Annotated in this window: 107 protein-coding genes, 1 other RNA gene, 4 pseudogenes and 1 riboswitch (1 of these 113 running past the window's edge); of the genes and pseudogenes, 27 read left to right on the top strand and 85 right to left on the bottom strand. The window is 42.2% G+C overall.

All coding sequences use genetic code 11. From position 1 onward, the window contains the following. Positions 1-3,069: 3,069 nt before the first annotated feature. Positions 3,070-3,219, top strand: coding sequence for a hypothetical protein (locus EJF26_RS10400; RefSeq protein ID WP_185962788.1), 150 nt, complete (start codon positions 3,070-3,072; stop codon positions 3,217-3,219). A gap of 943 nt (positions 3,220-4,162) precedes the next feature. Here EJF26_RS10400 and EJF26_RS10395 read toward each other — a convergent pair. Together EJF26_RS10395 and EJF26_RS10390 are read right to left on the bottom strand one after the other, a co-directional pair. Then, on the bottom strand, positions 4,163-4,426 hold the full coding sequence (locus EJF26_RS10395; protein WP_260678610.1) for a hypothetical protein: 264 nt from the start codon (positions 4,424-4,426) through the stop codon (positions 4,163-4,165). A 12-nt stretch (positions 4,427-4,438) separates the two neighbouring features. Further along, positions 4,439-4,573 (bottom strand): hypothetical protein, encoded by a 135-nt coding sequence (locus EJF26_RS10390; protein WP_260678609.1) that lies wholly within the window; start codon positions 4,571-4,573, stop codon positions 4,439-4,441. Positions 4,574-4,887: 314 nt separating this feature from the next. Here EJF26_RS10390 and EJF26_RS10385 point away from each other — a divergent pair, with 314 nt between their 5' ends. Together EJF26_RS10385 and EJF26_RS10380 are read left to right on the top strand one after the other, a co-directional pair. Next, positions 4,888-5,505, top strand: a complete 618-nt coding sequence (locus tag EJF26_RS10385; RefSeq protein ID WP_260678608.1) for a hypothetical protein — start codon at positions 4,888-4,890, stop codon at positions 5,503-5,505. Positions 5,506-6,045: 540 nt separating this feature from the next. Next, on the top strand, positions 6,046-6,384 hold the full coding sequence (locus EJF26_RS10380) for a hypothetical protein (RefSeq protein WP_260678607.1): 339 nt from the start codon (positions 6,046-6,048) through the stop codon (positions 6,382-6,384). On the opposite strand, the gene EJF26_RS10375 is transcribed toward EJF26_RS10380, so the two are convergent. The 12 genes and pseudogenes from EJF26_RS10375 to EJF26_RS09285 form a co-directional block, all read right to left on the bottom strand. Next, the gene (locus tag EJF26_RS10375) at positions 6,326-6,496 is read right to left on the bottom strand and encodes a hypothetical protein (RefSeq protein WP_260678606.1); all 171 of its coding nucleotides are present in this window, start codon (positions 6,494-6,496) and stop codon (positions 6,326-6,328) included. The two genes, EJF26_RS10380 and EJF26_RS10375, sit on opposite strands and share 59 nt — an antisense overlap. A gap of 328 nt (positions 6,497-6,824) precedes the next feature. Beyond that, a pseudogene (locus tag EJF26_RS10370) lies at positions 6,825-6,965 on the bottom strand (KxYKxGKxW signal peptide domain-containing protein); the annotation flags it as partial. A gap of 625 nt (positions 6,966-7,590) precedes the next feature. Then, complete coding sequence (locus EJF26_RS09330; protein ID WP_000156388.1) at positions 7,591-8,703, bottom strand: nucleotidyltransferase; 1,113 nt, start codon at positions 8,701-8,703, stop codon at positions 7,591-7,593. A gap of 9 nt (positions 8,704-8,712) precedes the next feature. Beyond that, positions 8,713-9,453 carry a class I SAM-dependent DNA methyltransferase gene (locus EJF26_RS09325; protein WP_000257056.1) on the bottom strand — a complete coding sequence of 247 codons (741 nt, stop codon included), beginning with the start codon at positions 9,451-9,453 and terminating at the stop codon, positions 8,713-8,715. Between the two features lie 611 nt (positions 9,454-10,064). Next, a complete protein-coding gene (gene rsfS / locus EJF26_RS09320; RefSeq protein ID WP_001003019.1) occupies positions 10,065-10,418 on the bottom strand; it encodes a ribosome silencing factor in 354 nt (117 codons plus the stop codon). Continuing rightward, entirely contained in the window at positions 10,419-11,012 is a 594-nt protein-coding gene (yqeK, locus tag EJF26_RS09315) for a bis(5'-nucleosyl)-tetraphosphatase (symmetrical) YqeK (RefSeq protein ID WP_000331245.1), read from the bottom strand. Next, positions 11,012-11,642: pseudogene (locus EJF26_RS09310) on the bottom strand (nicotinate-nucleotide adenylyltransferase). The gene yqeK and the pseudogene EJF26_RS09310 overlap by 1 nt, the downstream one beginning before the upstream one ends. A 52-nt stretch (positions 11,643-11,694) precedes the next feature. Then, the gene (yhbY, locus tag EJF26_RS09305) at positions 11,695-12,006 is read right to left on the bottom strand and encodes a ribosome assembly RNA-binding protein YhbY (RefSeq protein WP_000060170.1); all 312 of its coding nucleotides are present in this window, start codon (positions 12,004-12,006) and stop codon (positions 11,695-11,697) included. Between the two features lie 213 nt (positions 12,007-12,219). Beyond that, positions 12,220-13,326, bottom strand: coding sequence for a ribosome biogenesis GTPase YqeH (gene yqeH, locus EJF26_RS09300; RefSeq protein ID WP_000391229.1), 1,107 nt, complete (start codon positions 13,324-13,326; stop codon positions 12,220-12,222). A 2-nt stretch (positions 13,327-13,328) separates the two neighbouring features. Next, positions 13,329-13,856 carry a YqeG family HAD IIIA-type phosphatase gene (locus EJF26_RS09295; RefSeq protein WP_000963749.1) on the bottom strand — a complete coding sequence of 176 codons (528 nt, stop codon included), beginning with the start codon at positions 13,854-13,856 and terminating at the stop codon, positions 13,329-13,331. Between the two features lie 17 nt (positions 13,857-13,873). Beyond that, positions 13,874-14,782, bottom strand: a complete 909-nt coding sequence (locus tag EJF26_RS09290) for a magnesium transporter CorA family protein (RefSeq protein WP_000899719.1) — start codon at positions 14,780-14,782, stop codon at positions 13,874-13,876. 57 nt (positions 14,783-14,839) lie between these two features. Continuing rightward, a complete protein-coding gene (locus EJF26_RS09285) occupies positions 14,840-15,400 on the bottom strand; it encodes a mechanosensitive ion channel family protein (RefSeq protein WP_001154836.1) in 561 nt (186 codons plus the stop codon). 150 nt (positions 15,401-15,550) lie between these two features. Between EJF26_RS09285 and sstT the strand changes: the two genes are divergently transcribed. Both sstT and EJF26_RS09275 read left to right on the top strand, forming a co-directional pair. Further along, positions 15,551-16,756 (top strand): serine/threonine transporter SstT, encoded by a 1,206-nt coding sequence (gene sstT / locus EJF26_RS09280; protein WP_000821315.1) that lies wholly within the window; start codon positions 15,551-15,553, stop codon positions 16,754-16,756. A 67-nt stretch (positions 16,757-16,823) separates the two neighbouring features. Further along, positions 16,824-17,777, top strand: a complete 954-nt coding sequence (locus EJF26_RS09275; protein WP_000029017.1) for an aromatic acid exporter family protein — start codon at positions 16,824-16,826, stop codon at positions 17,775-17,777. 324 nt (positions 17,778-18,101) lie between these two features. Here the strand turns inward: EJF26_RS09275 and EJF26_RS09270 are convergent, their stop codons facing one another. Next, complete coding sequence (locus EJF26_RS09270) at positions 18,102-19,646, bottom strand: peptide chain release factor 3 (RefSeq protein ID WP_000155107.1); 1,545 nt, start codon at positions 19,644-19,646, stop codon at positions 18,102-18,104. A 143-nt stretch (positions 19,647-19,789) separates the two neighbouring features. After that, positions 19,790-20,482 (bottom strand): YwaF family protein, encoded by a 693-nt coding sequence (locus tag EJF26_RS09265; protein ID WP_000903027.1) that lies wholly within the window; start codon positions 20,480-20,482, stop codon positions 19,790-19,792. A 203-nt stretch (positions 20,483-20,685) separates the two neighbouring features. Here EJF26_RS09265 and gatC point away from each other — a divergent pair, with 203 nt between their 5' ends. From gatC to nusB, 9 genes and pseudogenes are all read left to right on the top strand, one after another. Next, a complete protein-coding gene (gene gatC, locus EJF26_RS09260) occupies positions 20,686-20,988 on the top strand; it encodes an Asp-tRNA(Asn)/Glu-tRNA(Gln) amidotransferase subunit GatC (protein ID WP_000705416.1) in 303 nt (100 codons plus the stop codon). Continuing rightward, a complete protein-coding gene (gene gatA / locus EJF26_RS09255; RefSeq protein ID WP_000143712.1) occupies positions 20,988-22,454 on the top strand; it encodes an Asp-tRNA(Asn)/Glu-tRNA(Gln) amidotransferase subunit GatA in 1,467 nt (488 codons plus the stop codon). The genes gatC and gatA overlap by 1 nt, the downstream gene beginning before the upstream one ends. After that, positions 22,454-23,899: an Asp-tRNA(Asn)/Glu-tRNA(Gln) amidotransferase subunit GatB gene (gene gatB / locus EJF26_RS09250; protein WP_001008639.1), complete on the top strand. Its 1,446-nt coding sequence runs from the start codon at positions 22,454-22,456 to the stop codon at positions 23,897-23,899. Before gatA ends, gatB begins: the two co-directional genes overlap by 1 nt. 57 nt (positions 23,900-23,956) lie before the next feature. Further along, positions 23,957-24,355 carry a hypothetical protein gene (locus EJF26_RS09245; RefSeq protein ID WP_001032002.1) on the top strand — a complete coding sequence of 133 codons (399 nt, stop codon included), beginning with the start codon at positions 23,957-23,959 and terminating at the stop codon, positions 24,353-24,355. Positions 24,356-24,419: 64 nt separating this feature from the next. Further along, positions 24,420-24,551, top strand: a pseudogene (locus EJF26_RS10365) (SPFH domain-containing protein); the annotation flags it as partial. Further along, positions 24,526-24,819, top strand: a pseudogene (locus EJF26_RS09235) (Asp-tRNA(Asn)/Glu-tRNA(Gln) amidotransferase subunit GatB); the annotation flags it as partial. The pseudogenes EJF26_RS10365 and EJF26_RS09235, both read left to right, overlap by 26 nt. 128 nt (positions 24,820-24,947) lie before the next feature. Continuing rightward, the gene (gene efp / locus EJF26_RS09230) at positions 24,948-25,508 is read left to right on the top strand and encodes an elongation factor P (protein ID WP_000568642.1); all 561 of its coding nucleotides are present in this window, start codon (positions 24,948-24,950) and stop codon (positions 25,506-25,508) included. 21 nt (positions 25,509-25,529) lie between these two features. Continuing rightward, positions 25,530-25,919, top strand: a complete 390-nt coding sequence (locus EJF26_RS09225; protein WP_000510598.1) for an Asp23/Gls24 family envelope stress response protein — start codon at positions 25,530-25,532, stop codon at positions 25,917-25,919. Further along, positions 25,912-26,334: a transcription antitermination factor NusB gene (gene nusB / locus EJF26_RS09220; protein WP_000203645.1), complete on the top strand. Its 423-nt coding sequence runs from the start codon at positions 25,912-25,914 to the stop codon at positions 26,332-26,334. The genes EJF26_RS09225 and nusB overlap by 8 nt, the downstream gene beginning before the upstream one ends. A 48-nt stretch (positions 26,335-26,382) precedes the next feature. Here the strand turns inward: nusB and EJF26_RS09215 are convergent, their stop codons facing one another. The 15 genes from EJF26_RS09215 to EJF26_RS09145 all read right to left on the bottom strand — a co-directional run bounded on the left by EJF26_RS09215 (position 26,383) and on the right by EJF26_RS09145 (position 38,038). Then, positions 26,383-27,108, bottom strand: coding sequence for a CPBP family intramembrane glutamic endopeptidase (locus EJF26_RS09215; protein ID WP_000733000.1), 726 nt, complete (start codon positions 27,106-27,108; stop codon positions 26,383-26,385). 18 nt (positions 27,109-27,126) lie between these two features. After that, positions 27,127-27,309 (bottom strand): hypothetical protein, encoded by a 183-nt coding sequence (locus EJF26_RS09210; RefSeq protein WP_000148140.1) that lies wholly within the window; start codon positions 27,307-27,309, stop codon positions 27,127-27,129. Between the two features lie 161 nt (positions 27,310-27,470). After that, positions 27,471-28,238, bottom strand: a complete 768-nt coding sequence (locus EJF26_RS09205) for an acetyl-CoA carboxylase carboxyl transferase subunit alpha (protein ID WP_001017380.1) — start codon at positions 28,236-28,238, stop codon at positions 27,471-27,473. Next, positions 28,235-29,101 carry an acetyl-CoA carboxylase, carboxyltransferase subunit beta gene (accD, locus tag EJF26_RS09200; RefSeq protein ID WP_001173371.1) on the bottom strand — a complete coding sequence of 289 codons (867 nt, stop codon included), beginning with the start codon at positions 29,099-29,101 and terminating at the stop codon, positions 28,235-28,237. Before accD ends, EJF26_RS09205 begins: the two co-directional genes overlap by 4 nt. A gap of 35 nt (positions 29,102-29,136) precedes the next feature. Continuing rightward, on the bottom strand, positions 29,137-30,504 hold the full coding sequence (gene accC, locus EJF26_RS09195) for an acetyl-CoA carboxylase biotin carboxylase subunit (protein ID WP_000488664.1): 1,368 nt from the start codon (positions 30,502-30,504) through the stop codon (positions 29,137-29,139). Between the two features lie 11 nt (positions 30,505-30,515). After that, positions 30,516-30,938: a 3-hydroxyacyl-ACP dehydratase FabZ gene (fabZ, locus tag EJF26_RS09190; RefSeq protein ID WP_000565515.1), complete on the bottom strand. Its 423-nt coding sequence runs from the start codon at positions 30,936-30,938 to the stop codon at positions 30,516-30,518. Next, positions 30,935-31,423, bottom strand: coding sequence for an acetyl-CoA carboxylase biotin carboxyl carrier protein (gene accB / locus EJF26_RS09185; RefSeq protein WP_001052303.1), 489 nt, complete (start codon positions 31,421-31,423; stop codon positions 30,935-30,937). Before accB ends, fabZ begins: the two co-directional genes overlap by 4 nt. 2 nt (positions 31,424-31,425) lie before the next feature. Next, positions 31,426-32,661, bottom strand: a complete 1,236-nt coding sequence (gene fabF / locus EJF26_RS09180) for a beta-ketoacyl-ACP synthase II (RefSeq protein WP_000774052.1) — start codon at positions 32,659-32,661, stop codon at positions 31,426-31,428. Positions 32,662-32,689: 28 nt separating this feature from the next. Further along, a complete protein-coding gene (gene fabG, locus EJF26_RS09175; protein ID WP_001177613.1) occupies positions 32,690-33,421 on the bottom strand; it encodes a 3-oxoacyl-[acyl-carrier-protein] reductase in 732 nt (243 codons plus the stop codon). Between the two features lie 45 nt (positions 33,422-33,466). Then, a complete protein-coding gene (fabD, locus tag EJF26_RS09170; protein ID WP_000167631.1) occupies positions 33,467-34,387 on the bottom strand; it encodes an ACP S-malonyltransferase in 921 nt (306 codons plus the stop codon). Then, a complete protein-coding gene (gene fabK / locus EJF26_RS09165) occupies positions 34,380-35,354 on the bottom strand; it encodes an enoyl-[acyl-carrier-protein] reductase FabK (RefSeq protein WP_000857452.1) in 975 nt (324 codons plus the stop codon). The genes fabD and fabK overlap by 8 nt, the downstream gene beginning before the upstream one ends. A gap of 117 nt (positions 35,355-35,471) precedes the next feature. Then, positions 35,472-35,696 carry an acyl carrier protein gene (locus EJF26_RS09160; RefSeq protein ID WP_000257840.1) on the bottom strand — a complete coding sequence of 75 codons (225 nt, stop codon included), beginning with the start codon at positions 35,694-35,696 and terminating at the stop codon, positions 35,472-35,474. Positions 35,697-35,753: 57 nt separating this feature from the next. Next, positions 35,754-36,728, bottom strand: a complete 975-nt coding sequence (locus EJF26_RS09155) for a beta-ketoacyl-ACP synthase III (RefSeq protein WP_000852972.1) — start codon at positions 36,726-36,728, stop codon at positions 35,754-35,756. After that, complete coding sequence (gene fabT, locus EJF26_RS09150) at positions 36,728-37,162, bottom strand: fatty acid biosynthesis transcriptional regulator FabT (protein WP_000386342.1); 435 nt, start codon at positions 37,160-37,162, stop codon at positions 36,728-36,730. The genes EJF26_RS09155 and fabT overlap by 1 nt, the downstream gene beginning before the upstream one ends. Before the next feature lie 90 nt (positions 37,163-37,252). Further along, positions 37,253-38,038, bottom strand: a complete 786-nt coding sequence (locus EJF26_RS09145; RefSeq protein WP_001015593.1) for an enoyl-CoA hydratase — start codon at positions 38,036-38,038, stop codon at positions 37,253-37,255. Positions 38,039-38,240: 202 nt separating this feature from the next. Here EJF26_RS09145 and EJF26_RS09140 point away from each other — a divergent pair, with 202 nt between their 5' ends. The 3 genes from EJF26_RS09140 (at position 38,241) to serS (ending at position 41,467) form a co-directional block, all read left to right on the top strand. Next, on the top strand, positions 38,241-39,605 hold the full coding sequence (locus EJF26_RS09140; protein ID WP_000869646.1) for an aspartate kinase: 1,365 nt from the start codon (positions 38,241-38,243) through the stop codon (positions 39,603-39,605). Between the two features lie 2 nt (positions 39,606-39,607). Then, a complete protein-coding gene (locus EJF26_RS09135) occupies positions 39,608-39,979 on the top strand; it encodes a DUF956 family protein (protein WP_000079368.1) in 372 nt (123 codons plus the stop codon). 213 nt (positions 39,980-40,192) lie between these two features. Next, a complete protein-coding gene (gene serS, locus EJF26_RS09130; RefSeq protein ID WP_000884225.1) occupies positions 40,193-41,467 on the top strand; it encodes a serine--tRNA ligase in 1,275 nt (424 codons plus the stop codon). Positions 41,468-41,492: 25 nt separating this feature from the next. Here the strand turns inward: serS and EJF26_RS09125 are convergent, their stop codons facing one another. The 6 genes from EJF26_RS09125 to EJF26_RS09100 all read right to left on the bottom strand — a co-directional run bounded on the left by EJF26_RS09125 (position 41,493) and on the right by EJF26_RS09100 (position 48,147). Then, complete coding sequence (locus EJF26_RS09125; protein ID WP_000735941.1) at positions 41,493-42,392, bottom strand: TDT family transporter; 900 nt, start codon at positions 42,390-42,392, stop codon at positions 41,493-41,495. A gap of 108 nt (positions 42,393-42,500) precedes the next feature. After that, the gene (locus tag EJF26_RS09120) at positions 42,501-43,049 is read right to left on the bottom strand and encodes a carboxymuconolactone decarboxylase family protein (protein WP_000206774.1); all 549 of its coding nucleotides are present in this window, start codon (positions 43,047-43,049) and stop codon (positions 42,501-42,503) included. Positions 43,050-43,181: 132 nt separating this feature from the next. Beyond that, positions 43,182-44,504, bottom strand: a complete 1,323-nt coding sequence (locus EJF26_RS09115) for an alanine/glycine:cation symporter family protein (protein ID WP_000891451.1) — start codon at positions 44,502-44,504, stop codon at positions 43,182-43,184. Positions 44,505-44,593: 89 nt separating this feature from the next. After that, positions 44,594-44,682: riboswitch (glycine riboswitch) on the bottom strand. Between the two features lie 167 nt (positions 44,683-44,849). Continuing rightward, positions 44,850-47,186 (bottom strand): endonuclease MutS2, encoded by a 2,337-nt coding sequence (locus tag EJF26_RS09110; protein WP_001092933.1) that lies wholly within the window; start codon positions 47,184-47,186, stop codon positions 44,850-44,852. Positions 47,187-47,299: 113 nt separating this feature from the next. Next, on the bottom strand, positions 47,300-47,848 hold the full coding sequence (locus tag EJF26_RS09105) for a CvpA family protein (RefSeq protein ID WP_000623544.1): 549 nt from the start codon (positions 47,846-47,848) through the stop codon (positions 47,300-47,302). After that, positions 47,845-48,147: a cell division protein ZapA gene (locus tag EJF26_RS09100; protein WP_000002029.1), complete on the bottom strand. Its 303-nt coding sequence runs from the start codon at positions 48,145-48,147 to the stop codon at positions 47,845-47,847. The genes EJF26_RS09105 and EJF26_RS09100 overlap by 4 nt, the downstream gene beginning before the upstream one ends. Before the next feature lie 86 nt (positions 48,148-48,233). Here EJF26_RS09100 and rnhC point away from each other — a divergent pair, with 86 nt between their 5' ends. The 3 genes from rnhC (at position 48,234) to recD2 (ending at position 52,248) form a co-directional block, all read left to right on the top strand. Further along, positions 48,234-49,115 (top strand): ribonuclease HIII, encoded by an 882-nt coding sequence (rnhC, locus tag EJF26_RS09095; RefSeq protein WP_000146904.1) that lies wholly within the window; start codon positions 48,234-48,236, stop codon positions 49,113-49,115. Between the two features lie 3 nt (positions 49,116-49,118). Next, complete coding sequence (gene lepB / locus EJF26_RS09090) at positions 49,119-49,733, top strand: signal peptidase I (RefSeq protein WP_001105831.1); 615 nt, start codon at positions 49,119-49,121, stop codon at positions 49,731-49,733. A gap of 148 nt (positions 49,734-49,881) precedes the next feature. Beyond that, complete coding sequence (gene recD2 / locus EJF26_RS09085; RefSeq protein WP_000454466.1) at positions 49,882-52,248, top strand: SF1B family DNA helicase RecD2; 2,367 nt, start codon at positions 49,882-49,884, stop codon at positions 52,246-52,248. 47 nt (positions 52,249-52,295) lie between these two features. Here the strand turns inward: recD2 and tig are convergent, their stop codons facing one another. The 17 genes from tig to EJF26_RS09000 form a co-directional block, all read right to left on the bottom strand. Next, positions 52,296-53,579 (bottom strand): trigger factor, encoded by a 1,284-nt coding sequence (gene tig / locus EJF26_RS09080; protein WP_000116512.1) that lies wholly within the window; start codon positions 53,577-53,579, stop codon positions 52,296-52,298. A 92-nt stretch (positions 53,580-53,671) separates the two neighbouring features. Then, entirely contained in the window at positions 53,672-54,328 is a 657-nt protein-coding gene (locus EJF26_RS09075; protein WP_000050042.1) for a DNA alkylation repair protein, read from the bottom strand. After that, on the bottom strand, positions 54,329-54,961 hold the full coding sequence (locus EJF26_RS09070; RefSeq protein ID WP_000698446.1) for a response regulator transcription factor: 633 nt from the start codon (positions 54,959-54,961) through the stop codon (positions 54,329-54,331). A 10-nt stretch (positions 54,962-54,971) separates the two neighbouring features. Further along, a complete protein-coding gene (locus tag EJF26_RS09065; RefSeq protein ID WP_000744934.1) occupies positions 54,972-55,970 on the bottom strand; it encodes an envelope stress sensor histidine kinase LiaS in 999 nt (332 codons plus the stop codon). Next, positions 55,967-56,665: a cell wall-active antibiotics response protein LiaF gene (liaF, locus tag EJF26_RS09060; protein ID WP_000714486.1), complete on the bottom strand. Its 699-nt coding sequence runs from the start codon at positions 56,663-56,665 to the stop codon at positions 55,967-55,969. The genes EJF26_RS09065 and liaF overlap by 4 nt, the downstream gene beginning before the upstream one ends. 165 nt (positions 56,666-56,830) lie before the next feature. Continuing rightward, on the bottom strand, positions 56,831-57,832 hold the full coding sequence (gene fni / locus EJF26_RS09055) for a type 2 isopentenyl-diphosphate Delta-isomerase (protein ID WP_000210643.1): 1,002 nt from the start codon (positions 57,830-57,832) through the stop codon (positions 56,831-56,833). Then, a complete protein-coding gene (locus tag EJF26_RS09050; protein WP_000562386.1) occupies positions 57,816-58,823 on the bottom strand; it encodes a phosphomevalonate kinase in 1,008 nt (335 codons plus the stop codon). Before EJF26_RS09050 ends, fni begins: the two co-directional genes overlap by 17 nt. Further along, entirely contained in the window at positions 58,810-59,763 is a 954-nt protein-coding gene (gene mvaD, locus EJF26_RS09045) for a diphosphomevalonate decarboxylase (RefSeq protein WP_000373464.1), read from the bottom strand. The genes EJF26_RS09050 and mvaD overlap by 14 nt, the downstream gene beginning before the upstream one ends. Further along, positions 59,745-60,623: a mevalonate kinase gene (mvk, locus tag EJF26_RS09040; RefSeq protein ID WP_000163310.1), complete on the bottom strand. Its 879-nt coding sequence runs from the start codon at positions 60,621-60,623 to the stop codon at positions 59,745-59,747. Before mvk ends, mvaD begins: the two co-directional genes overlap by 19 nt. Positions 60,624-60,742: 119 nt before the next feature. Continuing rightward, the gene (locus EJF26_RS09035) at positions 60,743-61,723 is read right to left on the bottom strand and encodes a cell wall-binding repeat-containing protein (protein WP_000670350.1); all 981 of its coding nucleotides are present in this window, start codon (positions 61,721-61,723) and stop codon (positions 60,743-60,745) included. 98 nt (positions 61,724-61,821) lie between these two features. Continuing rightward, on the bottom strand, positions 61,822-62,511 hold the full coding sequence (locus tag EJF26_RS09030) for a response regulator transcription factor (protein WP_000518003.1): 690 nt from the start codon (positions 62,509-62,511) through the stop codon (positions 61,822-61,824). Positions 62,512-62,522: 11 nt separating this feature from the next. Continuing rightward, a complete protein-coding gene (gene gndA / locus EJF26_RS09025) occupies positions 62,523-63,947 on the bottom strand; it encodes an NADP-dependent phosphogluconate dehydrogenase (RefSeq protein ID WP_000158801.1) in 1,425 nt (474 codons plus the stop codon). A 75-nt stretch (positions 63,948-64,022) separates the two neighbouring features. After that, positions 64,023-65,471, bottom strand: coding sequence for a cell division site-positioning protein MapZ (gene mapZ / locus EJF26_RS09020; RefSeq protein WP_000039118.1), 1,449 nt, complete (start codon positions 65,469-65,471; stop codon positions 64,023-64,025). Positions 65,472-65,483: 12 nt separating this feature from the next. Beyond that, entirely contained in the window at positions 65,484-66,641 is a 1,158-nt protein-coding gene (locus EJF26_RS09015; protein ID WP_000711364.1) for a THUMP domain-containing class I SAM-dependent RNA methyltransferase, read from the bottom strand. 84 nt (positions 66,642-66,725) lie between these two features. Continuing rightward, positions 66,726-67,107, bottom strand: an RNA gene (gene rnpB / locus EJF26_RS09010) — RNase P RNA component class B. 20 nt (positions 67,108-67,127) lie between these two features. Beyond that, positions 67,128-67,457 (bottom strand): cell division regulator GpsB, encoded by a 330-nt coding sequence (gene gpsB, locus EJF26_RS09005; protein ID WP_000146526.1) that lies wholly within the window; start codon positions 67,455-67,457, stop codon positions 67,128-67,130. A gap of 69 nt (positions 67,458-67,526) precedes the next feature. Further along, entirely contained in the window at positions 67,527-68,054 is a 528-nt protein-coding gene (locus EJF26_RS09000) for an SLOG family protein (RefSeq protein WP_000205314.1), read from the bottom strand. A gap of 66 nt (positions 68,055-68,120) precedes the next feature. Here EJF26_RS09000 and recU point away from each other — a divergent pair, with 66 nt between their 5' ends. After that, entirely contained in the window at positions 68,121-68,717 is a 597-nt protein-coding gene (gene recU / locus EJF26_RS08995; RefSeq protein WP_000248772.1) for a Holliday junction resolvase RecU, read from the top strand. Beyond that, positions 68,714-70,876 (top strand): penicillin-binding protein PBP1A, encoded by a 2,163-nt coding sequence (pbp1a, locus tag EJF26_RS08990; RefSeq protein WP_001041836.1) that lies wholly within the window; start codon positions 68,714-68,716, stop codon positions 70,874-70,876. The genes recU and pbp1a overlap by 4 nt, the downstream gene beginning before the upstream one ends. Positions 70,877-71,045: 169 nt before the next feature. Here the strand turns inward: pbp1a and EJF26_RS08985 are convergent, their stop codons facing one another. The 19 genes from EJF26_RS08985 to EJF26_RS08895 all read right to left on the bottom strand — a co-directional run bounded on the left by EJF26_RS08985 (position 71,046) and on the right by EJF26_RS08895 (position 96,038). Continuing rightward, positions 71,046-73,028 carry a peptide ABC transporter substrate-binding protein gene (locus EJF26_RS08985; protein WP_000842553.1) on the bottom strand — a complete coding sequence of 661 codons (1,983 nt, stop codon included), beginning with the start codon at positions 73,026-73,028 and terminating at the stop codon, positions 71,046-71,048. Positions 73,029-73,690: 662 nt separating this feature from the next. Then, positions 73,691-74,875 (bottom strand): UDP-N-acetyl glucosamine 2-epimerase, encoded by a 1,185-nt coding sequence (locus tag EJF26_RS08980; RefSeq protein ID WP_000702706.1) that lies wholly within the window; start codon positions 74,873-74,875, stop codon positions 73,691-73,693. Further along, a complete protein-coding gene (locus tag EJF26_RS08975; protein WP_001130553.1) occupies positions 74,876-76,105 on the bottom strand; it encodes a capsular polysaccharide biosynthesis protein CapF in 1,230 nt (409 codons plus the stop codon). Positions 76,106-76,123: 18 nt separating this feature from the next. Beyond that, the gene (locus tag EJF26_RS08970; RefSeq protein WP_000685089.1) at positions 76,124-77,335 is read right to left on the bottom strand and encodes a nucleotide sugar dehydrogenase; all 1,212 of its coding nucleotides are present in this window, start codon (positions 77,333-77,335) and stop codon (positions 76,124-76,126) included. 8 nt (positions 77,336-77,343) lie between these two features. Next, on the bottom strand, positions 77,344-78,381 hold the full coding sequence (locus EJF26_RS08965) for a nucleoside-diphosphate sugar epimerase/dehydratase (protein WP_000494439.1): 1,038 nt from the start codon (positions 78,379-78,381) through the stop codon (positions 77,344-77,346). 234 nt (positions 78,382-78,615) lie between these two features. Beyond that, positions 78,616-79,422: a hypothetical protein gene (locus EJF26_RS08960; RefSeq protein ID WP_000483014.1), complete on the bottom strand. Its 807-nt coding sequence runs from the start codon at positions 79,420-79,422 to the stop codon at positions 78,616-78,618. Next, positions 79,415-80,500, bottom strand: a complete 1,086-nt coding sequence (locus EJF26_RS08955) for a glycosyltransferase family 4 protein (RefSeq protein WP_000038217.1) — start codon at positions 80,498-80,500, stop codon at positions 79,415-79,417. Before EJF26_RS08955 ends, EJF26_RS08960 begins: the two co-directional genes overlap by 8 nt. Before the next feature lie 13 nt (positions 80,501-80,513). Then, positions 80,514-81,395: a glycosyltransferase family 2 protein gene (locus EJF26_RS08950; RefSeq protein ID WP_000623489.1), complete on the bottom strand. Its 882-nt coding sequence runs from the start codon at positions 81,393-81,395 to the stop codon at positions 80,514-80,516. Continuing rightward, positions 81,392-82,861 carry an oligosaccharide flippase family protein gene (locus EJF26_RS08945; protein WP_004246375.1) on the bottom strand — a complete coding sequence of 490 codons (1,470 nt, stop codon included), beginning with the start codon at positions 82,859-82,861 and terminating at the stop codon, positions 81,392-81,394. Before EJF26_RS08945 ends, EJF26_RS08950 begins: the two co-directional genes overlap by 4 nt. Continuing rightward, on the bottom strand, positions 82,839-84,044 hold the full coding sequence (locus EJF26_RS08940; RefSeq protein ID WP_000449881.1) for a hypothetical protein: 1,206 nt from the start codon (positions 84,042-84,044) through the stop codon (positions 82,839-82,841). The genes EJF26_RS08945 and EJF26_RS08940 overlap by 23 nt, the downstream gene beginning before the upstream one ends. A gap of 177 nt (positions 84,045-84,221) precedes the next feature. Then, complete coding sequence (locus EJF26_RS08935) at positions 84,222-85,448, bottom strand: glycosyltransferase family 4 protein (protein ID WP_004246602.1); 1,227 nt, start codon at positions 85,446-85,448, stop codon at positions 84,222-84,224. Positions 85,449-85,452: 4 nt separating this feature from the next. Continuing rightward, positions 85,453-86,052, bottom strand: coding sequence for a sugar transferase (locus tag EJF26_RS08930; RefSeq protein ID WP_000285943.1), 600 nt, complete (start codon positions 86,050-86,052; stop codon positions 85,453-85,455). A 368-nt stretch (positions 86,053-86,420) separates the two neighbouring features. After that, the gene (locus EJF26_RS08925; protein WP_001142538.1) at positions 86,421-87,095 is read right to left on the bottom strand and encodes a tyrosine-protein kinase; all 675 of its coding nucleotides are present in this window, start codon (positions 87,093-87,095) and stop codon (positions 86,421-86,423) included. Positions 87,096-87,104: 9 nt separating this feature from the next. Next, positions 87,105-87,797 (bottom strand): capsular polysaccharide biosynthesis protein CpsC, encoded by a 693-nt coding sequence (cpsC, locus tag EJF26_RS08920; protein ID WP_000664157.1) that lies wholly within the window; start codon positions 87,795-87,797, stop codon positions 87,105-87,107. Positions 87,798-87,805: 8 nt separating this feature from the next. Next, positions 87,806-88,537 (bottom strand): capsular polysaccharide biosynthesis protein Cps4B, encoded by a 732-nt coding sequence (gene cps4B, locus EJF26_RS08915; protein ID WP_000565365.1) that lies wholly within the window; start codon positions 88,535-88,537, stop codon positions 87,806-87,808. A 1-nt stretch (position 88,538) separates the two neighbouring features. Beyond that, entirely contained in the window at positions 88,539-89,984 is a 1,446-nt protein-coding gene (gene cps4A, locus EJF26_RS08910; protein WP_000166970.1) for a capsular polysaccharide--peptidoglycan transferase Cps4A, read from the bottom strand. Between the two features lie 188 nt (positions 89,985-90,172). Next, positions 90,173-92,134 (bottom strand): peptide ABC transporter substrate-binding protein, encoded by a 1,962-nt coding sequence (locus EJF26_RS08905; RefSeq protein WP_025168952.1) that lies wholly within the window; start codon positions 92,132-92,134, stop codon positions 90,173-90,175. A gap of 146 nt (positions 92,135-92,280) precedes the next feature. Further along, positions 92,281-94,248: a peptide ABC transporter substrate-binding protein gene (locus tag EJF26_RS08900; RefSeq protein WP_000837389.1), complete on the bottom strand. Its 1,968-nt coding sequence runs from the start codon at positions 94,246-94,248 to the stop codon at positions 92,281-92,283. Between the two features lie 179 nt (positions 94,249-94,427). Continuing rightward, on the bottom strand, positions 94,428-96,038 hold the full coding sequence (locus tag EJF26_RS08895; RefSeq protein ID WP_025168953.1) for a glycoside hydrolase family 13 protein: 1,611 nt from the start codon (positions 96,036-96,038) through the stop codon (positions 94,428-94,430). A 152-nt stretch (positions 96,039-96,190) separates the two neighbouring features. Between EJF26_RS08895 and EJF26_RS08890 the strand changes: the two genes are divergently transcribed. After that, positions 96,191-97,675: a DUF1846 domain-containing protein gene (locus EJF26_RS08890; protein ID WP_000743567.1), complete on the top strand. Its 1,485-nt coding sequence runs from the start codon at positions 96,191-96,193 to the stop codon at positions 97,673-97,675. A gap of 132 nt (positions 97,676-97,807) precedes the next feature. Here the strand turns inward: EJF26_RS08890 and EJF26_RS08885 are convergent, their stop codons facing one another. Genes EJF26_RS08885 through EJF26_RS08865 form a run of 5 tightly spaced genes read right to left on the bottom strand, consistent with a single transcriptional unit; the run spans position 97,808 to position 101,736 of the window. Next, on the bottom strand, positions 97,808-98,839 hold the full coding sequence (locus EJF26_RS08885; RefSeq protein ID WP_001007869.1) for a sensor histidine kinase: 1,032 nt from the start codon (positions 98,837-98,839) through the stop codon (positions 97,808-97,810). Then, positions 98,806-99,504, bottom strand: a complete 699-nt coding sequence (locus EJF26_RS08880; protein WP_000422321.1) for a response regulator transcription factor — start codon at positions 99,502-99,504, stop codon at positions 98,806-98,808. Before EJF26_RS08880 ends, EJF26_RS08885 begins: the two co-directional genes overlap by 34 nt. Positions 99,505-99,516: 12 nt before the next feature. Next, positions 99,517-100,239, bottom strand: a complete 723-nt coding sequence (locus EJF26_RS08875) for a hypothetical protein (protein ID WP_000588275.1) — start codon at positions 100,237-100,239, stop codon at positions 99,517-99,519. Next, positions 100,239-101,027: a lantibiotic ABC transporter permease gene (locus tag EJF26_RS08870; protein WP_000665371.1), complete on the bottom strand. Its 789-nt coding sequence runs from the start codon at positions 101,025-101,027 to the stop codon at positions 100,239-100,241. The genes EJF26_RS08875 and EJF26_RS08870 overlap by 1 nt, the downstream gene beginning before the upstream one ends. 1 nt (position 101,028) lies before the next feature. Next, complete coding sequence (locus tag EJF26_RS08865; RefSeq protein WP_000400711.1) at positions 101,029-101,736, bottom strand: ABC transporter ATP-binding protein; 708 nt, start codon at positions 101,734-101,736, stop codon at positions 101,029-101,031. A gap of 275 nt (positions 101,737-102,011) precedes the next feature. Here EJF26_RS08865 and EJF26_RS08860 point away from each other — a divergent pair, with 275 nt between their 5' ends. Continuing rightward, the gene (locus EJF26_RS08860; RefSeq protein ID WP_000032543.1) at positions 102,012-102,494 is read left to right on the top strand and encodes an S-ribosylhomocysteine lyase; all 483 of its coding nucleotides are present in this window, start codon (positions 102,012-102,014) and stop codon (positions 102,492-102,494) included. Positions 102,495-102,552: 58 nt separating this feature from the next. Here EJF26_RS08860 and EJF26_RS08855 read toward each other — a convergent pair whose 3' ends face one another. Next, complete coding sequence (locus EJF26_RS08855) at positions 102,553-104,649, bottom strand: ATP-dependent Clp protease ATP-binding subunit (protein ID WP_001063460.1); 2,097 nt, start codon at positions 104,647-104,649, stop codon at positions 102,553-102,555. A gap of 393 nt (positions 104,650-105,042) precedes the next feature. After that, the gene (gene pflB / locus EJF26_RS08850) at positions 105,043-107,358 is read right to left on the bottom strand and encodes a formate C-acetyltransferase (RefSeq protein ID WP_000260613.1); all 2,316 of its coding nucleotides are present in this window, start codon (positions 107,356-107,358) and stop codon (positions 105,043-105,045) included. Positions 107,359-107,594: 236 nt separating this feature from the next. Here pflB and dinB point away from each other — a divergent pair, with 236 nt between their 5' ends. Further along, positions 107,595-108,656 carry a DNA polymerase IV gene (gene dinB / locus EJF26_RS08845; RefSeq protein ID WP_000904551.1) on the top strand — a complete coding sequence of 354 codons (1,062 nt, stop codon included), beginning with the start codon at positions 107,595-107,597 and terminating at the stop codon, positions 108,654-108,656. 33 nt (positions 108,657-108,689) lie between these two features. Here dinB and EJF26_RS08840 read toward each other — a convergent pair whose 3' ends face one another. After that, a complete protein-coding gene (locus EJF26_RS08840) occupies positions 108,690-109,535 on the bottom strand; it encodes an undecaprenyl-diphosphate phosphatase (RefSeq protein WP_000273572.1) in 846 nt (281 codons plus the stop codon). Between the two features lie 61 nt (positions 109,536-109,596). Beyond that, entirely contained in the window at positions 109,597-111,492 is a 1,896-nt protein-coding gene (locus tag EJF26_RS08835; protein ID WP_000747706.1) for a DUF2207 domain-containing protein, read from the bottom strand. 128 nt (positions 111,493-111,620) lie between these two features. Here EJF26_RS08835 and EJF26_RS08830 point away from each other — a divergent pair, with 128 nt between their 5' ends. Next, positions 111,621-113,183 (top strand): ABC transporter substrate-binding protein/permease, encoded by a 1,563-nt coding sequence (locus EJF26_RS08830; protein WP_000732050.1) that lies wholly within the window; start codon positions 111,621-111,623, stop codon positions 113,181-113,183. After that, entirely contained in the window at positions 113,183-113,923 is a 741-nt protein-coding gene (locus tag EJF26_RS08825; protein WP_001075498.1) for an amino acid ABC transporter ATP-binding protein, read from the top strand. The genes EJF26_RS08830 and EJF26_RS08825 overlap by 1 nt, the downstream gene beginning before the upstream one ends. Positions 113,924-114,016: 93 nt before the next feature. Here EJF26_RS08825 and EJF26_RS08820 read toward each other — a convergent pair whose 3' ends face one another. The 3 genes from EJF26_RS08820 to ilvA form a co-directional block, all read right to left on the bottom strand. Next, positions 114,017-114,232: a capsule biosynthesis transcriptional regulator gene (locus EJF26_RS08820; RefSeq protein WP_001130035.1), complete on the bottom strand. Its 216-nt coding sequence runs from the start codon at positions 114,230-114,232 to the stop codon at positions 114,017-114,019. Between the two features lie 100 nt (positions 114,233-114,332). Further along, the gene (locus EJF26_RS08815) at positions 114,333-115,229 is read right to left on the bottom strand and encodes an SPFH domain-containing protein (protein ID WP_000242874.1); all 897 of its coding nucleotides are present in this window, start codon (positions 115,227-115,229) and stop codon (positions 114,333-114,335) included. 77 nt (positions 115,230-115,306) lie between these two features. Next, a protein-coding gene (gene ilvA, locus EJF26_RS08810) for a threonine ammonia-lyase IlvA (RefSeq protein ID WP_000947402.1) crosses the window boundary here: on the bottom strand, positions 115,307-115,343 show its 3' portion. Its footprint extends 1,214 nt past the window's final position; 37 of the gene's 1,251 nt are visible here — the last part of the coding sequence; the start codon falls outside the window, past its right edge; it ends in the stop codon at positions 115,307-115,309.

Genomic DNA, 115,343 nt, shown 5'->3' with positions numbered 1-115,343 from the left:
GAAGCTGATTGGCTTGCAGATACTGATGCTGAAGTGCTTTGGCTTGCAGATACTGATGCTGAAGCACTTTGGCTAGCTGATACAGATGCTGAAGCCGATTGACTTGAGCTCACTGAAGCACTGATGCTTGCACTTACTGATGCTGAAGCGCTTTGGCTTGCTGATACTGACGCAGAGTGGCTCGCGCTTGCTGAGATAGAAGCTGAGTTCTGGTCGTTAGATGCTGAAGCTGAGGCACTTTGGCTAGCACTTACTGATGCTGAAGTACTTTGACTTGCAGATACTGAAGCTGAAGCTGATTGGCTAGATGATACAGATGCTGATTGACTAGCACTTACTGATGCTGAAGCGCTTTGGCTTGCTGATACTGACGCAGAGTGGCTCGCACTTGCTGAGATAGAAGCTGAGTTCTGGTTGTTAGATGCTGAAGCTGAGGCACTTTGGCTAGCACTTACTGATGCTGAAGTACTTTGACTTGCAGATACTGAGGCTGAAGCTGATTGGCTAGATGATACAGATGCTGATTGACTAGCACTTACTGATGCTGAAGCGCTTTGGCTTGCTGATACTGACGCAGACTGGCTCGCACTTGCTGAGATAGAAGCTGAGTTCTGGTCGTTAGATGCTGAAGCTGAGGCACTTTGGCTAGCACTTACTGATGCTGAAGTACTTTGACTTGCAGATACTGAAGCTGAAGCTGATTGGCTAGATGATACAGATGCTGATTGACTAGCACTTACTGATGCTGAAGCGCTTTGGCTTGCTGATACTGACGCAGAGTGGCTCGCACTTGCTGAGATAGAAGCTGAGTTCTGGTTGTTAGATGCTGAAGCTGAGGCACTTTGGCTAGCACTTACTGATGCTGAAGTACTTTGACTTGCAGATACTGAGGCTGAAGCTGATTGGCTAGATGATACAGATGCTGATTGACTAGCACTTACTGATGCTGAAGCGCTTTGGCTTGCTGATACTGACGCAGACTGGCTCGCACTTGCTGAGATAGAAGCTGAGTTCTGGTCGTTAGATGCTGAAGCTGAGGCACTTTGGCTTGCACTTACTGATGCTGAAGTACTTTGACTTGCAGATACTGAGGCTGAAGCTGATTGGCTAGATGATACAGATGCTGATTGACTAGCACTTACTGATGCTGAAGCGCTTTGGCTTGCTGATACTGACGCAGAGTGGCTCGCACTTGCTGAGATAGAAGCTGAGTTCTGGTCGTTAGATGCTGAAGCTGAGGCACTTTGGCTAGCACTTACTGATGCTGAAGTACTTTGACTTGCAGATACTGAAGCTGAAGCTGATTGGCTAGATGATACAGATGCTGATTGACTAGCACTTACTGATGCTGAAGCGCTTTGGCTTGCTGATACTGACGCAGAGTGGCTCGCGCTTGCTGAGATAGAAGCTGAGTTCTGGTCGTTAGATGCTGAAGCTGAGGCACTTTGGCTAGCACTTACTGATGCTGAAGTACTTTGACTTGCAGATACTGAGGCTGAAGCTGATTGGCTAAATGATACAGATGCTGATTGACTAGCACTTACTGATGCTGAAGCGCTTTGGCTTGCTGATACTGACGCAGACTGGCTCGCGCTTGCTGAGATAGAAGCTGAGTTCTGGTTGTTAGATGCTGAAGCTGAGGCACTTTGGCTTGCACTTACTGATGCTGAAGTACTTTGACTTGCAGATACTGAAGCTGAAGCTGATTGGCTAGATGATACAGATGCTGATTGGCTTGCACTGATGCTTGCACTTACTGATGCTGAAGCGCTTTGGCTTGCACTAATTGACGCAGAGTGGCTCGCGCTTGCTGAGATAGAAGCTGAGTTCTGGTTGTTAGATGCTGAAGCTGAGGCACTTTGGCTTGCACTTACTGATGCTGAAGTACTTTGACTTGCAGATACTGAAGCTGAAGCTGATTGGCTAGATGATACAGATGCTGATTGACTAGCACTTACTGATGCTGAAGCGCTTTGGCTTGCTGATACTGACGCAGACTGGCTCGCACTTGCTGAGATAGAAGCTGAGTTCTGGTCGTTAGATGCTGAAGCTGAGGCACTTTGGCTTGCACTTACTGATGCTGAAGTACTTTGACTTGCAGATACTGAGGCTGAAGCTGATTGGCTAGATGATACAGATGCTGATTGACTAGCACTTACTGATGCTGAAGCGCTTTGGCTTGCTGATACTGACGCAGAGTGGCTCGCACTTGCTGAGATAGAAGCTGAGTTCTGGTCGTTAGATGCTGAAGCTGAGGCACTTTGGCTAGCACTTACTGATGCTGAAGTACTTTGACTTGCAGATACTGAAGCTGAAGCTGATTGGCTAGATGATACAGATGCTGATTGACTAGCACTTACTGATGCTGAAGCGCTTTGGCTTGCTGATACTGACGCAGAGTGGCTCGCGCTTGCTGAGATAGAAGCTGAGTTCTGGTCGTTAGATGCTGAAGCTGAGGCACTTTGGCTAGCACTTACTGATGCTGAAGTACTTTGACTTGCAGATACTGAAGCTGAAGCTGATTGGCTAGATGATACAGATGCTGATTGACTAGCACTTACTGATGCTGAAGCGCTTTGGCTTGCTGATACTGACGCAGAGTGGCTCGCACTTGCTGAGATAGAAGCTGAGTTCTGGTTGTTAGATGCTGAAGCTGAGGCACTTTGGCTAGCACTTACTGATGCTGAAGTACTTTGACTTGCAGATACTGAGGCTGAAGCTGATTGGCTAGATGATACAGATGCTGATTGACTAGCACTTACTGATGCTGAAGCGCTTTGGCTTGCTGATACTGACGCAGACTGGCTCGCACTTGCTGAGATAGAAGCTGAGTTCTGGTCGTTAGATGCTGAAGCTGAGGCACTTTGGCTGGCGCTTACTGATGTTGAAGCACTTTGACTTGCTGATACAGAGGCGCTGGCTGATTGGCTAGCTGATACAGATGCTGAGTGACTTGCACTTACTGATGCTGAAGCTGATTGGCTTGAGCTTACAGAAGCACTTACGCTTGCACTTGCTGAGGCACTTTGGCTCGCACTTGCTGAGCTTGATGCTGATTGGCTTGCACTGATGCTTGCACTTACTGATGCTGAAGCGCTTTGGCTTGCACTAATTGACGCAGAGTGGCTCGCGCTTGCTGAGATAGAAGCTGAGTTCTGGTTGTTAGATGCTGAAGCTGAGGCACTTTGGCTGGCGCTTACTGATGTTGAAGCACTTTGACTTGCAGATACTGAAGCTGAAGCTGAAGCGCTTTGGCTTGCGCTTACTGATGCTGAAGCACTTTGACTTGCAGATACTGACGCTGAAGCGGATTGGCTAGCTGATACTGATGCTGAGTGACTAGCACTTACTGATGCTGAAGCGCTTTGGCTTGCTGATACTGACGCAGAGTGGCTCGCGCTTGCTGAGATAGAAGCTGAGTTCTGGTTGTTAGATGCTGAAGCTGAGGCACTTTGGCTGGCGCTTACTGATGCTGAAGTACTTTGACTTGCAGATACTGAGGCTGAAGCTGATTGGCTAAATGATACAGATGCTGATTGACTAGCACTTACTGATGCTGAAGCGCTTTGGCTTGCTGATACTGACGCAGACTGGCTCGCGCTTGCTGAGATAGAAGCTGAGTTCTGGTTGTTAGATGCTGAAGCTGAGGCACTTTGGCTTGCACTTACTGATGCTGAAGTACTTTGACTTGCAGATACTGAAGCTGAAGCTGATTGGCTAGATGATACAGATGCTGATTGGCTTGCACTGATGCTTGCACTTACTGATGCTGAAGCGCTTTGGCTTGCACTAATTGACGCAGAGTGGCTCGCGCTTGCTGAGATAGAAGCTGAGTTCTGGTTGTTAGATGCTGAAGCTGAGGCACTTTGGCTTGCACTTACTGATGCTGAAGTACTTTGACTTGCAGATACTGAAGCTGAAGCTGATTGGCTAGATGATACAGATGCTGATTGACTAGCACTTACTGATGCTGAAGCGCTTTGGCTTGCTGATACTGACGCAGACTGGCTCGCACTTGCTGAGATAGAAGCTGAGTTCTGGTCGTTAGATGCTGAAGCTGAGGCACTTTGGCTTGCACTTACTGATGCTGAAGTACTTTGACTTGCAGATACTGAGGCTGAAGCTGATTGGCTAGATGATACAGATGCTGATTGACTAGCACTTACTGATGCTGAAGCGCTTTGGCTTGCTGATACTGACGCAGAGTGGCTCGCACTTGCTGAGATAGAAGCTGAGTTCTGGTCGTTAGATGCTGAAGCTGAGGCACTTTGGCTCGCGCTTGCTGAGCTTGATGCTGAGTGGCTTGCACTGATGCTTGCTGAGATAGAAGCTGAAGCGCTTTGGCTCGCACTAATTGACGCAGACTGGCTCGCGCTTGCTGAGATAGAAGCTGAGTTCTGGTTGTTAGATGCTGAAGCTGAAGCACTTTGGCTCGCGCTTACTGATGCTGAAGTACTTTGACTTGCAGATACTGACGCTGAAGCGCTTTGGCTTGCTGATACTGACGCAGAGTGGCTCGCGCTTGCTGAGATAGAAGCTGAGTTCTGGTTGTTAGATGCTGAAGCTGAAGCACTTTGGCTCGCGCTTACTGATGCTGAAGTACTTTGACTTGCTGATACAGAGGCGCTTGCTGATTGGCTAGCTGATACTGATGCTGATTGGCTTGCACTTACTGATGCTGAAGCGCTTTGGCTTGCTGATACTGACGCAGAGTGGCTCGCGCTTACTGATGCTGAAGTACTTTGACTTGCTGATACAGAGGCGCTTGCTGATTGGCTAGCTGATACAGATGCTGAAGCTGAGGCACTTTGGCTGGCGCTTACTGATGCTGAAGCTGAGCGACTTGCAGATACTGATGCACTAGCTGATTGACTTGAGCTTACTGATGTGCTTACTGATGTGCTTACTGATGTGCTTGCTGAACGACTTGCACTAAGCGATGCACTAGCTGAACGGCTTGAGCTTACACTTGCTGAAGCTGAGCGGCTTGCACTAAGCGATGCACTTGCCGAACGACTTGAGCTTACACTTGCTGAAGCTGAGCGGCTTGCACTTAGCGATGCACTTGCCGAACGACTTGAGCTTACACTTGCTGAAGCTGAGCGACTTGCACTTAGCGATGCACTCGCTGAACGGCTTGAACTTACGCTCGCTGAAGCTGAGCGACTTGCGCTGAGTGATGCACTGGCTGAAGCACTTGCCGAACGACTTGAGCTTACGCTCGCTGAGGCTGAACGGCTTGAACTTGCACTTGCTGAAGCTGAGCGACTTGCGCTGAGTGATGCACTCGCACTTTGGCTTCCTGATACAGAAGCAGATACGCTACTGCTCACGCTCGCACTGGCTGAGGCACTTTGGCTCGCAATTGCTGACGTTGATGCACTAATACTTGCTGAGATAGATGCTGAGGCACTTTGGCTCGCACTAATTGACGCAGAGTCACTCGCGCTCAAACTCATTGAATCTGAAGCTGACTGTGTACTTGTTGATGCTGATGTTGATTGACTTGCAGATGTAGATTCACTCTCATATCGAGGGTTACGAGTAACATTGAAGCTTATTGTAGCTTGATTGACCACTCCTTGACCACCTGCGCCACTAACTCGTACATTGAACAATACCAAGTTCCCTTTGACAGGCGTTGGATAACCCCACATAGTCAAACGTGGTAAATATCCAATCTGACCTTGTTGACTCCGTACTTGCACAACATCCAATCGATAGTTAAGACCAAGTTGTTTCAAACGATTAGTGTCTGTCTCAGAAATATAGAGGGCATCTCTAGCAATATGCTCCTGCTTCCAAGTACCATTAAAGTGCTTGTTTTGTCCATTATGGAAATAAACATGTGTCTCAGGCATTGGTTTATAAGCTGTTTGATCAGGAATTGGATATCTCTTGGCATATTGACCATTTGGTGTATCGGTAAGAAATACACCAGCTTCAGAGTCAATAATACCTGGAATACCTTGGCGGAAACCAGAGTAACCCTTTTTCGGTGCAGTAGTTACTTGCTTATCTGCCGCTTGATCCTTCTCAGCCTGCTTGGTTGTATCCTTGCCTTGGGCTTGGTTCTTATCCGCTACAACACCAGCTGCGATATTGTTGCTGGTCGTTGCTGCTTGGCTTGTGCTAAGAGCTGCGCTTGTCAAACTTTGGTTAGCACTACCTGATACAAGACTTGCCGCAGGGTTGACCTTAAGGTTGAGCGATGCTGAAGCTGAGGTAGACACAGAGGCCTGTGCTGATGGTTCGCTAACAGCTGATGTACTCTCAACTACAGAGGCAGGTGCTGGAGAGCTTGCTGACGCTGATGGTGTAGAGCTTACTGATGCAGATGCTTTGGCACTTGCTGAAGCTGATACAGGAGCTGATGTTGATTGACTCGCTGACTCAGATGCTGGAGCAGTTGACTGACTTGCTGATGTTGAAGCACTTGCAGATGCTGACTGACTCGCTGAGGCAGATTGACTGACTGAAGCTGACTGACTCGCACTCGCTTGAGCCTCAACAGATTGACTGACTGATACAGAAGCTGAGGCAGATGCTTGTTCTGCTTGAGCTTTCTTTACTTCTGCTTGCGCTTGAGCGATGATTGAGTTAGTACTTGTCTCAGTTGTTTCAGCTGCTTTTGGTTCAGCTGCGATGACTGTTTTATCCTTTTCTGTATACTCAGATGTTTCATCCGCATAAACAGTTTGCTCTTGAGTCATCACAAATCCTGCAGCTCCCGCGGCCAGGATTCCCCCTATGCCCGCTAGCGTGTTAAAACTAAGGTGTGCGTGATCAAGTTCTTCAGTGTCTGATAGGGTACTAGAGACAACTTCGCCCATCCCACCGATACGGAAGAGATCCAATTGAGAGTTCGAGGCTTTTACCCAGTTTTTACCCGACTTGTAAAGCTTATAACGCTTTTTCTCATCTACGATCTCGAAATCTTTGTTAAATTTTTTACTTCGAAACATTCTATTCCTTTCTTTTATCCAATTGCGACCCTTTGTTAACCTCATGACCATTAACAAAGCGTAGTTGCGCTGCCTCTCAAAACCAAAATAATAAAACCGCAGTCAGTTTCAGTTTTTATCCCTTTGACTCAGAAAAAGCAGATTCCATCTGGGATATACCAGTTGCTTTTATCTAGTATATACCATCTATCATTTTACCAAAACGGATTGCCCTTTTCAAGTAATTATACGCGAAATGACAAATGAAAATAGCTAATTTTTTCAGAAAATTCGCTTTTAAAGTTCAAACTATTGAAATTCTCTTACGATTTTCGAAATCAAGCCCATTAATACTTCCAATAAAAATGACTAAACCATCATTAGAAGAGATCATTTCTTTTGTAAATTCCATACTTTTAATCGTTTTTCAGACGTTTTCGAAAGATACAGATGAGGACAAGATTATTAACGCTTTGGAACACCCTGTTCTCATACAAAACGGGAAGCCACTATCAACCTTATCATAGTCATTAAACGAAATGCCTTTGATTGTTAGAACTTTGGCAATGTCAAAACCAAAATTTTCATAGCTTTAAACATGACAAAAGAGAGAACCAGTCTGATTCCCTCTATGCTTCGTTATATGTCACCCACTACAGTTTCCACTTATTTCCATTCTAATCGGCACTCGACCAAAATTCTGCTCTGCTATACTTGGGTGTCCTAGTCGGTAAATCTGGTCTGCCTTTTGAGTCATAGCATCCCAAGGTTCTTTGCCAATTCGGCTGACTAGATGGATCTGCCCTTTCAGAGACTTGAGATGTTGTCTGCCTTTTTCGGTAAAGCCAAGGACATGGAGGCCTTCTGGCAAGTCACTTTCTCTGGCCTGCACCAAGATATAGGTCAAGAGGCGTCTGACACGCGCCTTGGTGTAGCGTTTGGTCGCAACCACCTCTACCAATTCGTCAACAGACTGGGCTGTTTTGATAGCTTCCTTGATGCGCACTGCCATTTCTTGATTGACCTGATAGATGGTGGTTAGGTCAGGATTTGACAAGATTTGATAGCGGAGCAAGGGAAAATAGTCATCCCAGCTCACCTTACTGGCTTGCTCAAAGAGGGCAACAGAAGGCATAAAGCGTTCCAAAAAATCTTTGTCCCTCTGGTGCTGACGGAGGGCTGTCGCTGAGGCAAAATCCACATCCTTGTCCACAGAATGGTAACCCGCTCCCTGACGCTGAATTGGATGCAGTTTGATGTTTCGTCCAGCAACCGCCTTGGCATATGCAAGAGCAAGGACATGATTGGGGGTATTGCCTGAAAAATCAAGACCAGCAAATTCCTTCCACATGGCTTGAGTTTTCTGGGGATAAGATAATGAATCAGGCAAATTTTCCACAAATTTCTCCATCTCAGTACCTTGCTCTGTGTATAAGTCAGATATCTTTTGATAATCCAGAACTTCCTCTGTCCCGAAAGCTAGAGTATCAATGCCCAAGTGAGCCAAGATATCCACAGCTCCTTGGCCAAAGAAATCTGCCGCCTGAACACTGACTAAAAAGGGCAATTCCACTACCAGATCCGCTCCATTTTCAAGCGCCATCTGAGCCCGTGTCCACTTGTCCACGATAGCCGGCTCTCCTCGTTGCATGAAATTTCCAGACATGGCCACAATTTTCAACCCCTTCGTCTGCTCAAGCAGGTATTTGTGGCCATTATGAAAAGGGTTGAACTCCGCGATAATACCTGTGATGGTCATGATGTTCTCCTACTTCTGAGCTACAAAAAACCAACGGGTACTTGTCTCTGTTGGCTCCTTATCCTCAAAGTCCGAATAGAGTTTGAAGAACTTGAAACCAGCCTGTTCCAGCAATATATCATAGGTCAAGACCTCATAGGTCCGCTCCTCATGCACTTCATCGTGGCGACTAAAGGAACCGTCAGCCTCCTTGATAAAGAAGGTCAACTCATGCACGATGGAGTGAGGTGCTTCGTCCTCATAGGTGTCCCAAAGCATGGCAAAATCTTCCGCATTTTCATGGTAAGAATAGCCTGGAAAAACTTCATCTGTCTGGTAGGTCGAATGTACATCAAAGATAAATACTCCATCTTCGTTGAGGGCATTATACACTTCCTTAAAGACGTCCCCTACTTCCACCTCATCCTGCATGTAGCAAATAGAATCCGAATAGCAAGTGACAAAATCATATTTACCTGCCTTGGATAAATCCAGCATATTGCCTTCAATAAAATCAATCTTTTGCTTGGCTGAAGCCGCTCTCTTCTCCGCAATCTTCAACATATCCGCGCTTAAATCAAGCCCCGTCACATCAAAACCAGCCTGAGAAAAGCGGACAGACTGGATGCCTGTTCCACAAGCCAGCTCCAAGAGTTTCTTTCTCTCCTTGGTCTTAGGCAAATGACGCAGAGAAAAATCCGTCCATTTATCGTATAAACTATCGTCCATCACAGCATCGTAAACAGCCGCAAAGGTTTCATAAGTCGCCATATTCATTATACCAAGTCCGCCCGTAATCGGAATGAAAATTAGGAGCTTAGACTTAGGATCCTGATCCAAGACTAAGCTATCTATTTTCCGACGATTACAGGACGGGTTCAAATCCTTTCTAAGATACAAAGAGCGTTAAAAGCAAGGAAAAAATAGGAAACTTTCTGCTGTATCGTCAGATACAAAGGAAGTTACTCTTTTTCTCGTAGCTTTTAGCTCGTGTTCAGTTTCGATATGAACAAAACACGACGCCCTCACCTTTCCATCAATTTTCTAAAATAAGCAAATAAACCCAGTTGACTGCAACTGAGTTCGATTGAAGACAAAGTCTTTTTAAGACTTTCCTTAGGTGATTTCGGACGTCTGCGACCTTCTTCGAAGTTCCAAGACTTAGTTTTGAGCCCTTCGTTTTTCATCTCTAAACTCAGAGTAAAACAGTTCCCCGAACTGTTTTACTCTCAAAACTCCCGAGTTCTTGAAACATTAATATTTCAAGAACTTTTATCACAACGGAAAGTCTCGGCAATCTCTCACTTCCTACTCAAAATAAGAACAATCTCAATACATTGTCGAATTTCAAAGCAATTCCCATCCGAAGTTCCAGTCATCTTCTACGCCAGAGTTTCAGATAAGTCTACAGAATCCGCCTCATGCCATAGTTTTTCTAGGTTATAGTGGGCACGCATTTCTTCTGAAAAGATATGCACAACGACACCGCCGAAGTCTAGCAAAACCCAGCCTCCAGTTGCATCACCTTCAACATGGCTGCCTTTAAAGCCTGCTTGAGCTACTTTTTCACGGATATTGTCAGCGATGGCGTCCAACTGACGGCTATTCATCGAGCTAGTGATAACAAAGTAGTCTGTCACGCTGGTCAAATCTTGTACGTCAAGTGCAAGGATATCCTCCGCACGTTTCTCATCAGCCGCTTTCACGACTAGTTCTAGTAATTCTTTTTCGTTCATTTAGTCCTCTTTCAAATAGTGCACAAAGGCGTTATAGGTTTCCAGGGTTTGGGGATAGATGGGGAATCCCTGATGAGCTAGATGCTCCACGGTACGAGCTGTTTCGTAGGCCACTGCCTTATTGAGCGATAGCTCAGCAATTTCACGCGCCACATCCACACCTGGAAAGGCGCGGTTGTGCTCAATGTAGTCTGCGACATAGATGACCTTGTCTAGATCGGTCATCTGACCAGCTCCGACTGTATGGATTTCAATAGCTCGCAGGATTTCTGGATCATGCAAATCCAAATCTTCCTGAATCTTGTAGATGCCAACCATGCCATGCCAGACATTATTGCCCCAATTTTTGAGGTCAGGATCTAGCCGGTAACGGTCAATCAAGTCTAGAAATTCCTGATCTGACAACTTTTTAGCATAGTCATGAAGGAGGCCTGCTAGACCTGCTTTATCGGCATCCACTCCGAATCGTTCTGCAAGTTCAATGGCTGCACGCTCTACACCCAGACAATGGGTTAAACGTTTTTCAGGTAGAAGCTCTGCCATTCTTTCCAACAAAACCTCACGGGAACAGTTGATATAGTCTTGGTAGGCCATCAGTAAAGCCCCTCCTTCTCGATGTAGTCTAGCACTGGCTGAGGTAGGAGAAAGTTAGGTTTCCGACCTTGGGCAATGAAGTCACGCACCATGCTGGATGAGATATCCATGAGAGGCACATCCACCCAGATAACTGGATAGGAAGTTCCTGCCTTGTAGCGCGGGCGTTGAACCCCTACAAACTGAACCATGTCGACCAGCTCATCAATTCGGTACCACTTGGGCAGATAGTCCACCATATCAACCCCGATAATGAAGTAATAATCCGTATCTGGATGTTGTTCGGTCAAGATTTTCATTGTGTCGTAGGTGTAGGAAATGCCCTTGCGCTCTAACTCGATGGTTTCAATGGCTAGTCCTTCGATCCCCTCAATCGCCAATTCAAGCATCTTGAGCCGATGGTGTTCAGGGATGGTTTCTTTTTTATCTACATGAGGTGGTTGGTATTCGGGCATGAGCAGAACTTGATCCAATCCCAACTGTTGGCGCACTTGGTCCGCCACAACAAGATGGGCATGGTGAACGGGGTTAAAATTCCCCCCTAAAATCCCGACTTGTTTGCGTTTTTTTCTCCTTGATTTCTGGCTCCAACTCTACCTTGGTAAAGGGAGTCAATAATTCGATTGCCATAGGCTCGTCTTCCTTTAATTCTCTGTAAAAACCGTTCCTTGGAATGTCTTTTTTAGATTTCTTTGACTTTCTTGGAAATCTTGCGATTTTCTTTCCTGCTGGATTGTTTAAACAAGATCAAGATGCGTCCGATTTTTTGGACAGTATCCACACCAATTTCTTCTTCCAAGATTTCAGCTACTTCGTGGATGTTTTCATCTGTGTTTTGTAAGAGCGTGACTTTAATCAATTCGCGGGCGTCAAGAGCCTGACGAACACTTGTTTTGATTTGGTCGTTAAGTCCATTTTTCCCGATTTGGATGATAGGTTTGAGGGTGTGTGCCTGGCTGTTGAGGAAGGCACGTTGTTTCGATGTTAATGACATAATTTTCTTCCTTATTTTTTGATAGTTATTTTAGGTGGTGAGGGACGGTCGGAACTAATTTTCCAAAGATCTCATCTTTGAAAAATGGATTTCCTGACCTCACAATTGAGCCTTGGTCTCAATTGTTCCCCTTGCCAATCTAACGATTGACAATCACACCACGGCAATAACTATCTCTGTATGAGCTCACTTTGTTCGCTCAGCGATTTTATTTTAAATGATTGCTTTTCGTGTGACGACGGCGACGCCTTCTGGTGCCCAGACGGCGACTTTGGCGCTGCTTGTTACGCGAATCCAGCCGAGTCCTGAGATGACTAGGTCAGTCTTGTCCTTGATGGTAAATACATGTTGGACTAGTTTTGGAAAATCTTCTTTTTCCTTGCTATTTGGTGGTGTGAGAAGAGTTCCGAGGTGCTTGTCATAAAAGGCACTAGCGCCTTCTAGCTTGGTACGGTGGAGTTTGAGTTCATTGTCAAAGAAAGCAGTAAATCCTTGCTTTTCTCCTGATATAAAGTCAAAGCGTCCGAGACCACCTAGAAACAGGGTTTGTTCAGGGTTAAGCTGATAAGTTTTGGGCTTGATTTCCTTTTTAGGGCTGACATACTTGAGGTTTTTAGCCGTCAAGTAGTGGGCCATCTGGTGGCGGTGGATAATCCCCGGCGTATCGTAGATATAAGACCCGTCGTCAAGCGGGATCTCAATCTTGTCCAAGGTTGTCCCTGGGAAGCGTGACGTCGTGATGACATTCTGGTCACCTGTGATTTCTTGGATAATAGCGTTGATGAGAGTTGACTTTCCAACGTTGGTTACCCCAACTACGTAGACATCGCGGCCCTTACGGTAGTGTTCAATCTTGTCAATGACTTCCTTAATAGCATGCTTATTCTGAGCCGAAGTCAGGACGACATCCACAGGGCGAAGTCCTTCTTCGTGGGCACGCTCCATGAGCCACTGGCTAATCTTGCCCGGTTTAACTGATTTGGGCAGGATATCTTTCTTATTTCCGACCAAGAGGACATCATTGCCCGATACAAAGCGCGGTAAGCCTGGGATGACAGAGCCATTAAAGTCAAAAATATCTATGACATTGACCACTAAGGCATCACTGTCTCCTACCTCGTGCAAGAGTTTGAGGAAATCATCATCCGTCAACTGCACATCCGTGATTTCATTGTAATGGCGGAGACGGAAACAGCGTTGGCAATAAACTTCACCAGTCTCCAACCCTTTTTCAAGTGCCGACTGGGGTGTAAATCCAAGACCAGTCTTGTCTGTCGTCTGAATGGTTGCTCCACAACCAATACAGAGAATTTCTTCCATAGTTAAATTCCTTTTTTATATGTAATCGGTCCGTACTTTTCAGTGATTTTGCGCATGACACGGCGCTCGCGAGCTCGGTTAATCTGCGTTTTAATAGAGTCGTGTTGGACCAAGGGTTTGACCAAGATTGAGCGAATGCCTGCACGATGCGCGGCCCGAATATCCGTCATGAGTTGGTCGCCGACCATGACCACTTCATTTTTCTCGTAGTGGAATTCCTTCATGGCACGGTCAATCCCAAATGTGAAGGGCTTCAAGGCCCAATAAACGTAATCAATTCCAAATTTCTCAACTGCGCGTTGGACCCGTTTTTTGGTGTTATTTGAGACCAAGATGACACGAATACCTGCGTCACGAAGGTCATGTAGCCATTGCTTCATCTCTGGCGTTCCATCAGGGTTGTTCCAAGCAATGAGGGTATTGTCCAAATCGACCAAAACAGCCTTGATCCCCTGCGCTTGCAGGCTTGGGACTGTCAGATCATAAACTGCTTCCACAGCAAAATCTGGCATGTAATTTTCAATCGCCATTCTGGCTCCTTTTCTTTTTAATTTCTAGCAATTTTCTTTAAACATTGGGCTAAGACTGCCCATAAAATGAGACTAGCTATCAAAATATAAATCCAAGCATTTGGTTCATCTGTAAACGGTAAAGGAACATTCATTCCGAAGAACCCTGTAATAACCGCAAGGATAGCCAGCAAGACTGAGATAATGGTCAAAGTTGTCAAATTATCATTCAAATTATTATTTAGGATGTTGTTGTAAGAGGCTGAGAGTTGTTGCAAAACTTGAGAAATCAAGTCTGTCATCGAAACCAACTGATGCGCTTCAATCATAGCATCATCAAACTGCTCTCTTTCTACCTCATTAAGATTGCGATAAAGAGCATGCCCTTGGATATGTTCCAAGAGGAGACGATTTTGTTTGGCAGCAGCTGTCAAGTAAACCATACCGGTTTCCAAGTCAGAGAGGGCAAAAAGATTTTTTTTAGTTGTTTTTTGACGAAGAAGTGCACTGATTTCATCCTTACTTTTATCCATCTCTTCAATAACTGGATAGTAAGCATTGCTAATAATCTCTAAACTGGCAAAAAGAAATTTGTAGATTGAAATAATTTCATGGCTTTCAAGATAGGTTGCCATACGTTTAATCACATAAGTATTCTTGTGATTGCTAATAGTAATCAGCCGTTGTTTTTCAACGATAAAGGTCATCGGAATCGCTTCATAATATTCTTTGTCTTTTTCTAAATCAAGAACATTATAAATAAAGGTTACCGTCCCCGTTTCACGGTTATAATCCATATGGGCTCGTTCATTTCTATCTAGAGCATACTCAATGGTTTCCTTGTCCAATCCATAGACGTCAGAAAGATCTTCCATATTTTTAATCTTGTCCACATCAAGGTCTATCCAGGTACAATTATGACCTAGCTTTTTCTCCACAAATAGCATCCTCTCTCCTTTACCAAACTCTTTCTATTGTACCACAAATCTGCCAAAATAGCAGACCTACTCTGTGCGGGAAAAGTTGCTGACAACAGTGATATTTCGGTTGGGAACAAAGTGAAGGGCTTGGTCATCACTTCGAAGTTGGGTCGTACGGATTCCTACACTGACAACCTTTCCAGATACGGTAATCGGTCCATTTGTGAGAACCACTTCGTCGCCCACATCGAGCTGGCGTTCAAAGAGGATGAAAAAGCCATTGATGACATCAGATAGAAAGCCTTGTGCTCCCATACCGATAGCCACTCCAGCAATCCCTGCCCCAGCAAGGAGGCTGGAAACTGGCAAACCTAAAATGGACAAGATACAGTAGATTAAAAAGAAATAAAGGCTATAGTTAAAGATATTCTCAAGCAAACGAGAAATGGTCTTTTGTCTGCCAGCATCTCGATTTGATAACTTGAGCGAGGGCTTGACAATCTTTCGGACAGTCGCGTGGAGGATCTTTTTGGCTATATAAAATAACAGAAACAAAATCAAAAGAGAAATCACCTTGGTCAAGAGATTCTCTAATACAGTTGTTACATCCAATTTATCAAGATAACGTTGAAAAAATTCTTGCATACAAAACTCCTTTCTAGTATTATACCACAAATCATCCCGTTCAATTCCCTCATAAATATTCCAATATTCCCCAAAACTCAAATAAAAAGACTTGCCTCAACGGCATATTTATACTATAATCATAAACAATACATTTTGAAGGAGACTATTATGAAAAGAATTATTCGAGCCTGGAACAAGGCCAGCCTCATCAAACGTATCCTAATCGGCATGCTTCTTGGAGCCTCTCTAGGGCTACTTTTCCCAAGTTTGTCAGGGCTCGGCATTCTCGGTGACCTATTCGTTGGGGGTCTGAAAGCCATCGCTCCTGTCTTGGTCTTTACCCTCGTCGCAAATGCCCTCTCACAACATCAAAAAGGGCAAGATACCAATATGAAGACCGTTATTTTTCTCTATCTACTCGGTACCTTTGCTGCTGCCTTGGTTGCTGTACTGGCTAGTTTTCTCTTCCCCGTCCAGATTACTCTCAGCAGTGCGAGCACAGAGATTGCCCCACCAGACGGCATCGGTCAAGTTCTCAGCAACCTCTTGCTGAATCTCGTGGACAATCCCCTCAACGCCGTCGTCAAAGCCAACTATATTGGAATTCTATCATGGGCTGTTGTCTTTGGACTTGCTATGAGAGAAGCTAGCAAAAACAGCAAGGAGTTGCTCAAAACCATGGCTGATGTAACTTCCAAGATTGTGGAGTGGATTATCAATTTGGCACCTTTCGGAATTATGGGCTTGGTCTTCAAGACCATCTCTGATAAAGGAATTACCAGCCTTGCTAACTACGGAATTTTGCTAGGACTCTTGGTTGCAACTATGGCATTTGTGGCCCTTGTCATCAATCCCCTCATCGCCTTTCTCTTTATGAGAAAAAATCCCTACCCCCTTGTTTTGAAATGTTTGCGTGTTAGTGGGATTACAGCTTTCTTTACTCGTAGTTCTGCCGCTAATATCCCAGTTAATATGAAACTTTGCCAAGATCTAGGACTCAATCCAGATACCTACTCCGTTTCTATCCCTCTTGGCTCGACCATTAATATGGCCGGTGCAGCTGTAACCATTAACATTTTGACTCTAGCTGCTGTCAATACATTAGGAATCTCTGTCGACTTTGGTACAGCCTTTGTCCTCAGTGTAGTGGCTGCCATTTCTGCCTGCGGAGCTTCTGGGATCGCTGGAGGATCACTTCTCCTTATCCCCGTCGCTTGTAGTCTCTTTGGGATTTCAAATGACCTTGCTATGCAAGTAGTCGGAGTTGGTTTTGTCATCGGTGTCGTCCAGGACTCCTGCGAAACTGCCCTGAACTCTTCTACCGACGTCCTCTTTACAGCAGTAGCTGAGTACGCGTCGGCACGTAAAAAATAGATTTTTTAAGACAAGTCTTCCAAGTCTTGTCTTTTGTACTCTTATTCTAGTATTATAGGAAATTCTCATGTCTATCACCCAACGTACGACAAAACTGATATTAGCGACCTGTCTCGCTTGTTTTCTCGCTTATTTTTTAGATTTGTCATCAGCAGTTTCAGCTGGGATTATTGCCCTCTTAAGCCTTTCCGACACGCGCAGAAGCACACTAAAATTGGCACGTAACCGCCTCTTTTCCATGCTCCTAGCGCTCGCTATCGGTGTTCTAGCCTTTCAGCTGACAGGCTTTCACATCTGGAGTCTGGGTCTCTATCTGGCTCTCTATGTGCCTCTAGCCTATAAAATGGGCTGGGAAATCGGCATCACACCTAGCAGTGTCTTGGTCAGTCATCTCTTGGTACAGGAGTCTACTTCTCCAGGACTCTTGCTCAATGAAGTGCTCCTCTTTCTCATCGGGACAAGCTTTGCTCTGTTGGTCAACCTTTATATGCCCTCTCGGGAGAAAGCCATCCAAAGTTACCACCTTCAGGTCGAAGAAAAGTTAAAAGACATCCTGCTTCGCTTTAAATACTATCTGTCAAGAGGAGACGGGCGCAATCAAGCCCAACTCGTTGACGAATTAGACAGCCTTCTTGATGAAGCCCTCAAGCTGGTCTATTTGGATCATTCGGACCATCTCTTTCACCAAACGGACTACCACATCCACTACTTTGAGATGAGGCAGAGACAAAGTCGCATCCTACGAAACATGGCTCAACAAATCAACACTTGCCAGTTAGCTGCAAGTGAGAGCTTGATTTTGGCCCAGCTCTTTTCTAAGATTGCTTCCCAGCTAAGCCAGACCAATCCTGCTCATGACCTACTTGATGACATCGAACGCTATCTGCAAGTCTTCCGCAATCGGAGTCTCCCTAAAACACGTGAGGAGTTTGAGACCCGTGCCACCCTCCTGCAGCTACTACGCGAAGCCGAAACCTTTATCCAGGTCAAGGTCGATTTTTACCAAAAATATGGAAACTAGAAAAACCCCAGAAGAGTTCATGCAACATAATCTCTCTGAGGTTTTTAATTTACCTTTGACTTCAATTACCTTTACTATATGAAAAAATCCACGAATCGATACTATTCGTAAAACTTTACTAGTGGAGCGCCTAACCAAGTTCAATAGAAACTTGGCGTTAGTTACTTAGGTTGTTACACATTCAAATAAATTTACTGAACTACGACACTGAGTTTTACAAATCGATTCCATTTGTAAAACTCAGTTAGTGAGGTAGTTAGGCAAGTCTAATAGGGCTTGCCGTAGTCTACTTAGATTGCTATGCAATCAAGTAGACTTACTGAATCACATCTTCTCTTCCAACTCAACATCTGGATATTTATCCGCAAACCAGCGGAGGGCAAAGTCATTTTCAAAGAGGAAGACTGGTTGGTCGAAACGGTCCTTGGCCAAGATATTGCGGCTTGATGACATCCGTTCATCCAAGTCCTCAGGCTTGATCCAACGAACGGTCTTTTTACCCATTGGGCTCATGACCACTTCTGCATTGTACTCGCCTTCCATGCGGTGCTTAAAGACTTCAAACTGGAGTTGTCCGACAGCGCCTAGCATATACTCACCTGTTTGGTAATTCTTGTAAAGCTGGATGGCTCCCTCTTGTACCAACTGCTCAATCCCCTTGTGGAAGGATTTTTGTTTCATGACGTTCTTAGCAGAAACTTTCATGAAAATCTCAGGTGTAAAGGTTGGCAGTGGTTCAAACTCAAACTTGTTTTTTCCAACCGTCAAAGTGTCTCCAACCTGATAAGTACCAGTATCGTAAACCCCGATAATATCACCTGCCACGGCATTGGTCACATTCTCACGACTTTCCGCCATAAACTGGGTAACATTAGACAGTTTGGCAGTCTTCCCAGTACGAGGCAGGTTGACACTCATTCCACGCTCAAATTCACCTGATACGATGCGGACAAAGGCGATACGGTCACGGTGACGAGGGTCCATGTTGGCTTGGATTTTAAAAACGAATCCTGAGAAATCCTTGTCATAAGGATCCACAATTTCACCATCTGTTTTCTTGTGACCATGTGGTTCTGGAGCAAACTTGAGGAAGGTCTCAAGGAAGGTCTGCACCCCAAAGTTAGTCAGGGCTGAACCGAAGAAGACCGGAGTCAGTTCTCCTGCAAGAATAGCTTCTTCCGAAAACTCATTTCCTGCTTCGTTCAAAAGCTCAATATCATCCTTGACTTGCTCATAAAATGGGTTACTTCCAAAGAGTTTGTCACCTTCTTCCAAACTGGCAAAACGTTCATCCCCTTTATAAAGTTCCAAGCGTTGGTTATAAAGGTCATACAAGCCTTCAAAAGCTTTCCCCATCCCGATTGGCCAGTTCATTGGATAACTCGCAATACCTAGTACTTCTTCTAGTTCTTGCAAGAGATCCAGTGGCTCACGACCGTCACGGTCCAGCTTGTTCATAAAGGTAAAGACTGGAATACCACGGTGCTTCACAACTTCAAACAATTTCTTGGTTTGGGCCTCAATACCCTTGGCAGAGTCCACGACCATGACCGCAGCATCAACCGCCATCAAGGTACGATAGGTATCTTCTGAGAAGTCCTCGTGCCCTGGTGTGTCGAGGATATTCACGCGCTTACCATCGTAGTCAAACTGCATAACAGATGACGTGACCGAAATCCCACGTTGTTTCTCGATATCCATCCAGTCAGACTTAGCAAAAGTCCCTGTTTTCTTCCCTTTTACAGTACCAGCCTCACGAATCTCTCCCCCAAAATAGAGCAATTGCTCTGTAATAGTCGTTTTACCCGCGTCCGGGTGAGAGATGATGGCAAAAGTACGGCGTTTCTTGATTTCTTCTTGAATAGTCATAAGTTCTCTTTCTTTGATTTTCTATTTTTAGTTGTTTCAATGGCTAAGAATGATGTTTACATTGGATTTTACCATTCCTTTCAACTCTCCATTATATCGGATTTTGGGGAGTTTTTCAATTACTCATCTGATGAAAAGGCAAGCTAGAGTACAGATTTCATCTGTTTTCTCTTTTTCCATCGTTTTTTGAACAAAATATCAAAGAAAACAAGAGCCAGTGAAAGAATGACCGACACAAGGAGGTACTTTATCCATAGAGGAGCATTCGAGATAAACGGTGTATCTCTTAAGAGACCATAATTTCCACCAGTCACCTGATTAACCCCAACTAGAAAGAAATTGAGAACGAAAGTATAGACTACGATCATATACTTCTTAAGTAAGCTCTTGTCATAGTGATTCATCAAGTAAACCAAGGAATTCACCAAAAGGGCATAGTGCCCAATCAAAAATGACAAACTGGTGATGTGTGGAAAATCATAGGGGTCAAAAACGGGGTAAACCAAGGCAAATACCGCTCCACTTGCTCCTAAGAGGGCAAAGTATTGCTTGCTCCGCCATTTATCTGGTAAGAAAACCACTGCAAACATAGCCAAACGGCAATGATAAAATGGAAGGCTATTAGAAAATGGAATCTCAAAACCAACATACCAGCTATATAGGGCTAGTAACTGGAGGATCTGAATCCCCTTAAACAAGCGGACAAATTTCGGATTTTTGTGATAAGCAAGTGCCCCATAAATACAAAGCACTAAGAGAAGCATCATGATTCCGTACCAAAAAGGCGGAATGGGAGGAGGAATGGTTTGGAATCTTGTAAAAAAATTATGTAGCATATTTTCTATCCTAACTCATCTTTCGAGGAATTCTTCCTACATTAATCTCTAGTCTCACTCAATTTTTCTTTTAGTTTAACTATTATAGCGAATTAAAAGCGATTTTTCAATTTCTATTTCTTTTCAGTTCGGCTCCCTTATTTATAGGAAAATATGGTAAAATAGAACAGACTAAAAATCATCATTTCACGAAAGGATGCAAGATGAAAATTACGCAAGAAGAGGTAACACACGTTGCCAATCTTTCAAAATTAAGATTCTCTGAAGAAGAAACTGCTGCCTTTGCGACTACCTTGTCTAAGATTGTTGACATGGTTGAATTGCTGGGCGAAGTCGACACAACTGGTATCGCACCTACTACGACCATGGCTGACCGCAAGACTGTACTCCGCCCTGATGTGGCCGAAGAAGGAACAGACCGCGACCGCTTGTTTAAAAATGTACCTGAAAAAGAAAACTACTATATCAAGGTACCAGCTATCCTAGATGATGGGGGAGATGCCTAATGACTTTTAATAACAAAACTATTGAAGACTTGCATAATCTTCTTGTCTCTAAGGAAATTTCAGCAACTGAATTGACCCAAGCAACACTTGAAGATATCAAATCTCGCGAGACAGCTATCAACGCTTTTGTCACCATCGCTGAGGAGCAGGCTCTTGCTCAAGCTAAAGCTATTGACCAAGCTGGAATTGACGCTGATAATGTCCTTTCAGGAATTCCACTGGCCGTTAAGGATAATATCTCTACAGACGGTATTCTTACAACTGCAGCCTCAAAAATGCTCTACAACTACGAGCCAATCTTTGATGCGACAGCCGTTGCCAATGCCAAAGCTAAGGGAATGATCGTTGTTGGGAAAACCAACATGGACGAGTTTGCCATGGGTGGATCAGGTGAAACATCTTACTATGGTGCGACTAAAAACGCTTGGGACCATAGCAAGGTTCCTGGTGGTTCATCTAGCGGTTCCGCAGCTTCTGTAGCTTCAGGACAAGTCCGTTTGTCACTTGGTTCTGATACTGGTGGTTCCATCCGCCAACCTGCCGCCTTCAACGGAATCGTTGGTCTCAAACCAACCTACGGAACAGTTTCTCGTTTCGGTCTCATTGCCTTCGGTAGCTCCCTAGACCAGATTGGACCTTTTGCACCAACTGTTAAAGAAAATGCCCTCTTGCTCAATGCGATTGCCAGCGAAGATGCCAAAGACTCGACTTCTGCTCCTGTCCGCATTGCTGACTTTACTTCAAAAATCGGCCAAGACATCAAGGGCACGAAAATTGCTTTGCCTAAGGAATACCTTGGTGAAGGGATTGACCCAGAGGTTAAGGAAACAATTCTTAACGCAGCCAAACACTTTGAAAAACTTGGTGCTATCGTCGAAGAAGTCAGTCTTCCTCACTCAAAATACGGTGTAGCCGTTTACTACATTATCGCTTCATCAGAAGCATCCTCAAACTTGCAACGTTTTGACGGTATCCGTTACGGCTACCGCGCAGAGGATGCGACTAATCTTGATGAAATCTATGTAAACAGCCGTAGCCAAGGTTTCGGTGAAGAAGTGAAACGCCGTATCATGCTAGGTACGTTCAGTCTTTCATCAGGTTACTACGATGCCTACTATAAAAAAGCTGGTCAAGTCCGTACCCTCATCATCCAAGATTTCGAAAACGTCTTTGCGGATTATGACTTGATTTTGGGACCAACTGCTCCAAGCGTTGCCTATGATTTGGATTCACTCAACCACGACCCAGTTGCCATGTACTTGGCTGACCTTTTGACCATCCCAGTCAACTTGGCAGGTCTGCCAGGAATTTCAATTCCTGCTGGATTTGCTCAAGGTCTACCAGTCGGTCTACAATTGATTGGTCCTAAGTACTCTGAGGAAACCATTTACCAAGCTGCTGCTGCCTTTGAAGCAACAACAGACTACCACAAACAACAACCCGTGATTTTTGGAGGTGATAACTAATGAACTTTGAAACAGTCATTGGACTTGAAGTCCACGTAGAGCTCAACACCAATTCAAAAATCTTCTCACCTACTTCTGCCCACTTCGGAAACGACCAAAATGCCAACACCAACGTGATTGACTGGTCTTTCCCAGGCGTACTGCCAGTTCTCAACAAGGGTGTCGTCGATGCTGGTATTAAGGCAGCTCTTGCCCTCAACATGGACATCCACAAAAAGATGCATTTTGACCGCAAGAACTACTTCTATCCTGATAATCCCAAAGCCTACCAAATTTCTCAGTTTGATGAACCTATCGGTTATAATGGTTGGATTGAAGTCGAGCTAGAAGACGGTACAACTAAGAAAATCGGGATCGAGCGTGCCCACTTGGAAGAAGACGCTGGTAAAAACACCCACGGTACAGATGGCTACTCTTACGTTGACCTCAACCGCCAAGGGGTACCCTTGATTGAGATTGTATCTGAGGCTGACATGCGTTCTCCTGAAGAAGCCTACGCTTATCTGACAGCACTCAAGGAAGTTATCCAGTATGCTGGCATTTCTGACGTTAAGATGGAAGAAGGTTCTATGCGTGTTGATGCCAACATCTCCCTTCGTCCTTATGGTCAAGAGAAATTCGGTACCAAGACTGAATTGAAAAACCTCAACTCCTTCTCAAATGTCCGTAAAGGGCTTGAATACGAAGTCCAACGTCAAGCCGAAATCCTTCGCTCAGGTGGTCAAATTCGCCAAGAAACTCGCCGTTACGATGAAGCAAACAAAGCAACCATCCTCATGCGTGTTAAGGAAGGCGCTGCAGACTACCGCTACTTCCCAGAACCAGACCTACCGCTCTTTGAAATCTCAGACGAGTGGATTGAGGAAATGCGCATAGAATTGCCAGAATTTCCAAAAGAACGCCGTGCACGCTACGTCTCTGAACTTGGTTTGTCAGACTACGATGCTAGCCAGTTGACGGCAAACAAAGTCACTTCTGACTTCTTTGAAAAAGCTGTTGCCCTTGGTGGTGATGCCAAACAAGTCTCTAACTGGCTCCAAGGCGAAGTTGCTCAATTCTTGAACGCTGAAGGCAAAACACTAGAACAAATCGAATTGACACCAGAAAACTTGGTAGAAATGATTGCCATCATCGAAGATGGTACCATCTCATCCAAGATTGCCAAGAAAGTCTTTGTCCATCTGGCTAAAAATGGCGGTGGTGCGCGTGAATACGTGGAAAAAGCAGGTATGGTCCAAATCTCTGATCCAGATGTTCTGATTCCAATCATCCACCAAGTCTTTGCGGATAACGAAGCTGCCGTTGCCGACTTCAAATCAGGTAAACGCAACGCAGACAAGGCCTTCACAGGATTCCTTATGAAGGCAACCAAAGGCCAAGCTAATCCACAAGTCGCCCTTAAACTCCTTGCACAAGAATTGGCGAAGTTGAAAGACAGTGAGTAATTCACTCTTTAAACACTTTTTTCTACTTTTAAAACGAGAATGAGACAAGGGGAATAAATGAACAAATTTTTACGATTGCTATTTGTCTTAGTCATCATCGCTATGTTAGGCGCTTCTATACTACAAATCTTTCTCCCATCATATTTGGGAGAGCATTCTGGTTACGGTATTTCTGCAGGATGGCAAAGAGAAATTGGAATTTGGAATCTAGCTGTCTTAATTATTATTCTTGCCGTTAATATTAAATACGATTGGTTCTATCTACGAATCGCACTTCTTGCTCTCATTATTGGCGGAATTGGAATAGGAACAAATCACTTACTCAATTATATGGAGTATCACTCTCCTGTAAATGCTATCGGTGCTTTTGAAAATTACTTGCTAGCAATAGGATGGATTGTGGGATGGCTCATCGAACACCATTCCATAAAGAAGCTAAATGCTAGTAAATCTTAGATGATTTTTAAAGGTTATCAAATAATTTAATAATTATTCGAGTTATGAAATCAACCTTTTCAATAGTCTCAATGCCAATCAAAAACCCTTCAACGAACTCGCTAAACAAAAGGTCAACAAGGTTTGGACAGGCCTCTACGAGATTGAAGCAACCAGTATCTTGCTTGAAGACCTCAGCTATGACCAAGAAAGTCTTTGTCCATCTGGCTAAAAATGGCGGTGGGGCGCGTGACTACGTCGAAAAAGCAGGTATGGTCCAAATCTCAGATCCAGCTATCTTGATTCCAATCATCCACCAAGTCTTTGCGGATAACGAAGCCACTGTTGCCGACTTCAAATCAGGTAAACGCAACGCAGACAAGGCCTTCACAGGCTTCCTCATGAAGGCAACCAAAGGACAAGCCAACCCACAAGTTGCCCTTAAACTACTCGCCCAGGAATTGGCCAAGTTGAAAGAAAACTAGACAGAACAAAACCGGCCCTAAGGTTGGTTTTTTCTTCTCTACCAACTCCCAATAACTATTTTGGCTTTATTTCCAGAGTATTTTATGGTAAAATGAAGAGTAATAATATTTATTAAAGAGGTAAAAACATGATTGAAGCAAGTAAATTAAAAGCTGGTATGACCTTTGAAACAGCTGACGGAAAATTGATCCGCGTTTTGGAAGCTAGCCACCACAAACCAGGTAAAGGAAACACGATCATGCGTATGAAATTGCGTGATGTCCGTACTGGTTCTACATTTGACACAAGCTATCGTCCAGAGGAAAAATTTGAACAAGCCATCATCGAGACTGTCCCAGCTCAATACTTGTACAAAATGGATGACACAGCTTACTTCATGAATACAGAAACTTACGACCAATACGAAATCCCTGTAGTCAACGTTGAAAACGAATTGCTTTACATCCTTGAGAACTCAGAAGTGAAGATCCAATTCTACGGAACTGAAGTGATTGGTGTTACCGTTCCTACTACTGTCGAATTGACAGTTGCAGAAACTCAACCATCTATCAAAGGTGCTACTGTTACAGGTTCTGGTAAACCAGCAACGATGGAAACTGGACTTGTCGTAAACGTTCCAGACTTCATCGAAGCAGGACAAAAACTCGTTATCAACACTGCAGAAGGAACTTACGTTTCTCGTGCCTAATCTCTAGAAAGAGGTCATTCTATGGGAATTGAAGAACAACTTGGCGAAATCGTTATCGCCCCACGTGTACTTGAAAAAATCATTGCTGTTGCTACTGCAAAGGTAGAGGGCGTACACTCTTTTTCAAACAAATCAGTATCTGATACCCTTTCAAAACTTTCACTCGGCCGTGGCGTTTATCTTAAAAACGTGGACGAAGAACTCACAGCAGATATCTACCTCTACCTTGAGTACGGAGTAAAAGTTCCTAAGGTAGCTGTTGCTATCCAAAAAGCTGTCAAAGATGCAGTCCGCAATATGGCTGATGTAGAACTCGCTGCTATCAATATCCACGTTGCAGGTATTGTTCCAGATAAAACACCAAAACCAGACTTGAAAGACTTGTTTGATGAGGATTTCCTCAATGACTAGTCCACTATTAGAATCTAGACGTGAGCTCCGTAAATGCGCTTTTCAAGCTCTCATGAGCCTTGAGTTCGGTACAGATGTCGAAACTGCTTGTCGTTTCGCCTACACACACGATCGTGAAGATACGGATGTGCAACTTCCAGCCTTTTTGACAGAGCTAGTTTCTGGTGTTCAGGCTAAAAAGGAAGAACTAGACAAGCAAATCACACAGCATTTAAAAGCAGGTTGGACCATTGAACGTTTAACGCTCGTGGAGAGAAACCTCCTTCGCTTGGGAGTCTTTGAAATCACTTCATTTGACACCCCTCAGCTAGTTGCTGTTAATGAAGCTATCGAGCTTGCAAAGAACTTCTCAGATCAAAAGTCTGCCCGTTTTATCAATGGACTGCTCAGCCAGTTTGTAACAGAAGAACAGTAAATAGAAAAAGTGTTTGACAACTATCAAACACTTTTTTCTTTGCCCCCACTATCTAAAAAAGTGGTAATAGACATAATTATAAACAAAAATCCAGATGGGTTTTGCATAAATGAGAAAGTTGAAAAAACTATGACAGAGGATGGTGATTTTTAAGTTCTTTGTCCAACGATATACTAGAGCAAAGAAAAGACCAATAAAACTATAAATAATCAAACCGATAGGGTCTCGGTGAGTTAGGATTAAATGGCTAATCCCAAAGATGAGAGCAGATAGGATAACATCCAAATAATACTTGGACTGGGGAAAGAAGGTATTCATAAAATACCCTCTATCAATTAGTTCCTCTGATATAGGTGCGACGACTACTGTTAAAATAAAACCGAGAACGGTTGATAGAAAAGTTGGTTGTCCATTTGAATAAAGGATAGAAAGTAGCTTTTGAAAAATATACTTGTTATCAACTAAATAGTGATACTGTATCTGAAAAGCATCCACCAATTGACGAACAAAATAACAAGCTACTAGACTGACTACAAGGGGAAAAATCGTTGACCAAGTCCAAGCCTTTTTTTCAAAGATAAAGAGCATCTCTTTCTTTTTTAACCAAAAGACAAATAAGACTACAAGAACTAGTTCCCAAACAAGTGAAATGATAGAATAGCCATCTATCCCCCATCCCAATATCTTAGTTAGATGCATAATCCATAACTCTGGTAGATAAACCGATAGAAATACCAGTGATGTATAGACTCCCAAGTGCCCTAGTTTTTTCATACTTATCCCTTTAATTTATTAATAGCCAATACCATAAGCACGTCTAGTCGCATGAGTCAGTATTGTACTCCATTCTGTCGCTAAACTATATGCATATGGCGAATCCCAATGTCTATCATCAACTAACCAAATCATTCGACCACCTGAAACTTGGTCTAACTCTTCAGATGAAAGAACTGTAAATGTTTCTGTACCTGTCATATCAAGTACCTCCTTAAAATAAATTTTTGTAAGCTTACATCTACAGTATACATCTTTTTTGTCTATTTTATAGTCCATCTCCTCAACTGTCAATTTTTCGTCCTGAAATGTATGTTCTCTAGAAAAAATGCTAGAACCTTTACTCAGTTCTAGCTTTCTTTTTAGTATTTTCTAAACCGTTGGTAACGTTCTTCGATAAGTTGGTCGAGTGGTAGTTCTTGCAATCTATCTAGTTCTGCACGCAATTCATTTTTAACGCAACCTAGCAGTTCTTTACTTGACAGCCCTGCTTCTGAGATTACCTTGTCTACGATTCCCATTTCTAGGAGTTCATGTGAAGTGATTTTCATCAACTCCGCCGCTTCCATAGCACGACTTCCATCCTTCCAAAGGATAGAGGCAAATCCTTCCGGGCTAAGTACGGCGTAGATTGAGTTTTCTAACATCCAGACACGGTTAGCTACGGCTAGAGCTAGGGCCCCACCAGATCCACCTTCACCGATAATAATCGCGATGATTGGAACCTTGAGATCACTCATTTCCATCAGGTTTCGGGCGATTGCTTCACCTTGTCCACGTTCCTCGGCTCCAACACCTGGGTAAGCACCCGCCGTATTGATAAAGGTCACAACTGGACGACCAAACTTTTCTGCCTGTTTCATCAAGCGTAAGGCCTTACGATAACCTTCTGGATGAGGTTGTCCGAAATTTCGTTTGAGGTTGTCATGAAGACTCTTCCCCTTTTGGATACCAACGACAGTTACTGCTTGTTCACCTAACCAGCCAATTCCACCGATAACCGCACCATCATCACGGAAAGAGCGATCTCCATGCAATTCGATAAACTCGTCAAAGATTCCATTGGCAAAATCAAGTGCAGTCAAGCGACTCTGCTCGCGTGCCTCTCTGACTATTTTTGCAATATTCATCCGCGACTTCCTCCATGCAATCTTACTAATTTAGCAATTGTTTCAGGCAATTCTCTCCGTTTGACAATTGCATCAACAAATCCATGTTCAAGCAGAAATTCTGCCTTTTGGAAGTCATCCGGCAAGGTCTCACGAACTGTATTTTCGATAACACGACGCCCAGCAAAACCAACCAAACTCTGTGGCTCCGCTAGGATAATATCACCTTCCATAGCAAAAGAAGCAGTCACTCCACCTGTTGTTGGATCGGTTAAAATAGTTAGGTAAAAAAGTCCTGCCTTGGAATGACGTTGAACTGCCGCAGAGATTTTAGCCATCTGCATCAAGCTCATGATTCCTTCTTGCATACGGGCTCCACCAGAAGCTGTGAAAAGTACGACTGGTAAGTTTTCTACCGTTGCATACTCAAACAAGCGCGTGATTTTTTCACCCACAACGGTTCCCATAGAAGCCATGATAAAGTTTGAATCCATAATCCCAAGGGCAACTTTTTGTCCCTTGATGCTAGCTGTACCAGTCAGTACTGCTTCATCCAAACCTGTCTTTTCACGCATAGTAGCAAGTTTTTTCTGATAGCCAGGAAAGTTTAATGGATCTTGAGTTTCAATACCCGTAAACATCTCCTCAAAGCTGTCAGAATCAATCGTCAAATCCAAGCGTTCCTGAGCTGAAATACGGAAAGTATAGCTGCAATGGGGACAAATTCGTTCGCTCCCCAGATCCTTTTGGTAAATGGTGTGTTTACAACCAGGACACTGGGAGAAGAGTTCATCCGGAACCTCAGGCTTGGCTTGTGGTTTCTGCCTTACGGAACGGTTGGGATTGATCCGAATATACTTATCCTTTTTACTAAATAGAGCCATAACTCCCCCTTTTAGTTCTCATACTGTTTGAAAGTTTATTCTTTTTTTTGGTATTTTGGCAAGAAAGTTTCCATCAAGAAGGAAGTATCGTAGTCACCAGCGATAACTCGGCGGTCTGAAATCAGATCCAACTGGAAGTCTGCGTTAGTTTGCACTCCTTCAATATCAAGTTCATAAAGTGCCCGTTGCATCTTCATTAAGGCATCAAAACGATTCTCCCCATGAACAATGATTTTGGCAATCATACTATCATAGTAAGGAGGAATGGTATAACCTGGATAGACTGCAGAGTCTACACGCAAGCCAACTCCTCCACTTGGAAGGTAGAGGTTGGTGACTTTTCCTGGGCTTGGAGCAAAGTTAAATGCTGGATTTTCTGCATTGATCCGGCACTCGATAGCGTGACCTCGTAGGACAATATCTTCTTGTTTGAAAGGTAAAGGTTGCCCGGCAGCAATGCGAATCTGTTCCTTCACGATATCAACACCTGAAACAAACTCTGTGACTGGGTGTTCAACTTGCACACGAGTATTCATTTCCATGAAGTAGAAATTGCCACTCGCTTCATCGAGAAGAAATTCAATCGTACCTGCATTTTCATAGCCAACAGACTCTGCTGCACGAACGGCTGCAGCACCAATTTCATGACGAAGGGTTTTGCCAATCGCAATGGATGGGCTTTCTTCTAAGACCTTTTGGTTATTCCGTTGGAGTGAACAATCCCGTTCACCAAGATGGACAACATGACCCTCTTGATCTGCAAGAATCTGAACTTCGATATGACGAGCTGGATAAATCACACGCTCAAGATACATAGCGCCATTTCCAAAATTGGCCTTGGCTTCACTGGATGCTGTCTCAAAGGCTGCGACCAAGTCTTCTGCCTTTTCAACCTTACGAATCCCTTTTCCACCACCACCTGCCGATGCCTTAAGCATGACTGGATAGCCAATTTTTTCTGCAACTGCAAGGGCCTCTTCAGCCGTGTGAACTTCACCATCAGATCCTGGGATAACTGGAACCCCAGCCTTGATCATTTGCTCACGCGCATTGATCTTATCTCCCATGGTATCCATCACAGCCCCAGAAGGACCGATGAACTTGATCCCCACTTCGTCACACATAGTGGCAAACTTGGAGTTTTCGCTAAGAAAACCAAAACCTGGGTGGATGGCTTCTGCTTCTGTCAAGACTGCAGCAGATAAAATCGCATTGATATTGAGATAAGATTCTGTCGCCTTACCGGGTCCGATACAGATAGCTTCATCCGCTAGGAGTGTGTGAAGAGCTTCCTTATCAGCTGTTGAATAGACTGCAACGGTCGCAATGCCCAATTCACGCGCAGCTCGGATAATGCGAACCGCAATCTCACCACGGTTGGCAATCAAAATTTTACGAAACATGGAGAACCTCCTTAGTTTCCAATTGCAAAGGTAAGAGTACCACTCGCCGCAAGCTTGCCATCCACTTCAGCCTTTGCTTCAACCACAGCAATCGTACCACGACGTTTGACAAAAGTAGCCGTCATGACTAATTGATCACCTGGTACAACTTGCTTCTTAAACTTAACCTTGTCCATGCCAGCATAGAAGACCAGTTTCCCTTTATTTTCAGGCTTGGACAATTCCAAGACACCAGCAGTCTGTGCCAAGGCTTCCATGATAAGAACACCTGGCATAACTGGGTATTGTGGAAAATGACCATTAAAGAAAGGTTCGTTGATGGTCACATTTTTAATGGCAACAATGGTATCCTCGCTCACTTCCAAGACACGATCCACTAGGAGCATGGGGTAGCGATGGGGTAGAGCTTCTTTGATTCCTTGAATATCGATCATTTGATACGTACCAATCCTTTACCGAACTCAACCATTTCTTCATTTGAAACGAGAATTTCTGTCACCACACCATCCTTAGGTGCAGGGATTTCATTCATGACTTTCATGGCTTCGATGATCACCAAAGTCTGACCTTTTTTAACACTGTCTCCGACTGTGACAAAGGCAGGTTTATCTGGTCCAGCAGCCAAGTAAGCCACCCCTACAAGTGGACTCTCAACGACATCACCCTCTGGAGCAACCGTCGTTTCAGCTGGTGCTGGAGCTTCTTCCACTGCACTCTCTACTGGAGTTGAAGGGGCAGAAACTACTGGATTTGCAGCTACTGTAGTTGGCACTGGAGCAACTTGAGCTGGTGCTTCAGAAGCCATTCTTGCTTCATTCTTACTAAACTGCAATTCATCCGTTCCATTTTTATAAGAAAATTCTCTCAAACTTGATTGGTCAAATTGCGCCATCAAGTCCTTGATCTCATTTAAATTCATAATTATTTATTCTCCCAACGTTTGAAAGCAAGAACCGCATTGTGTCCACCAAAACCAAAAGTGTTTGAAATAGCATAAGGGATTTCTTGCTCCAAGCCTTGTCCATAAACGACATTCGCTTCGATATAGTCTGATAACTCGCTTGTTCCAGCTGTCATTGGTACATAGTTATGACGCATAGCTTCGATGGTAGCGATGGCTTCTACTGCCCCTGCAGCACCAAGCAAGTGTCCTGTAAAGGACTTGGTTGAAGATACAGGAACTTCTTTACCAAGAACAGCTACGATTGCGCCACTTTCTCCTTTTTCATTAGCAGGAGTTGAAGTTCCGTGGGCATTGACGTAAGCCACTTGCTCTGGAGAAATTTCGGCTTCTTCCAAAGCTAACTTCATAGCCTTAATCGCACCTTGACCTTCTGGATGAGGTGAAGTCATATGGTAAGCGTCACAGGTATTACCATAGCCAACTACTTCAGCCAAGATAGTTGCACCACGTTTTTCAGCATGTTCAAGGCTTTCAAGAACCAACATTCCTGAACCTTCTCCCATCACAAATCCGTTACGATCTTTGTCAAATGGGATAGAAGCACGAGTTGGATCCTCTGTAGTTGATAGGGCGGTCAAAGCTTGGAAACCAGCGATAGCAAAAGGAGTGATAGATGATTCTGATCCACCAACTAACATGACATCTTGGAAACCAAACTTGATTGAACGGAAGGCATCTCCGATGGCATCATTTGATGAGGCGCAGGCTGTATTGATTGATTTACAGATGCCGTTTGCTCCGAAGCGCATGGCAACATTTCCTGATGCCATATTTGGCAAGGCTTTTGGAAGTGTCATTGGTTTAACGCGTTTTGGACCTTTTTCATGAAGACGGATAACCTGATCTTCGATTTCTTTAATTCCCCCAATACCAGAAGCCACGATGACACCAAAGCGATCTTTATCGATTGCTTCTACATCAAGATTTGCATTTGTCACCGCTTCTTGAGCCGCATACAAGGCATACAAAGAATAGTTGTCAAAACGGTTAGTATCTTTTTTTACAAAGTATTTATCAAATGGGAAATCTTGGACTTCTGCTGCATTGTGCACAGCAAATTCGCTGTGGTCAAATTTAGTGATTTCTCCAATTCCAATTTTTCCAGTTTGCAAACTGTTCCAAAATTCTTCTGGAGTATTTCCGATAGGAGAGGTCAATCCGTAACCTGTTACTACAACTCGATTTAGTTTCATCTGTCTTACCTATATCTTTCCTTATTTTTTACATGCTAAGTCCGCCATCAACAGCGAGAACTTGTCCAGTCAAATAATCCTGTCCGGCCAGGAACACTGTAGCATCTGCGATATGATCTGCTTGACCAAACTGTTTCATTGGGATTTGTGCCAATGTCGCTTCCTTGACCTTATCAGACAAAACAGCCGTCATATCTGACTCGATCATTCCTGGTGCAAGAGCATTTACGCGAACATTACGATTGGCAACTTCACGTGCAACTGACTTGGTAAAACCAATCAAACCTGCTTTAGAAGCTGCATAGTTGGCTTGTCCGATATTTCCCATCAAACCAACCACACTAGACATGTTGATGATCGCACCTTCACGTGCCTTAATCATCTGTTTCAAGACTGCTTGCGTCATGTTGAAGGCACCTGTCAAGTTGATCTTAATCACTTTTTCAAAGTCTTCTTCAGTCATCTTGAGCATAAGCGTATCTTGAGTGATCCCAGCATTGTTGACCAAGACATCAACAGAACCGAGTTCTGCAATCGCTTGATCTACCATACGCTTGGCATCTGCAAAGTCTGAAACATCACCTGAGATCGGTACTACTTTGACACCGTAGTTTGAAAACTCAGCCAGCAATTCTTCTGAGATTGCTCCACGACTATTCAAAACTACATTAGCGCCTAGTTGAGCAAATTTGTGAGCAATGGCAAGTCCGATACCACGACTTGAACCTGTTACAAAGACATTTTTGTTTGTAAGTTGCATTCTATTTCTCCTATTTCCTGTTGTATTTTGTGGGAGAAGGAATCATTAGTTTCCTAACAAAGCATCCAAGCTTGCTTGGTCTTCAACGTTAGCTAGCTGAGCTGTTTTATCGATTTTTTTGACAAAGCCTGATAGGACCTTACCCGGACCAATTTCAATAAAGTTGGTTACCCCAGCATTCTGCATCACAGCAATACTTTCATAAAAACGGACAGGTTCTTTGACCTGACGCGTCAAAAGCTCTTGGATTCGACCTTTTTCCATGACAGCAGCTTCCGTATTGCCGACTAGTGGGCAAGTAAAGTCAGAAAAACTCACTCCTTCAAGAGCTCCAGCTAGTTGCTGACTGGCTGGCTCAAGAAGAGCTGTATGGAAAGGACCAGATACATTTAAAGGAATCAATCGTTTTGCTCCTGCTTCCTGCAAGAGTTCAACTGCGCGGTCAACCGCAGCCACCTCACCACCGATAACGATTTGGCTTGGGGTGTTGTAGTTAGCTGGAGTCACTACTCCAACTTTAGAGGCTGTTTCACAAGCTTCCTCAATCACTTCAACTGGAGTATTAAGAACGGCTACCATCTTTCCAGATCCTGCAGGTGCAGCCTCTTCCATATAAGCACCACGCTTAGCAACCAAGGCAACTGCCTCTTCGAAGTCCAAGGCACCACTTGCTACAAGAGCAGAATATTCCCCAAGAGACAATCCTGCTACCATATCCGGCTGGTAGCCCTTTTCTTTCAATAGTCGGTAAATAGAAACCGAAGTCGCTAAAATAGCTGGCTGCGTATAGCGAGTCTGGTTTAACTTGGTTTCTTCCTTATCAATCAAGTCACGAAGGTCATAACCCAAAACCTGACTGGCTTGGTCAATTGTTTCCTTGACGATAGGGTAGCAATCATAGAGATCACGCCCCATTCCTAGATACTGAGCACCTTGACCTGCAAATAGAAAGGCTGTTTTAGTCATTTCTTACAACTCCTGCCCAACGAGAGGCTTCTTCTTGAATTTTTTTGGCAGCGCCATAGTATAGATCTTTTAGGATTTCTTCGACAGTTTCCTCTTTAGAAACCAAACCAGCGATCTGACCTGCCATGACGGATCCACCTTCTACATCTCCATGAACAACGGCTTTAGCAAGAGCACCAGCTCCCATTTGCTCAAAAATTTCTAAATCTGGATTTTCTTGTTTAAAGGCATCCTTTTCAGCCTGTTCAAAGTCACGTGTCAACTGATTTTTAATGGCGCGAACAGCATGTCCAAAATGTTGAGCTGAGATAGTCGTATCGATATCACGCGCTTTTAAGATTTTTTCCTTGTATTTTGGATGGGCGTTAGATTCCTTGGCTACTACGAAACGCGTACCAACTTGAACAGCCTCTGCACCAAGCATAAAGCCTGCAGCGACACCTTCACCGTCGGCAATTCCTCCAGCTGCGATAACCGGAATTGAAACAGCTGCAGCAACTTGGCGAACCAAGGTCATCGTTGTTAATTTACCAATATGTCCACCGGCTTCCATTCCCTCTGCAATAACTGCATCTGCACCAATTTTTTCCATGCGTTTTGCTAAAGCAACACTTGGAACAACAGGAATAACTGTAATTCCTGCATCATGGAAACGAGTCATGTATTTACTTGGATTTCCTGCACCAGTTGTAACCACCTTGACCCCTTCTTCAATCACGAGATCAACGATGTCTTCTACAAAAGGTGACAAGAGCATGATGTTGACACCAAAAGGTTTGTCCGTAAGTGATTTGATTTTATCGATATTAGCCTTTACGACCTCTTTAGGTGCATTCCCACCACCAATGATTCCTAGACCACCAGCTTTTGATACTGCACCAGCCAAGTCGCCGTCTGCAACCCAGGCCATTCCTCCTTGAAAAATAGGATAATCAATGTTCAGTAATTCTGTAATACGTGTTTTCATAGTGCCTCCATCATTCCTTGCTTACGTAATAGTTCGACGAGTTTATCATTTGAGTTTCAAACTATTACCTAAACAAGAGGGAGTGGGTTTCCCCTACTCCTTCTAGTAATATGTTAATTATTTTGTTTGCTCTTCAACGTAGGCAACCAAGTCACCAACTGTTTTCAAGTTATCTTCTGCTTCGATTTGGATATCGAAAGCATCTTCGATTTCAGAGATTACTTGGAACAAGTCCAATGAATCTGCATCCAAATCATCAAAAGTTGATTCAAGTGTTACTTCTGATGCGTCTTTCCCAAGTTCTTCAACGATAATTTCTTGTACTTTTTCAAATACTGCCATGATAGGACTCCTTTAAAATATAAAAAATTTATAACTATGTGTTAACCACATGATTACCTAGATTGTAAGAATGAGTGTGCCCCATGTCAAACCTCCACCAAAGCCTGATAGGAGAATCGTCTGGCTACCATCTAAACGAATCATACCATTCTCCACACACTCTGAGAGCAAAATCGGGATACTTGCTGCACTGGTATTTCCATACTCCATCATATTGGCAGGAAGTTTGTCTCGGTCTACGCCGATTTTCTTTGCCATCTTATCCAAAATGCGGATATTTGCCTGATGAAGCAGGAGATAATCCAATTCCGATGCTGCGATTGGACCATTTTCAATGGTTTCTTTGATCGATCTAGCAACATCACGATTTGCAAAATCAAAAACTGCTCGTCCATCCATTTTCAAAAAAGCAGGAACTGCTTCTTGATACGAGAAAGGAGAAGCCAAAGCCGTTTGACCATAGGTCAAACACTCGCTCCGAGAGCCATCCGTATAGAGACTTTCCACAAGGAAGTGACGTGTTTCGCTCGCTTCCAAGAGAACCCCACCAGCACCATCCCCAAAGAGAACAGCTGTCGAACGATCTGACCAATCAACTGCCTTGGATAAGGTCTCAGCCCCGATAACAATCCCTTTTTTGAACTGTCCAGAACTTAAAAACTTTTCTGCAGTTGAGAGAGCGAATACAAAGCCACTACAAGCTGCTGTCAGATCAAAGGCGAAAGCTCTATGCGCTCCGATATTTGCCTGAACTCGAGCTGCCGTGGAAGGCATCATCGAGTCTGGAGTAATCGTCGCTACAATGATAAAATCAATCTGATCCGCTGTTAAGCTCCCTTTAGCCAACAAGCTCTTAGCTACTTCTGTCGCCAAATCACTTGTAGACTCTGTTTTTGAGATATGTCTCTGTTTAATTCCTGTCCGACTTGAAATCCACTCATCGCTTGTGTCCATGATTTGGGCTAAGTCATGATTAGTGACCACTTGCTCTGGAACATAATGAGCAACCTGGCTTATCTTTGCAAAAGCCATTATTTCAAATCCTCCAAAAATTGATAAAGGTTAGTCAAGCCCCTGCCCATCACTTCTATTTCTTCAGAACTCATACCATCGATAATTTTCTCGACCATGGCCTTGTGGAAACGTTTATGAAGGCGGTGAACCAAACGACCTTTCTTTGTCAAATGCAGATAGACCACACGACGATCCTGATCAGAACGAATGCGCTCAACATAACCTTTTCTTTCGAGATTATTCAAGCTGGTCGTAACAGTTCCAAGAGTTACCATCAGTTCTTTTGAAACCTTACTTGGTGTTGCCTCTGGGAACTTGCCAATCACATCAATCGTGTGCATTTCTTTGATGGAGATGTCTTTGAAACGACTACCTCGTAAGCTAACCTCCTCAATCACAAGGACATTATTAAAAATAGATGTTAAATACTCATTCACTTGTTGGTAGTCCAAAGTATTCCCTCCTTCTCAAAAAAACTTTTGCATTCAAAACATTTGACACAAAAAGTATATCAAACTTCAAAGAATTGTGCAAGTATTTTTTTATTTTCCTGAAAATTTTGGTCGTCTTCTTTCAGAATGAGCTCGAACCCCTTCTTTAAAATCTTCAGTCAAAGACAAAGATTCTTGCAGTTTCAATTCCAATTCAGCATAATTCTGCCAATCCTTAAATTGGCTTTCCCAAACCAACTTTTTAATGGCTGCGTATGAGTTTGCTGAGCCTCGTCTTAATTTCTTCAGAACTTGTTCTCTAGTTTTTTCTAATTTATCAGCTTCGCAGACACGGTATACCACGCCCCATTCCAGTGCTTTTTCCGCAGTCAAAGCTTCTCCTGTCATGGCAAGTTGCGCAGCTCGTGTTACCCCGATACTACGACTCAAGAGATGAATTCCACCAGCGTCCGGCGCCAATCCAACTCCAACAAAGGCTTGGATGAATTTTGCCTTATCAGTCGCCAAACAAAAATCGACTGCTACTGCCATATTTGCTGCAGCACCAGCAACTGCTCCATCTACCTCCATCAAAACAGGTTTAGGAATTTGCTTGATTTTAAAAGAAATTGTATTGACCAATTCTGCAATCTTATTCAAAGAAGGGATATCATCTTCATCCACTGCACGCTTCATCTCAACCAGATCTCCCCCAACTGAAAAGACCTTCCCATTAGCGTTAATCAAGATAAACTGAACAGTTTGATCCTGCTCTGCTAGAGTCAAAGCTTCTAAAATTTCCTCACACATTGGGATATGGAAACCGTTTGCCACTTCGGGACGATTCAAAGTGATGATAGCAAGATCATCTACGATCTGATATAAGATATGATTCATAGCTTCTCCTTTTATAAGGTGATAAAATTATTTCATTGTCAAAGTATACCTTTTTTTAGATAAAGAGGCAAGAGAAAACCAATCGAAAGTGTCTCGGCTGATCAAAACGCTCACTTTATCCTAAAGACTATACTATTTTCTTCATTGAAAAAAGCCCCTCTTTCTGCTATAATCGTATAAAATACTTACTTGAGGAGTCCCTATGAAGGTTGTAAAATTTGGCGGAAGCTCTCTTGCCTCTGCTAGTCAGTTAGAAAAAGTTTTAAACATCGTTAAAAGTGATAAAGAACGCCGTTTTGTAGTCGTTTCTGCACCCGGAAAACGCAATGCTGATGATACCAAGGTTACCGACGCTTTGATCAAATACTATCGTGACTATGTAGCGGGAAATGATATCAGCAAGAGCCAAAACTGGATCATCGATCGCTATGCGGCTATGGTGAGCGAACTAGGCTTAAAACCATCAGTTCTAGAAAAAATTTCTAAAAGCATCCGTGCCTTAGCGACTCTTCCTATTGAAGAAAATGACTTTCTCTATGACACCTTCCTAGCGGCTGGAGAAAACAACAATGCCAAACTTATCGCAGCTTACTTTAACCAAAACGGCATCGATGCACGCTATGTTCATCCAAGAGAGGCTGGAATCGTTGTCACAAGTGAACCAGGAAACGCACGTATCATTCCATCTAGTTATGACAAGATTGAAGGCTTGGCTGATAGCAACGAAGTCCTTGTCATCCCTGGTTTCTTTGGAGTTACGAAAGAAAATCAAATCTGTACCTTCTCACGTGGTGGATCCGATATCACAGGTTCTATCATAGCTGCAGGTGTCAAAGCCGACCTTTATGAAAACTTTACAGATGTCGATGGTATCTTTGCTGCCCATCCAGGTATCATTCACCAGCCTCATTCTATCCCTGAATTGACCTACCGTGAAATGCGGGAATTGGCTTATGCAGGTTTCTCAGTCCTTCACGATGAAGCTCTGCTCCCTGCCTACCGGGGGAAAATCCCTCTCGTTATCAAGAATACCAACAACCCTGACCATCCAGGTACTCGTATCGTTCTAAAGCATAGCAGTGATAAATTCCCCGTCGTTGGAATCGCTGGTGATTCTGGCTTTGTCAGCATCAACATGTCGAAATACCTCATGAACCGTGAAGTTGGATTTGGTCGCAAGGTTCTGCAAATCCTTGAAGATCTTAACATCGGTTGGGAACACATGCCAACAGGTATCGATGATCTTTCAATCATCCTCCGTTCCCGCGAATTGACTCCTATCAAGGAAGAAGAAATTCTGCGTCAGCTCGTTCAAAAGGCTGAAGTGGACCATGCTGAAATCGAACATGATCTTTCAATTATTATGATTGTCGGGGAAAAGATGAAGAGTCATATCGGGGTAACTGCTACTGCCACACGTGCTTTGTCTGAGAATAAAATCAACATCCAGATGATGTCCCAAGGGTCAAGTGAAGTTTCCATCATGTTTGTTGTCAATAAAGAGCAAGAGAAGGCCGCTATTAAGGCGCTCTATCATGCCTTTTTCGGTGAAAGTAAGGAAGACTAATCATGGCTCAATCACTCAATAAAGTCATTGACCTCCAAACCACTGGGACATCTTACCTCTCTATCTCTGGAAAAGTTGGAAAATTTCTAGTTGGGGATCAAGCCTTAGAGTTTTATCCTGATGTCAATGTCGAACAATATATCCAGATCCCCTGGTCCAGCATTCAGCAAATTGGAGCTAACGTAAATGGCCGTAAAATCAGCCGTCACTTTGAAGTCTTCACCGATCAAGGTAAATTCCTCTTTGCCTCAAAAGACTCTGGGGCTATCCTCAAAATCGCTCGGGAAAAATTAGGAAACGACAAGGTCGTGAAACTTCCGACTCTGCTCCAGACCATTGGACAAAAATTTAAAAATCTATTTGCAAAAAAGTAGAAACTTTAGTATAATCATAGCAACGGATAAGTAGGTTATCCTCTTCTTTCAGAAAGTCTGCGGGTGCTGCGAGCAGATAGGAGGGATAGGTGAAATTCTACCGTTATCAACAATTAAATACAGAATCAAGTGCACACCTGTGAAGTTGGATGGAACCGTGGCCCTGCCACTCCAACGCTTTGTTAGGTGTGCTTTTTTCATAAAGGAGTTTTTATGTTAGATATCAAACGTATTCGTACAGACTTTGATGCTGTCGCTGAAAAACTAGCTACACGTGGTGTAGATGCTGCTGTTTTGAATGAAATGAAAGAAATCGATGCTAAACGCCGTGACATCTTGGTCAAGGTCGAAAACCTCAAGGCAGAACGTAACACAGTTTCTGCAGAGATTGCTCAAGCCAAGCGCAATAAGGAAAATGCTGATGACAAGATTGCTGCTATGCAAGCTCTCTCTGCTGAAGTAAAATCTCTCGATGCTGAATTGGCAGAAATCGATGCTAAATTGACAGAATTTACGACTACACTTCCAAACATTCCTGCTGACAGCGTTCCTGTTGGAGCTGATGAGGATGACAACGTTGAAGTTCGCCGTTGGGGAACTCCACGCGAGTTTGACTTCGAACCAAAAGCTCACTGGGATCTGGGTGAAGACCTTGGTATTCTTGACTGGGAACGCGGTGGTAAAGTGACTGGAGCTCGCTTCCTCTTCTATAAAGGACTTGGAGCTCGTTTGGAACGTGCTATCTACAACTTCATGTTGGATGAGCATGGTAAAGAAGGCTATACGGAAGTTATCACACCTTACATTGTTAACCATGACTCAATGTTTGGTACTGGTCAATATCCAAAATTCAAGGAAGATACCTTTGAATTGAGTGACACCAACTATGTACTCATTCCTACTGCTGAAGTGCCTCTTACAAACTACTACCGTGATGAAATCCTTGATGGAAAAGACCTACCAATTTACTTCACTGCTATGAGCCCATCATTCCGTTCTGAAGCTGGTTCTGCTGGTCGTGATACACGTGGCTTGATTCGTTTGCACCAATTCCACAAGGTTGAAATGGTCAAATTTGCCAAACCAGAAGAATCATATGAAGAATTAGAAAAAATGACAGCCAACGCTGAAAATATTCTTCAAAAGCTTAATCTTCCATACCGTGTGGTCGCGCTCTCTACTGGAGATATGGGCTTCTCAGCTGCCAAAACTTACGATTTGGAAGTTTGGATTCCAGCCCAAAATACCTACCGTGAAATCTCAAGCTGTTCAAATACTGAAGATTTCCAAGCTCGTCGTGCCCAAATCCGTTACCGTGATGAAGCCGATGGCAAGGTGAAACTCCTTCACACCTTGAACGGTTCTGGACTTGCAGTTGGACGTACAGTGGCTGCTATTCTTGAAAACTACCAAAATGCAGATGGTTCTGTAACCATTCCAGAAGCACTTCGTCCATATATGGGTGGAGCTGAAGTTATCAAACCATAAAAAATAAGGCCTAGCTAGAAAATAGCTAGACCTTTTTTCCTAACCAAATCAGATAAGCACCCAAGACAAAGAATAAAATACTTAAGCAAAGGAGGGTTTCCACAAACACTAGATAATCTAAGATAGGCAGTTTTACAATTCCTTGAGCCATTTTAAGCGATGTAGCTGTGATGATAGTTGGGAAGGTTAAGGCTGAGAAAGCTGGTTGAAAGCCTTGTTTTAAAATATTAGGCAAGCGAGTCAAAACGAAGATGAAAAAAGACTGAGAGAAAAGCATCAGCAGTAACAAGGCCCAGGTCGGAAGAGTAACTCCACCGATACGCACCAGAGCTGCTAAGAGCAAAGAAAAAGGAGCGCAGTAGATTCCTTCTTGCCCTAGTAGGGCTGGAGTCAATGGCTGTTTCTTTAGATCACTGTAAATCAACGGATAGAGAAAACAAGTAGCGAGAAAGCCGAAAGTCACCGTTAGGTAGGCAAGCTGAATCAGGCCAACGACTGGATAGGTCAAGGCTGCCACTGCTATGCCCACATAAAGTACTGTCCAGCTTGGTGTTGCACTAGCTCTTTCCTCCACTCCAAGAAAGCGACGAGAAAAATAAGCGATCAAAGCAAAATCCAAAATAAAAGAAAACCACCACAAAGGCTGGGATAGGATAGGCATAGACGGAACTAGTCGCAAGACATAGGTCGATAAAATCATCCCCGCCATAGGAAAGGTAGCTATACCAGATAAAAGAGGGGGCTTGGTCAATTCTTTCTTGGTTTCTTCCCAATTAAAAAGATGAAGAATCAGAAAGAAAATCCATAAGACCAATCCAGTCAAACTAAATAGGTGCGAAAGAACAGGCCAAGTATCCGCAATCAAGTTTCCTGCACCTGCCAAACCTAACAAACAACCAGAAAATACCAAGGGGAGTTTTTTCATGGCAACCTCCGTTAATCATATTATTATCAGTATAGCATAAAAGTCTTTAAAATAGCATAGAAAAATGAAGACTGGATGAATCAGCCTTCATTTTATTTATGATTCGAACTAGGCATAAGGTTGCAATTCTGGATTGATTGGCGTATTGGCTAGGTTGTTGGCATAGTTGCAAAGGCTGGCTAGGCTGACACCGAGAACTACGTCTAAGGCATTTTGTTGCGTATAGCCGGCTTCTAAGAATTCAGCCAAGGCTTCATCTCCTACACGACCCTTGGTATTGATGACTGCCAAGGTAAACTTGGCTAGAGTATCTAGCTTAGGATCTGTCTCGATTGGAGTACGGTTGCGGAGGGCTTGGAGAAGATCATCATTCATCTGGATTTGTTTGATCGAAAAGGCGGTGTGACCTGCCACGCAGAAAGCACAACCATTGGTTACGGCGGCTGTGATTTGCACCACTTCTCTCTCAACTGGGGTTAGGCTATTGCGACGGTTGATGGCTCCGACAGTTCGGTAGGCTTCAAGGGCGGTAGGGGCATTGGCCAAGAGACCGATTAGGTTGGGAATATAGCCATTGTTGTCTTTTTGTACTGTTTCAAGAACTTCTTTCACTTCTGCTGGTGCTGATTCTACTGTGTGGATGGTAAATGTTGTCATAAGAAACCTCTTTTCATTTTATTGTCATTTAGTCTATCATAGAATTTCCCCCTTGAATAATATATATTTTCAATCGCCTTGATAGAAAATGTCTATGAAATGAAAAAAAATCACACTAAAAGTGTGATTGGGTTAGTGTTTAAAATACTTTTTAGTCTCAGCAATGACGACTGGCGACAAGACTAAGAGGGCAATCAAGTTTGGTAAAGCCATCAGGGCATTGACGATGTCTGCGATAATCCAAACCATATCCAACTCGATAAATCCTCCCAACAAGACCATGACTACAAAGACTACACGGTAAAGCCAGATAAAACGAACACCGAAGAGAAACTCGAAACAGCGCTCTCCATAATAGTTCCAACCTAAAATCGTCGTAAAGGCAAAGAGTACAAGGAAGATGGTCAAGAGGGCAGGTCCAAAGTGTGAAAAAACTGTTGAAAAGGCTGACTGGGTCAAGGCAACACCATTTAAATCTCCGCTCCAAACACCAGTTACCAAGATTGTCAGACCTGTCAGAGTACAGATTATCAAAGTATCAATAAAGATTCCTGTCATGGAAATCAAGCCTTGCTCTACAGGCTCATTAGTCTTAGCTGCAGCCGCTGCAATCGGAGCTGAACCAAGACCAGATTCGTTAGAGAAGACTCCTCGCGCCACACCATTCTGGATAGCCATCCGAATGCTGGCACCTGCAAAACCACCTACGGCAGCAGCTGGACTAAAGGCTGAAGTAAAGATGAGGGCAAGTGTGGCTGGGATTTTCTCGATATTAAAGAGAATAACTGTAAGAGTCCCTAAAATATAGACAATAGCCATAAAAGGAACGACTGCTGTCGAAACCTTTGAAATGGATTTGAGTCCACCAAAGACGGCAATCGCTACAAAAATGGATAAAATCAGAGCTGTGATAGCTGGATCAACTTGGGCTGTATTTTGAATGGATTCTGTAATCGAATTGACCTGGGTAAAGGTACCAATCCCTAGAAGGGCTACCAATACACCCGCTAGGGCAAAGAAGATAGCAAGTGGACGCCACTTTTCTCCCATCCCCAAAAGGATGTAGTGCATGGGGCCTCCAGCTACAGCTCCATTTGCATCCTTGCTACGGTATTTGATTGCCAGCAAGCCTTCAGCGTACTTGGTTGCCATCCCAAAAAAGGCCGCCATCCACATCCAAAAGAGGGCGCCTGGTCCACCAACCTTGATGGCTGTCGCGACCCCGATGATATTTCCCGTACCAACGGTGGCGGCTAGAGCTGTACAGAGAGCAGCAAAGCTCGACACATCGCCATGTCCCTTGTCCTTGGTGAAAATTAACTGAAAGGCCCTAGGGAGACGAGCCACCTGCAAAAGGCCTAGTCGGATGGTCAAATAGATACCCGTTCCGACCAATAAGATCAAGAGGGGAGGCCCCCAAACGAAAGCATCAAGCGCTTTTAGCAATTCTAACATATCCTTCTCCTATCTTTCAACCCCAAAAGAAAGAGCACATGCAAGATACATGTACTCTGGAATGCCTAGATAAATGCTAAAAAGCAATCTATCTTAGCTCTGTCCTTTTACCTGAGAGTTTGAGCAGTCGCCTGCCTTGCCCCTTCGGTGCCTTTACGGTCTCTCCAGAGTTCCGTCCATTTACAGTCATGGAAAACAAACCTTTCTCCACTTCTATTAAACTTCATTCGGTGTTGGTATTTAATTTTTTATTATTTTACAAGAAAAGTTAGCCTTTGTCAATGTTTTCTATGAAAATTTTTAGTTTTCATTTCTTTTTCCAGAAAGGTTGACTCCTTCTTCTCTCTATCCTTTAAAGGTTACAATGGTGGCACCACTGCCTCCAGCATTTTGTGGAGCATAGCCAAAACTCTTGACATGCTTGTTTCTTTGCAGGTATTTGGTGACGCCCTCACGGATGACGCCTGTTCCGATACCATGGATGATGTCGACTTGCGCCATGTTATTGAGCAGGGCTTGGTCGATAAAAGCGTCCAGCTCATTCATGGCCTCTTCGTACCGTTTGCCACGAAGATCCAGTCTGGCTTGCGGACCACGACCAGAAGCTCGTTTGACAACATTGACTTGTTTTTTCTTGACTGGGGCTTCTTGTTGGTTCTGAACAAGGTCAAATTCTTTCTCTTCCAAGGTCATCTTGATCAAACCAACTTGGGCTTCCCAGCGACCATCCTTAAGTTGATTGGTCAAGGTTCCACGTTGGCCATAACTGAGAACCACAATATCATCTCCCACCTTTGGAGCTCGTTTTTTCTTGGCTTTTTGAAGGACCTTGTTTTTAGACAAGTCAACTTTTTCAGGAGCCATTTTTTTCAGATCTGCCTTGGCTTCAATGATTTCATGGGGTTTGAGTTGAGACTTACTGTGGAGGTTCTTGAGAATCTGGTCACTCTCATTTAGAGCGAGTTCCACAATCTCGGCAGCCTGTTCACGCGCCTTATTGAGCTCAGTTTCCTTTTCACGGTTGAGTTCGTTGTAGAGTTTTTTGAGCGCTCGGTTCATCTTAAGGTTTTCTTGCTCCACCTCACGGATATTGTCCAAGCGTTTGCGACTTTCAAGCGTCTGCTCTTCCAATTGTTCAATGATACGGTTGACATCATTATCTTGGTTGACCTGCTGGCTGGCATCTCCTACGATGACATCTGACAAGCCCAGACGTTTGGCAATTTCAAAGGCATTGCTTCGACCAGGAACTCCCTGCATAAAGCGATAGGTCGGACGCAGGCTGGCTGTATCAAACTCCATGCTGGCATTTTGCACAAAGGCTGTCTCGATACCGTAGGCCTTGAGCTCTGGATAGTGGGTCGTCGCCATGGTCTTGACCTGACGTAGACGAAGATCCTCCAGAATAGCCATAGCAAGCGCCGCACCTTCCTGCGGATCGGTACCAGCCCCAAGCTCATCTAGCAATAAGAGCGAATGTTGGTTGACCTTGCCAAGAATATCTACGATATTGGTCATGTGGCTGGAGAAGGTAGACAAGCTTTGCTCTATAGACTGCTCATCCCCGATATCGGCGAAGATTTCTTCGAAAATACCAATACGGCTTCCCTTATCAGCTAGAATGGGCAATCCAGATTGGGCCATGAGTTGAGTCAAGCCCAAGGTTTTGAGCATGATGGTCTTCCCACCAGTATTGGGACCTGTAATGACAATGGCTGTTAATTCTTTACCAAAGTGTACATCGTTTGCAACAGCATTTTTGACCAAAGGATGGCGAACATGAAGGAGTTGAATCTCTTGGTTCTCTGAAAGTTGAGGAACGACTGCTTGTCTTTCTTGAATGAAACGCACCTTGGCACGAATCAAGTCTAAATGGCCGATAATCCAAGCGTCATTAGCAATCTCAGCAGCATGAGGGCGGACCCGTTCTGAGAGCTCCTGTAGGATGCGAATCATCTCATAGCGTTCGTCTGCTCGCAAACTAGCGATTTCTTCGCTCAGTTTCACGACCTCACGTGGCTCGATATAGACCGTGTTTCCGCTGGCAGAGATGTCATGAACAACACCTGCAATCTTGTTACGATAGGTGTTCTTGACAGGTAAAACCTGACGGCCATTTCTGCTAGCAATGATTCCTTCGGTCAACATCTGAGCTTTTTGCTTGAGTAAGTCTTGCAAGACATCTCGAACTTGACTCTCACTATCATGGATTTTCCGACGGATGCGTGCTAGCTCTTCACTGGCAAAATTTTCGATAAATCCTGCATCATTTAGGGCTTGGAGACTCCCTTGCAAGTGTGGGAAATCATGCAGTTTTTCAAACCATCTCGCCAACTGTGCCAAGCGTACGTTTTCGAGATTGACATAAAAACTTTGTAATTCTCTGCTAGCAAGCAAGACCCGTTTGAGAAGCAGGAACTCCTCGATATTGAGGTCTGCCCCCATTTCGAGACGCTTGCAAACAGCTGAAATCTCACGTGTCGCTAGGATGGTAAAGTGAGGTTGCTCCACAAATAGGGCTTGCATTTCCTCCATCTCTGTAAAGGCTTGTTTGATCTTATCCACCTTGGCAGTTGGAGCCAAGCCTTTTAGCTCCTCTAGGCCTTGTTCTGTCAGGAGATGAGGTTCAAACAAGACCTTAATTTTATTAAATTCTAAGGTTTCTAGTATTTTTGTATTCATATTTTTTCCTTGTATGCTGGTTTACAAGATTGTAGCGCCTAGAGGTTTTTGAACTTTACCCGACCCTAGTCGTCCAATCTGTAAACAAAGGGCTAGGAAAAATCCCGCCCTTTTTATCCGATTAAATTTGTCACCCAGAGTTGTTTGATAAAGTTTGTCGTGAAAGGGACACTTTGGATGATGTGTTTAGCTACGATACTTTTTTCAAGTGAATTTTGAATGACTGCCAGAGGCACCGTTGCAAGAATGGTCAAAGCCATTTGCAAGACAAATAAGGTTACCAATAGCGACAATAGGCCTGCTCCGATACGAAACCATTTGACATCTAGCTTTTTAGTTGGAATCAAGTGTAGGAACAAACCGATAAAACGTCCGATAGTGTAACAAATTCCGAAAACTAGAAGGTAGGCTATCCCCGCATAAAAGACCTTGTCTAGCTGAAAAAGCTGACCTGAAGGGAAGAAAAAGGTACCCTGTCCTTCCTGAGGATTGGCATAAGGGACAAGCAAGTGAAGTTGATCTCCCAGTGATTTATAAAACTTCCCAGCAATAAAGGCTGAAATCACTGCAACGAGAAAATAATAAACTTGCAACACCAAACCTCTACGGTAGCCGATGTAAAAACCCCAAACTAGAACTAGTAAGAGAAGGATCGAAATCATAGGGAGTCCTCAATCTTGCTCTGTTCTTGTTTGACTGCCACTAGCTTATTTCGAAGGTCTTTAAGCTCCTGCTCCTTATCGTCAAACTCAATCTCACGACTAAGCTGCGTCGATAGGCTGTTAATCGCTAAAAGGAGGGCAACGGTTTCATCATCTGCCCCAGGCATTTGTTCTTTAATTGCTTGGTATTTTTCAGTCGCAACCTTGGCAATTTCCTCCATAAAGAGGTTGTCATACTCGGTTGTCAAGGTTAATGTCTTTTTTCCGAATGTAAACTTATATCGATTTAGATTTGCCATAAAATTCACCTCACGATATTATACCAAATTTCGCTAACTTTGTCAGTTTTTACCAATTCTCCTGCTTTTGTGGTACAATAGAGACTATGGCAAGTATCACACTCACACCAAGTGAACAGGAAATTCAGAGCTTTTTAAGTCAGTATCAGAAGGCTCTCAGTCCTAGTAAAAATCCTTATATTCGCTATTTTTTGAGACTGCCTCAGGCAACGGTTTCCGTCTATACTTCTGGAAAACTCCTCCTGCAGGGCGAAATGGCTGAGCAATACGCCAGTTTCTTTGGTTACCAAGTTCAACAAGAAAAAAGTGGACAAGATTTTCCTATTATTGGGACTGATGAGGTGGGAAATGGTTCCTACTTTGGTGGGCTTGCTGTCGTGGCTTCCTTTGTGACACCTGACCAGCACGACTTCTTGCGAGAACTGGGCGTGGGAGATTCAAAAACCCTGACAGACCAAAAGATTCGTCAGATCGCCCCTATCCTTAAAGAAAAGGTCCAGCACCAAGCGCTCCTCCTTTCACCGAGCAAGTACAACGAAGTTATCGGAGAGCGTTACAATGCTGTTTCTGTAAAAGTTGCCCTTCACAATCAGGCTATCTTTCTCCTTCTTCAAAAAGGAGTCCAGCCAGAAAGAATCGTCATTGATGCTTTTACAAGTCCTAAAAACTATGACAAGTACTTGACCCAAGAAGCCAATCGTTTCCCAAACAAGATCAGCTTGGAAGAAAAAGCCGAGGGAAAATACCTAGCTGTTGCAGTTAGCTCCATCATCGCGCGAGATCTCTTCCTCGAAAGCTTGGAAAATCTTGGACGAGAACTAGGCTATCAACTGCCAAGTGGCGCTGGAACTGCATCTGATAAGGTTGCTAGCAAAATCCTTCAAGCCTATGGCATGAAAGGGCTCAACTTCTGTGCCAAGCTTCATTTTAAAAATACTGAAAAAGCCAAAGCACTTCTGGAAAGGTAAATTATGAATTATTTTAAAACATTTCTAAAAGAGTGGGGACTTACGTTCCTCATCATTATACTAGTTGGTCTCAGTCGTCTCTTTCTATGGACCAATGTCCGCGTGGAAGGACACTCTATGGATCCGACCCTAGCTGATGGAGAGATTCTTTTTGTCGTCAAACACCTCCCTATTAACCGCTTTGACATTGTAGTTGCCCATGAAGATGATGGAAATAAAGACATCGTTAAACGCGTCATCGGCATGCCCGGAGATACCATTCGCTACGAAAACGACAAGCTCTTTATCAACAATCAAGAAACTGACGAACCTTACCTAGCAGACTACCTCCAACAGTTTAAAAATGATAAACTGCAAAACGCCTATTCGGGGAAAGGCTTTGAAGGGGATAAGGGAGTCTATTTTAGAAGTCTAGCCCAGAAAGCTCAAGCCTTTACTGTCGATGTGAATTTCAACACCAGCTTCAGCTTTACCGTACCCGAGGGTGAGTACCTCCTCCTTGGAGATGACCGTTTGGTTTCCAGTGACAGTCGCCATGTCGGAACCTTTAAAGCCAGTCAAATCAAAGGAGAAGCCAAATTCCGTTTCTGGCCACTCAACCGTATCGGAATTTTTTAAAACCAGCAACTAGATGCTGCGATAGTCTTTTTGAGTTAGCTTTTAGGATTAGATTGCAACTTGGCAATATCTTGTACCAAGTCCCAAATCCAAGGAAAGCCTAACTGAAAGCTCTATCCCAGCTCTTTTTCTATCAAAAAGGAAATCTATGGAAGTTTATTTTTCAGGCACTATTGAACGGATTATTTTTGAAAATCCCAGCAATTTTTATCGCATTCTCCTCCTAGATATCGAAGATACCAATGCGGAGGACTTTGACGATTTTGAAATCATCGTTACAGGAACTATGACTGACGTGATTGAAGGGGAAGACTACACCTTTTGGGGACAAATCGTTCAACACTCCAAGTACGGAGAACAACTGCAAATCAGCCGTTATGAACGGGCAAAACCAACTAAAAAAGGGCTAGTTAAGTACTTTTCGAGTAGCCACTTCAAGGGAATTGGTCTCAAAACGGCTCAAAAAATCGTGGATTGCTATGGTGAAAATACCATTGACGAAATTCTGGAGCATCCTGAAAAGCTAGAAAGCATCTCAGGACTCTCTGCCAAAAACCGTGAGGCTTTCGTCTCTACACTTCGTCTCAACTATGGGACAGAAATGGTCTTGGCAAAACTAGCCAACTACGGCATTCCTAATAAATTGGCCTTTCAGATTCAAGACTTTTACAAGGAAGAAACGCTGGATATTGTCGAAAACTATCCCTATCAACTGGTTGAGGATATCAAGGGTTTGGGTTTTACCATTGCTGACCAATTAGCCGCCGAACTAGGCATCGAAAGCCAAGCTCCCGAGCGCTTCCGTGCTGGCCTTGTCCACAGTCTCTTTCAAGGTTGTATGGATACGGGTGATACCTATATGAAAGCCCGTGATTTGCTAGAACAGACCCTGACTCTCCTCGAGTCTTCCCGTCCCGTGGAACTGGATCCCAGCCAAGTAGCCCAAGAACTCTCCTACCTCATCGAAGAAGACAAGGTTCAGCAGATTGATACCAAAATCTTTGACAATAGCCTCTTTTTCGCCGAGGAAGGTATTCGCAGTCACTTGGTTCGTATCCTTGAAAAAGGAAAACAGAAAAATCAGGATTTAGAAACCATTCAAAAGCATATCGCTAGTGTCGAGGAGGAACTGGGTATTGAGTATGATAGCATCCAAAAACAGGCTATCTGCGATGCTATCCAGAACAAGGTCTTTATCCTAACAGGTGGACCTGGTACTGGTAAGACGACTGTTATCAATGGAATTATCGCTGTCTATGCCCTCTTAGAGGGATTTGACCTCAGAAAAAAAAGCAACCTGCCTATCCTTCTAGCAGCTCCAACTGGTCGAGCAGCTCGGCGCATGAATGAATTAACAGGTTTGCCTAGCGCGACCATTCACCGCCATTTGGGGATGACGGGAGACGATGATACCAGTCATCTGGAAGATTATCTGGATGCCGACTTCATCATCGTAGATGAGTTTTCTATGGTGGACACTTGGCTAGCCAACCAACTTTTCTCCAACATCTCTTCTAACAGTAAAATTCTCATCGTGGGCGATAGCGACCAGCTACCTTCTGTTAGTCCTGGACAAGTCCTGGCTGATCTGCTCCAGATACCCCTGATTCCGCAGACTCGCTTGGAACGGATTTACCGTCAGAGCGAAGAATCAACTATCGTTACCTTGGCTAGTCAGATTCGACAAGGCATCTTGCCAGCCGACTTTACCCAGAAAAAACCTGACCGTTCCTACTTTGAAATCGCTAGTGGCCATATCCCAGCTACCATTGAGAAAATTCTTGGCGCAGCCCTCAGAAGTGGCATTCCGGCTCGTGATATTCAGGTGCTTGCGCCTATGTATCGAGGAACTGCTGGTATTGACGCCATTAACCAACTCATGCAAGACCTGCTCAATCCTCAGCAAAAGGGGCAAGTTAGCTTTGAAGCAACTCAGTGCCACTATCGAACAGGGGACAAGGTTATTCACCTAGTCAACGACGCTGAAGTCAATGTCTTTAATGGAGACCTAGGCTACATCACAGACCTGATTCCTGGAAAATACACCGAGTCTAAACAAGACGAGATTGTCATTGATTTTGACGGCAATGAGGTCGTCTACCCACGTAACGAATGGTACAAGATTCGCCTAGCCTATGCTATGAGTATCCATAAGTCTCAGGGAAGTGAGTTTCCCGTTGTCATCCTGCCCATCACCAGTGCTAGCAAGCGCATGCTGGAACGCAATCTCATCTATACGGCTATTACACGGGCTAAGAGCAAGCTCATCCTACTAGGCGAATTACAGGCCTTTGACTATGCAGTCAAACATATCGGAACTGCCCGTAAGACCTATCTGATTGAACGCTTTAAAGATCTGGTCGATTCTACCGACCAAACCAGCCCAGCTCCTAGCAAAACGAAAAATCAAGAGGATTCTCCTCTATCCTACATCCTCACCGAGGAAAACTGGTCTAATATCCCCGCCATGATTGGAATTACCGACGCAGACCTCAAAGAAATTTTTGGAAAATAGACCATCAGAAAACCCACCAAATCAGGTGGGCTTTTTATCTTTTAAGATTATTTTACTGTTGCTGTGCTTGTGATCAATTCAACAGCTTTTTTGATTGCGATATCGTGTTTCAACATATCAGCTGAAAGCAAGTTTTGAACTTGCGCAACTTCCATGTTGTAAGTTGCTGCCAATTGTTCGATTTCTTTTTGGATTTCTTCTTCAGTAGCGTCAAATCCTTCAGCCTTCGCAACTGCTTCAATAACAAGGTTAGTCTTAGTGCGTGACTCAGCTTCTGCTTCGTATTGTTTGTGAAGGTCTTCTTGAGTAGTTCCAGTGATTTGGAAGTACATGTCAGGGTTGATACCTTGACGTTGCAAGTTTCCAAGGAATTCATTTACTGAGCGGTGAACTTCTTCGTGGATCATTTCTTCTGGAAGTTCTACGATCTCAGCGTTTTCTACAGCTTTATCGATTGCTGCGCCTTCAAGGGCATCTTTGTATGCTTCTTCTTTCGCAGCAGTCAATTCTTTGCGGTATTTTTCTTTCAATTCGTCAAGTGTTTCCACTTCTTCGTCGATGTCTTTTGCAAGTTCATCGTCAAGAGCTGGAACTTCTTTGGCTTTTACTTCGTGGATAGTTGTCACGAATTTAGCTTCTTTACCTGCAAGGTCTTCTGCTTGGTAGTCTTCTGGGAATGTTACGACAACGTCAACAGTTTCGCCAGCTGAGTGTCCAACCAATTGGTCTTCAAAACCAGGGATAAATTGACCTGATCCAAGTCCAAGTGAGAAGTTTTCACCTTTTCCACCGTCAAATTCAACACCGTCGATAGAACCAACGAAGTCAATGACAACAGTGTCGCCATTTTCAGCAGCACCTTCTTTGATAACCAATTCAGCCAAGTTGTTGCGTTCGCGTTCGATACGTTCTTCAACATCAGCGTCTGTGACTTCTTTTTCTACATCTACTGATACTTCAAGGTTTTTGTAGTCACCCAATTTAACTTCAGGTTTTGTCACGACTTCAGCTGTGATAACCCAGTCTTGACCTTTTTCCATTGAAGTTACGTCAATTTTTGGTTGCGCAACGACTTCAAGACCAGCTTCTTTTACAGCTGCTTCATAAGCGTTTGGCAAAAGAGCGTTCAATACATCTTGGTAAAGTGTTTCTTCACCAAATTTTTTATCAAAGATAGGACGTGGAAGGTGACCTTTACGGAAACCTGGAACGTTAAGAGTTTTCTTTACTGAGTTGAATACACGGTCCACTTCTGGTTTGATTTGGTCTCGAGAGATTGTGAAAGTCAAGACACCACGGTTTGTTTCTTTGTTTTCAAATGATACAGACATTCTGTCATTTCTCCTTAAAATTTTTTAAATACAGTCTATTATAACATAAACGAGCGACTTTTTTCAAGTAATGAATACGCTTTTCAACGATGCTAAAGGTACTTGCTGGCTTCCTTGATACTAAGTTCAGCCATTCTTTTCTTATTCTTTTCAATAAAACGTGCTACCCATTCGGGATTGGTCTTGGAGTAGTCTCTTAGAGCCCAGCCGATGGCTTTGTTGATGAAAAATTCTGTCTGCTCCAGATTGTTGAGCAGGATCTGTTCCATCAGTTGGACATTCGTTTTCTCTTTTCTTAACAACTGGTGGTCAATAGCGACTCGCCTCAGCCAGATATTGTCTGAGAGGCTCCATTTTAAAAGCACATCTTCAAGTTCCGGATGGTCGACTACCAAACTCCCTACTACTCGATCTAGGATATCTACCGTGTCCCACCAAGACTTGGTCACGACCAGGCGCTCAAGCTTAGGCAAATCGTCCTTCGTTAGATAAGACTGCATGGCTTTCAAATAGTTGGCAGCCACATATTGGTATTCTCTAGGCTCCTTTTCCCAGCAAGTGTCTACAAAATCCCAATCGATAATTCTTGTTTTTTTCGCGCTTGGAAAATACTTTTTATAGAGTGCATTTCTTTCCGGACCTGCAATGCCTAGAAAGGGAAATTGATGACGCATATAGGCTTCCATGAGGCCTGCTTTCTCAGGATTTTTTGCCACCTCTAGCTCCTCAAGTAAATCTGCAAGACTCATCTAAAAGTCCTCCTGCCCGACCAAGTGGTGCTGAAAGGCATAGACCGCAGCCTGGGTGCGATCACTGACTTCAAGTTTGGCAAGGATATTGGACACGTGGGTCTTAACCGTCTTGAGAGAAATGAAGAGTTCATCTGCGATCCGTTGATTTTCGTAGCCCTTGGCGATGAGTTGAAGCACATCTCGTTCACGCGCAGTCAATTCCTCATGAAGTTCCATATGATTGCGGTGGTATTCGACCTTCTTGCTGACCTCTTGTTCAATAGCAAGCTCGCCCGCTGCCACCTTACGAACTGCATGAAGCAGTTCGTCTGCACTAGAAGTCTTGAGCATATAGCCTTTGGCACCAGCATTCAAGACCGGCATGATTTTTTCATTATCCAAGTAAGATGTGACAATCAAAATCTTGGCTTCAGGCCATTCTTTGAGGAGGGCCAAGGTCGCGTCAATCCCATTCATCTCAGGCATGACAATATCCATGACAATGACATCTGGACGCAGTTCCAAGGCCAAGTCAATACCTTGAGCCCCATTGGCAGCCTCGCCTACAACTTTCACATCGTCTTGGAGGTCAAAATAGCTTTTCAAGCCCAATCGAACCATTTCATGGTCATCTACCAGTAAAATTTTCATCTCTACTCCTTTATGATTCCTTGTCTAGCAGGGGAATACGGATATCAACCGCCAGTCCTTGTTTGGGAGCTGTCAAGAGTTGAACCGTACCTGCCATATCTTCGACTCGCTCCTTGATGTTTCGCAGTCCATAACTCAAGTCGTCTAAACTCCCTAACTGGAAACCAATCCCATTATCCACCACTTTCAGCTGCAATTCAACATCCGTCTGATAGAGGTAGACATCTAGGCAAGATGCCTGAGCATGGCGAAGGGTATTGCTGATCAACTCCTGAAGAATACGGAAGATATGTTCTTCAATCTTCTTAGGCAATTTAGACACGTTTTGCTTGAGACTAACCTTGAGATCACTCTTGTCCTCAAGCTCTTTTAAGAGGATTTGAATTCCTTCAACCAAACTCTTCTCTTCCAACTCAACAGGTCGCAAATGTAGGAGCAAGACCCGCAAATCTTTCTGGGCTGTTTCTAGGATGGCTGCAACACTTTGCAACTGGGTCTGCATCTTTTCTCTATCCAGCTTCAAAGCCTGCTGACTGACACCTGATAAAATCATATGGGCCGCAAACAACTCCTGACTAACCGTATCGTGCAAGTCACGTGCAATCCGCTTCCGTTCTTTCTCGATGATTTCTTCTTCCTTGACCAGGCTTTGATTTTCAGCCTTTTGAACAGCCTCTGTCAAGAGGTTGAGCTTGCCAGACAAGGACTTAAAACTGGCGTCCAAGTCTGGATCTGCAAAGGAAATTACCTCTTTCCCTGCTAACAAGCGCTTGAGATTGACCTGTATTTTCCTGCGAGAGACTTCTTCTATCACACGCCAAAAGAGGACAAAAAAGAAGGTCATGGAAAGGCTAAAGACCAAGACTAAGAAGATTAACTTTTCTGTTTTCTCAATATCTTGTAGCAAATAGGACCAGTCTAGTTCAAAAATATCAAGCAGACTATTGGTCAAAAAGAGGATAAAGAGGAGAGAAGTCAGTCCGATTAACAGATACGATTGCTTTTTCATCCTCTGACCACCTCCACATCTCCAATCATACTGGTTAGGAAAATTTTGACGCTCTTGTTACTCTTGAGGTAGTCTCTGGTTTCCTGATGATAGTGTTCATTACGAAGTGCTCGCTTGGGTTGATGGAGGAAGGTTAGATCTCCATAGAGGCAGTTGACACTGAGGCTGATTTCCACATCTACAGGTACGATAATCCTAGTCGTTCCGACCATCTTTCTAAGGATAATGACATTGTCATGATTGGTTAGGATAACTCTTTCTAAATGAATGGTGTCCTTGCCCATGAGACGAAAGAGATTGATATCATCAAACTGACAGGTCTGGTGACTAGAAAAATGATGGAGATTGCCAAACCAGCGATTCTTTTCATTTTTAACCGTCACCACCTCTTCAAAGACCAAGTCGGTCTCCTCTCTTTCTTGGTTCATCATTGGGTAAAGAAGAAAGAGGCTATAGATAACTGCCACAAAGATGGCTAAAATCACAAAGGGATTGAGCATGACGATGAAAAAGAAAAGAATGGTAGCCACAAGGAGGAAAACGTTATTGCCCTCTTTACCTGTATAATAGCGGAGCAAGAGCAAAAAGAGGAACAGAATCAGCAAAAAACGCGAAAAATGCTCTGATACCATCAAAATCAGAGCTCCCGTCAAAAGACAGGCTTCAATAAATAAAAAGATTTGAAATTTTTTCATAGCTGTATCCTCTCCCTTCTATTTTATCACAATTCAAAAAAGTCACCTCGGTCTGAGGATGGAAAAAGCGATTGGACAGAAATAGCTCGTACAAGCTAGATTCCATCAACCCACTACGGTTGACAAAGAGATACAAAAAAGGACGGGTTTCTTGTCCCGACCTCTTTAGATCTGATCATTCGCTTCTTTTAGTTTTCCATATAGAATGTAGTCTACTTTTTGCAGATCAGCTATGGTGGCACAATTAAGGGCACACATGATCAAGCGTAAATCTGCTTTCCAACCTTGGATAATGCTAATCACTTCTTCGACTGAGTAGGTTTCAACCAATTCCAGAACGGTTCGTGACAATCCCACAGCCTTGGCTCCAAAGACCAAGCACTTAATCATATCAAGCGGGTTCCGAACCCCTCCACTGACCAAGAGTTCGACCTTATCTTTCCAGTCTTGAGCATTGAGAAGGGCTTGCATAGTGGACTGCCCCCATTGATTGAGGTAATCACGCTGGCCACTGCGACGGTTTTCGATATAGGCAAAGCTGGTGCCACCACGACCTGACAGGTCAACAGTTCGAATACCCAGTTCATAGGCTCTCTCGATGGTCTTCATATCCATTCCAAAACCCACTTCCTTTAAAACGATAGGAACAGGGATTTGCTTGCTGTAGTCTGCCAAATGCGATTGCCAGCTTCGAAACTTTCTTTCTCCCTCAGGCATGAGTAATTCCTGCATGACATTAACATGCACTTGGAGGAGAAGGGGATTCATCTCTTCTACAGTCTGAAGTCCTAGTTCAACAGGCTTGTCCAAGCCAATATTGGTTCCAAGAAGGAGATTTGGATGGCTAGTCTTGACAGAAAAAGAGTCATCTGTCAGATCTTTGAGGGCTGCGCTATAAGATCCCGTCACAAACAAAATCCCACAGGCTTCTGCCACCTGAGCCAGCTTTTGATTGATTTCTCTCCCCTTATCGCTTCCACCCGTCATGGCATTGATATAAAAAGGAAAGTCCCACTTTCGACCTGCAAACTCTGTAGACAAATCAATCTCATCCAGGTCATAAAGAGGCAGGGAAGAATGAATCAACTCCACCTCATCAAAGCTATTATAAGAACTTTTCTGCTCAAGGGCATAGCGGATGTGCTCGTCCTTACGATTTGTCGTCATGTCCTATCCTTTCTTGGTATAAGAGCTCAATCCCCAGATTGGCCCAACGGTTTTTTAAGGTTTCAGTTGATTGCTCATCAAAACTCAAGGCAATGCCACAGTCACCACCACCAGCGCCACTACTCTTGGCAACAGCCAGCAAATCTTGACTGGCTTCTTTCAACTGTCTCAGCGAAGGTGTGTAAATATCTGAGCTCAAGCCTTCTAAAAGTTGACTGGCTGTTTCCAGCTGCTCGATGATTTTTTCTGCCTTCCCCTGCTCCAAGGCTTCTACCAAAGTAGCCACTGTTGCTTTTGAGGAAGTTAAAAAATTCTGGTTTATGTTTTGCTTGATTTGCTGGACCATTTGACTCGATACGGCCACTTCCTTGGTCCATCCCACTAAGAAATCACATTCTAGACCTGGTTTTACTTGTGAGATAGAAAAGCCCCAATCACGCTCTAAAACTGTCGACAATTTTTCTTCTTCCAACCAAGCAGCTATCTTCTTTCGATCAAATGACTGGTAGAGAACCAAATCCTCTGCTACGATACAGGCAAGGTCTCCCATAGAACCATTGTCGCCTCGCTTGAGCAAGACCGCGCTAGCCAGCTTGAACAAGAGTTCCTGATCAACCGTAATATCATATAGAGCCAGCAGGGCCTTGATCACCAAGACAACGATACTACCGCTAGAGCCTAGACCAAACTTTTTGCCTTCCCGTTCCATTTTTCCACGAATTTCCAAAGAAAAAGGTCTCAAGGTTTGCCCACGATCAGCGAGGAAGTCATTCACCAAAGCAATTGTTTCTTGAATCAAACTGTAGGCAGGATTTGGTGTCAAGTCCACTGCAAAATCAAACAGATCTGAATAGATACGGTAGCTATCAGAAAAGGCAATCTCTCCCCTCATATAGATAGGTATCGCCTTTATCAAGGCAAACTGTCCTGGCTCTAGAATAGCATATTCACCTGCCCAATAGAGTTTCCCGCAAGTTTTAACAGCAATCATCTTGGCTCAAATCCTTTGTTTTTGACACAATCAAGCGGTAACGTTGACCGAAAATTTCTGATAAATGCTCCAAGTCTTTCTCCTGACAGAGGACTTTGACATTGGGACCGGCATCCATGGTAAAGTAGCAGGCTTCCCCTTGCTCACGAAGCTGGCGGACAAAGTCCATCGCTTCATAAGTCGCATCCGTTAGATAAGAAAAGGCTGGACTAGCAGTTTTTGTCGTAGCGTGCATGGCTAGGGCATTCCTCTCCGTTAATTCCCCAACCTTGGCAAAATCATTCTCTTTGAGATAAACAAGCATCTCCTGATAATCTTTCTCAGACTGGCGAACCCAATCATCAAAAGTCGTCGAGGTTTCCACACAAAGTTTCATTCCATCACGGCTAGAAATTGGTTTTTTCTTATCCTCTAACACCAACATAATCATAGCTAGTTTCAGGTCTGTATCAACAGAGTAAATTTCCCCACTATCCTTATCCCAGGCACCTAGTGGTCCATAAAAGCTCCGAGAGGAAGAACCTGAGGCAAACTTAGCTTCCTGCGCCAACTGGCTCCGATTCAAACCAAGCTTGAAATAAGCATTACAGGCCTTGACCAAGGCGGACAAACCGCTAGAACTGGATGACAAGCCCGCTGCGGTAGGCATATTGTTTTGGGTATCAATACGGACAAAACCTTCCCCAGCCGGACGGTAACGGTCAATGATTTTGCTCATCTTGGCATGCTCAGCATCATTTTGTAACTGACCATTGATATAAAAGGCATCAGCAGTCGCATCCGTCGGTAGAGGCGACAAGGTCGTTTCTGTGTACATGTTTTCCAAAGTCAGAGAGATGCTGCTAGTAGCAGGAACCATCTCTTTTTCTTTTTTCTTTCCCCAATATTTGATAATGGCAATATTTGCGTAGGAACGTACTGTTACAGGCTCTCGATCCATGTCTGAATAGCTCCTTTCTCTTCTAATCGTTTTGCTAGTTCTTGTACGTGTGTCAAATTGGTTGCCAAGGCGATGATACAGCCTCCTAGCCCACCACCACTCATCTTGGCACCTAGAGCACCATGGCTCAGAGCCGTTTCAACGAGGGAGTCTGCCTCAGGGCTACTAACACCAATTTCTTTTAAATGTAAATGCGCTTGACTGAGGATTTGTCCCAGTCCCTCAGCATCTTTTCGTCTAATTGCCTCTTCTGCCTGCTGGGTCAATTCTCCCAGGGCATGCAAAAACGGCAGAGCATCCTTCCCCTTGCTTTGAACCACTTGGATGGCTTCACGAGTGTGACCATACACACCTGTATCTGCAATCACCAAATAGGCAGATAGGTTCATCTCAAGTTCTGTAAAACCAACATTCTTGATAAAGCGAATAGGCTGGTCACTGAGACAGGTCTTAGCATCCAACCCGCTTGGATTCATATGGGCAATCATTTCAGCCCGATTGACCAAGATTTCTAGTACATCATGAGGCAGGTCGGCTTGATAGTAGTCAAAAACTGCTCGAATAGCTGCTATGCTGATAGCTGCTGACGAACCCATTCCCCGTTTTTCAGGGATAGCAGAGTCAATCACACAGCGAATGCAGGCTTCTTTGATATCCAAATACTCCAGCGAGGCATATACCGCCATGGACAAGGTATCCTCCTCATAAAGACGCCACGGACTTTCAGCAGGGACCACCTTACATGTCACCTCCACCTCTAAGAGAGGCAGAGAAATGGCAGGATAGCCGTATACGACAGCGTGCTCTCCTATTAAAATAATCTTACTATGTGCCTGACCGACACCAACTTTTTTTGTCATGTTTTCCTTCAACTAGACGAAAAGACCGTCTTACTTTTCATACAGTAGTATTTTCTCCTATCTATTTTATTATATTTTCACAAAAAAAGCGATTGTTTCCTTCACAATCGCCTCTTTCATTATTGGACCCATTCGCCATTATAGTTGACGTAGTAGCCATCCACTCTTGTACTAACTGCTAAAGCGCCTGAGCTATAAGCATAGTACCATTTGCCATTGACCTGGAACCAACCTGTCTTCATGTCACCATTATTTGCATGTAAGTAATACCAAGTCGAACCATCCTTAATCCAACCAGTTGCCATAGCTCCTGATGGACGGAGATAGTACCACTTGTTACCGACATAAGCCCAGCCTGTCTTCATATCTCCATTTTTAGCATCTAGATAATACCAAGTCGAACCATCTTTAATCCAACTAGTTGCCATAGCTCCCGATGAGCGGAGGTAGTACCACTTATTACCTAGATATTGCCAACCAGTTTGCATAATACCAGTTGTTGGATCTAGGTAATACCAAGTCGAATCATCGTTTATCCAACCCGCACGTCTTTCACCACCAAGGTAGTCTTTCCCTGAATGACCTGTTTTTGCTAGATAGTACCAGTTAGATTGATCGTAGAGCCAACCTGTTTTTAAAGAATGATCTTCATTAAAGTAATAATTTGCTAATTTAAGAACTTCTGGACCTTCAAAGCCTTCACCATATTTTTTACCAACAGTTAATGAATCCTTAACCTCTAATTGTTGCCAGCCAACAAATTCTTGTAAAACCCCATCTTGATCAAAGTAGTACCATTTATATTGAAGGCCAATTTCGAAAACTGGACGATTATCAAATAAATCATCACGATAACCCGTCCCAGGAATTTCTAAGTATTGCCAACCGACTACCATTTCTCCATCATCATCAAAATAGTAGGTTTTACCGTCTATTTTATGCCAATAGATCGCTTTATGGTCATCTTTTATATAGTATTTTCTATTGTCCTTATCAACAAACTGTCCACCTGTGGTATCCGCCAATACTGTACTTGTCGCTAACAGACCAAGAAAGAAGACTGCTAGTGCGACTTGCATGATTTTTTTCAAGAATTTCATTTTAGTATCCTCCGCAACTGATTGTAGCAAAGACTTTACCGTATGTCAATATATAGGAATTCCTCAAAAAAAGCAGTTACACAACTGCAACTGCTTTTCTATTCTTGCATGGTGTAACCAACACCACGCACTGTTTTAATGTAGCTTTTTTGACCTTTTACATCAAGCTTGCTACGTAGATAACGGATATAAACATCCACGATATTGGTTTCTGTCGCACTTTCGTACTTCCAAACACTTTCCAACAACTGCTCACGAGTCAAGACCTTCTTGCTTCCCATGAGAGTGGCCAAAAGGTCATACTCACGGCGCGTCAGAGCAATCATCTCCTCGCCACGATAAACGGTATGATGTTCTACATCCATACGCAGATTGCGGTAAGACGTTGGGACCTTCATCTGACTACAGTGTTGGTCGATAAAGTCCCGACCTCGGAAAATCGCTGAAATACGAGCCACCAGCTGATCAATAATCACTGGCTTATAGATGTAAGAAACGGCGAAGCGCTGGATTGTCTCAATCTGGTCTTGCAATTCTTCGCGATGGTCCAAGACCATGATCACTGAGGCAGGTTTTATCCGACTCAGCCTCTCTGCAAAATCCTGGGCCGTCATATCCCCCAGACGAGCATTCAGTAAAATCAAGTCATAATCTGTCTGGAGAGCCATGGAGAGAGCTTTTTGCCCCTCCTCAACCAGATCAACACGGTATTGCTCTTTTTGGAGTTCCAGACTGAGAAAATGAGCGAGATTTCGTTCTTTCTCAAGTAATAAAATCCGTTTCCCCATGGCAGACCTACTTATTTTTCGTCATACCAAGAGTAGTGGAATGTTCCTTCTTTGTCTTTACGTTGGTAAGTGTGGGCACCAAAGTAGTCACGTTGCGCTTGGATCAAGTTAGCTGGAAGGTCTGCTGAACGATAGCTATCAAAGTAAGTAATAGCTGCTGAGAAGGTTGGTACTGGTACACCAGCTTGAACCGCAAGAGCTACGATATCACGCACTGCTTGTTGGTACTTAGCAGTAACATCCAAGAAGTACTCATCCAAGAGAAGGTTTGCAAGGTCTGCATCACGGTTGTAGGCATCTGTGATCTTTTGCAAGAAACGAGAACGGATGATACAACCATCACGCCAGATAGATGCGATGTCCGCAAATGGCAAGTTCCAGTTGTTTTCTTTAGAAGCCACACGCAATTGAGCAAAACCTTGTGCGTAAGAAATGATTTTTGAGAAGTAAAGCGCTTGACGGATCTTTTCGATCAACTCAGCCTTGTCACCTTCAAATTTGAAAGCAGCTGGCTTTGGAAGAACCTTGCTGGCATGTACACGTTCTTCTTTGTAAGTTGAGATATAGCGCGCAAATACAGACTCAGTGATCAGTGACAATGGTACACCAAGGTCAAGTGATGATTGGCTAGTCCATTTACCAGTTCCCTTGTTGCCTGCAGCATCAAGGATATAGTCTACGATTGGTCCCTCTTGGCCTTCATCATCTTTACGGCTCAAGATATCAGCTGTGATCTCGATCAAGTAGCTGTCCAATTCACCCTTGTTCCACTCAGTAAAGATTTCAGCCATGTCTTCTGCAGAAAGGCCGAGCAAGTGTTGCATGAGGTCGAAGCTTTCTGCGATCAATTGCATGTCACCATACTCGATACCGTTGTGGACCATTTTCACATAGTGACCAGCTCCATCAGGACCGATGTAAGTCACACATGGTTTACCATCTTCTGGCGCTTTAGCAGAGATTTCTTCGAGAACATCTGCCACCAATTCATAAGCTTCTTTTTGTCCACCAGGCATGATAGAAGGACCTTCGAGGGCACCTTTTTCACCACCAGAAACCCCTGTACCGATAAAGTTGATACCAGAGTTTGCCAATTCTTCATTACGACGGATGGTATCTTTGTAGAAAGTATTTCCTCCATCAATCAAGATATCACCCTTGTCAAGGTGTGGAAGAAGGGCTTGGATAGTTGCATCTGTACCAGGTCCAGCTTGAACCATGAGCATGATACGACGAGGTTTTTCGATAGATTGAACGAAAGACTCTACATCGTAACTAGGTACAAAGTTCTTTTCAGGATGGCAGGCAATTACGTCTTCTGTTTTTTCTTTACTACGGTTGTAAATGGCAACTGTATAGCCACGAGATTCGATATTTAGGGCAAGGTTACGACCCATTACGGCCATACCTACGACACCAAAGTTAGCTTTTGTCATGTGACACTCCTCTTGTTTAATATGTTTTATTTTATCATTTTTACCTATGAAAGGAAAGAATTTTGTAACGGACTCCTAGTAATCCAAATCATCTGCATGACCAGCTCCATTACCGACAAAGTACCCAGTCTTACAGTTGAGGGTGAAGAGATAGGTTCCATCTGGTTTGTAGAGGTTGTAATAACCATTTCCGTTTACGATATTGACCCGTTCTAGGATATATTGATTACCAGTGATATAGCCACGAACGCGTGACGTTGCTAGGATTTGTTCCAATACACCATCCGCAAACGTCCAAGCAGGGTTGTTGCTATCCTCTACAGCTGATTGGTTGTACGGTACACGACTAGCACTTCTTTGAAGATTGACACCATCGCTAGACAAACCTCCACTTTCTGGTCTGCTGGCAGGTGCTGAACTTGATGAAGCAGACGAACTGCTCGTACTGCTATCAGTCGTTGTACTTGAACTTTCCTGACTACTGCTACTTGAACTTGAACTAGAGGCGCTTGTTTGCTGGCTCTTACCAAGGCTAATGGCCTTATCTAACAGTTTATCTAGCTCTGTATTTCCTGTTTTAATTTCTGTAAATTTAGCATCTGCCTTGACCTTTGCATTGGTATCCAAGACACCATCAGTAATTGCTGGAGTTTCAAACTGATTATTCACTTCTTGCACAGCCTTGATTTGAGCTTCTAAACTATCATACTTAGACTTGGCCAGAGTGTGCTCTCGGCTACCTTCGAGTTTATCTAGTTGAGCCTTGAGTTGGTTCAACTTGTCAAACTGACTATTTTTCAAGGCTGTTTTATTAGCATCCGTATAAAAAGCATCGTAGAGAGTATTAAACTCTTGTAGAGCCGCCTGTGTTTCTTGATTGCTAGAAGATGATTGAGAAGACTGGATAGCTTGGTTGGAGCGATTTACTTGGCGATAGATATAGTAACTACCTGCCAAGATAAGGGCTGCTGCCAAGGCTGAACCGATAACAAACACGCGCTTCTTTTTAGAATTAGAAACTGTTTCGGGTTCTGCCTGAGCTGAGCGTGAAAGTAGAGCTGTCTCTTCCCCTTCTTTCTCATCAGCAATCTCTGCCGGCTCTTGCTTTTCCAACACAAGCGGTTCCAAGTCTTGATTTTCCTCTCCCAAAGGAGGCAAAATCACATCCGAGCTTGTAGTTTCCACTGAGTCTGACACCGTTTCTTCTGAAACTGTTTCGGGTTCCTCTATGATTGGTGCCGACTCTTCAGTGATTTCTGAGACTTCCTGTGTCAATTCTTCTTGAGCCTGAGCTTCCTGCAGTTCTTCTTTTTTAAATTGACGTGTTTCAAACTTGTCGGCTTCGATTTCCTCGCGGTGCTGTTTGATGTATTTATCCAAGATATTGTCCTCAGGCAATACTCCAGCTTCAACTTCTTCATTTTTACGGATGACTTGACCAACTGTCAGATCTTTCGCCTCGTCAAAATCAAATTTGGATTCTTGATGCTCTTTTTTATGACGATTGTGTCTTTTTTTACTCATCTGTCTTCCTTTCTACTTTACCTCTTGGCGCTTCACACGCTGACCAAAGTATTGATACAAATCCACTTTTAAGGTTCCGTTATAAAGTTTGCGCTTTTTATCCGCTGGGCTTCCGTACTTACTTTCAAAAGCTTCGTCACTCGTCAGGATAAATTTGCTCCAGGTTTTCAGTGGGGCAAAGACCTGCCCCATTTCTGCATAGAGCTTTGTAACTCCTGCATCATCAGACAAGCGCTCCCCATATGGTGGATTGGAAATGATGACGCCATTGATCTTGTCTGAGTGCAAGTCCTGTACCCGCATTTGTTTAAAAGTGATATCACCAGCCACACCAGCTGCTTGAGCATTGGCCTTAGCAATCTCAACCATCCGAGCATCAATATCACAACCCATAATATCCAATTCTATCTCACGATCGATTTTCTTAGCCGCCTCTGTGCGAACTTCCTGGATTAACCGATCGCTAACCCAGTTCCATTCTTCAAAAGCAAAGGAACGGCGAAGCCCAGGGGCCATATTTTTAGCTATCATAGCCGCCTCGATACAGAAAGTTCCTGAACCACAGGTCGGATCAATTAAAGGCTTGTCTGGATACCAGTTAGAAAGTTGTAAAATGGCTGACGCCATATTTTCCTTGATAGGCGCTCCACCCTTTTCCGTACGATAACCTCGTTTAAAAAGGCTAGAACCTGTCGTGTCAATCATGACAGTTGCCACATCTTTCAGAATAGATACCTCAATCTTAAACTCAGGACCAGCTTCCATCAAGGGAATTCCTTCTGGGCGGGCATAGTGTTTTTGCAGTTTCTTGACAACTGCTTTCTTGGAAATAGCCTGGACACTAGGCTCATTGTGAAGTTTAGACTTGACACATTTGGCCTTTGAAATAGGGAAACATGCCCCGAGCGGGAGATAGTTTTCCCAATCTAGAGCAAAAACGCCTTGGAAAAGTTCTTCAAAGGTCTTAGCCGGAAAGCTCCCAACTACAATCTTGATGCGGTCAGCTGCTCGAAGCCAAAGATTGGTCTCAATAATTGCCTTCACATCTCCTTGAAAACGGACACGGCCGTTTTCAACCTGGCAATCATAGCCTAACTCTCGCACCTCACGTCCAACGACAGCCTCGAGCCCCGCTGCAGCAGTTGCGATTAAATTAAATTCTTTTTTCATTTTACAGTCTTGTAAGACCTTTCTTTTGTACACTTTAAAAAATGAGGTTGAGAAAAAGTTCTCAGCCCCAACCTATATGCAATTTTCTATAAGCCATGTTTTGTTCCAGAAGTGACTAGGACCACTTCCTTCGATAATCATCTGTCTACCACTAGCAGCCTATAACTGATAGCAGTCAGAGTACTACGTTCGTTTCCGTGCACTCCATGCCCCGACCGAAATTTGGGTTGCTAGCTTGAGGGGTTTACCGCGTTCCACTCTCTCCGTTTCCAGAAAGACTCCGTCACTGTGGCACTTTCAAGCCTACTCTGACTTATCCGAAGACTTAGCCATTTCGACTGCCGTAACGATCTCTCGTCCCTAGGCTTATGGTTTCGCCTAGCACAAACACTACAGGCATCACAGCCTGTGCTAGCATGGACTTTCCTCATGAAAAGGGATTCTCTTCACGCGATTATCCAAAAATTGCATCAAATAGACACCTGATTATAACTCAGAATTGTCTACGATTTGCTTACCGAATACTTCTTTTTCAAGTCGATTCAATCGTTTCAAAATATCAAAATTTGTCATTGGAGTAGAACTTGTTACTTCGATAGAACTTTGTTGAGTAGAGCTTGCCTGTGGCTTGTTAGACAATTCCTCCTTCAAATCAGCAATCTCCTGACGAAGAGATTTGACCAAAGCTGCGTAAGTCTCATAATCCTTGATCACATCATCTAGGAACTCGTCTACCTCTGCCTTACTATATCCGCGAACTTCACGTCCAAACTCTTGTTCAAAAATATCTTTTGCTGAAAAAATAATACTTGCCATTTCTCTCTCCATTCTTGATTGCTATTCTTATTATATAAAAAAAGACAAACAAAAATCAAGGTCAAAGCCTCACTTTTCGGAAAAATTTTCCACTATTTCGTTCAGATCCTCAAATGTTAATCTTTTTGTAATATAGCCTTCTTGATTTTTCATCATCTGGTAAAAATACTGTAACTTGGTTTCCTTTTCTTCGTCGTAAAAAAGGTAACAAGTATCTGTATTTTCCAGCAGGAATTTCTGATAATCGCGTAGTTGTCCCTTATGTTCATATTGTGGATAGGCATATTTGACAAAGTCAACCTGCTTAAACTCACTAAGTTCGATTTTATTGGCTTCATTCCAATTACTGCCATGGGTTTCAAAATCAAAAATGGTCGCTAACTGAAAGCTATAGTCTGCTTGCATGTCTTTCGCCACTTGAAGTACCCAGTGCTCAAAGCCCAGAGTTCCTGTAAAGACAAGCCAGGTCACCCCTTCCTCCGCTAAACGTTCCAGGTCTCTCCGAATGGCTGTCTTGATAATATCAACGCGAATATCCTTGTCATTAAAGAGACCAAGGTCGAAGGCTGAATAACCTAAAATCAAGGCTGTTGTCATTTTTAACCCTTTCTTTGTAAATTTATGATATAATAGAGTGATGTTATTGTACCAATAAGGAGAATTATGGTCAACTATCCACATAAACTTTCATCACAGAAAAGACAATTACCCCCGTCACAAACTAAAAATTTCGCAAATCGGGGAATGTCTTTTGAAAAGATGATCAACGCTACGAACGACTACTATTTGTCGCATGGGTTAGCAGTTATTCACAAGAAACCGACTCCCATCCAAATCGTACGTGTCGACTATCCCCAACGAAGTCGAGCCAAGATCGTTGAAGCCTACTTTAGACAGGCCTCAACGACTGACTATTCAGGGGTTTATGATGGATACTACATCGACTTTGAAGCAAAGGAAACCAGGCAAAAACATGCGATTCCGATGAAGAATTTTCATCTCCATCAGATCCAGCATATGGAACAAGTTCTTGCCCAGAAAGGAATCTGCTTTGTCCTCCTTCACTTTTCTTCTCAGCAAGAAACCTACTTATTGCCGGCCATTGATTTGATTCGTTTTTATCATCAAGATAGAGGACAAAAGTCAATGCCACTTGGATATATTCGAGAAAATGGATATAAGATTGAACAAGGCGCTTTTCCTCAAATTCCCTATCTCGACGTTATCAAAGAACATTTACTAGGTGGTAAAACAAGATGAACAAACAAACTTTCCTGCGGATAGCTAAGTATGTCAGTATCTGCCTTTTGACCTTATTTATCGCAGCTATTATGCTAGGCGGAGGCCTCTTTCTCTACTATGTGAGCAAGGCTCCAGCCCTATCCGAAAGCAAGCTAGTCGCAACGACTTCTAGTAAGATTTATGACAGCAATGATGAACTTATCGCTGATCTTGGGTCAGAGCGCCGTGTCAATGCACAGGCTAATGAAATCCCTACGGAGCTGGTCAATGCGATTGTTTCGATTGAAGACCATCGTTTCTTCAGTCACCGAGGAATAGATACCATTCGTATCCTCGGTGCTTCCTTACGAAATCTTCGAGGTGGTGGTGGTCTTCAGGGTGGTTCTACCTTGACACAGCAGTTAATCAAGCTGACCTATTTCTCTACGTCAACTTCTGATCAGACCCTTTCTCGTAAGGCACAGGAAGCCTGGTTAGCCTTTCAGCTAGAACAAAAAGCGACCAAACAAGAGATTCTAACTTACTACATCAATAAGGTCTACATGTCAAATGGTAACTACGGAATGCAGACAGCTGCTCAAAATTACTATGGCAAAGACCTCAAAGATTTAAGTTTGCCACAATTGGCTCTCCTAGCTGGAATGCCCCAAGCTCCAAATCAGTATGACCCCTACTCTCATCCAGAAGCGGCACAAGAACGCCGAGATCTGGTTCTCTCCGAGATGAAGGGACAAGGTTACATTACTGCCGAACAATACGAAAAAGCTATTAACACTCCGATTACAGACGGACTTCAAAGTCTAAAATCTGCTAATAGCTATCCTCCGTATATGGACAATTACCTCAAAGAAGTAATTGACCAAGTCGAACAAGAAACGGGCTACAACCTTTTGACAACGGGAATGGAAGTTTATACCAATGTCGATCCTAAAGTCCAACAACGTCTCTGGGATATCTACAATACCGACGAATATGTTAATTACCCAGATGATGAATTGCAAGTGGCTTCAACTATCGTAGATGTCACAAACGGGAAAGTCATCGCTCAATTAGGTGCCCGTCACCAATCAAGCAATGTTTCCTTCGGTATGAACCAAGCTGTTGAAACCAACCGTGACTGGGGTTCAACCATGAAACCCATCACAGATTACGCGCCAGCCTTGGAGTATGACATCTACGACTCAACTGCTTCTATCGTTCATGACGTACCATATAACTATCCTGGCACCAACACACCTGTTTATAACTGGGATAGAGGTTATTTTGGAAATATTACATTACAGTATGCCCTTCAACAGTCACGAAACGTCCCAGCCGTTGAAACTTTGAATAAGGTTGGACTAGATCGTGCTAAGACCTTCCTAAATGGACTCGGTATTGACTATCCAGATATGCACTATGCCAACGCGATTTCAAGTAACACAACCGAATCTAACAAAAAGTATGGAGCAAGTAGCGAGAAAATGGCTGCTGCTTATTCTGCTTTTGCAAACGGTGGTATCTACCGTAAACCGATGTATGTTAACAAGGTCGTCTTTAGTGACGGTAGCTCAAAAGAATTCTCTGACCCTGGTACTCGGGCAATGAAAGAAACTACTGCCTACATGATGACAGAAATGATGAAAACGGTTCTAACCTACGGAACTGGTCGTGGTGCCTACCTATCATGGTTACCACAAGCTGGTAAGACTGGTACATCAAACTATACAGATGATGAAATCGAGAAATACATCAAGAACTCTGGTTATGTAGCTCCAGACGAAATGTTTGTCGGCTATACTCGTAAATATTCAATGGCTGTCTGGACCGGTTACTCTAACCGACTTACTCCTATCGTTGGTGATGGCTTCTACGTTGCAGCTAAGGTCTACCGTTCAATGATGACCTATCTCTCAACTGATGATCACCCAGGGGATTGGACCATGCCTGAAGGCCTTTACAGAAGCGGAGAATTTGTCTTTAAGAATGGAGCACGCAATACGTGGACCCCTTCATCATCTACTCAACAAAGTTCCACATCTGAAAGTTCTAGCTCAACATCTGAGAGTTCGACTTCTCAATCAAGCGCAACTTCTCCAAGCACAAGTAGTAGCGCAAATAGTAATCCTAACAATAATAATACGCAACAATCAAATATCATCCCTGGTCAACAAAATCCCCAACCAGTACAACCATAATTACAAGAAAACTCCTGAGATCAGTATAATCTCAGGAGTTTTTGCTTGTTTGATACACTATTCTATCTGTCTGCTACTCAGACTTGAGTAAAAGAAAAAGATTGAAGAAAATTGTCCAAAATGGACTTTTTCTCCAATCTGGAGCTGACTTATCGTCAGCTCTTTTTCATTATTTCACATGTTTTGCGAGATCTTCTTGAGCCTTTTTATTTGACTCTTCTTTTTCTTTCAACCATTTTTCTTGAGCTTTTTGGTATTCTTCTGCTGTCACTGGTTTATCTTGTACATCTAGGTATTTATACAAGAGGGCTTCGCTCGTACCCTTGTTACCTGAGTAAGCAAACGGAAGAGTAAATGGCACCATCTTAGACAACATTGGACGACCAGTTTTAGAAGTTGTTGGGATGAGCAAGGCGCTGTCTGTCAACCAAGCTTGGGCAGCTGCATACTTTTCATAACGTTTTGAAACGTCATTCACTTCTTCACCAGCTTCCACAACCATTTTTTCGTAATCTTCCAAACCAACCTGCTTAGCCGCAGCATTGTTGGTTCCAGAGTCAAATCCTAGGTAAGTCTTTGTATTTTCTCCGACAGATGGCTTGATGATATCAAGGTAGGTAGATGGATCCGCAAAGTCTGGAGCCCAACCAACGTTATCTGAGATATCCCAGTCTTCACCAGCAGCAGTCTCGGCAAAGTAAGTGATGTTCAATACATCATCTTTTTGAAGTTGTTGGATATCCACAACTACATTATCTGTTCCCAAAGTTGCTTCAAGTGACTGTTTCAAAGATTGCACACGTTGAACTTTTGTTGTGTTTGTTTGGTCCACAGGCATATCCAAGTGGATTGGGAATTTCACACCTTCTGCTTGAAGAGCTGTCTTAGCCTTTGCGAATTCTGCTTTGGCTTTTTCTGGATTGTAGAGACCATCTTGGGCATCATCCAAGTTCACGTTGCTCCACTCGTCACCGTATGTCACCAATTTTTCTTTGACCAACTCACCAAAGTTTTTGCCATCTGCTTGAACAAATGTAGGTGGAACAAACAAGTTACGAAGCAGTTTAGTCGCACCACTTGCACCGTTTACTTGAGAGGCATAGGCAGTTCTATCAAAACCAAAAGCAAGAGCTTGACGGAAATCTTTGTTTAGAAGAGCTTTCTTGGTTGATGTTTTTTCTTCATCCGTTGTCTTAGAAGTATACTTATAAGACTGGCGATCAATATTCGTACCTACTAAATAAGTAGTCGAATCCTGTTGGGTATAAACGATGTTATCTTTAAATGATTTCTCAATCTCTGGGTAGCTAGCGCTTGTTGGGAAGAGACGTGCCATAGTAAAGCTTCCATCCTTGAAGGCTTCAGCCGGTTTGTTGGTATCTTGACCATCCCAGAATGATAATTTAACCTTATCGATATGGACATTGTCCTTATCCCAGTAGTTAGGATTTTTCGCAAATTCAACAGAAGATTTGGCTACAATCGATTTGAGTAAGAATGGTCCATTATAGAGAATACTACTAGGATCTGTCCCTTTGGCGAAATCATCCCCTTTAGAGTTCAAAAACTCTTCGTTAACTGGAGCCATTACCCCCATTGTTGTCTTAGAATTCCAGAAGCTTTCTGGTTTGTTCAAAGTGTACTGAACTGTCTGATCATCCAGAGCCTTAATTCCTACTTGTGAGAAATCTTTGATTTCCCCTTTTACATAGGCGTCCAATCCTTTGATCGATTCTTGGACAAGGTAAAGAGCATCTGATTTTTTATCAGCCGCATACTTAAGTCCTGTTACAAAGTCTTGAGCTTTGACTGCCGCGTATTCTTCACCTTCAGAAGTATACCATTTTGCATCCTTACGGATAGTATAAGTGTAAGTCAATCCATCCTTGGATACAGACCAATCCTCAGCCATAGACGGCACAAAGTTCCCGTAGCGATCATTTTCTAGCAAACCATCAACCACGTTACTGGTAATATCTGCTGTCGCAGCCTTACCAGTTGTCAAATAGTTCAGGTTGTCAGGGTCTGTTTCATAAATGTATGAGAATGTCTTCTCTCCTTTAGCGCTTGAACCTGATCCAGAACAAGCAGCTAAAACACCAGATGCCAATAAAGTTATACCCGCAAGAGCAAATAGTTTTGAACTTTTCATCATTTTCTCCTTTAAAAACTTTTCCCCCATTATAAACCCTTTTCAAAAAGATGTCAACAGAATTTTCAGAATTTTTGTGTTAGTTTGGTATATTCTGAAAAGACAAACATTCTAAAATGAAATTCATATTTAATTGTACAAAAAATATCTCCATGTTAAACTTGCAGTTGCTACAAAACCAGTAGAAGAACATAGAGATACAAAATCATTATACATCAAAAGGTAAACCACTGATAATAACTGAACGTTAATTCATTGAGCGATGGAAATCAGGGGAGAAATCTCATCGTTACATTACTGGGCTCTTTTTTTGGAAAAGCTTGCTTCTATCCCTAACCAATCAACAAAGCAGATATGAGGTCATTCGTTAGCTGACCAACCAAAAGCTGTCAATGAAGCCCTGTTAGGAATCCTACAGAAGCGTTTGGTGAAGAAAGCACCCACTACACTCATCCCTGTTGTTTATGGGGGAGAGAAACTAATGAAAATCACATTTGCCTTATCCGCAGATTATTTCCTAGAAAAGCAAAACAGTAACTAGAAGACCAGCCACTCAAATATAATCTTGGAGTAACAATGATCCTAAAAAGATATTCAACTACAAGACTAGCTCTTAGAGAAATTATCTCAAGTAACCAACTTGAAACTTGAAATTTAACATTCTATCTTTTTCTCCAAACCATCCTGTCTACAATACCTGTATAACTCTGTATTATTTTAACAACTTTAGTAGAGACATTTTCCTCCACATAGTCTGGAACTGGAAGACCAAAATCTCCATCTCCATGCAAACTAACAGCAGTTTCAACTGCTTGAAGAAGAGACTTTTCATCAATTCCTGCCAAAACAAATCCTGCTTTGTCCAAGGACTCAGGACGTTCTGTACTAGTACGGATACAAACAGCTGGGAAGGGATTACCTTGACTAGTAAAGAAACTACTTTCTTCTGGTAAAGTTCCCGAATCAGACACTACAGCAAAAGCATTCATCTGCAAGCAATTGTAATCATGGAATCCCAGCGGTTCATGCTGAATCACACGCTTATCTAACTCAAAACCGCTCTCTTTTAATTTTTTCTTAGATCGAGGATGACAAGAATACAAGATTGGCATATTATACTTTACAGCTAGTTTATTAATAGCTGTAAAGAGTGAAATAAAATTCTTATCTGTATCAATATTTTCCTCACGATGCGCTGAAAGTAAGATATACTTTCCTTTTTCCAATCCCAAACGTTTATGGATATCTGACGATTCAATAGCAGCTAAATTTTTATGTAAGACTTCTGCCATAGGAGAACCTGTCACATAAGTTCGCTCCTTAGGTAAACCACACTCATGTAAATACTTACGAGCATGTTCAGAGTAGGCTAGATTGACATCTGAAATAATATCCACAATACGACGATTGGTCTCCTCTGGCAGGCACTCATCCTTACAGCGATTCCCTGCTTCCATATGAAAAATTGGGATATGCAAACGCTTTGCTGCAATAGCTGATAAACAAGAATTCGTATCTCCCAAAATCAATAGAGCATCTGGTTTGATTTGATTCATCAATTTATAAGAAGTATTGATAATATTCCCTATAGTAGCACCAAGATCATCTCCAACAGAATCCATATAAACATCAGGAGCATCCAAACCTAAATCATCAAAGAAAATACCATTTAGATTGTAATCATAGTTCTGCCCGGTATGTGCCAAAATCACATCGAAATACTTACGACACTTAGTAATAACACTACTTAGACGAATAATCTCTGGACGCGTCCCCACAACAATCAATAACTTAAGTCTGCCATTATTCAAGAAACGAATATCGCTATAATCTGTTCTAATCTTCATTTATTTCTCCACTGGTTCAAAAAAAGTATCTGGATGGTTAGGATCAAAGGATTCATTAGCCCACATAACCGTAACTAAATTTTCTGTATCAGAAAGATTAATGATATTATGAGCATATCCTGGTACCATATGTATAGCTTCGATCTTATCTCCTGATACTTCAAAATTGAAAATAGGGTATTCTTGTCCGTTCTCATCCAACCCTATTCGTCTTTCTTGGATCAAAGCACGACCTGACACAACCATAAAAAATTCCCACTTGGAGTGATGCCAATGCTGTCCCTTAGTAATACCTGGTTTAGAAATATTAACTGAAAATTGTCCCGCTCCCTCTGTTTTTAACAACTCAGTAAAACTACCTCGTTCATCCACATTCATCTTGAGTGGAAACTTAAATTTATCTACTGGTAGATAAGATAGGTAGGTCGAGTAAAGTTTCTTAGCAAAGGAACCACGAGGAATTTCTGGCATAATTAGACTATCGGGCTGTTTTTTAAATGTCTCTAATAGAGTAACAATTTCGCCTAAAGTTGTACGATAAGTTGTTGGAACGTAACAATAAGTTCCCAATGGGTTAGGCAAAACCTGCAGACCTTCTAAATCACAACGATGAGGATGTCCCTCTAAAGCAGCCAAACACTCCATTATCAAATCATCTATATAAAGCAAATCCAATTCTACACTTGGATCATTCACCTGAATAGGTAGGTCGTGAGCCAAATTATAACAGAAGGTTGCCACTGCGGAGTTATAGTTAGGACGACACCATTTGCCATAGAGATTTGGAAAGCGATAAACTAAAACAGTTGCTCCCGTTCTCTTTTCATATTTGAAGAATAACTCCTCCCCTGCTAGTTTAGATTGTCCGTAGACAGAACCTGTAAAACGCCCTTCTAGGCTTGCTTGAGTAGAACTAGAGAGTAAGATAGGACAAGTATTTCTATACTTTTCCAAAGTATCCAATAGTATACTAGAAAATCCATAATTCCCCTCCATGAACTCATCAGGATTCTGAGGTCTATTGACACCCGCTAGATGGAATACAAAATCTGCCTTCTTACAATATTCTTCCAAAAAAGCAGGATCTGTATCGCGATCATACTGAAAAATCTCCCCTATTTCCAATCCTGGTCGGGTCTTATCCCGTCCGTCCTTCAAAGCTTCTAGGGTACAAATGAGGTTTTTCCCCACAAACCCTTTGGACCCAGTCACTAAAATGTTTAACGGCATGTTTATACCTCCATATACTTAATCTCTCTGAAAAATATCTCGTGTGTAAACCTTTTCGAATACATCATATAAAGAACTTTCCATACGATTGGCAACAATCACTTGACTACTAGACTTGAAAGATTCCAAATCATTGACGACCTGACTACCAAAGAAAAAGCTCTGATTTTCCAAGGTTGGTTCATAGATAATTACTTCTACACCTTTGGCCTTTAAACATTTTATAACACCTTGGATTGATGATTGACGGAAATTATCCGAACCACTCTTCATAGTTAAGCGGTAAACACCTATTATGATTGTTTGATTACCGTCTGAAAGCTCCAACGCCTTTTTCAAAATACGATCGGCAATAAAATACTTGCGAGTACGGTTACTTTCTACAATAGCTGTCATCATATTTTGTGGTACATCATGATAATTCGCCAGCAACTGCTTACTATCTTTGGGAAGACAATAACCTCCATAACCAAATGACGGATTGTTATAATGGCTACCAATTCGTGGATCTAACCCTACTCCATCAATGATGGATTTAGTGTCCAATCCCTTCATCTCCGCATAGGTATCCAATTCGTTAAAGTAAGAAACCCGCAAAGCCAAATAGGTGTTGGCAAATAGTTTGACTGCTTCTGCCTCTGTTACACCCATAATTAAAGTCTCAACATCAGGTTTAAGTGAACCTTCCTGCAAAAGAGTTGCAAACCGCTCAGCCTGAACTACCTGCTCCGTATCTCTCAAATCTGCTCCAACGATGATTCGACTAGGATAGAGATTATCATAAAGTGCTTTAGACTCCCGTAAAAATTCAGGACTAAAGAGAATCTTAACTTGCCCAAAACGTGTTCGGAGACTTTCTGTATATCCCACAGGAATTGTGGATTTTATGACAATGGTCGCCTTCAAATTAACCGCAATAATCTGCTCAATAACTGCTTCCACAACAGATGTATCAAAATAATTTTTTTTACTGTCATAGTTAGTTGGAACAGCAACTATGACAAAGTCAGCATCTCGATAAGCTTCATTACCATCTAATGTTGCAACTAGGTCTAATTCCTTTTCCACTAAATAAGTTTCAATATCATCATCCTTAATGGGAGATTGGCGACGATTGATAAGCTCTACTTTTTCAGGAATAACATCTACCGCTATAACCTTATGATATTGCGCTAATAGAATTGCAATAGATAAACCCACATAACCTGTCCCTGCTACTGCTATTTTCATAGGATACCTCACTGATTTAAAGATGCTAATTCTTCCCTAATATAGGGCAAAAGTAAGAGTTTTTCCTTGACCTGCTCGACATTCCAGAGTTCTGTATTACTACTGTTAAACTCTGTTAAGGGATTGCGTTTGGCATCCCCTTCGTTGAAATACTTATCATAGTTAAGATCTCGATTATCGCTAGGCACACGATAAAAGCCGCCTAAATCAATGGCATTCGTACATTCTTCATTAGTCAACAACGTTTCATACATCTTTTCACCGTGGCGAATCCCGATTACTTTAATATCTTGATTAGGTGCAAAAAGTTCCGTAACAGCTTGCGCCAACACTTCAATGGTACATGCTGGTGCTTTCTGTACTAGGATATCTCCTGTTTTTCCTTTTTCAAAAGCAAACAGAACTAGGTCTACCGCTTCTTCTAAGGACATAATAAAACGAGTCATACTAGGTTCCGTAATCGTTATAGGATTCCCTTGCTTTATTTGATCAATCCATAGGGGAATCACAGAACCACGACTACATAGAACATTACCGTAGCGAGTTACACAGATTTTTGTCTGATCTTCTTTTACCGTCCTTGACTTAGCAACAGCAATCTTTTCCATCATAGCCTTAGAGGTTCCCATCGCATTAACAGGATAGGCTGCCTTATCTGTAGAAAGGCAGATGACTTGTTTTACTCCAGCTTCTATAGCTGCAGTGAGAATATTTTCAGTTCCTAGAACGTTAGTTTTGACTGCTTCCACAGGGAAAAATTCACAAGAAGGGACTTGTTTTAATGCAGCAGCATGAAATACGTAATCCACACCGATCATAGCATTTTTAACAGAAGCTAAATCACGCACATCTCCTAAGTAAAAACGGATCTTATCAGCTACTTCTGGCATTTTTGCTTGAAATTCATGACGCATATCATCCTGTTTCTTCTCATCTCTTGAAAAGATACGTACCTCCGAAATATCTGTTCCCAAAAATCGTTTGAGAACTGCATTCCCGAATGAGCCTGTCCCCCCTGTAATAAGGAGAGTTTTCTTTGTAAACATAGTTATTACTCCTATCTATAATGATGTTCAACATAATGCTTTTTAAATAAATTTAAAGCTTAACAACATGAAAAATAACGCACTACAATATTTTTCTGACTGATAATATTGGTGAGAATTTCAACATACACCTTATCCAAAAGAAAAGCTATATTTTTTTAAAGGTGTAGAGATAAAGATAACTCAATCTTTAAATCTTTTGCATCCACCAAATATTATAAACTTTCTTTTTCACTATTCTTTCTTATTCTTTATTTTAGATTTCAAACGATAAATAATTTCTTTTTCTAACAATTTAATCTTTCTCTTCAACCGATAGCCTACAGTAAGATTTTCCCCCTGGACAAAAGACTCCGTTTCTGGGAAATCCGATAAATCTAATGAATAACCCAAAAGTTCCTCCAAACGTTCTTTTTCAGGTTTAACAACTTTACCTCGAATAATCAACTTTCCTCTATTATAAGGGATAGGTTGGAACATATCATCCTCTAAAGCATAAAATTTCTCTTTCGTCAGGTAAGTTTTAAAGTTATGATAAATCTCAAATTCCCAAGGAGAGGGACTCCCCTTTATGAATTGAATCAAACTAGACTTCTTCCAAATAGCGCATTGAAGAGTTGTCTTATAGGGGGCACATTTCGTGCGTCTTATATAATGCTCAGCAATACGCTCAGGTGTATTCCCTCCAGATATTTGTGATAGGGCAATACTAGCAATACTTGTATCCTCTTCCATCAGAGACAGTAGTTCTTCTAATTCTTCAATTTTAGCTGGTTTTTCTACGATAAAGTCATCACAAAAAACAATGACTCGCTCTTCAGTAACTTGTTCCAAAGCAGCTGCAACACGATCTCCAAAAACTTCTTCCTGACCAATCAAAACCCTTACGCTAGGATCCGTGATTAACAATGGGCCATCTGATGATACATAAATGGATACCGTATGAGAAATCTGCTGACGTATGGACTGGATGAGGAGATTGACTACCTGCTGATTAGTCTCACAACTAATGATAAATATTGCACAAGATGGATTAAACATGACTATCCTCCAAGATGCTCATAAGATTTTTTGCCGAACCTTCTAAATTATAATCTTGCATCAAGCATTGATTATAGCGAGCGACCTGTTCAGCATCCAATCTCAAGGTAGCATTCAGCTTACTGGCTAATTCTACCGTAGTCAATTCCTGCATCAGATAACCATTTTTACCATTCTTGATAAATTCTAAGGCAGCATTACAACGATTGGTAGAAATAATCGGAATACCCACTGATAGGGCCTCAACAATCACTAGACCCCAAGTATCACTATGGGTCGGTAAGACAAAAACATCTGCCGCTCTCATTAATTCTAAGATTTCAAGCTTTTCTAAAAATGGAATGATATGTATATTGGATGGTAGATCCTTTTCAAAAGCTTCTAATTCTTCTTTCGTCCCCCCAACCATGATTAACTGTATAGAGGGGTCTGACTTCTGCTCTTTCATAAATGAGAGCAATTCAATCACTCCCTTTTCCTTGATAAACCGTCCCACAAAAAGAAGATTTTTTTCAGTTTTTTGAATACCATATTTGGAAAAAATAGTATTCAGATCCACCACTTCTATCTTTTTAATATCATCCTTTAAAAGAGTCGAAAAGATGTGCCGTTTTATTCGTGCTTTGTGAGACAGGCGCCGAATACACACATCCGTTGACTGGTTGGTACTAAGCACAAATTTTGCCCTACCTAAAGCATAGGACTTAATTCGATCTAGCAGTTTCTGCTTAATTGAGGTGGACTTACGGTCAATCATACCATCAACAGAAATAGCATAAGGACGCCCTGTCAACCACATATAACTCATCAAGAGCATCTTTTCTCGTCCAGTATAGCCATCAAAGAAAACCATATCCATCTCTTTCAACTGTTGAAACGTTCGAGATAGACCTAACCTTGTGATTGATTGAAGTTTAGCATGAACTGGCCGCAGCCTAACATACTCAGCCTTAACTCCCTCCTCAATTTCATGAACATAAAAGAGAGTAACATCTGCATACTTTGCAAGTTCATCTAATAACATAACCCGAAAAGGAGCAATGTTATTTGTGACATAAGCAATCTTTTTTTTCGACATCTATTTCTCCCTTCTAATGTCCTAAGAAAAAGCGATCCAATTTGACTTTAAGTGCATATGAACGACTACCCGATAAAAAGAGTAATCGAAGTCTGTGTACTGCAGAAATACCTGGCATCAGAAGAATTGGCAATCTATTTCCTTTATAGCGTGCTTCTTCTAGTTTCAATTCACGCTGAAGTTTAGTCTTCTGGTCTGCTGTTAAGTGATTGCTAAATCTCTCTAAAAAATCACGACGGATAATCTGACGGATATGATATTTCTCGTTAAAAAGTTCAAAAGTTGAGGTTCGGGATATAGAATTCCCCTCATGAACACGATAATAAACCACAACATCCTCAATCAACGAAACACGATCTCCGAAATACTCAATACATAGCCCCCACCAAATATCTTCGTTCGGATAGGCCTCAGGTATAGGAAGGATAAAACGGTGCATCGCTTTTGAAAGCAAGGTAAGAGGTCCACTAAAATTACGAACTGTATTTTTCTTTGGTAATACCAATCCATCATACTTGTGGGAGTCAGAAACCATCCGCATGCGAGCTCTTAAAGCCACCTTTTCAGCAGGATTCCACTTTTGAGCCTCCTTGTTCCACTTTTCAAAGGCATCCAATGGCAACTGGTCATCCGCTCCCATAAAATATATCCAGTCTCCTTTTACATACTGTGAAGCCAAGTTATAAGCTGGTACCTTGCCAATCTTTCCAGGATTCAAAAAGACAATTCGCTCATCTCCCATGATTTTTTTCTGTACAATAGCTGCCGTATCATCTGTAGATCCATCATTGACGATAATCAACTGAAAGTCCGTATAGGTTTGCTGTTGAATACTGGCAATAGCTGCTCCGATATTTTTTTCTTCATTATAAGCTGGCATAATGATAGAGATCATGCGTTTTTCCTACTTTCTATATATTTTTTAATAGCTTGCCATAAAATTGGGTTACCTAGATAAATATAGGTTATAGTTGCGATAGTAAAAACAAGGACACCAAATATTATTTCACTTGCCAATAGCAATACTGTGGATAGGCGTCCTAGCAATAACAATCGTAGCCAACCAAGAGCTAGATACATAAGAAAAGACAAGCCTGCAAAAATGATCACATATCCTAACAATCCTTTAAGAGGAATTTCCTTTCGAATAGGATATGTCTGGTAAACACAAATCACTAATTCTGATATAATAGTAGCTAAAATGGAACCGTACACTCCCAAAGAAGGAATTAAGAGAGAGTTTAAAACTAGATTGATCCCACTTCCCAAAATAATCGCTACTACATAGACTCTCTCAAGTGAATGAGGAATCAGATATTGGTAACGTATCGTTCCACTCCAGGCAGCAAGGCAGATATAGATCGATAAACTAGGCACATAATCTGCTACCGCACCATATGAAGCTCCAAAAAAAACACCTACAAAATCCCTAGCAATAGCACTAACTCCAAAAGCTGTAGCTAGAGATAAAGCAATAATTAAGATAAAAGACTGATAAAAAAGTTTATTAGATTCAGCTCTTTTATTCTGACTTAAAAGATGTGTTATTCGTGGAAATAAGATTATATTGAGAGAAGTAATGACAGTTTGCGGGATGTCAGTAACCATCCTACTTGAGTAATACAAACCCACAGCAGTATAGGATGCATAGATACCTAGCATGATCTTATCCATAGTTTGAAAAAGGGTGTCTGCCAAAACAGGGATAAACAGCAAAAGCAAGCCTCGATAGGTACGTCGAATATGTTCAGCTCCTGCAAGATAAAACCGTTGCATCCGAACGACTGGTAAAAAAATAACAATCTGACTGATAAAAATCGTCCCTACCTTTATTAAGGTATAGATAGCCAAATCAGCCTCCGTATGCACAAAGAAAAAAATCATGAGGGCTGATAAGACATTTACAATGATATTTCGAACAGCAATTTCACGAAAACGTTCCAATCCTGATAAAAACCAAGTCATATCAAAACCAGCAGAAATCACATACAACATCTGGATCCAATAAATAACTTGATTATTATTGACAAAAAAGGTCACATAGAGAAAGTAAGTTAACGTGGCTAGACCTACATTAAGCAGCTGGACAGTCAGTAAGGAAGCATATTCATCATTGACTGCTATCTCATCATGTCTTTTAAGAGAAATTTTCTTACTTCCATACATACTTATCCCCATCAATGTAAATGTAACAAAATAAGAAGCTACCGTATTGGTATATGTATAAATTCCTAACCTATCTGAAGAAAATACTCTAGTAATATAAGGAGTAACAATAAGTGGAATGACCAAAGAGGTCAGTTTATTGGCAAGGTTAAACACATAGTTCCACTTTAGACTAGCTTGTTTCAGAATGTTCACCAACCTTTCCAATTCGTGTGTTCAGAAGGCAACCAAAAACTAACCAAAGAATAAAACTCTTGGCACCAGGACCAAATGGCGCGTAACCTTCAAATAAGGCATTGACAGTATAAGAAAAAGCAAGGGCTAAAAAAAGCATGCGGAAACGATGAGAAGAAGAACGTTGCAAGAGGGCATAAATCATGGGAGACAGGGCTATTAAAACAAAAGCAGTCCCTACTATATAACCATAATTGAGAAAACTCTCTAGAAAAAAATTATCCATATAATAATAACCAATCCCTGTTAATTCATGTCCTGAAATTTCTTTAGCAAAGATCTCAAAATACACAAAACGGTTGGAGGAAACATAGTCCAAAGTCAGACTAGATGGTCGATATTCAGATGTGACCCTTAAAAATAGATTATTGATAAAAAAATCATAAATAGCTGAATTGAGCAAAAACGCACCTACTACTGTTGAAACTCCTAATGTCCGTCCAATCTTATGACCCAAAGACGTCTCCTGAAACCATATATAAACTAGCGGAAGTACTGCAGTTGCTAACAGAACTGCTCGTGACCGCATAAGGATGCACATGTAAATCAGCAATCCGCTACTAGCTAATAACAATACTTTTCTCCACAGTGCCCACTTGCGATTATATAGAGACAAGTTGAGAATAACTGCCGATAAAAAGATAGATGCCGCTGAATTCTTAGCTCGATAAACATAATCAATATTTGAAAAACTATGTCCCTGAAAGTAGTGAAAATAAATATCCACTGAAATCAGCAAACATGCTCCCAAAAAAGTCATGGTGATGATTTTCCAATAATGAACAATCACATCAGCATTCCAGTAGCCTAAAACTAGAATTCCCACAGCCAAATAGAGTTGCTGAGACAAACCATTAAAGACATAAGATACTCCCGTAACTATATCTAACAAAGCAATAGTGCTAATTAAATAACCTATTGTTAATAAAAAAAATAGGAATGATCGTTCCATGTCAATTCTAGAAAAAATAGACACTACTCCCAACAGGATCCAGAAAGGCATAATCAGAAGTTGTGTAGGTATCCCACTAAACTTCCAGATATAGGGAGTCTGTGACAAAATAGATAAGACAATAGCTGCAAGTAAAACATACAGACGCAAACTACTATTAGAAAAATAAACAAATTTCTTTTGGGTTTCCATACCTCCTCCTTACTGTTGTCAAAACATTCGCACATCTACTTTATTTTACTTACGATTATTCATAACGTGCCAATGAATCATTTACCTCATATCCTTCTTCTGTCAAAGCAGTTGCGAGATCCGTACAAATTCTCCCAGTACTCCTAATACCACAAACGGAATTAATCATTAAAACCTTCACGATAGAAGCCCCTCTTTTAAATGATTTTCTAAGCATGTCATAAACTGCTCTTTCAAAAACTGCTCTTCATAATAACAACGAGCTTGCCTTCCTAGTTTCTCTCTTTCCTCTACAGAAAGCACACAAAACTTACGAATATTTTGCACTAACTGATCAACATCCCCTTCTGGACTTATGAAACCACATTCTGCTTCTTCTACAACTCTCTGAGTATCTCCTGAAATCGCCCCTATAATTGGTTTTCCAGCAGCCATATAAGATTGCACCTTTCCTGGTAAGGTGCGAGAAATTATAGAGTCGCCTATTAAAGAAACTAGCATTGCATCTGATTTTATATAAAAATCCGGCATCTCTTCCAATGGACGTCTACCATAAAATGAGGTGTTCTCTAATTCTAGTTCACATGCTAATTTTTGCATGTTTAATAGTTCCGTACCATCTCCAACAAAATGAAAATGAACTCTCTTTGCTAAATCGGGAATCTGTTCTATTGCACTGGCTGCTTTCAAAATAGTCTCTAAATTCTGAGCTTTTCCAATATTTCCAGCAAAAGTTAAGTTGATAGCATTTTTGTTCGTTTTTGATTCATTTGGTACAAATAAATCCTCTGCATATTGTGGTAAGTAAGTAATTTTGTGGAGAGGAATATTAAATTTTTTTACAAAATAATCTTTAAAAGATAGACTAGTAACAAATATATAATCACTGGCTTGATATACTTTTTTTGAAATAAATTCAAATATCTTGTAAATCAATCCATTTTCCTTCACCCCACCCACAATTAAACTATCTGGCCAAACATCCATGCAATACAAAAACGTAGGTTTATTGTACTTATTCTTATAAGCTATACCAGCCCAAGCCATCATAACTGGAGATAGTTGATTGACAAAGACACAATCAAAATCTGAGCCATCTTTCGCTTTATAGCGCCCAAATAAAACACCTATCGTAGAAGAAAGAGCAAAACTAAAATAATTCAATATACGGTATAAAGTATTTTGCCTCCTAGCAATGGTGTATGAACGAAAAATAGTAACACCATCTATAGTCTCTCTTCTTTTTTTTCTCTTACGATAATCAGCATATATTTCTCCCTCGGGATAGTTAGGAATCCCTGTCAAAACAGCCACCTCGTGCCCTCGTTGAACTAGATCCTCACAAATATCTGACAACCTAAAAGGTTCTGGCTTGTAATGTTGACAAACAAATAAGATTTTCATTGCCTCAATCCAACTCTTTCTTACCACTACCCTCCACAATTCCCTTACGTTTTAATACGTAAGGGATTGTTCTAACGATACATCTAAGATCCATTATTAACGACATATGTTTTACATAATAACCATCTATTTCCGCCTTCATCTCTGTTGATAAATTATCACGTCCATTAATTTGTGCCCATCCAGTTAATCCTGGCAAGATATCATTCGCACCATACTGTTCTCTTTCTTTTATCAAATCAAGTTCATTGATAGCCACAGGTCTAGGACCTACAACACTCATGTCACCAACAAGAATGTTCCACAGTTGAGGCAGTTCATCCAAAGATGTTTTTCGCAAGCAAGCACCTACCTTGGTAATCCACTGTTCTGGCTTATCTAAGTCTCGAGTCGCCACATATTTTGGCGATTCAACCTTCATGGTTCGAAATTTAAAGACATAGAACGATTCCTTATGAAGTCCAAATCGCTTTTGCTTAAATATTACTGGTCCTTTTGAATCAAGCTTTATAGCGATTGCAATTATAATAAACACTGGAAACAGTACTATTATTCCTATAAAAGAAAGTAAAATATCCCCTAATCGTTTTATTTTCCTATACATAAATTACCTCTCAAAACAATCTCTCTGTAGAAATTTAAAAACTATCTAACATTTATGATTTTCAAAAACAAGCACTTGATATTTCTTGGTATGAACACAAATGATTACAATTAATTGTATTACTAGATAAAGCTAAAAATATTACCACTCTACTAGCCATATCAAAACTTTATTATGAAAAAAACATTTCTCATTTACCTTTTTTTCCAAGTGTGGAAGTAAGAGAATGATTTCAATCACTAATTATGAAACTCACCTTATTAAAAACTCTTTTGCAAATTTTATTTCAAATCAATATTATTTGAATTCAGCAGTCTCCAAGAATTCTGATTGTAAATCTAAAAGCATCTTTATATATACTTCACGACTTATTTCTTTCCATAATTTCCATAAGAACCGTATTTGTCTACTGAAGTATCGAATTTATTCAATACAACTCCTAAAAACGGCTTCCCTGTGTGTTCCAGTTGTTCTTTCGCTTTTTGAATATCCCGTCGATTTGTTTCACCCGCTGCCGTCACTAAAATAGAAGCATCACATTTTCGCGTAATGATAGCTGCATCAATCACGGCACCTACGGGAGCAGTGTCTACAATGATGTAGTCAAAATATTTACGCAAGGTTTCAAGCATTGTACTGAAATTCTTACTTTGAAGAAGGGCTGTCGGATTCGGCGATACAGAGCCAGCCTGAATCACAAAGAGATTTTCAATAGTGGTATCACAAAGCCCCTGTGACAGGTCTGTGGTTCCTGATAAAAATTCTGTCAGTCCTGTAATCTTATCCCTTGCTTTAAAGACACCTGACATAACAGAATTGCGAATATCTCCATCAATCAGCAGCGTTTTGTAACCTGCACGCGCAAAAGCCCAAGCGATATTGGTGGAAGTCGTTGATTTTCCTTCTCCTGGATTCACAGAAGTGATAGAAAATACTTTCAAATCATCTCCACTTAACTGTAGGTTCGTGCACAAAGCGTTATAATATTCCTCCGCCTTTTTTACAAGATCCAATTTTGCCTGTGAGATTTCTAACGTTGGCATAACTTCCTCCTATTTCATTTTGTCCAAATCTGGAACGACCCCTAGAAGTGGAATTTGTAGTACATCTTCGACATCTTCAGGACGTTTCACACGGGTATCGAATAACTCAATCAAAAGAACAGTAATTACTGTTACGACGACTCCTCCAAGAAAACCAAACAAGGTGTTGCGTCGAACATTTGGAGAAGAGGGAGTCGTAGCTGGTCGCGCTTCTTCAAGCGTCGTTACATCAGATACTCGCGTTACAGCGATGATCTTTTCTGCAGCAACTTCTCGTAGAGAATTAGCGATGCGGCTGGCTTCCTCTGGTTGTTTATCCTTGACAGAGATTGAGACGATACGAGTATCAGCTGGTACAGTCACTTGAACTTTGCTAGCTAACGTTTTTGCTGCCATGTCCAATTTCAAATTTGTCGCTACCTTTTCCAATACATCCTGCGAAAGGATAATCTCACGGTAGTCTTTTACCAGATAAGATCCTGCCTGCAAGTCCTGGTTTGTCAATCCTGGCTTGTCTCCTTGATTGCGATTCACTACATAAATTCGCGTGGTACTCGTATATTCTGGCTTAACAATAAAAGTGCTATAAGCAAAAGCTCCCGCCCCTGTCACAAGCGCCACTAATAAAATAATTAGCTTGCGTTTCCACAAAGTTTTAAGTAATTGAAATACATCGATTTCTATCGTATTTTGTTCTTTCATCATTTCTCCTAAATTAGTTGATCCATTACAATTTTTCGAGGATTGTCTATAAAGAGTTCCTGAGCCTTCGCTTCTCCGTATTTTTGGGCAATAAGGTCATATGCTTCTGCCATGCGAGGAGGTCTGCCGTCTAGATTGTGCATATCACTTGCAATCACATGAACCAAATCCTGCTCTAAAAAATACTGAGCTCTTTTTTTCATGAATTTATAACGTTCTCCAAAAAGTTTGGGTTTGAGGATGTGTGAACTATTTACTTGCGTGTAACAGCCCATATCGATCAGTTCTCGAACGCGTTTTTCATTATTTTCAAGAGCATCATAACGCTCGATGTGGGCAATGACTGGAGTAATTCCCAACATCAAGATCTTGCTCAAGGCGCTATGAATATCGCGATAAGGAGTGTTCATACTAAACTCTATCAAGGCATAACGACTATCATTGAGGGTCGGAATCCGCTTTTTTTCCAGTTTATCCAAAACATCTGGTGTGTAGTAAATTTCCGCCCCATAAGCAATGACCAAGTCACTCGCAACTTCCTTAGCTATTTCCCGAACCTGAAGAAAATTTTCTGCTATCTTCTCTTCTGGAGTTTCAAACATGCCCTTGCGACGATGAGAGGTAGAGACAATGGTTCGCACCCCCTGCCTGTAGGCTTCTGTCAAGAGGGCCTTGCTTTCCTCTCTTGACTTGGGACCATCATCTACATCAAAGACAATGTGCGAATGAATATCAATCATTTCATCTGCCCTCCAACACGTCTTGAATAGCAGTTTTGACAGATGCAAGGCTGCTGTCGTCAATTTCCATCATATAGAGGTTGCTATCTGGCATCGCATAAGAAGGAAGATCCATACGTCCTGTACCTTTCAAGTCTTGCGAATTCACTTTGTAAGTTCCACCACTTTCTAACTGAGCATTGACCAAGTTCATCATGGTCTCAAGTGGCATGTTTGTTTGGATAGAATCTTGCAAGCTATCAATAATCGTACTATAATTTTTCAGTGCTTCGGTCGACGTTAATTTTTGAAGGATAGCTACAATCACCTTTTGTTGATTGCGCCCACGGTCACGGTCACCATCTGCTAGGGAGTAGCGCTCACGAACAAAACCAAGAGCCTGTTCTGAATCAAGATGAACATTGCCTACAGGGTAATGCTTTCCATTTGTATGGGCAGTAAATTCCTGATCATTATAAACATCTACCCCACCCAACAAATCAATCAATTTCAAAAACGAAGTGAAGTTCAATCGCACATAGTAATTGATATCCACTCCATAGAGATTTTCTAAGGTGTGGATGGACGAATCAACCCCATAAATACCCGCATGGGTTAATTTATCTTTTTGATTATTTCCACCATCTGCGATTGGTACATAAGCATCACGTGGCGTTGTGGTCAAGAGGATTTTCTTGGTATCTCGATTGACAGTCATCAGGATATTGACGTCTGAACGCGACACTGAACTAATCGGGCCATAGGTATCAATTCCACTCACATAGATATTAAAAGACTGACTCTTTGAAGTTTTAGGAGCTTCTACTTTTTTAGTGAATCCCTTAGTATAAATCTTTTTTATCTTCGATGCGTAATCTGGATACTCTGACTCGATGATATTTTCAAAGACACTATTTAAGACAATGGCCTTGGTATCACCTGCGATCAAACTCTTGTAAGCTGCCAAGTAAGACGAACTCTGGTTGACCGTCAAATCGGTATTCTGACTTGACTTGATATCAGCTAGTAGTTTTTGAATATTTTCATTATCAGTCCCAGTCGGTGCTGTCACACTCGTCAGTTGCGTAACATTTCCAATCTCACTATCTGCTAAAACAGCGACACTGATCGAATATTCTGAGTAATTAGAAGTCGCATTTAAACGATTGGTCAGTCCAACAAACTGCTGTACTGCAAAGAGCGACACAGAGCTGACAAGGATAGAGAGCACCAATAGAAAAATGGTGAACTTTTCAGCTTTTTTATAGATAATCAAGAGCAGCCCTGCTAAGGCAACTAGTAGAACTAACGCAGTTGCCACTAGATTAAGATATCTAAAAGCAAGGATATGGTATTTAAAAATCAAAAACAATAAAAAGCCAGCCAACAATAGATAAATAGCTAACAAGGCTATGTTAACGCTTCGCTTTACTTTCCCCGAGCGAGATCTCTTTGAACGTTTCGTCATGACACTCCCCTATACTATAATAATTAAAGTAATTATATCACAAAAGTAGGACAAATTCCATTCATTCCCACAATTCTCAGCGTTTTCATTCCTTTTTTCTTAGCTATATTTTGAAGTGGCCGCTTTCATTATTTAGAAGCTTGAGCAAACAAAAATAAGGTCCCTTGCAAGAGACCTTATTTAACTTTTTATTTGATATGATTTTCAAATTCTTTTTGGCTCTTTTCGATAGCCTTTTTACTTTCTTCTTCCCACTTAGCCTTGGCCTCGTCAAATTGTTTCTTGGTAACAGGGTCTTTTTGTAATCTCATGTACTTATAGTTATTTCCGTCACCCTTGATTCCCACTAGAGAGTAGGCACGTGTAAACGGAGTTACTTTAGTTACAGAGGCTGTACCACCATTTGACATCGCAGACATGACTAGAGAATTGTCAATCATCCAAGCTTGAGCTTCAGCATATTTTTCATAACGCTTAGCGACATCTTGATTCTCAGCATCTGCTTCTTTTAGAAGTTTTGTATAGGTATCTAATCCTAGACTCTTGATCAGTCCTTGATCTTCCTTAGCATCTAAACCGAAAATCTTGAGATAGAAGCCATCTTCTGCATTGAATGGATCTAGATAAGTTGATGGATCTTGGTAATCACCAACCCAACCATCAAAGTTTAGGTCGTAGTCACGAGCTGCTGGATTGGGTGCTAGAAATGCGACATTTCCAAAGTCATCTGTCGAAAGCTGTTGAACATCAATGACGATATTGTCAGAACCTAGTACTGTTTCAAGGGTTTGTTTAACCGAGTTCATACCAGAAACCGCATTTTTATTGGTTTGATCAACTGGGACATCCAAATGAATCGGGAAGGTCACCCCTTGGGCTTCCAATTCCTTTTTGGCTTCCGCAAATTTTGCTTGGGCCTTTTCCTTGTTAAAGTAGGCATCTTGAGCATCCGCCAAATTGATGCCTGACCACTCAGTCCCGTAGTTCACAAGCTTAGAAGCCGTTACTTCTCCAAAGGTCTTATCTCCCACCTGGACAAATGTTGGGGGAACCAGAGTATTACGAAGGGTTTTGCTCGCTGCTTCTTCACCGTTAGATTGAGCAGAGTAGGCTGTTCGATCAATACCAAAGTTGATAGCCTGACGGAAATTTTTATTTAAGATAGCTGTTTGAGCTGATTTCTTTTGTTGATCTGATGTTTTTGCAGTATGGTTATAGGTCTTGCGGTTGACGTTAAAGTTAAAGTACCAAGATGTCTTATCTTGTAAGCTATAGACGATATTGTCTTGGTATTTTTCTTTTGTCTTAGCATAGTTCGAACTATTTGGATAGACTCCCGCAATCGAGTAAGCACCACTTTCAAAGTTTCGAATCGTCATCTCCTGATCTGACCCATCAAAGTAAGCTAACTTAACTTTTTCAATGGTTACTTTATCATGGTCATAATAGTGTGGATTCTTCACATATTCGATTGACGATTTTGATGTAAAATCTTTTAACAAATATGGGCCATTATAAAGGATACCGTCTGGTGTCAAGGTACCAAAATCTTTATCCTTTGATTTCAAGAATTCTTCGTTGACTGGGAAAAGAATACTATTGGTTGTCTTTGAATTCCAGTACGGCTCTGGTCGAGTTAAAGTGTACTCGACTGTGTAATCATCCAATGCTTTGACACCAACAGTCGAAAAGTCATTAGTCACACCCGTCACATAGTCATTCAATCCCTTGATAGAATTTTGAATGAGATCCATGGCTTGCCCCTTGTTGTCCGCAGCATACTTGATCCCAGTAACAAAGTCTTGGGCTTTGACTGGAGCATACTCTTCTCCATCAGCTGTGTACCACTTGGCATCTCTTCTGAGTTTGTAGGTATAGGTCAAACCATCTGCTGAAACAGACCAATCTTCAGCTAGAGCTGGCGTTAGATTCCCATAGCTATCATTTTCCAGCAAACCATCTACTAGATTGGTAATAACGGCAGTGTTATCCGTATAATAATCTAGAAGATAGTTAAAAGTTGTCGGATTCGCACTAAATGTTGATGAATAAGTGCTAGTATCTGTGTTGGACTGTCCACATGCAGAGAGCATAATCCCTGTCGCTAAGACAAGACCTGTTCCGATAAGTCTTTTTTTCATTTTCATCATTCACTCCTTTATGTCACTTCTTGTAACATAAACATATTCTATCAAATCCATCCTAAATTGTAAAGTTACTAGTTTTACGACAACTGGTATCTCAAAATCAGAAAAAGGAAGTACAGATTTTCTGCAACTTCCTTTTCTTTTATAGACTATTTGACGTGTTTCTCTAGCTCTTTTTGGTATTTGGCATTTGTTTCAATCTTTTCTTTCTGCCATTTCTTGAGAGCTTCTTCGTATTCTTTTGTAGTCACGACATCCTTTTGCAGCTCCAAACCTTTGAATACAAACGGGTCTCCCTTGATTCCGACTTGTGAGTATGCTTTTGAGAATGGTACAGTACGACTAACAGTTGGAGAACCACCTGAAGAAGCTACTGGGATTAAGAGTGAGCTATCAGACACCCAAGCTTGAGCTTTAGCGTATTTTTCATAACGCTTATTAAGGTCGCTAGTTTCAGCTGCAGCATCATCCAAGAGTTTCTTGTATTCATCTAGACCAACTTGAGCCATCACTTCTGGGTCTTTTCCACGGGTGATACCCAAGTGTTTAAGGGCAGAACCCTTCTTAGCATCAAGAATGTTTAGGTAGGTAGCTGGGTCCTGATAGTCTGGCCCCCAACCAGTTCCATTCAAGTCATAGTCTTTTTGTGCTGGAACCTTAGCTTGAGACGTAATGCTCATTTTTTCATTATCTGTCATTTGAAGAACATCGACAATGACATTCTCCGTACCAAGTGATGATTCGATAGACTGCTTGAGTGAGTTGGTTTGTTGAACGGCGATTACATCTGTTTGTTCAACTGGAACATCCAAACGGATTGGGAAGGTGACACCCTTGGACTGCAATTCTGTCTTAGCCTTTGCAAAGGCTGCCTTAGCTTTTTCAGGACTGTAAATCGTATCCTTACCATCTGTAAGGGCTACATCTTTCCACTGGTCACCATAAGAAACGAGCTCTGCCTGAGCCAACTCTCCAAATGTCTTTTCACCTACTTGAACGTAGTCATGAGGTACTAGGCTATTACGGATAATCTTGTCCGCACCTTCTTCACCATTCAACTGAGCAGTGTAAGAGTGACGGTCAAGGGCAAAGTTCAGTGCCTGACGGAAGTTCTTGTTGAGAAGAGCTTCTTTCGTTGAAGTTTTTTGAGCCTCGTCCGTTTTGGCCGTTTTATTGTAAGACTGGCGGTTTACGTTAACAGTGAGGTAGTAGCTTGTCGCTTCTTGTGGACTGTAGACAATCTTATCGCCGTACTCTTTTTTAGTTGACTCAAAGTTTGAGCTTGTTGGGAAGAGACGGGCTGTTGTATAAGCACCTTGTGTAAAGCTGCGAATCAAAGATTCTTGGTCGGAACCATCATAGAAAGTTAGTTTGATGTTGTCAATCTTAACATTGTCCTTATCCCAGTAGTTTGGATTCTTTTCATATTCGATGACTGATTTTGAAGTCAATGATTTCAAGAAATAAGGACCGTTATAAAGGATGCTTGATGGTGTTGGCGCACCGTAGTCGCTCCCTTTAGAATTCAAAAACTCTTCATTAACTGGAAGCATGGTTGCAGTTGTAACTTTAGAATTCCAGAAACTTTCTGGTTTGTTGAGCGTATATTCTACCGTGTAATCATCAACAGCCTTAACTCCTACAGTAGAAAAGTCATTGCTTTCACCACTAATGTAGGCAGCCAAACCTTTGATAGAGTCTTGAAGGAGAGAGAGGCCGTCTGATTTACCATCAGCTGCGTGTTTCAGACCAGTAACAAAGTCCTGAGCCTTGACTTCAGCATACTCTTCTCCCTCAGAAGTATACCATTTTACACCCTTACGAAGTTTGTAGGTATAAGTCAAGCCATCTTTAGAAACGGACCAGTCTTCTGCAAGCGACGGAATCAAGTTCCCGTATTTATCGTTTTCCAAGAGGCCATCGACAACGTTGGCTATAACGTCAGAAGTTGAGCTCTTGCTCGTCACACTGTAGTCCAAAGATGATGGATCTATTGCATAGACATAAGAAAATGTCTTGGGAGCATCAGCCTTCTTTTCGCTTTGCCCACAAGCAGTTAACAGAAGAGCTGCACTCAAGACAGCACCTGCTCCTAAGAGCCACTTTTTCGATTTCATAAGTAATCTCCTTAAAGATAGTGTTTTCACCATTATACCCTATTTTTTCATAAAAGCAAGGACTTTCGCCAGATTTTTTAGAAAATTCTAACAAATATTTTTAAAAGATTTTTAAAAGATTTTTCTACACAATTTTTAGTAAAAAACCTCAAACTTTTGAAGCTTGAGGTTCTCTCATTTTAGTCAGTCATTTCCACACAGAAGGCATCCCATGGAGCCAAGGTTTGTTTTTCAACTGCTTCTTTAGCAGTAGTGTTTTCAATCAAGATTGACTTAACTCTTCCTTCTACTGAAAAGTTTTGTTTTTCATTGGACAAGTTAGCCACAACTAGGAAGCGGCGCTCACCGTCCTTACGGATATAAGCAAAAACCTTATCAGCCGTATCGAGTAGTTCAAAATCAGCTCGAATCAGCCAACTGTTTTCCTTACGGATCTGGATCAACTTCTGATAAGTATAGAAAATAGAATCTGGATTTGCCAGCGCTTCTTGAACGTTGATTTTTTCGTAGTTTGGATTAACTGCCAACCAAGGTTTACCTGTTGAGAAACCAGCATTTTTACTCTCATCCCATTGCATCGGAGTACGGGCATTGTCACGACCAATAACACGGATACTGTCCATAATTTCTTCCATCGGAACGCCTTTTCCAAGAGCTTCACGCGCATAGTTGAGGGATTCTATGTCCTCTACTTGATCCAGTGTTTCAAAAGGATAATTGGTCATCCCAATCTCCTCACCTTGGTAAATATAGGGAGTCCCTCTCATAAGATGAAGCAAAATCGCAAAGGCTTTGGCAGATTTTTCACGGTATTCTTGGTCATTTCCCCAGATAGAGACAATGCGAGGAAGGTCATGGTTGTTCCAGAAGAGGGAATTCCAGCCGTCTTCAACTCCTAACTCTGTCTGCCATTTGTTAAAAATCTCTTTTAACTTACTGATATTTAGCTCTTTTTGATAGTGCCACTTAGGTTGCCCTTCCTGATACTGAAGACAGATGTGTTCAAACTGGAAGACCATAGACAATTCTTGTCCCTTTGGATCCGAGTAGAGCTTAGCAATCTCTGGCGTTGCTCCCCAGGTCTCTCCTACCGTCAATAGATCTTTATCTCCAAAAGTCGCCTGATTCATTTCCTTGAGATAGGGATGGAGCATGGGACCATTATTGACTACCTTCTCGTCAGGAATTTTCCCAATCATGTCAATGACATCCATACGGAAACCACCAATGCCTTTATCAATCCAGAAGTTCATCATCTCATAAATTTTCTGGCGCAGTTTTTCATTCTCCCAGTTGAGATCCGGCTGTTTCTTGCTGAAAAAGTGGAGATAGTATTGGCCTGACTTTTCATCGTATTCCCAAGCAGATCCACTAAAGATAGACTCCAAATCATTGGGCTCATCTCGCCAGATATAGTAGTCTCGCTCAGGGCTGTCGGGATTTTCACAGGCTTCGACAAACCAAGCATGTTCATCTGAGGTATGATTGACCACTAAGTCCATGATAATTCGAATACCACGTTTCTTAGCTTCTGCGATCAGTTGGTCCATGTCCTCCATGGTTCCAAAAATAGCTGCAATCGCTTGATAATCAGCAATATCATAGCCATTATCGTCCATAGGGCTGTCATAAACAGGAGAAAGCCAAATCGCTGTGATTCCTAACTTAGACAGATAGTCTAACTTACTAGTAATTCCTGGCAAATCGCCAATCCCATCTCCGTTGCTGTCCATAAAACTCTTTGGATAGACTTGATAGACTACGGCATTGTGCCACCATTTTTCTTGCATCATCTTACCTCATTATTTTAATAATCTATAGTCTATGATAGCGCTTTTTTAAACTTAGTGCAAGCGTTTGCCTAATCTTTTTGATTCCTTTTTTAACTCCATAGTTTCCTAACTTCCAATTTTTTATTATAATAGAGGTCAGAGGTAAAAAAATGAAAAAACAAGCTTTTAGTTCTGAACAATATTTGAATCTACAGCGCGACCACATTTTGGAGCGCATCAACCAATTTGACGGCAAGCTCTACTTGGAGTTTGGCGGCAAAATGTTAGAAGATTTCCACGCTGCTCGTGTCCTTCCTGGTTATGAGCCTGACAACAAAATCAAGCTCTTACAAGAATTGAAAGAGCAGGTTGAAGTTGTGATCGCCATTAATGCTAGCAACATTGAACATTCCAAAGCACGAGGTGACTTGGACATTTCCTATGACCAAGAAGTTCTTCGTTTGATTGACAAATTCAATGAGCTGGGAATTTTTGTTGGCTCCGTTGTCATCACACAGTACGCTGGACAACCCGCTGCAGATGCCTTCCGCAACCAGTTAGATAAAAACGGGATTGATTCTTATCTTCATTATCCAATCAAAGGATATCCGACGGATATGGACCACATCATTTCTCCTGAAGGTATGGGAAAAAATGACTACATCAAAACCAGTCGCAACTTGATCGTCGTAACAGCTCCTGGGCCAGGTTCTGGAAAATTGGCCACTTGTATGTCAAACATGTACCACGACCAAATCAATGGTATCAAGTCTGGCTACGCTAAGTTTGAAACCTTCCCAGTCTGGAACCTGCCCCTTCATCACCCTGTTAACTTGGCTTATGAGGCTGCCACAGCAGACCTTGACGATGTCAACATGATTGACCCCTTCCATCTCCAAACCCATGGAGAAACCACTGTCAACTACAATCGTGACATTGAAATCTTCCCAGTACTCAAACGTATGTTGGAACGCATTCTCGGTGAATCTCCATACGCTTCACCAACAGACATGGGTGTCAACATGGTTGGCTTTGCTATTACAGATAATGAAGCTGCTATCGAAGCCTCTAAACAAGAAATCATTCGCCGTTACTATCAAACAGTCCTTGATTTTAAAGCTGAAAAAGTCGGAGAAACTGCTGTCAAGAAGATTGAACTTCTCATGAACGACCTCGGTATCACACCTGCAGACCGCAAGGTTGCTGTTGCTGCACGCCAAAAAGCTGACGAAACTGGTGGACCTGCTCTGGCTCTTGAATTGCCATCTGGCGACATTGTCACTGGTAAAAACTCAGAACTCTTTGGCCCTACAGCCGCTGCCTTGATCAATGCTATCAAGAAATCTGCTGACATCGCTAAGGAAGTGAAACTAATCGAGCCTGAAGTTGTCAAACCAATTCAAGGTCTCAAGATTAACCATCTAGGCAGTCGCAATCCTCGCCTCCACTCAAATGAGATTTTGATTGCACTTGCCATCACAGCTATGGAAAATCCTGATGCTGCGCGCGCAATGAAGGAACTTGGTAACCTCAAAGGAAGCGAAGCTCACTCAACCATCATCTTGACCGATGAAGACAAGAATGTCCTACGCAAATTGGGTATCAACGTTACCTTTGACCCATTCTACCAATACGACCGTTTGTATCGGAAGTAAATAAACAAGGCTGGATAAAACTCAATTCGAGGGAAAAATCCAGTAAATCTTTACATGATAAAAGATAAAACGCATAATATCAAGGCTTTTGAACACTTGATATTATGCGTTTTTATGATTTTCCATTCTCATTTATTTCAATGAAGTTGTCAACTCGACACAGGCGCCTCCTTGGTCTGGATTGAGCAGGGTCAGACGACCACCGTGCAAGAAAGCTACCTGCTTAGAAAAGGCTAAGCCGATACCATGATGGGGATTAGCTGAATTGCGGCTTTGGTCACTCTGGTAAAAGAGCTGATCTGCTCCCAGCAGCATCTCCTCTGAAAATGTAGGGCCATTGTTCCAGATAGCAAAAACCAACTGGTCCTGCTGCACTGATACCGTCAGCTTCACTTCCTTTTGGTCCTGATTAGCATGTTCAAGCGCATTTAGTAAAATATTGAGCAAAGCTCGCTTGAGATAGTCCAAATGAACTGACAAAATCAGACCAGGCTCACAATCTTCTTGGAGAGAAAAACGATAGCTTTCCTGTTTGCTGAACAGCGCCCAGTCGTCCTGTAAAGAAGCCAAAAAGTCCTCCAAGGAAAGCTGACTGAACTGATTAGAATCAATCTGAAAAGTCTTAGCGTAATCAATCAAAGAGCCACAATACTCTTCCATCTTGTGACTGGCCTGCAAAATCTCAGCAGCATAGTCTGCCTGTGGCTGACCCAACTGCGCCAACTCCAAGAGCTCAGCATTCCCCTTAATCACAGTTAGGGGCGTCTTCAAATCGTGCGATGTCGCTGATAGCTGTAAAATCAATTCCTGATTATGCTGCTGCTCTCTTTTTAGAAGACGAGCATTTTCTTGGTGGCTGCTTCGTAAATCGCTATAAACTTCTAGCATTTCCTCGATCCGAAAAAGCTGGCTTTGATTTTCTTCTAAAAACTTCTCGCTCTTTAGCATTTTTATTTCCCTGTCGATTTTTCGGAGCAATTTCAAAATATGATAAAAAGTAATCAGCAGCAAGCTCCCTGCCCAGAAGAACAAGGTGAAAAGGGCATAATCGTTGCCTTGTGTAAATTCATAACCTATAAGCACAAAAATCAAAACATGAAAAAAGACGATTTTTAAACTGGTTGTCCAGACTAGGCTTTTGAAATTTCGGGTTCTAATTGCCATCTATAGCCTACTCCTCTCACTGTTGCGATTGCTTGTAGCCCTTCTTGTTTACATTTTTGGCGAATCTGATATACGTATTCTGAGATGGAGCGAAGCTGTGTTTCTGAGCTTTCTGGGTAAAGCAAGGTATGCAGGCGTTCAGCTGAGAAGGTCTGCTTGGGATTGCTAGCAAGTAAATGCAGTAACTTAAACTCACGCTCTGAAAATTTCAAGACTTTACCAAAACAGGCAACTTCATAGCGCTCTAGATAAAATTGACAAGAAGCAATTTCAGAATATCGCTCCTCACGTCTTTCCTCCCGCCGAAGATGAGCTCTGACACGCGCCAGCAATTCTTTGGTTCCAAAAGGCTTGACAATATAGTCATCTGCTCCGCGAAAGAGCCCTTCCACCTTGTCCGCCTCTAACTCCTTAGCCGTCAAAAAGATGATCGGACACGAAAGATGAGGACGAATGTAGGAACACAGCTCAAAACCGTTAACAGGCTCCATCATCACATCCAGCAGAATCAAGTCATATCCGACAAAATGCGTCAAATCTAGCTCTTCTATCCGATCAAGCGTCGTCACATCATAAGCATCTAGCTCTAGGACGTTTTTTACTAGCTTCAAAATGCTCCGGTCGTCATCAACTACCAAAATACGATACTGTCTCATGAGTTCCATTATAGCATACCTCTAGCGAACATCTCGTTTCAAGGTTAAAAATATGGCAGAGCTCCAAACCAAAGCTAACCATAAAAGCTGTATCCCCAGCCCTGAGAGATCTATTGACTGCTGAAGCCCTTCATACTCAAAAAGATTTAGGGTAGCCAGATCGGGCAGGTACTTTGCCTCCTTGATGAACGTTGCCAATAAACGGCTGAGACCAATCAAGAGAGGAAAGAGCACCGACACCGGCACAACCCAAGATTGAAAGAGCAAAGCGAGGCCGGCAGTTAAAAAAGCCAGAAAAATATTGCTGAGAAGACCAAAAGAGCTGTAATAAAGAAATTTCCCTAGTAAGGACCAGCTAAAGCTTAGGTCAAAACGAGCCAGCATAACAAGGAAACAACTGCCTATCATGACACTGTAGAGAACCAAGAGCAGCAAGGCCAGAAAAAGGAATTTCCCAGCCAACCAAGCCTTTCTATTTGATACGGTTAGAAAATTCGTTCGCATCCCAGAATTGACAAACTCTTGGGCAAAATAGAGAGAAGTGAAGATGACGATGACAGGCTGCGCCAGATAGAGGGCATGCAAAACCTCGCTCAGAGCCTTCGTCTGACCAACTGCTGTCTGACTGTAGTCAAGATTCATCAGGAAAAAAGGAACGACTACCAGAACCACCAAGGCTGCACCAAGAGCGAGATAGTAAGAACGGAACTTAATCCATTCACTTTTAAGCAGAGCTTTTATCATCAGTATCGCCCTCCTAAATCCGTCTTCAAAAAGCGCAGAGAAGCCATGCCGCCGATGACTAGCAGCCATGCACCAAGTATCAACAGCCCTTGCAAGGGATTGTTAGCATATTGGGAAGTTGGCGTTGCAGCAAACAACTCTCCTGCTGGCTGTGGCAAATAACCCCCCCAACTCGTGTGAGCTGCCAGGTAGTTTCCCAGATTATAGATCTGGGGTATGAGAAAAAGCAGAGGAACTAGCATGGTCCGAGCCAATAAACCTAACAAAAATGAAAGGATTCCTAATAAGGTTAGGGATAAGGTTTTCCACAAAATCAAACTCCAAGCTGCCTGATTGAGCAGAATCGGATCAAGCCCTTCCTTTCCTAAAGCGAAATGCATGACCATATAACTAAAGTAAATTGATAAAAAGCTAATGGCAAGAGAAAAGCAAGTAAAGGTCATGAGTTTCCCCACAAGCAGCTTCAGGCGGTTATTACAGGATAAAAGACTGGTTCTCAAGCTATGAGACTGAAATTCCATAGCTCCCAAAATTCCAGCTAAGATGACCAAAACCATGACTGCCATAGAGGCCCCGTTGAGACCTAGATATTCCAGCGGATCAATGGCGTTTATCAGATTAGGAACCGTCTCAGGTGTAGCATCCAAGCCGATAGACAGATACTGTCGGCCCTCCAACCAGGATACGACAGGCACCAAGAGCAGCATGAATGCCATACTCACTTTGAAAGCCTTGGTTGAGCAAATTTTCAACCATTCTGAATGCAATAAGGACATCGTTTCTTTCATCTTATACCTCCTCTGTCAAATCAAAGAAGAGATCTTCTAGACTGTCTGAATCTTGCAGCACCTCTTCTAATCGTCCCTGCTCAATAATGCGCCCATGATGAATCAAGACTACATCATCTGTCACCATTTGCACCTCTGACAGGATATGAGAAGATAGAAGTACCGTTTTCCCTAAATCAGCCTGCTGACGGATGAACTTTCTAAACCACTTGATCCCACTTGGATCCAGCCCATTAGTCGGCTCATCTAATATAAGAAACTGAGGATCACCCAGCAAAGCTGCAGCCAAACCCAGCCGCTGACCTTCCCCCAGAGACAGGCTTGACAAGAGGTCCTTCCTCTTATGAGCGATTCCAGTCATCTCTAAAACCTCATTGATCCGAGACTTGGGAATAGCATTACTCGCCGCAATAATCCTTAAGTGGTCATAGACCTTTCGATTTGGCAGACCGCCAATGCCATCAAAGGCTGCACCTACCGTTCTGAGCGGATAAGTCATTGACTGATAGGTTTGCCCATCAAAAGTCGCCGTCCCTGCTGTCGCCCGATCTAACCCCAAGAGAATCCTCAAGGTCGAACTTTTCCCTGCACCATTTGGACCCAGAAAAGCTGTAATCCGACCGCTTCTAGCTGTAAAAGAAATATCTTCCAAAATCTGCTTGCTGCCATGCTTCTTGCAGACTCCTTCTATTTTCACCATATGTTCCATACTGAACTCCTTTATCTTTATTTTCTCCAGTATACCCAATCTAGTTCAGAATTAGTTCAGAGATCGAGCAAAAATTCTAAAAGATGATCCCACCTTTCAAAAGTCACTCTAGCTTCATTAGAAAGAACTCAGTTTTTCTTTTCCTTTATCTTTATAATCCTGAGGGTTTTGTATGGAGACTTTGTTATAATGCTAGTCTCAAAAAGTCATTTATTAAACTCCATCAAGAGCAGGCTTTATGATATAATGAAAGAAGAAAACTGAAAGGAACGACCATGTCAAAAGAAGTTATTGTTGAAAGTTTTGAACTTGACCACACCATTGTTAAAGCACCCTATGTCCGCTTGATTGGAGAAGAAATAGGGCCAAAGGGAGACGTCATCTCCAATTTTGATATTCGCTTGGTACAGCCAAATGAGGACTCTATCCCTACCGCTGGCCTTCACACTATCGAGCACCTCTTGGCCAAACTCATCCGTACCCGCATTGACGGCATGATTGACTGTTCGCCATTTGGCTGCCGTACAGGTTTTCACATGATTATGTGGGGACGTCATACCAGTGCTGAAATCGCGGCCGTTATCAAGGATTCGCTCAAGGAAATTGCTGAGACTACCACTTGGGAAGATGTCCCTGGAACAACCATCGAATCTTGCGGTAATTACAAGGACCACAGCCTCTTTTCTGCTAAAGAATGGGCGAAACTCATCTTGGAACAAGGAATCTCAGATGATGCCTTTGAGCGTCATATCATCTAAACACAATAAGGAACCAGCTTTTTAGCTAGTTCCTTATTTTTATTCTCAAAATCTCGAGTTAGGCTTTTTCACGAATGACCAAAACGCCATCTTCCATGTCTGCTTCCAAATGTTTGGCATCTAGATGATCCAAGTGGAAATCTGTTACCTTATCACGAATTTGTTGTTCAACCACACGGCGGAGTGGACGAACACCCATGACTTCGTCATAACCTTCTTCTGTGATAAAGTCCTTAGCTGCTTGGCTGACTTCCAAATCAATGTCTTTCTTAGCCAAGGTTTGGTTGACTTCCGCCAACATCAAGTCCACAATCTTAGAAAGGTCTTCCTTATTCAAGTGTGAGAACTCGATAACTGCGTTAAAGCGGTTAAGGAATTCTGGACGGAAGAATGGTTTCAAACGATCCATTAATTCTGGTTTATCCGCATCTTCCGTCAAGTTGGCTTCATAGCCAAATCCAGCATTTGATGTTGCGATAATGACAGTGTTTTTAAAGTTAACGGTATTTCCTTGACCGTCAGTCAAACGACCATCATCCAAGACTTGGAGGAGAAGGGTGATTACTTGAGGATCAGCTTTTTCAATCTCGTCCAAGAGAATGATAGAGTATGGATTGCGACGAACACGTTCTGTCAAGGTATTGCTATTGTCATCATACCCAACATAACCAGCTGTTGTACCGATCAACTTAGAAACAGCTGTGCGGTCACTGTATTCAGACATATCCAAACGGATGATCGCATCCTTGGTTCCAAACATATCAAGCGCCAATTGTTTAGCAAGCTCCGTCTTACCAACCCCAGTAGGCCCTACAAAGAGGAAGCTACCGATTGGGCGATTGCCTTCATCAAAACCTGCACGGTTACGACGGATAGCACGAGCTACTGCTTCAACTGCCTTATCTTGACCGATAACCTTGTGTTCCAAACGATGAGCCATATCTTTCAAACGTTCGATGTCGGATGCTCCCATTTGAGATACCGGAATACCTGTCATTCGTTCTACAGACTCAGCCACATCGTTGATGCTTGCAGTTACTTTCATGTCTTCTGTGTGGTTTTCGACTTTTTTCTCTAATTCTGCAATACGTGTTTTAGCATTGAGAGCTGCTTCAAAGTCTTCTGCCTCAACTGCTTTTTCTTGCTTGTCTTTTTCTGCTTCAATTTCCCGTTCAACAGCATGCACATCTGTTACAGGATGTTGAGCTGCCAAGTGAGCTGCCGTTACATCGACAAGGTCGATAGCCTTATCTGGCAAGCTGCGTTGTGGAATGTATTGGATAGAATAATCCACTGCTGCTTTTAAGACTTCGTCTGGCAAGATAACATTGTGATGTTGTTGATAGAGGTCACGAATCCCTTGAAGGATTTTAAAGGTATCCTCTGCTGAAGGAGCATTGACCTTGACTTCGTTGAAACGACGAGCAAGAGCTGCATTTTTCAAGATAGTGTTACGATATTCGTCTTGAGTCGTTGCCCCGATAACTGTCAACTCACCTCGAGAGAGAGCTGGTTTGAGAATATCTGCAAGACCTTTAGAACCACTATCGCCTCCGATTGAACCAGCACCAAGGATTTGGTGAATTTCATCAAAGAAGAGGATGATATTTCCTGCTTCTTTCACTTCGTTGACTAGATTTTGAACGTTTTCTTCAAAGCTACCACGGTATTGAGTACCAGCCTCAAGACCTGAGATATCAATAGAAATAATTTCCTTGTTCTTGATGGCAGCCGGAACATCTCCATTCACAATCGCTTGTGCTAGACCTTCGACAACGGCTGTCTTACCAACACCTGCATCTCCGACTAGAACAGGATTATTTTTCGTACGACGTGAGAGGATTTCAGATGTTTCTTGAATTTCCTTGTTTCGTCCGATAACAGGATCCAACTTGCCCTCACGAGCTTCCGCTGTCAGGTTACGACCTAGTTTAGCAAGGACACCGTCTTGTTTCATACCTGAAGCGTGTTGTTGCATTTGCGCATCAGATTCTGCATTTCTTGGTAATTGACCAGTTGCACGATACTGAGCAAATTCCTCAGGTGTCACTTCACGTCCATTAATCAAGTAGCGACGATTTTCAGAACTATATCCTCGCATACCTCCCATCAATTGGTTAAATAAATCATCCATGTTGTTAAAGTTGTTGTTCATATTCTTTACCTCGTTTATTCTTAATTATTTGCGATCTCTGATATTGACTATCTTTGACCTTTGTTTTAAAAATTTTAGACTAGCTAACTAGCTACCCTACGTATAATTTCTGGTTTTTCTTTTTTAAATAAGCCTTTTATCATCTTCTTTTTAAAGTCTGTTAGATTAAACATAGGCCTCACCCCTTCCTTGGGATTCTATACCTCATTCTCAAAGACTAATTTCTTGAAAATGAGCTTTTTAAGGAATTCATTTTCCTTATGTTTCTACTATACCACATTGGTCAGTAAAAGTCAATAACTTTTTGACCAAATTTGACTATTTTTGAAAATTTTTTGAAGTACAAAAAAAAGCCAGTCATATCGACTGGCTTTTCTCTGTTACAATTGAATCTTAGCTCAATGCGTCATCCATTGAAAGAACTTCGTGGAAGACACGTTGTGTCAATTCAGTTTTTTGTTCTGGAGTGAGGTATTTAGTGTTTACACAGTATCCAGAGATACGTACGATAACGTCTTCACCTGACATGATCTTTTCGTAAACATCGTTCAAGTCCATAACGTTCAAGTTAACGTGTTGTCCACCGTTTTCAAAGTAACCATCAAGGATTGTTACCAAGTTATCAACTTGTTCGTCACGAGTCTTACCAAGAGCGCGAGGTGAAACTTGAGTTGTCAATGAGATACCGTCAGCTGCGTAACCAAAGTCAAGGCTAGCAAGTGAGTTCAAGTTTTGCAACCATCCACCTTTAGCTTTGTTAGATGGGTTCGCACCTGGTGAGAAGAATTCAAGTTTAGACAAGTTCACAGAACCATCTTCGTTGAGGTATACACCTTTGTGGACTGGTGAGTTACCAGTTTGTTTAGAGTAAGCAACGTTAGATGTGATTGTCAATAGTGATACTGTAGCTTCTGCGTCTTTGTAAAGTTTGTGGCTACGTAGACGAGTTGTATAAGCTTCGATCAACCATTCTGCCAATTCGTTTGAACGTGGGTCATCTTCACCCCAACGTGGGTACTCACCAATTGTTTCGTAATCGTAGATGTATCCATCTTCATCACGAATTGGTTTAACAGTAGCATATTTAATCGCTGACAATGTATCAACAGTATTAGCAAATCCACAGATACCGAATCCCATGTTGGCACGTTGTTTAGTTGGCAAGAAGGCCATTTGAACAGCTTCATAGTTGTACTTGTCAGTCATGTAGTGGATGATGTTCAAAGCATCTACGTAAGTGTCAGTCAACCAGTCAAGTGATTTTTCAAAGTTAGCTTTAACTGATTCGAATTCAAGAACTTCGTCACGGATAGGATCGATGTCAAATACTTTGTAGTCTTTGTGAACATCGTCGTAACCACCGTTCAAACCAGTAAGAAGGGCTTTCAAAACGTTTACACGAGCACCGAAGTACTGGATGTTGTGGCGTTGATCTTCGTTTTCTGGGTCAAGTGGTGACACACAGCATGAGATACAGCTCATTTCTCCGTATCCGTCTTTAGCCATTGTTGTTACACCTTCGTATTGGATAGAAGAGTGTTTGTGGCTCATGTGCATACAGTAGCGACGGAAGTTGTATGGCAATTTATCAGTCCAAAGAACTGTCAAGTTTGGTTCTGGAGAGTTACCGATGTTGTCAAGAGTGTTTAAGAAACGGTAGTCCATCTTAGTAACACGGTGACGACCGTCGTTACCCATACCAGCCATAGAAGTTGTGATGAAAGTTGGGTCACCTGAGTACAATTGGTCATAAGCTTTTGTACGAGCAAATTTAACTGTGCGAAGTTTCATAACGAAATCATCAACGAATTCTTGGATTTCTGATTCAGTAAATGTACCACGAGCAAGGTCACGTTCTGCAAAGATATCCAATACGATTGGTACACGTCCTAGAGATGTTGCAGCACCGTTGATAACACGGCAGACAGCCATGAAGGCGATGTTAACCCATTGGATTGCTTCTTTCGTGTTCATCGCTGGTTTGCGGACATCAACTCCGTAAAGGTCACCCAAGCGAACAACTTGTTGCAATGCTTGGTATTGAAGGTTTACTTCTTCACGAAGACGGATTGTTTCTTCATCAATTTCTTTGATCGCATTCCAGTCGTTTACTTTTTCTTGCATCAAGTAGTCTGCACCGTAAAGAGCAAGACGTGCGTAAACACCGATGATACGTCCACGTGAGTAGGCATCTGGAAGACCAGTTACAGTATGAGCGTGACGAGCGCGACGGATGTTTGAAGTGTAGGCACGGAAGATACCATCGTTAACTGTTGTTACGTATTTAGTAAAGATTTCGTGAACAGCTGGGTCTGGTTCGTATCCATTTTCTTTCAAAGTAGTTTCAGCCATACGGATACCACCTTTTGGCATGAAGTTCAATTTGAAGAGTTCATCGTTTTGGATACCAAAGATCAATTCGTTTTCTTTGTCGATAAATCCAGCAGGAATATCAGCAATAGATGTTGGACGAGTGTCCATTGGGAAACGAGTTTCTTCGTAGTGTGCCTTAGTTTCTTCTACAATCTTTTTGATGTGAAGTGAACGTTCTGTTGGTCCAGCAAGGAAGCTTTCATCTCCATCGTAAGGTGTGTAGTTAGCTTGAACGAAGCGAGAGATACTTGCTTTTTCTTTCCAATCTACGCCTTTGAAGCCTTCCCAAGCTTTGTCAAAAATGTCTTGTGCTTCAACAACTGTCTTAACAACCATGTTAATGTCCTCATTTTTCTTTCTAGTAACAGTCATCTGTTACATTCATGAGACCAGTATACCATACAGTAACCGATTTCAACAAGCAAAGAAAGGCTTTTTTATCACTTTCTTTTCTAATACAGTCTGTTTTTCGGTTCAATCTGTATTATATATTTGAAAGAATGAGTACTCTTTTCCATTTTTTCAGAAAAAAAGGTATAATGAATAAAAAATGACATTAGAAAGGAAGCAAAATGCTCATATTTCCATTGATTAATGATTTGTCCAGAAAAATCATCCATATCGACATGGATGCCTTTTTTGCTGCGGTGGAAATAAGAGATAATCCTAAGTTAAAGGGCAAACCTGTTATCATTGGGAGTGACCCCAGACAAACAGGCGGACGAGGAGTTGTGTCTACTTGTAGCTACGAGGCGCGAGCTTTTGGTGTTCATTCAGCCATGAGTTCTAAAGAAGCTTATGAGCGTTGTCCTCAAGCCGTCTTTATCTCGGGAAATTATGAAAAATACAAAACTGTGGGACTTGAGATTCGAGCTATTTTTAAACGTTACACCGACCTGATTGAACCTATGAGTATTGACGAAGCCTACTTGGATGTGACGGAAAATAAACTTGGTATCAAGTCAGCTGTCAAAATAGCTCGTCTCATTCAACAAGATATCTGGCAGGAACTACACCTGACTGCTTCTGCAGGTGTTTCTTATAACAAATTTCTAGCTAAAATGGCCAGCGATTATCAAAAGCCACATGGTTTGACAGTTATCCTCCCAGAACAAGCTCAAGATTTTCTCAAACAAATGGACATTGCTAAATTCCATGGCGTGGGCAAAAAAACAGTTGAACGCCTTCATGAAATGGGTATTTATACTGGCGCAGACTTATTAGACGTTTCTGAAGTCACTTTAATCGATCGGTTTGGCAGACTCGGTTTTGACCTTTATCGAAAGGCTCGTGGAATTCACAATTCTCCAGTCAAGTCCAATCGCATTCGTAAGTCCATCGGCAAGGAGAAAACCTATGGAAAGATTCTCCAAGCTGAAGAAGATATTAAAAAAGAGCTGACTCTTCTATCTGAAAAAGTAGCCCTCAATCTCAGCAAGCAGGACAAAGCTGGAAAAATCATTATCCTAAAGATTCGTTACGCTGACTTCTCCACTCTAACTAGGCGGAAAAGCCTCTCACAAGCAACACAGGACGCTAGTCAGATTTCTCAAACTGCCATTCAACTCTACGAAGAACTAGCTGAAAAAGAGAAAGGCGTTCGTCTACTAGGAATCACAGTGACAGGATTTTAAAAAGCTTGAAGGGAGATTCCTTCAAGCTTTTTCTTATACAAATAAACGTACAAAACTATAAAGCAACAAGACGCTACCGAGTACAATACGGTATTTACCAAAGAGTGTAAAGTCGTGCTTCTTCACATAGCTGGTCAAGAAACGAATAGCAACCATGCTGACCGCAAAGGCAACTCCCATAGCGACCAAAAGCAAGAATAGTTGACCAAAACTCAAGAGTTGACCTGCTTTAATAAATTTGAAAATCTTTAAAGCACTGGCTCCGAACATAACAGGAATTCCGAGATAGAAGGTAAACTCTGTTACGACAGAGCGACTTGTTCCATTCAACAAACCACCGACGATAGTGGCACCAGAACGGCTTGTCCCCGGGAAAAGGGCTAGAACTTGGAAAAGTCCGATGTAAAGAGCTGTTTTATAAGGCAACTTGTCTAGCTCTGTTACTGTTGGTTCAATAGCTTGGGCCTTATTTCTTTTTTCAAGATAGATAAAGGCAACACCATAGATAATCAACATGATCGCAACTGAAACCATATTATGGAAGTTAGCATCAAACCAATCATCTAACTTAAAGACCAATAGTAAAGGCAAGGTTGCAACGAGAACTTTTGACCACAATTGCCAAGTTCTACGAACTTCTACCTTAGTTTTACCAGGTTTGAAAGGATTAAGCTTGTTAAAGTAAATGACCATAACTGCTAAAATGGCACCAAGCTGAATGACAACATTAAACATGGACATAAAGGCTTCATTTTGGTCCTTGTATTGTACAAATTCTTCAACCAAAATCAAGTGACCTGTACTTGAAATTGGTAACCATTCTGTAATTCCTTCAACAATCCCAAAAAAGATTGACTTCAAAATTTCAATAAAATACATACATTACTCCTTTTTCTGTCCTCTATTATAGCATAATTTCGGGTGTTGCGATAGATTTTTTCTAGAAGGCGCCGATGCTGCCACCGCCACCGCCTCCTGAGAATCCTCCACCCGAACTTCCACTTCCAGAAGAGACGGAGTAATTGCTAGCTGTATTTGCGACAGCAGTATATTGTTTGATTTGTGCAGTTGAGGTGTAGAACTGTGAGTGCCAACCATAGGCTACATAAAGATTCAAATCTGGATTTTCAAGCTGGATATGGCGGACTTTCATTAACTTGCTCACCTTCTTGGCATAACCAAAAAGAGTTGCATAGACCAGTAGACGGTTCCAAAGGACGATGCTCTCTAGCTCGGCCTGATCCAGATGAGCAATATCCCGAAGCATATTTTCAAAACTCGTCCAGAGATAGAAGATCTCTGCTCCTTCCTCTGTTAGAACTCCATCGCGATAGGCACCTCGCGTGGCAAGATAAACCCAGAAACTAGCCCCTAATCCTGTCAATCCTAAAAGTAGAAACGGGATCGAAAAGAAGCCATGTGTTTGCCAACTATAATAAAAGAAAAGCAATCCACCCAGAGCTGTTATGGCTGAACAGACCCGCATCCCGAGAGCAAGACGGCGTTCCTCACTTGTCAAAGGACGATAGTAGCTTGGAATACGGAGTACACGGACCTTATCCTTGACACAAGAATGAATGCGTTGAAGTCTTCCTTCAAAGGAGCGCTTAAGGCGCAATCCTGTTTCTCGGATATGTTTTTCATCTGACTCTTTGGCACCACGGTATAGGGAAGATGAAACTTGGTAATCAGGAAAGAGCTCTGAAATAGCCGATTCTTTTTTATTTGACAGGATCATGCGCAGGCATTCCTTCTCAAAATTGGACAAACCCTTTTCACTGATAATTCGCACATAGGGCTCCTCTTCCCCTTGGAAAATAGATAAATGACCTCTATCTACTAAATCCAACAAGGTTGCCTGAATCAAACGTTCAAAAGTAAATTTACCAAACCCTGATTTGTTTAAGGGATTGACTTCCTCTAAGGAAGTTGAATACACTGCTTCTGCTAAAACCATTGGAGGCAAATCCATTGGTGGTTCGTAAAGTCGATGATCTTTCGGAAAGACCTTTTTAATGCTTGTACTCTGACGAAACATCTTATAAAAGAGAGGAACTAGAAGTAAGAGGCTCATAAAAATGATGGGGAACACCCATTTCATCATAATCTCACTTTGTGCTTTTTCTGTTGCTATTTTGCTTTCAATTCGGTTAAAATCGGTTAAACGTTCTTCCTCTAATCCCTGATCTGGAGCTCCTGCAAAAGCGCTTCTTGGCCAGTAAGCGTGTAATTCGATCTGCCGCTTTCTAGGAAGGTCTTTCATTTTGACATGATAGAAATTATTTACTTTTTCAACACTAGAGTCCCTTAGGAGTTGGCCTGCATGAAAATAGAGTTTCTCTGCTGGAGTATCTGAGCTAACCTTGAACTCAACCTCTTTGATGTCTCCAGTACTATCGGTCAAGGGTTGCCAATTTAGCTCAGCGATATCCTTATATAAGAAGAGAAGGTTTGTTAGTTTCCAGGTAACCGTTACCCGAACAGTATCTCCGGCATATCCAGCATTGTAAATTTTTACCTTATAGCCGTCCTCTTCCTCCATAGTATAGAAGGAAAAATTTTGAACAATTCTTCCATTTTTAGAGACCTGAACGGTCGGGTCGGGATCAATGTCAAATCCTTCTGGCATTTTCCCAGCTTTTCCGAGTCCAACTAACTGACCATTATAATCATCTCCAAAGCGGTAGGTAATTGTTTCCTTAAAAATTGCAGTATTATCTGCATGAATATTCAAATCGCCCTGATAGGATAAGATATCAAAATCTACTGCAAAAACCAGGCTCGGTATAAATAATAAATAAGCAAATACCAAAGCCAACAGCCATCTTTTTTTCATAATCGGTTCCCTTTCTCTTTTTAACATTATATCATTTTTTATAAGTAAAGGCTTACTTGTATTGAAAATCTCACTATTTTTCGATACAATAGAGAGAAGTCATTTTTAGACTAGAAATAGGAGAAAACATGAAAAAATTATGCTTATCTATCCTCGCTAGCCTAGCCCTTACACTGGGATTAGTTAGCCAGGTTCAAGCTGACGAATATTTACGCATCGGGATGGAGGCAGCTTACGCCCCCTTCAACTGGACCCAAGACGATGATAGTAACGGTGCTGTTAAAATTGACGGTACCAACCAATATGCCAACGGCTACGATGTCCAAATCGCCAAAAAGATTGCCAAAGATTTAGGTAAGGAACCTTTAGTCGTTAAAACCAAGTGGGAAGGACTTGTTCCTGCTCTTACTTCTGGCAAAATCGATATGATCATTGCAGGTATGAGCCCAACGGCTGAACGTAAACAAGAAATTGCCTTTTCAAGCAGTTACTATACTAGTGAACCTGTTCTATTGGTCAAAAAGGACTCCGCCTATGCCAACGCCAAATCTTTAAACGACTTTAGCGGAGCAAAAATCACATCTCAACAAGGCGTTTACCTTTATGACCTGATTCCTCAAATTCCAGGTGCCAAAAAAGAAACAGCCATGGGGGATTTTGCTCAGATGCGTCAAGCACTTGAAGCAGGTGTCATCGATGCCTATGTTTCAGAACGCCCTGAAGCCCTGACCGCTGAATCTGCCAACGCTAAGTTCAAAATGATTCAACCTCAACCAGGTTTCAAAACTGGCGAAGAAGACACCGCTATTGCCATTGGTCTTCGTAAAGATGACAGCCGTATCAGCCAAATCAATGCCAGCATCGAAACCATTTCCAAGGACGAACAAGTAGCTCTCATGGATCGGATGATTAAAGAGCAGCCAGTGGAGGCGACAACAACTGAGGAAGAAAGTAGCTTCTTTAGTCAAGTCGCTAAGATCCTTTCTGAAAACTGGCAACAACTCCTGCGTGGTGCTGGCATCACACTCTTGATCTCCATTATCGGAACCATCGCAGGGCTTATTATCGGGCTTGCAATCGGAGTCTTCCGTACGGCCCCTCTATCTGAAAACAAGGCCATCTATGGCTTGCAAAAACTACTTGGCTGGATCCTTAATGTCTATATTGAAATTTTCCGTGGTACGCCTATGATCGTTCAATCTATGGTTATCTACTACGGTACAGCACAAGCCTTCGGTATTAACCTTGACCGTACACTGGCTGCCATCTTCATCGTTTCAATCAACACGGGTGCCTACATGACAGAAATCGTCCGTGGAGGTATCCTAGCAGTCGACAAGGGACAATTTGAAGCCGCAACTGCTCTTGGTATGACCCATAATCAAACCATGCGCAAGGTTGTCCTCCCTCAGGTCGTTCGCAATATCTTACCTGCTACTGGTAATGAGTTTGTCATCAATATCAAAGATACCTCTGTACTGAATGTTATCTCTGTGGTAGAACTCTACTTCTCTGGTAATACTGTGGCCACCCAAACTTATCAATACTTCCAGACATTTACAATCATCGCCGTGATTTACTTTGTCCTCACCTTCACAGTGACCCGTATCTTGCGCTTCATCGAAAGACGCATGGACATGGATACCTACACTACAGGTGCTAATCAAATGCAAACGGAGGACTTGAAATAATGAATCAACCCATTCTTGAAATTAAACACCTCAAAAAATCCTATGGACAAAATGAAGTCTTAAAAGACATCTCTCTGTCAGTCCACAAAGGAGAGGTTATCTCCATCATCGGGAGCTCAGGAAGCGGAAAATCAACCTTCCTACGTTCTATCAACCTACTTGAAACACCTACTGAGGGGGAAATTCTCTACCGAGGAGAAAACGTCCTTGCAAAAGGCTATGACCTTACTCACTATCGTGAAAAGCTCGGAATGGTTTTTCAATCCTTCAATCTCTTTGAAAACCTCGATGTTCTCGAAAATACGATCGTCGCCCAAACGACTGTCCTTAAACGAGAACGCTCTGAAGCTGAAAAAATTGCCAAAGAAAATCTTGAAAAAGTTGGCATGGGTGAACGCTATTGGCAAGCCAAACCAAAACAACTCTCTGGTGGTCAGAAGCAACGTGTAGCCATCGCTCGCGCCCTCTCTATGAATCCTGATGCCATTCTCTTTGACGAACCAACATCTGCTCTGGATCCAGAAATGGTCGGTGAAGTCCTTAAAATCATGCAAGACCTGGCTCAGGAAGGATTGACCATGATTGTCGTAACCCACGAAATGGAGTTTGCCCGCGATGTCTCTCACCGTGTCATCTTTATGGATAAGGGCGTCATTGCTGAAGAAGGCAATCCAGAAGACCTCTTCACGAACCCTAAAGAAGAACGGACGCGAGAGTTTCTTCAGCGCTATCTCAAATAACAAACAAAGACTGCATAAAATATGTAGTCTTTTTACTAACTCTTTGCCAAACAAAAGGCAGATCCATTTTAAGAATCTGCCTTTAAGCCTAGTTTAATCTTCAAATTTTTCATGATTCTTGTCATAAAAATCAATCAAGCCTAGGGCTGTTTCAAATGAAATATTTTTCACTTTTGCACGACCTTGTGCCAAAGCAATGATTGACATTTCACGTGCATTTGTTTCCTTAGAGATACGGTAACCTGTGATTTTCTTATCACGAACCCAGCCAACAACTGATTCTACTTTTTCAAAGTTTGATTTAGCCATGTTTTTCTCCTATTTTATTCTTTACGATACTGAAATATATCCATTCTTTTAGGATTATCCAAAAAACATCTACTTATTGAAAACAAATAATGAATTGTTATTACTTAGCTTTTAAAGCTGATAATATGCTTGTTCGTATATCTTCAACTCCATCAGGATTTGCTGGTAGGAAGATGGTGTTATTGCCCTTATTGTCTGCGAAATTATTCAAAGTATCCAAATACTGATTTGTTAATAGAATGGACATAATCTGGGCTTCCGTGAGTTCAACATTGGCTCCTTTTAATTCTTGAATAGAATCAGCAAGTCCGTCAACAATAGCCTTACGCTGTTCTGCAATCCCTACCCCGTGTAGGCGATCTTTTTCTGCCTCTGCTTCTGCCGCTGTCACGATTTTAATCTTATCTGCTTCTGCAAGTTCTTGCGCAGCGACTCTCTTACGTTGGGCAGCATTGATTTCATTCATTGATTGTTTCACTTCAGCGTCAGGCTCAACCTTCGTAATCAGTGTTTTTACAATGATGTAACCATATGTAGACATTTCTTCTGCTACTTGCTTTTGAACTTCTAATGCGATTTCATCTTTTTTCTCAAAGAGTTCATCCAAGGTCAATTTCGGTACAGACGAACGCAAGGCATCCTCAATATAGGATTTGATTTGAGCTTCTGGTCTCATTAGTTTATAGTAAGCATCTGTGACATTGTTTTCATTCACTCGATACTGAGTCGCCACATTCATGGTCACAAATACATTATCTTGTGTTTTTGTTTCCACGACGATCTCACTTTGCAATAGACGTAACTGTACCCTGGCCGCAATTCTATCGATTCCAAAAGGTGCTCGTACATGAATACCACTATTACTCAACTTTTGGTATTTACCAAAACGCTCGATAATAGCGACAGACTGTTGCCTTACAACATATACAGAGCTGATAATAATCGCTGATGCAATCAGCACTAGAATAAAGAGAACAAGTAAAACATGTAAAACCATGGGAATCTCCCCCTTTCGTCACCATCATTATAGCATCATTATAGGAAATTGGCAAATAATATGATAGCAAATTTATTTTAGACTAGCATATTATACAAGGTCTCATTTCCATTC

The sequence above is a fragment of the Streptococcus oralis subsp. dentisani genome, assembly GCF_007475365.1.
In the GTDB taxonomy this organism is placed as follows: domain Bacteria; phylum Bacillota; class Bacilli; order Lactobacillales; family Streptococcaceae; genus Streptococcus; species Streptococcus mitis_AX.
Note: the sequence above shows the minus strand (reverse complement) of the source record. Positions and strands in the feature narration are given on the sequence as shown.

Excerpts from the sequence above, each read along its gene's own strand:
- EJF26_RS10400 (WP_185962788.1), top strand. The coding sequence starts at position 3,070 with ATGCTTGCACTTACTGATGCTGAAGCGCTTTGGCTTGCACTAATTGAC.
- EJF26_RS09330 (WP_000156388.1), bottom strand. The coding sequence starts at position 8,703 with ATGACCATCACAGGTATTATCGCGGAGTTCAACCCTTTTCATAATGGC.
- EJF26_RS09325 (WP_000257056.1), bottom strand. The coding sequence starts at position 9,453 with ATGGCGACTTATGAAACCTTTGCGGCTGTTTACGATGCTGTGATGGAC.
- rsfS (WP_001003019.1), bottom strand. The coding sequence starts at position 10,418 with ATGAACGAAAAAGAATTACTAGAACTAGTCGTGAAAGCGGCTGATGAG.
- yqeK (WP_000331245.1), bottom strand. The coding sequence starts at position 11,012 with ATGGCCTACCAAGACTATATCAACTGTTCCCGTGAGGTTTTGTTGGAA.
- yhbY (WP_000060170.1), bottom strand. The coding sequence starts at position 12,006 with ATGTCATTAACATCGAAACAACGTGCCTTCCTCAACAGCCAGGCACAC.
- yqeH (WP_000391229.1), bottom strand. The coding sequence starts at position 13,326 with ATGGAAGAAATTCTCTGTATTGGTTGTGGAGCAACCATTCAGACGACA.
- EJF26_RS09295 (WP_000963749.1), bottom strand. The coding sequence starts at position 13,856 with ATGGCGATTGAAAATTACATGCCAGATTTTGCTGTGGAAGCAGTTTAT.
- EJF26_RS09290 (WP_000899719.1), bottom strand. The coding sequence starts at position 14,782 with ATGCTATTTGTGGAGAAAAAGCTAGGTCATAATTGTACCTGGATAGAC.
- EJF26_RS09285 (WP_001154836.1), bottom strand. The coding sequence starts at position 15,400 with ATGCAAGAATTTTTTCAACGTTATCTTGATAAATTGGATGTAACAACT.
- sstT (WP_000821315.1), top strand. The coding sequence starts at position 15,551 with ATGAAAAGAATTATTCGAGCCTGGAACAAGGCCAGCCTCATCAAACGT.
- EJF26_RS09275 (WP_000029017.1), top strand. The coding sequence starts at position 16,824 with ATGTCTATCACCCAACGTACGACAAAACTGATATTAGCGACCTGTCTC.
- EJF26_RS09270 (WP_000155107.1), bottom strand. The coding sequence starts at position 19,646 with ATGACTATTCAAGAAGAAATCAAGAAACGCCGTACTTTTGCCATCATC.
- EJF26_RS09265 (WP_000903027.1), bottom strand. The coding sequence starts at position 20,482 with ATGCTACATAATTTTTTTACAAGATTCCAAACCATTCCTCCTCCCATT.
- gatC (WP_000705416.1), top strand. The coding sequence starts at position 20,686 with ATGAAAATTACGCAAGAAGAGGTAACACACGTTGCCAATCTTTCAAAA.
- gatA (WP_000143712.1), top strand. The coding sequence starts at position 20,988 with ATGACTTTTAATAACAAAACTATTGAAGACTTGCATAATCTTCTTGTC.
- gatB (WP_001008639.1), top strand. The coding sequence starts at position 22,454 with ATGAACTTTGAAACAGTCATTGGACTTGAAGTCCACGTAGAGCTCAAC.
- EJF26_RS09245 (WP_001032002.1), top strand. The coding sequence starts at position 23,957 with ATGAACAAATTTTTACGATTGCTATTTGTCTTAGTCATCATCGCTATG.
- efp (WP_000568642.1), top strand. The coding sequence starts at position 24,948 with ATGATTGAAGCAAGTAAATTAAAAGCTGGTATGACCTTTGAAACAGCT.
- EJF26_RS09225 (WP_000510598.1), top strand. The coding sequence starts at position 25,530 with ATGGGAATTGAAGAACAACTTGGCGAAATCGTTATCGCCCCACGTGTA.
- nusB (WP_000203645.1), top strand. The coding sequence starts at position 25,912 with ATGACTAGTCCACTATTAGAATCTAGACGTGAGCTCCGTAAATGCGCT.
- EJF26_RS09215 (WP_000733000.1), bottom strand. The coding sequence starts at position 27,108 with ATGAAAAAACTAGGGCACTTGGGAGTCTATACATCACTGGTATTTCTA.
- EJF26_RS09210 (WP_000148140.1), bottom strand. The coding sequence starts at position 27,309 with ATGACAGGTACAGAAACATTTACAGTTCTTTCATCTGAAGAGTTAGAC.
- EJF26_RS09205 (WP_001017380.1), bottom strand. The coding sequence starts at position 28,238 with ATGAATATTGCAAAAATAGTCAGAGAGGCACGCGAGCAGAGTCGCTTG.
- accD (WP_001173371.1), bottom strand. The coding sequence starts at position 29,101 with ATGGCTCTATTTAGTAAAAAGGATAAGTATATTCGGATCAATCCCAAC.
- accC (WP_000488664.1), bottom strand. The coding sequence starts at position 30,504 with ATGTTTCGTAAAATTTTGATTGCCAACCGTGGTGAGATTGCGGTTCGC.
- fabZ (WP_000565515.1), bottom strand. The coding sequence starts at position 30,938 with ATGATCGATATTCAAGGAATCAAAGAAGCTCTACCCCATCGCTACCCC.
- accB (WP_001052303.1), bottom strand. The coding sequence starts at position 31,423 with ATGAATTTAAATGAGATCAAGGACTTGATGGCGCAATTTGACCAATCA.
- fabF (WP_000774052.1), bottom strand. The coding sequence starts at position 32,661 with ATGAAACTAAATCGAGTTGTAGTAACAGGTTACGGATTGACCTCTCCT.
- fabG (WP_001177613.1), bottom strand. The coding sequence starts at position 33,421 with ATGCAACTTACAAACAAAAATGTCTTTGTAACAGGTTCAAGTCGTGGT.
- fabD (WP_000167631.1), bottom strand. The coding sequence starts at position 34,387 with ATGACTAAAACAGCCTTTCTATTTGCAGGTCAAGGTGCTCAGTATCTA.
- fabK (WP_000857452.1), bottom strand. The coding sequence starts at position 35,354 with ATGAAAACACGTATTACAGAATTACTGAACATTGATTATCCTATTTTT.
- EJF26_RS09160 (WP_000257840.1), bottom strand. The coding sequence starts at position 35,696 with ATGGCAGTATTTGAAAAAGTACAAGAAATTATCGTTGAAGAACTTGGG.
- EJF26_RS09155 (WP_000852972.1), bottom strand. The coding sequence starts at position 36,728 with ATGGCTTTTGCAAAGATAAGCCAGGTTGCTCATTATGTTCCAGAGCAA.
- EJF26_RS09145 (WP_001015593.1), bottom strand. The coding sequence starts at position 38,038 with ATGAATCATATCTTATATCAGATCGTAGATGATCTTGCTATCATCACT.
- EJF26_RS09140 (WP_000869646.1), top strand. The coding sequence starts at position 38,241 with ATGAAGGTTGTAAAATTTGGCGGAAGCTCTCTTGCCTCTGCTAGTCAG.
- EJF26_RS09135 (WP_000079368.1), top strand. The coding sequence starts at position 39,608 with ATGGCTCAATCACTCAATAAAGTCATTGACCTCCAAACCACTGGGACA.
- serS (WP_000884225.1), top strand. The coding sequence starts at position 40,193 with ATGTTAGATATCAAACGTATTCGTACAGACTTTGATGCTGTCGCTGAA.
- EJF26_RS09125 (WP_000735941.1), bottom strand. The coding sequence starts at position 42,392 with ATGAAAAAACTCCCCTTGGTATTTTCTGGTTGTTTGTTAGGTTTGGCA.
- EJF26_RS09120 (WP_000206774.1), bottom strand. The coding sequence starts at position 43,049 with ATGACAACATTTACCATCCACACAGTAGAATCAGCACCAGCAGAAGTG.
- EJF26_RS09115 (WP_000891451.1), bottom strand. The coding sequence starts at position 44,504 with ATGTTAGAATTGCTAAAAGCGCTTGATGCTTTCGTTTGGGGGCCTCCC.
- EJF26_RS09110 (WP_001092933.1), bottom strand. The coding sequence starts at position 47,186 with ATGAATACAAAAATACTAGAAACCTTAGAATTTAATAAAATTAAGGTC.
- EJF26_RS09105 (WP_000623544.1), bottom strand. The coding sequence starts at position 47,848 with ATGATTTCGATCCTTCTCTTACTAGTTCTAGTTTGGGGTTTTTACATC.
- EJF26_RS09100 (WP_000002029.1), bottom strand. The coding sequence starts at position 48,147 with ATGGCAAATCTAAATCGATATAAGTTTACATTCGGAAAAAAGACATTA.
- rnhC (WP_000146904.1), top strand. The coding sequence starts at position 48,234 with ATGGCAAGTATCACACTCACACCAAGTGAACAGGAAATTCAGAGCTTT.
- lepB (WP_001105831.1), top strand. The coding sequence starts at position 49,119 with ATGAATTATTTTAAAACATTTCTAAAAGAGTGGGGACTTACGTTCCTC.
- recD2 (WP_000454466.1), top strand. The coding sequence starts at position 49,882 with ATGGAAGTTTATTTTTCAGGCACTATTGAACGGATTATTTTTGAAAAT.
- tig (WP_000116512.1), bottom strand. The coding sequence starts at position 53,579 with ATGTCTGTATCATTTGAAAACAAAGAAACAAACCGTGGTGTCTTGACT.
- EJF26_RS09075 (WP_000050042.1), bottom strand. The coding sequence starts at position 54,328 with ATGAGTCTTGCAGATTTACTTGAGGAGCTAGAGGTGGCAAAAAATCCT.
- EJF26_RS09070 (WP_000698446.1), bottom strand. The coding sequence starts at position 54,961 with ATGAAAATTTTACTGGTAGATGACCATGAAATGGTTCGATTGGGCTTG.
- EJF26_RS09065 (WP_000744934.1), bottom strand. The coding sequence starts at position 55,970 with ATGAAAAAGCAATCGTATCTGTTAATCGGACTGACTTCTCTCCTCTTT.
- liaF (WP_000714486.1), bottom strand. The coding sequence starts at position 56,665 with ATGAAAAAATTTCAAATCTTTTTATTTATTGAAGCCTGTCTTTTGACG.
- fni (WP_000210643.1), bottom strand. The coding sequence starts at position 57,832 with ATGACGACAAATCGTAAGGACGAGCACATCCGCTATGCCCTTGAGCAG.
- EJF26_RS09050 (WP_000562386.1), bottom strand. The coding sequence starts at position 58,823 with ATGATTGCTGTTAAAACTTGCGGGAAACTCTATTGGGCAGGTGAATAT.
- mvaD (WP_000373464.1), bottom strand. The coding sequence starts at position 59,763 with ATGGATCGAGAGCCTGTAACAGTACGTTCCTACGCAAATATTGCCATT.
- mvk (WP_000163310.1), bottom strand. The coding sequence starts at position 60,623 with ATGACAAAAAAAGTTGGTGTCGGTCAGGCACATAGTAAGATTATTTTA.
- EJF26_RS09035 (WP_000670350.1), bottom strand. The coding sequence starts at position 61,723 with ATGAAATTCTTGAAAAAAATCATGCAAGTCGCACTAGCAGTCTTCTTT.
- EJF26_RS09030 (WP_000518003.1), bottom strand. The coding sequence starts at position 62,511 with ATGGGGAAACGGATTTTATTACTTGAGAAAGAACGAAATCTCGCTCAT.
- gndA (WP_000158801.1), bottom strand. The coding sequence starts at position 63,947 with ATGACAAAAGCTAACTTTGGTGTCGTAGGTATGGCCGTAATGGGTCGT.
- mapZ (WP_000039118.1), bottom strand. The coding sequence starts at position 65,471 with ATGAGTAAAAAAAGACACAATCGTCATAAAAAAGAGCATCAAGAATCC.
- EJF26_RS09015 (WP_000711364.1), bottom strand. The coding sequence starts at position 66,641 with ATGAAAAAAGAATTTAATTTAATCGCAACTGCTGCAGCGGGGCTCGAG.
- gpsB (WP_000146526.1), bottom strand. The coding sequence starts at position 67,457 with ATGGCAAGTATTATTTTTTCAGCAAAAGATATTTTTGAACAAGAGTTT.
- EJF26_RS09000 (WP_000205314.1), bottom strand. The coding sequence starts at position 68,054 with ATGACAACAGCCTTGATTTTAGGTTATTCAGCCTTCGACCTTGGTCTC.
- recU (WP_000248772.1), top strand. The coding sequence starts at position 68,121 with ATGGTCAACTATCCACATAAACTTTCATCACAGAAAAGACAATTACCC.
- pbp1a (WP_001041836.1), top strand. The coding sequence starts at position 68,714 with ATGAACAAACAAACTTTCCTGCGGATAGCTAAGTATGTCAGTATCTGC.
- EJF26_RS08985 (WP_000842553.1), bottom strand. The coding sequence starts at position 73,028 with ATGAAAAGTTCAAAACTATTTGCTCTTGCGGGTATAACTTTATTGGCA.
- EJF26_RS08980 (WP_000702706.1), bottom strand. The coding sequence starts at position 74,875 with ATGAAGATTAGAACAGATTATAGCGATATTCGTTTCTTGAATAATGGC.
- EJF26_RS08975 (WP_001130553.1), bottom strand. The coding sequence starts at position 76,105 with ATGCCGTTAAACATTTTAGTGACTGGGTCCAAAGGGTTTGTGGGGAAA.
- EJF26_RS08970 (WP_000685089.1), bottom strand. The coding sequence starts at position 77,335 with ATGAAAATAGCAGTAGCAGGGACAGGTTATGTGGGTTTATCTATTGCA.
- EJF26_RS08965 (WP_000494439.1), bottom strand. The coding sequence starts at position 78,381 with ATGTTTACAAAGAAAACTCTCCTTATTACAGGGGGGACAGGCTCATTC.
- EJF26_RS08960 (WP_000483014.1), bottom strand. The coding sequence starts at position 79,422 with ATGTTTAATCCATCTTGTGCAATATTTATCATTAGTTGTGAGACTAAT.
- EJF26_RS08955 (WP_000038217.1), bottom strand. The coding sequence starts at position 80,500 with ATGTCGAAAAAAAAGATTGCTTATGTCACAAATAACATTGCTCCTTTT.
- EJF26_RS08950 (WP_000623489.1), bottom strand. The coding sequence starts at position 81,395 with ATGATCTCTATCATTATGCCAGCTTATAATGAAGAAAAAAATATCGGA.
- EJF26_RS08940 (WP_000449881.1), bottom strand. The coding sequence starts at position 84,044 with ATGGAAACCCAAAAGAAATTTGTTTATTTTTCTAATAGTAGTTTGCGT.
- EJF26_RS08935 (WP_004246602.1), bottom strand. The coding sequence starts at position 85,448 with ATGAAAATCTTATTTGTTTGTCAACATTACAAGCCAGAACCTTTTAGG.
- EJF26_RS08930 (WP_000285943.1), bottom strand. The coding sequence starts at position 86,052 with ATGTATAGGAAAATAAAACGATTAGGGGATATTTTACTTTCTTTTATA.
- EJF26_RS08925 (WP_001142538.1), bottom strand. The coding sequence starts at position 87,095 with ATGCCAACGTTAGAAATCTCACAGGCAAAATTGGATCTTGTAAAAAAG.
- cpsC (WP_000664157.1), bottom strand. The coding sequence starts at position 87,797 with ATGAAAGAACAAAATACGATAGAAATCGATGTATTTCAATTACTTAAA.
- cps4B (WP_000565365.1), bottom strand. The coding sequence starts at position 88,537 with ATGATTGATATTCATTCGCACATTGTCTTTGATGTAGATGATGGTCCC.
- cps4A (WP_000166970.1), bottom strand. The coding sequence starts at position 89,984 with ATGACGAAACGTTCAAAGAGATCTCGCTCGGGGAAAGTAAAGCGAAGC.
- EJF26_RS08905 (WP_025168952.1), bottom strand. The coding sequence starts at position 92,134 with ATGATGAAAATGAAAAAAAGACTTATCGGAACAGGTCTTGTCTTAGCG.
- EJF26_RS08900 (WP_000837389.1), bottom strand. The coding sequence starts at position 94,248 with ATGAAATCGAAAAAGTGGCTCTTAGGAGCAGGTGCTGTCTTGAGTGCA.
- EJF26_RS08895 (WP_025168953.1), bottom strand. The coding sequence starts at position 96,038 with ATGCAAGAAAAATGGTGGCACAATGCCGTAGTCTATCAAGTCTATCCA.
- EJF26_RS08890 (WP_000743567.1), top strand. The coding sequence starts at position 96,191 with ATGAAAAAACAAGCTTTTAGTTCTGAACAATATTTGAATCTACAGCGC.
- EJF26_RS08885 (WP_001007869.1), bottom strand. The coding sequence starts at position 98,839 with ATGGCAATTAGAACCCGAAATTTCAAAAGCCTAGTCTGGACAACCAGT.
- EJF26_RS08880 (WP_000422321.1), bottom strand. The coding sequence starts at position 99,504 with ATGGAACTCATGAGACAGTATCGTATTTTGGTAGTTGATGACGACCGG.
- EJF26_RS08875 (WP_000588275.1), bottom strand. The coding sequence starts at position 100,239 with ATGATAAAAGCTCTGCTTAAAAGTGAATGGATTAAGTTCCGTTCTTAC.
- EJF26_RS08870 (WP_000665371.1), bottom strand. The coding sequence starts at position 101,027 with ATGAAAGAAACGATGTCCTTATTGCATTCAGAATGGTTGAAAATTTGC.
- EJF26_RS08865 (WP_000400711.1), bottom strand. The coding sequence starts at position 101,736 with ATGGAACATATGGTGAAAATAGAAGGAGTCTGCAAGAAGCATGGCAGC.
- EJF26_RS08860 (WP_000032543.1), top strand. The coding sequence starts at position 102,012 with ATGTCAAAAGAAGTTATTGTTGAAAGTTTTGAACTTGACCACACCATT.
- EJF26_RS08855 (WP_001063460.1), bottom strand. The coding sequence starts at position 104,649 with ATGAACAACAACTTTAACAACATGGATGATTTATTTAACCAATTGATG.
- pflB (WP_000260613.1), bottom strand. The coding sequence starts at position 107,358 with ATGGTTGTTAAGACAGTTGTTGAAGCACAAGACATTTTTGACAAAGCT.
- dinB (WP_000904551.1), top strand. The coding sequence starts at position 107,595 with ATGCTCATATTTCCATTGATTAATGATTTGTCCAGAAAAATCATCCAT.
- EJF26_RS08840 (WP_000273572.1), bottom strand. The coding sequence starts at position 109,535 with ATGTATTTTATTGAAATTTTGAAGTCAATCTTTTTTGGGATTGTTGAA.
- EJF26_RS08835 (WP_000747706.1), bottom strand. The coding sequence starts at position 111,492 with ATGAAAAAAAGATGGCTGTTGGCTTTGGTATTTGCTTATTTATTATTT.
- EJF26_RS08830 (WP_000732050.1), top strand. The coding sequence starts at position 111,621 with ATGAAAAAATTATGCTTATCTATCCTCGCTAGCCTAGCCCTTACACTG.
- EJF26_RS08825 (WP_001075498.1), top strand. The coding sequence starts at position 113,183 with ATGAATCAACCCATTCTTGAAATTAAACACCTCAAAAAATCCTATGGA.
- EJF26_RS08820 (WP_001130035.1), bottom strand. The coding sequence starts at position 114,232 with ATGGCTAAATCAAACTTTGAAAAAGTAGAATCAGTTGTTGGCTGGGTT.
- EJF26_RS08815 (WP_000242874.1), bottom strand. The coding sequence starts at position 115,229 with ATGGTTTTACATGTTTTACTTGTTCTCTTTATTCTAGTGCTGATTGCA.